Origin of the sequence: Aminipila luticellarii (assembly GCF_004103735.1) — a bacterium.
Classification (GTDB): Bacteria; Bacillota; Clostridia; order Peptostreptococcales; family Anaerovoracaceae; genus Aminipila; species Aminipila luticellarii.
This window is the reverse complement of sequence record NZ_CP035281.1, coordinates 2191521-2306863: the sequence shown is the minus strand read 5'-3', so window position 1 is coordinate 2306863 and position 115343 is coordinate 2191521. Positions and strand designations below refer to the sequence as shown.

The 115343-nt window shown below is 41.8% G+C and carries 103 protein-coding genes, 1 pseudogene and 3 riboswitches (1 of these 107 only partly in view); of the genes and pseudogenes, 78 read left to right on the top strand and 26 right to left on the bottom strand.

Going from position 1 to position 115343, the window contains the following annotated elements; all coding sequences use genetic code 11:
- Nucleotides 1-347 precede the first annotated feature (347 nt).
- The 13 genes from EQM06_RS10695 (at nt 348) to EQM06_RS10635 (ending at nt 13744) form a co-directional block, all read left to right on the top strand.
- Nucleotides 348-701 (top strand): cupin domain-containing protein, encoded by a 354-nt coding sequence (locus tag EQM06_RS10695; protein ID WP_128746429.1) that lies wholly within the window; start codon nt 348-350, stop codon nt 699-701.
- A gap of 33 nt (nt 702-734) precedes the next feature.
- Complete coding sequence (locus EQM06_RS10690) at nt 735-1940, top strand: MFS transporter (RefSeq protein WP_128746428.1); 1206 nt, start codon at nt 735-737, stop codon at nt 1938-1940.
- A gap of 469 nt (nt 1941-2409) precedes the next feature.
- Complete coding sequence (locus EQM06_RS10685) at nt 2410-2763, top strand: cupin domain-containing protein (RefSeq protein ID WP_128746427.1); 354 nt, start codon at nt 2410-2412, stop codon at nt 2761-2763.
- A gap of 33 nt (nt 2764-2796) precedes the next feature.
- Nucleotides 2797-3585 (top strand): SDR family NAD(P)-dependent oxidoreductase, encoded by a 789-nt coding sequence (locus EQM06_RS10680; RefSeq protein ID WP_128746426.1) that lies wholly within the window; start codon nt 2797-2799, stop codon nt 3583-3585.
- A 62-nt stretch (nt 3586-3647) separates the two neighbouring features.
- Nucleotides 3648-4583 (top strand): cyclase family protein, encoded by a 936-nt coding sequence (locus EQM06_RS10675; RefSeq protein WP_128746425.1) that lies wholly within the window; start codon nt 3648-3650, stop codon nt 4581-4583.
- 75 nt (nt 4584-4658) lie between these two features.
- A complete protein-coding gene (locus EQM06_RS10670; protein WP_128746424.1) occupies nt 4659-6341 on the top strand; it encodes a HAMP domain-containing methyl-accepting chemotaxis protein in 1683 nt (560 codons plus the stop codon).
- Nucleotides 6342-6743: 402 nt separating this feature from the next.
- Nucleotides 6744-7508 (top strand): M15 family metallopeptidase, encoded by a 765-nt coding sequence (locus EQM06_RS10665; RefSeq protein ID WP_128746423.1) that lies wholly within the window; start codon nt 6744-6746, stop codon nt 7506-7508.
- Nucleotide 7509: 1 nt separating this feature from the next.
- Nucleotides 7510-9018, top strand: coding sequence for an IMP dehydrogenase (locus tag EQM06_RS10660; RefSeq protein ID WP_128746422.1), 1509 nt, complete (start codon nt 7510-7512; stop codon nt 9016-9018).
- Nucleotides 9019-9113: 95 nt separating this feature from the next.
- Complete coding sequence (gene guaA / locus EQM06_RS10655; protein WP_128746421.1) at nt 9114-10655, top strand: glutamine-hydrolyzing GMP synthase; 1542 nt, start codon at nt 9114-9116, stop codon at nt 10653-10655.
- A 397-nt stretch (nt 10656-11052) separates the two neighbouring features.
- Entirely contained in the window at nt 11053-11232 is a 180-nt protein-coding gene (locus EQM06_RS10650; RefSeq protein ID WP_128746420.1) for a hypothetical protein, read from the top strand.
- On the top strand, nt 11232-11726 hold the full coding sequence (locus EQM06_RS10645) for a hypothetical protein (protein WP_128746419.1): 495 nt from the start codon (nt 11232-11234) through the stop codon (nt 11724-11726). Before EQM06_RS10650 ends, EQM06_RS10645 begins: the two co-directional genes overlap by 1 nt.
- A gap of 212 nt (nt 11727-11938) precedes the next feature.
- A complete protein-coding gene (locus EQM06_RS10640) occupies nt 11939-12487 on the top strand; it encodes a hypothetical protein (RefSeq protein WP_128746418.1) in 549 nt (182 codons plus the stop codon).
- 372 nt (nt 12488-12859) lie between these two features.
- Complete coding sequence (locus tag EQM06_RS10635) at nt 12860-13744, top strand: NYN domain-containing protein (RefSeq protein ID WP_128746417.1); 885 nt, start codon at nt 12860-12862, stop codon at nt 13742-13744.
- A 306-nt stretch (nt 13745-14050) separates the two neighbouring features.
- Here the strand turns inward: EQM06_RS10635 and EQM06_RS10630 are convergent, their stop codons facing one another.
- The 3 genes from EQM06_RS10630 to EQM06_RS10620 form a co-directional block, all read right to left on the bottom strand.
- Entirely contained in the window at nt 14051-15292 is a 1242-nt protein-coding gene (locus EQM06_RS10630; RefSeq protein ID WP_128746416.1) for an IS256 family transposase, read from the bottom strand.
- Between the two features lie 218 nt (nt 15293-15510).
- Nucleotides 15511-16662: a hypothetical protein gene (locus tag EQM06_RS10625; RefSeq protein WP_164914437.1), complete on the bottom strand. Its 1152-nt coding sequence runs from the start codon at nt 16660-16662 to the stop codon at nt 15511-15513.
- Between the two features lie 71 nt (nt 16663-16733).
- The gene (locus tag EQM06_RS10620; RefSeq protein ID WP_128746414.1) at nt 16734-17441 is read right to left on the bottom strand and encodes a hypothetical protein; all 708 of its coding nucleotides are present in this window, start codon (nt 17439-17441) and stop codon (nt 16734-16736) included.
- Nucleotides 17442-17839: 398 nt separating this feature from the next.
- Here EQM06_RS10620 and EQM06_RS10615 point away from each other — a divergent pair, with 398 nt between their 5' ends.
- The 10 genes from EQM06_RS10615 (at nt 17840) to EQM06_RS10575 (ending at nt 27808) form a co-directional block, all read left to right on the top strand.
- Nucleotides 17840-18223: a hypothetical protein gene (locus EQM06_RS10615; protein WP_128746413.1), complete on the top strand. Its 384-nt coding sequence runs from the start codon at nt 17840-17842 to the stop codon at nt 18221-18223.
- Nucleotides 18224-18255: 32 nt separating this feature from the next.
- Nucleotides 18256-18747 (top strand): HD domain-containing protein, encoded by a 492-nt coding sequence (locus tag EQM06_RS10610; protein ID WP_128746412.1) that lies wholly within the window; start codon nt 18256-18258, stop codon nt 18745-18747.
- A 148-nt stretch (nt 18748-18895) separates the two neighbouring features.
- Nucleotides 18896-19021, top strand: coding sequence for a hypothetical protein (locus EQM06_RS13285; RefSeq protein ID WP_269140034.1), 126 nt, complete (start codon nt 18896-18898; stop codon nt 19019-19021).
- Between the two features lie 540 nt (nt 19022-19561).
- A complete protein-coding gene (locus EQM06_RS10605) occupies nt 19562-20446 on the top strand; it encodes a LysR family transcriptional regulator (protein WP_164914436.1) in 885 nt (294 codons plus the stop codon).
- Nucleotides 20447-20466: 20 nt separating this feature from the next.
- Nucleotides 20467-21177, top strand: a complete 711-nt coding sequence (gene mtnN / locus EQM06_RS10600) for a 5'-methylthioadenosine/S-adenosylhomocysteine nucleosidase (protein WP_128746410.1) — start codon at nt 20467-20469, stop codon at nt 21175-21177.
- Nucleotides 21178-21241: 64 nt separating this feature from the next.
- A riboswitch (cyclic di-GMP riboswitch) is annotated at nt 21242-21326 on the top strand.
- Nucleotides 21327-21365: 39 nt separating this feature from the next.
- A complete protein-coding gene (locus EQM06_RS10595; RefSeq protein ID WP_128746409.1) occupies nt 21366-23090 on the top strand; it encodes a methyl-accepting chemotaxis protein in 1725 nt (574 codons plus the stop codon).
- Nucleotides 23091-23332: 242 nt separating this feature from the next.
- Nucleotides 23333-24199: a patatin-like phospholipase family protein gene (locus tag EQM06_RS10590; protein WP_128746408.1), complete on the top strand. Its 867-nt coding sequence runs from the start codon at nt 23333-23335 to the stop codon at nt 24197-24199.
- Nucleotides 24200-24295: 96 nt separating this feature from the next.
- Complete coding sequence (locus EQM06_RS10585) at nt 24296-25204, top strand: hypothetical protein (RefSeq protein ID WP_128746407.1); 909 nt, start codon at nt 24296-24298, stop codon at nt 25202-25204.
- Nucleotides 25205-25222: 18 nt separating this feature from the next.
- The gene (gene ytvI, locus EQM06_RS10580) at nt 25223-26302 is read left to right on the top strand and encodes a sporulation integral membrane protein YtvI (RefSeq protein ID WP_128746406.1); all 1080 of its coding nucleotides are present in this window, start codon (nt 25223-25225) and stop codon (nt 26300-26302) included.
- A 147-nt stretch (nt 26303-26449) separates the two neighbouring features.
- Nucleotides 26450-27808, top strand: coding sequence for a stalk domain-containing protein (locus tag EQM06_RS10575; protein ID WP_128746405.1), 1359 nt, complete (start codon nt 26450-26452; stop codon nt 27806-27808).
- A 571-nt stretch (nt 27809-28379) separates the two neighbouring features.
- On the opposite strand, the gene EQM06_RS10570 is transcribed toward EQM06_RS10575, so the two are convergent.
- The 3 genes from EQM06_RS10570 to EQM06_RS10565 all read right to left on the bottom strand — a co-directional run bounded on the left by EQM06_RS10570 (nt 28380) and on the right by EQM06_RS10565 (nt 29873).
- Entirely contained in the window at nt 28380-28775 is a 396-nt protein-coding gene (locus EQM06_RS10570; RefSeq protein WP_128746404.1) for a pyridoxamine 5'-phosphate oxidase family protein, read from the bottom strand.
- 160 nt (nt 28776-28935) lie between these two features.
- Entirely contained in the window at nt 28936-29172 is a 237-nt protein-coding gene (locus tag EQM06_RS13185) for an integrase core domain-containing protein (protein ID WP_408608681.1), read from the bottom strand.
- 35 nt (nt 29173-29207) lie between these two features.
- Nucleotides 29208-29873, bottom strand: a complete 666-nt coding sequence (locus EQM06_RS10565; protein ID WP_230974959.1) for a transposase — start codon at nt 29871-29873, stop codon at nt 29208-29210.
- Nucleotides 29874-30102: 229 nt separating this feature from the next.
- On the opposite strand from EQM06_RS10565, the gene EQM06_RS10560 reads away from it, so the two are divergent.
- The 4 genes and pseudogenes from EQM06_RS10560 to EQM06_RS13520 form a co-directional block, all read left to right on the top strand.
- Complete coding sequence (locus EQM06_RS10560) at nt 30103-30366, top strand: metal-sensing transcriptional repressor (RefSeq protein ID WP_128746403.1); 264 nt, start codon at nt 30103-30105, stop codon at nt 30364-30366.
- Nucleotides 30367-30381: 15 nt separating this feature from the next.
- Complete coding sequence (locus tag EQM06_RS10555; RefSeq protein ID WP_128746402.1) at nt 30382-32943, top strand: heavy metal translocating P-type ATPase; 2562 nt, start codon at nt 30382-30384, stop codon at nt 32941-32943.
- Between the two features lie 135 nt (nt 32944-33078).
- Nucleotides 33079-33549, top strand: a complete 471-nt coding sequence (locus EQM06_RS10550) for a YbaK/EbsC family protein (protein WP_128746855.1) — start codon at nt 33079-33081, stop codon at nt 33547-33549.
- A pseudogene (locus tag EQM06_RS13520) lies at nt 33527-34546 on the top strand (MATE family efflux transporter); the annotation flags it as partial. The gene EQM06_RS10550 and the pseudogene EQM06_RS13520, both read left to right, overlap by 23 nt.
- A gap of 269 nt (nt 34547-34815) precedes the next feature.
- Nucleotides 34816-34900, bottom strand: a riboswitch (cyclic di-GMP riboswitch).
- A gap of 183 nt (nt 34901-35083) precedes the next feature.
- Here EQM06_RS13520 and EQM06_RS13515 read toward each other — a convergent pair.
- The 3 genes from EQM06_RS13515 to EQM06_RS10530 all read right to left on the bottom strand — a co-directional run bounded on the left by EQM06_RS13515 (nt 35084) and on the right by EQM06_RS10530 (nt 35955).
- Nucleotides 35084-35227: a hypothetical protein gene (locus EQM06_RS13515; RefSeq protein WP_128746401.1), complete on the bottom strand. Its 144-nt coding sequence runs from the start codon at nt 35225-35227 to the stop codon at nt 35084-35086.
- Nucleotides 35214-35549: a phosphorylase family protein gene (locus tag EQM06_RS10535; RefSeq protein ID WP_269140046.1), complete on the bottom strand. Its 336-nt coding sequence runs from the start codon at nt 35547-35549 to the stop codon at nt 35214-35216. Before EQM06_RS10535 ends, EQM06_RS13515 begins: the two co-directional genes overlap by 14 nt.
- 136 nt (nt 35550-35685) lie before the next feature.
- The gene (locus tag EQM06_RS10530) at nt 35686-35955 is read right to left on the bottom strand and encodes a LysR family transcriptional regulator substrate-binding protein (RefSeq protein WP_128746399.1); all 270 of its coding nucleotides are present in this window, start codon (nt 35953-35955) and stop codon (nt 35686-35688) included.
- A gap of 14 nt (nt 35956-35969) precedes the next feature.
- Between EQM06_RS10530 and EQM06_RS10525 the strand changes: the two genes are divergently transcribed.
- The 6 genes from EQM06_RS10525 to EQM06_RS10505 all read left to right on the top strand — a co-directional run bounded on the left by EQM06_RS10525 (nt 35970) and on the right by EQM06_RS10505 (nt 42112).
- Nucleotides 35970-37049, top strand: coding sequence for a methyl-accepting chemotaxis protein (locus tag EQM06_RS10525; protein ID WP_330548384.1), 1080 nt, complete (start codon nt 35970-35972; stop codon nt 37047-37049).
- A 169-nt stretch (nt 37050-37218) separates the two neighbouring features.
- Nucleotides 37219-39228 carry a methyl-accepting chemotaxis protein gene (locus EQM06_RS10520; RefSeq protein ID WP_128746398.1) on the top strand — a complete coding sequence of 670 codons (2010 nt, stop codon included), beginning with the start codon at nt 37219-37221 and terminating at the stop codon, nt 39226-39228.
- Between the two features lie 76 nt (nt 39229-39304).
- Complete coding sequence (locus EQM06_RS13280) at nt 39305-39430, top strand: hypothetical protein (RefSeq protein WP_269140033.1); 126 nt, start codon at nt 39305-39307, stop codon at nt 39428-39430.
- 130 nt (nt 39431-39560) lie between these two features.
- On the top strand, nt 39561-40598 hold the full coding sequence (locus EQM06_RS10515) for a methionine ABC transporter ATP-binding protein (protein ID WP_230974955.1): 1038 nt from the start codon (nt 39561-39563) through the stop codon (nt 40596-40598).
- Nucleotides 40588-41247, top strand: coding sequence for a methionine ABC transporter permease (locus EQM06_RS10510; protein ID WP_128746396.1), 660 nt, complete (start codon nt 40588-40590; stop codon nt 41245-41247). Before EQM06_RS10515 ends, EQM06_RS10510 begins: the two co-directional genes overlap by 11 nt.
- 25 nt (nt 41248-41272) lie before the next feature.
- Nucleotides 41273-42112 (top strand): MetQ/NlpA family ABC transporter substrate-binding protein, encoded by an 840-nt coding sequence (locus tag EQM06_RS10505; RefSeq protein ID WP_128746395.1) that lies wholly within the window; start codon nt 41273-41275, stop codon nt 42110-42112.
- Nucleotides 42113-42220: 108 nt separating this feature from the next.
- Here EQM06_RS10505 and EQM06_RS10500 read toward each other — a convergent pair whose 3' ends face one another.
- Complete coding sequence (locus EQM06_RS10500) at nt 42221-42811, bottom strand: hypothetical protein (protein WP_128746394.1); 591 nt, start codon at nt 42809-42811, stop codon at nt 42221-42223.
- A 460-nt stretch (nt 42812-43271) separates the two neighbouring features.
- Between EQM06_RS10500 and EQM06_RS10495 the strand changes: the two genes are divergently transcribed.
- From EQM06_RS10495 to rpsI, 5 genes are all read left to right on the top strand, one after another.
- The gene (locus EQM06_RS10495; RefSeq protein WP_128746393.1) at nt 43272-45653 is read left to right on the top strand and encodes a C69 family dipeptidase; all 2382 of its coding nucleotides are present in this window, start codon (nt 43272-43274) and stop codon (nt 45651-45653) included.
- Between the two features lie 266 nt (nt 45654-45919).
- Nucleotides 45920-46708, top strand: a complete 789-nt coding sequence (murI, locus tag EQM06_RS10490; protein WP_128746392.1) for a glutamate racemase — start codon at nt 45920-45922, stop codon at nt 46706-46708.
- A 15-nt stretch (nt 46709-46723) separates the two neighbouring features.
- On the top strand, nt 46724-47038 hold the full coding sequence (locus EQM06_RS10485; RefSeq protein WP_128746391.1) for a cysteine-rich small domain-containing protein: 315 nt from the start codon (nt 46724-46726) through the stop codon (nt 47036-47038).
- Between the two features lie 221 nt (nt 47039-47259).
- The gene (gene rplM, locus EQM06_RS10480) at nt 47260-47688 is read left to right on the top strand and encodes a 50S ribosomal protein L13 (RefSeq protein WP_128746390.1); all 429 of its coding nucleotides are present in this window, start codon (nt 47260-47262) and stop codon (nt 47686-47688) included.
- Nucleotides 47689-47706: 18 nt separating this feature from the next.
- Entirely contained in the window at nt 47707-48102 is a 396-nt protein-coding gene (gene rpsI, locus EQM06_RS10475) for a 30S ribosomal protein S9 (protein ID WP_128746389.1), read from the top strand.
- 235 nt (nt 48103-48337) lie between these two features.
- Here rpsI and EQM06_RS10470 read toward each other — a convergent pair whose 3' ends face one another.
- Complete coding sequence (locus EQM06_RS10470) at nt 48338-50203, bottom strand: helix-turn-helix domain-containing protein (RefSeq protein ID WP_164914434.1); 1866 nt, start codon at nt 50201-50203, stop codon at nt 48338-48340.
- A 286-nt stretch (nt 50204-50489) separates the two neighbouring features.
- Here EQM06_RS10470 and EQM06_RS10465 point away from each other — a divergent pair, with 286 nt between their 5' ends.
- The 6 genes from EQM06_RS10465 (at nt 50490) to EQM06_RS10440 (ending at nt 60397) form a co-directional block, all read left to right on the top strand.
- Entirely contained in the window at nt 50490-52868 is a 2379-nt protein-coding gene (locus EQM06_RS10465; RefSeq protein ID WP_128746387.1) for a glycyl radical protein, read from the top strand.
- 20 nt (nt 52869-52888) lie between these two features.
- A complete protein-coding gene (locus EQM06_RS10460; RefSeq protein ID WP_128746386.1) occupies nt 52889-53824 on the top strand; it encodes a glycyl-radical enzyme activating protein in 936 nt (311 codons plus the stop codon).
- A 182-nt stretch (nt 53825-54006) separates the two neighbouring features.
- Entirely contained in the window at nt 54007-55272 is a 1266-nt protein-coding gene (locus EQM06_RS10455) for a Na+/H+ antiporter NhaC family protein (protein WP_205666551.1), read from the top strand.
- Nucleotides 55273-55593: 321 nt separating this feature from the next.
- Entirely contained in the window at nt 55594-57513 is a 1920-nt protein-coding gene (gene htpG, locus EQM06_RS10450) for a molecular chaperone HtpG (protein WP_128746384.1), read from the top strand.
- 157 nt (nt 57514-57670) lie between these two features.
- Complete coding sequence (locus EQM06_RS10445) at nt 57671-58612, top strand: copper amine oxidase N-terminal domain-containing protein (RefSeq protein ID WP_128746383.1); 942 nt, start codon at nt 57671-57673, stop codon at nt 58610-58612.
- 153 nt (nt 58613-58765) lie between these two features.
- Entirely contained in the window at nt 58766-60397 is a 1632-nt protein-coding gene (locus EQM06_RS10440; protein ID WP_128746382.1) for a phosphohexomutase domain-containing protein, read from the top strand.
- A gap of 64 nt (nt 60398-60461) precedes the next feature.
- Here EQM06_RS10440 and EQM06_RS10435 read toward each other — a convergent pair whose 3' ends face one another.
- The 6 genes from EQM06_RS10435 to EQM06_RS10410 all read right to left on the bottom strand — a co-directional run bounded on the left by EQM06_RS10435 (nt 60462) and on the right by EQM06_RS10410 (nt 66016).
- Nucleotides 60462-61166 carry an ABC transporter ATP-binding protein gene (locus EQM06_RS10435; RefSeq protein ID WP_128746381.1) on the bottom strand — a complete coding sequence of 235 codons (705 nt, stop codon included), beginning with the start codon at nt 61164-61166 and terminating at the stop codon, nt 60462-60464.
- On the bottom strand, nt 61166-62005 hold the full coding sequence (locus EQM06_RS10430) for an ABC transporter ATP-binding protein (RefSeq protein WP_128746380.1): 840 nt from the start codon (nt 62003-62005) through the stop codon (nt 61166-61168). Before EQM06_RS10430 ends, EQM06_RS10435 begins: the two co-directional genes overlap by 1 nt.
- Nucleotides 61998-63074 (bottom strand): branched-chain amino acid ABC transporter permease, encoded by a 1077-nt coding sequence (locus EQM06_RS10425; RefSeq protein ID WP_128746379.1) that lies wholly within the window; start codon nt 63072-63074, stop codon nt 61998-62000. The genes EQM06_RS10430 and EQM06_RS10425 overlap by 8 nt, the downstream gene beginning before the upstream one ends.
- Before the next feature lie 2 nt (nt 63075-63076).
- Entirely contained in the window at nt 63077-63964 is an 888-nt protein-coding gene (locus EQM06_RS10420; protein WP_128746378.1) for a branched-chain amino acid ABC transporter permease, read from the bottom strand.
- A gap of 130 nt (nt 63965-64094) precedes the next feature.
- Entirely contained in the window at nt 64095-65333 is a 1239-nt protein-coding gene (locus tag EQM06_RS10415) for an ABC transporter substrate-binding protein (protein ID WP_128746377.1), read from the bottom strand.
- 230 nt (nt 65334-65563) lie between these two features.
- A complete protein-coding gene (locus EQM06_RS10410; RefSeq protein ID WP_205666550.1) occupies nt 65564-66016 on the bottom strand; it encodes a putative ABC transporter permease in 453 nt (150 codons plus the stop codon).
- Nucleotides 66017-66159: 143 nt separating this feature from the next.
- Here EQM06_RS10410 and EQM06_RS10405 point away from each other — a divergent pair, with 143 nt between their 5' ends.
- Nucleotides 66160-66546: a VOC family protein gene (locus EQM06_RS10405; protein WP_128746375.1), complete on the top strand. Its 387-nt coding sequence runs from the start codon at nt 66160-66162 to the stop codon at nt 66544-66546.
- Between the two features lie 80 nt (nt 66547-66626).
- Here EQM06_RS10405 and EQM06_RS12910 read toward each other — a convergent pair whose 3' ends face one another.
- A complete protein-coding gene (locus EQM06_RS12910) occupies nt 66627-66803 on the bottom strand; it encodes a hypothetical protein (protein ID WP_164914433.1) in 177 nt (58 codons plus the stop codon).
- Nucleotides 66804-66935: 132 nt separating this feature from the next.
- On the opposite strand from EQM06_RS12910, the gene EQM06_RS13275 reads away from it, so the two are divergent.
- Nucleotides 66936-67070: a hypothetical protein gene (locus EQM06_RS13275; protein ID WP_269140032.1), complete on the top strand. Its 135-nt coding sequence runs from the start codon at nt 66936-66938 to the stop codon at nt 67068-67070.
- A 30-nt stretch (nt 67071-67100) separates the two neighbouring features.
- On the opposite strand, the gene EQM06_RS10400 is transcribed toward EQM06_RS13275, so the two are convergent.
- The gene (locus tag EQM06_RS10400) at nt 67101-68291 is read right to left on the bottom strand and encodes an amidohydrolase (protein ID WP_128746374.1); all 1191 of its coding nucleotides are present in this window, start codon (nt 68289-68291) and stop codon (nt 67101-67103) included.
- 192 nt (nt 68292-68483) lie between these two features.
- Between EQM06_RS10400 and EQM06_RS10395 the strand changes: the two genes are divergently transcribed.
- Nucleotides 68484-68675, top strand: coding sequence for a hypothetical protein (locus tag EQM06_RS10395; RefSeq protein ID WP_128746373.1), 192 nt, complete (start codon nt 68484-68486; stop codon nt 68673-68675).
- 351 nt (nt 68676-69026) lie between these two features.
- Entirely contained in the window at nt 69027-71678 is a 2652-nt protein-coding gene (locus EQM06_RS10390; RefSeq protein WP_128746372.1) for an EAL domain-containing protein, read from the top strand.
- A gap of 14 nt (nt 71679-71692) precedes the next feature.
- Here EQM06_RS10390 and EQM06_RS10385 read toward each other — a convergent pair whose 3' ends face one another.
- Nucleotides 71693-72631 (bottom strand): DMT family transporter, encoded by a 939-nt coding sequence (locus EQM06_RS10385; RefSeq protein WP_128746371.1) that lies wholly within the window; start codon nt 72629-72631, stop codon nt 71693-71695.
- A 129-nt stretch (nt 72632-72760) separates the two neighbouring features.
- On the opposite strand from EQM06_RS10385, the gene EQM06_RS10380 reads away from it, so the two are divergent.
- Genes EQM06_RS10380 through EQM06_RS10370 form a run of 3 tightly spaced genes read left to right on the top strand, consistent with a single transcriptional unit; the run spans nt 72761 to nt 75234 of the window.
- Entirely contained in the window at nt 72761-73339 is a 579-nt protein-coding gene (locus tag EQM06_RS10380; RefSeq protein ID WP_128746370.1) for a bifunctional adenosylcobinamide kinase/adenosylcobinamide-phosphate guanylyltransferase, read from the top strand.
- Nucleotides 73336-74187: an adenosylcobinamide-GDP ribazoletransferase gene (locus EQM06_RS10375; protein WP_128746369.1), complete on the top strand. Its 852-nt coding sequence runs from the start codon at nt 73336-73338 to the stop codon at nt 74185-74187. The genes EQM06_RS10380 and EQM06_RS10375 overlap by 4 nt, the downstream gene beginning before the upstream one ends.
- 15 nt (nt 74188-74202) lie before the next feature.
- Nucleotides 74203-75234 carry a histidine phosphatase family protein gene (locus EQM06_RS10370; RefSeq protein ID WP_128746368.1) on the top strand — a complete coding sequence of 344 codons (1032 nt, stop codon included), beginning with the start codon at nt 74203-74205 and terminating at the stop codon, nt 75232-75234.
- Nucleotides 75235-75291: 57 nt separating this feature from the next.
- Here EQM06_RS10370 and EQM06_RS10365 read toward each other — a convergent pair whose 3' ends face one another.
- Nucleotides 75292-76281: a biotin--[acetyl-CoA-carboxylase] ligase gene (locus EQM06_RS10365; protein WP_128746367.1), complete on the bottom strand. Its 990-nt coding sequence runs from the start codon at nt 76279-76281 to the stop codon at nt 75292-75294.
- A gap of 10 nt (nt 76282-76291) precedes the next feature.
- Complete coding sequence (locus tag EQM06_RS10360) at nt 76292-76831, bottom strand: biotin transporter BioY (RefSeq protein WP_164914432.1); 540 nt, start codon at nt 76829-76831, stop codon at nt 76292-76294.
- Between the two features lie 232 nt (nt 76832-77063).
- Between EQM06_RS10360 and EQM06_RS10355 the strand changes: the two genes are divergently transcribed.
- The 18 genes from EQM06_RS10355 to EQM06_RS10270 all read left to right on the top strand — a co-directional run bounded on the left by EQM06_RS10355 (nt 77064) and on the right by EQM06_RS10270 (nt 100740).
- Entirely contained in the window at nt 77064-77678 is a 615-nt protein-coding gene (locus EQM06_RS10355; RefSeq protein ID WP_128746365.1) for a cytidylate kinase-like family protein, read from the top strand.
- A 23-nt stretch (nt 77679-77701) separates the two neighbouring features.
- Nucleotides 77702-79678, top strand: a complete 1977-nt coding sequence (gene metG, locus EQM06_RS10350) for a methionine--tRNA ligase (RefSeq protein WP_128746364.1) — start codon at nt 77702-77704, stop codon at nt 79676-79678.
- Between the two features lie 131 nt (nt 79679-79809).
- The gene (locus tag EQM06_RS10345; protein ID WP_128746854.1) at nt 79810-80682 is read left to right on the top strand and encodes a KilA-N domain-containing protein; all 873 of its coding nucleotides are present in this window, start codon (nt 79810-79812) and stop codon (nt 80680-80682) included.
- A 121-nt stretch (nt 80683-80803) separates the two neighbouring features.
- Nucleotides 80804-81868 (top strand): GtrA family protein, encoded by a 1065-nt coding sequence (locus EQM06_RS10340; RefSeq protein WP_128746363.1) that lies wholly within the window; start codon nt 80804-80806, stop codon nt 81866-81868.
- 11 nt (nt 81869-81879) lie between these two features.
- Nucleotides 81880-82812, top strand: a complete 933-nt coding sequence (locus EQM06_RS10335) for a phosphodiester glycosidase family protein (protein ID WP_330548327.1) — start codon at nt 81880-81882, stop codon at nt 82810-82812.
- Entirely contained in the window at nt 82793-83209 is a 417-nt protein-coding gene (locus EQM06_RS10330) for a hypothetical protein (RefSeq protein ID WP_128746362.1), read from the top strand. Before EQM06_RS10335 ends, EQM06_RS10330 begins: the two co-directional genes overlap by 20 nt.
- A gap of 85 nt (nt 83210-83294) precedes the next feature.
- On the top strand, nt 83295-84125 hold the full coding sequence (locus tag EQM06_RS10325) for a TatD family hydrolase (RefSeq protein ID WP_128746361.1): 831 nt from the start codon (nt 83295-83297) through the stop codon (nt 84123-84125).
- Nucleotides 84126-84222: 97 nt separating this feature from the next.
- Nucleotides 84223-86271 carry an S-layer homology domain-containing protein gene (locus EQM06_RS10320; RefSeq protein WP_128746360.1) on the top strand — a complete coding sequence of 683 codons (2049 nt, stop codon included), beginning with the start codon at nt 84223-84225 and terminating at the stop codon, nt 86269-86271.
- Nucleotides 86272-86476: 205 nt separating this feature from the next.
- On the top strand, nt 86477-88297 hold the full coding sequence (locus EQM06_RS10315) for a SpoIIE family protein phosphatase (RefSeq protein ID WP_128746359.1): 1821 nt from the start codon (nt 86477-86479) through the stop codon (nt 88295-88297).
- A gap of 115 nt (nt 88298-88412) precedes the next feature.
- On the top strand, nt 88413-89306 hold the full coding sequence (locus EQM06_RS10310; protein WP_128746358.1) for a DMT family transporter: 894 nt from the start codon (nt 88413-88415) through the stop codon (nt 89304-89306).
- Between the two features lie 181 nt (nt 89307-89487).
- On the top strand, nt 89488-91323 hold the full coding sequence (locus EQM06_RS10305; RefSeq protein ID WP_128746357.1) for an ABC-F family ATP-binding cassette domain-containing protein: 1836 nt from the start codon (nt 89488-89490) through the stop codon (nt 91321-91323).
- Complete coding sequence (gene tilS, locus EQM06_RS10300) at nt 91278-92933, top strand: tRNA lysidine(34) synthetase TilS (protein ID WP_128746356.1); 1656 nt, start codon at nt 91278-91280, stop codon at nt 92931-92933. Before EQM06_RS10305 ends, tilS begins: the two co-directional genes overlap by 46 nt.
- A 111-nt stretch (nt 92934-93044) precedes the next feature.
- Complete coding sequence (ftsH, locus tag EQM06_RS10295) at nt 93045-95099, top strand: ATP-dependent zinc metalloprotease FtsH (RefSeq protein WP_330548326.1); 2055 nt, start codon at nt 93045-93047, stop codon at nt 95097-95099.
- 15 nt (nt 95100-95114) lie between these two features.
- Nucleotides 95115-96692 carry a PucR family transcriptional regulator gene (locus tag EQM06_RS10290; RefSeq protein WP_128746355.1) on the top strand — a complete coding sequence of 526 codons (1578 nt, stop codon included), beginning with the start codon at nt 95115-95117 and terminating at the stop codon, nt 96690-96692.
- Between the two features lie 11 nt (nt 96693-96703).
- Nucleotides 96704-98428 (top strand): glycerophosphodiester phosphodiesterase family protein, encoded by a 1725-nt coding sequence (locus EQM06_RS10285; RefSeq protein ID WP_128746354.1) that lies wholly within the window; start codon nt 96704-96706, stop codon nt 98426-98428.
- A gap of 149 nt (nt 98429-98577) precedes the next feature.
- Nucleotides 98578-100119 carry an acyl-CoA carboxylase subunit beta gene (locus EQM06_RS10280; RefSeq protein WP_128746353.1) on the top strand — a complete coding sequence of 514 codons (1542 nt, stop codon included), beginning with the start codon at nt 98578-98580 and terminating at the stop codon, nt 100117-100119.
- A 12-nt stretch (nt 100120-100131) separates the two neighbouring features.
- On the top strand, nt 100132-100317 hold the full coding sequence (locus EQM06_RS10275; RefSeq protein ID WP_128746352.1) for a hypothetical protein: 186 nt from the start codon (nt 100132-100134) through the stop codon (nt 100315-100317).
- 12 nt (nt 100318-100329) lie between these two features.
- Entirely contained in the window at nt 100330-100740 is a 411-nt protein-coding gene (locus tag EQM06_RS10270) for a biotin/lipoyl-containing protein (protein ID WP_128746351.1), read from the top strand.
- Nucleotides 100741-100816: 76 nt separating this feature from the next.
- Here the strand turns inward: EQM06_RS10270 and EQM06_RS10265 are convergent, their stop codons facing one another.
- Nucleotides 100817-101227, bottom strand: a complete 411-nt coding sequence (locus tag EQM06_RS10265) for a ferritin-like domain-containing protein (RefSeq protein ID WP_128746350.1) — start codon at nt 101225-101227, stop codon at nt 100817-100819.
- Nucleotides 101228-101471: 244 nt separating this feature from the next.
- Here EQM06_RS10265 and EQM06_RS10260 point away from each other — a divergent pair, with 244 nt between their 5' ends.
- Both EQM06_RS10260 and dusB read left to right on the top strand, forming a co-directional pair.
- Nucleotides 101472-102266: a type III pantothenate kinase gene (locus tag EQM06_RS10260; RefSeq protein WP_128746349.1), complete on the top strand. Its 795-nt coding sequence runs from the start codon at nt 101472-101474 to the stop codon at nt 102264-102266.
- Between the two features lie 46 nt (nt 102267-102312).
- Entirely contained in the window at nt 102313-103266 is a 954-nt protein-coding gene (dusB, locus tag EQM06_RS10255; RefSeq protein WP_128746851.1) for a tRNA dihydrouridine synthase DusB, read from the top strand.
- A gap of 185 nt (nt 103267-103451) precedes the next feature.
- Nucleotides 103452-103559, bottom strand: a riboswitch (FMN riboswitch).
- Between the two features lie 140 nt (nt 103560-103699).
- Here dusB and EQM06_RS10250 read toward each other — a convergent pair.
- On the bottom strand, nt 103700-104641 hold the full coding sequence (locus EQM06_RS10250; RefSeq protein ID WP_128746077.1) for a DDE-type integrase/transposase/recombinase: 942 nt from the start codon (nt 104639-104641) through the stop codon (nt 103700-103702).
- A gap of 211 nt (nt 104642-104852) precedes the next feature.
- Between EQM06_RS10250 and greA the strand changes: the two genes are divergently transcribed.
- The 5 genes from greA (at nt 104853) to EQM06_RS10225 (ending at nt 111760) form a co-directional block, all read left to right on the top strand.
- Nucleotides 104853-105326, top strand: a complete 474-nt coding sequence (gene greA / locus EQM06_RS10245) for a transcription elongation factor GreA (RefSeq protein ID WP_128746348.1) — start codon at nt 104853-104855, stop codon at nt 105324-105326.
- Nucleotides 105327-105389: 63 nt separating this feature from the next.
- The gene (gene lysS / locus EQM06_RS10240; RefSeq protein WP_128746347.1) at nt 105390-106931 is read left to right on the top strand and encodes a lysine--tRNA ligase; all 1542 of its coding nucleotides are present in this window, start codon (nt 105390-105392) and stop codon (nt 106929-106931) included.
- A 334-nt stretch (nt 106932-107265) separates the two neighbouring features.
- Nucleotides 107266-108102, top strand: a complete 837-nt coding sequence (locus tag EQM06_RS10235; protein WP_128746346.1) for a type I restriction enzyme HsdR N-terminal domain-containing protein — start codon at nt 107266-107268, stop codon at nt 108100-108102.
- Entirely contained in the window at nt 108089-109312 is a 1224-nt protein-coding gene (locus tag EQM06_RS10230) for a restriction endonuclease subunit S domain-containing protein (RefSeq protein ID WP_205666549.1), read from the top strand. The genes EQM06_RS10235 and EQM06_RS10230 overlap by 14 nt, the downstream gene beginning before the upstream one ends.
- Nucleotides 109313-109672: 360 nt before the next feature.
- Nucleotides 109673-111760: a hypothetical protein gene (locus tag EQM06_RS10225; protein ID WP_128746344.1), complete on the top strand. Its 2088-nt coding sequence runs from the start codon at nt 109673-109675 to the stop codon at nt 111758-111760.
- Nucleotides 111761-112289: 529 nt separating this feature from the next.
- Here the strand turns inward: EQM06_RS10225 and EQM06_RS10220 are convergent.
- Both EQM06_RS10220 and EQM06_RS10215 read right to left on the bottom strand, forming a co-directional pair.
- Entirely contained in the window at nt 112290-113516 is a 1227-nt protein-coding gene (locus EQM06_RS10220; RefSeq protein WP_128746343.1) for an IS256 family transposase, read from the bottom strand.
- A 171-nt stretch (nt 113517-113687) separates the two neighbouring features.
- Entirely contained in the window at nt 113688-114122 is a 435-nt protein-coding gene (locus EQM06_RS10215) for a MerR family transcriptional regulator (RefSeq protein WP_128746342.1), read from the bottom strand.
- Nucleotides 114123-114307: 185 nt separating this feature from the next.
- Between EQM06_RS10215 and EQM06_RS10210 the strand changes: the two genes are divergently transcribed.
- A complete protein-coding gene (locus EQM06_RS10210; protein WP_128746341.1) occupies nt 114308-115177 on the top strand; it encodes an SDR family NAD(P)-dependent oxidoreductase in 870 nt (289 codons plus the stop codon).
- A gap of 16 nt (nt 115178-115193) precedes the next feature.
- On the top strand, nt 115194-115343 hold the beginning of the coding sequence (locus tag EQM06_RS10205; RefSeq protein WP_128746340.1) for an aldo/keto reductase. 990 nt of this gene lie beyond the right edge of the window; the window shows 150 of its 1140 coding nt (coding positions 1-150); the start codon lies at nt 115194-115196; the stop codon falls past the right edge of the window.

Genomic DNA, 115343 nt, shown 5'->3' with positions numbered 1-115343 from the left:
TGACAATTATTATGCATCAATATTGTTAATTAAATATCAATATAACGCTAATATGCAGAAGTAAGGGGAAAACGGGGAGTAAAGTAGGGTAGAAATAGAGAAAGCTTATGCTCAGTTTAAGAAAATATATTGATAATAAAATAACAAATAAATAGTTACTGGAGAGTAACCATCTAACAATTTAGTAACTCTCTTACAGAAAAGTTAGAATTGTAGATTAATTTTGCCAATGGTATACTCCTATCATAAAATTTAATTAATCGATAGAAAAAAACTATAGGTTAACATTAAAAAAAGATTGAGGCTAGGCAAAAAGTGCCCGGCCGAGCAAAGTGGAGGAAGCTTAAATGATTAAGAGGACAGTAAGTGAACTAAAACCTTATGAAGCACCGGGACATTTTGGATGTACTGCCATGAGGTATCATGGTAAGGAGGAGACCGGAGCAGAAAAATTCTGGATTGGAAAGTCCATTTTCCTGCCGGGCGGCGGAGCGGAATGGGCTTATGAAGATAACCCGCTGGAAAAGGTTTATTATGTACTTAGAGGCGAAATGACGGTTACGGATAAGGACGGAAAAGTCTATACGGTAAAAGCCGGAGAATCCATCTCCTTCCCGCCGAACGAAGGAAGAGAACTGAAAAACGAGACTAATAAAGCCGCAGAAATGCTGGTTATAATCAATTACCCTGACGCAAAATAAGCGCCTGCGGATACGGATATAAGGAGAAAAAAGATGGTTGAAAAGCAATCTGTAAAATTATCAAAATTTAATATTTTCACAATTTTATTAATACCATTTGTTTGGATATATGAACTTTCAGTAGTTGCTCCGATTTTGGGCAAGGTCGGGGAAGCCTTCCCTACAGCATCTACTTTTGAATTGCAATTAGTCGTTGTTATGCCATTTATTACATCCATTCCCTTTAGTGTCATTTCAGGGAAATTGGCTAAAAAATATGATAAGAAAAATCTGATCGTGCTGGGATTGTTCATCTATGGACTTGCCGGTATCACCCCATTTTTCTGTCATACGATGCATCAAATACTGATATTTCGGTTGATTACCGGTATCGGGGTGGGAATGGTATTACCTTTGCCCAATTCTATCATTGCAGAACTATTTACAGGAACACAAAGAGAAAGAATGCTTGGAGCAACGACCAGTGTGGCGAATGTAGCCAACGTACTGGACAGCATAGCAGTCGGATTTATTTTAACCTTGGGATGGAAATTCCCATTTTTATGCTTCCTCGTTTGCTTTCTTATTATGTTCGTGGCGATGGCCGGATTACCAAAATGTCCTCCTGCCGCTCAGGAAATTTCTGTTTCAGGAGAGCTGGATTCCAACAAGGGAGTTCCTAAAATTGCCTACGCATTACTTGCTTTTATGGCTGTGAACTGGATGTTCTTCGCCTTTAATATTAATAATACTGCGTTATTTATGACATCTGAGCATATAGGCCTGCCTTGGATGATCGGTATAGCTATTTCTCTTCCGGGAGGAATCAGCATTATATCCGGACTGGTATTCCCAAACTTTTACCATAAGACAAGACATTTCCTGGTTCCTATAGCTATAGCTATTTTTGCAGCCGGATATATCGTAATGTTCTATACTCATAGCTTTGCAACCCAATGCGTTGCGAATTGCTTGATCGGATTTGGTTCCGGCCTGCTTCCGCCTTATATTTTAAATTTGACCTCTCAAAAGGTTGAACCTGCTAAAAGAGATGCAGCATACGGTATTGTGACCGCCGGTATTCATATTGGATTTTTATCTTCACCATTTGTTCAGCTTTTCATATCAGCCACAACAGGAATTGAAGCCTTTAGAAGCTTATACGGAATGTGCGCGATTGGGTTAGTTATTTGCACTGTGATAGCCTTCTTCGCAGTAGTAAGGATTAAGAAAGAGCCAGCCGTAGAGGCATTGCAATAATAATAATAGATATGGTTACACACACTCCCATCTGTTCGTAAACAGGTGGGAGTTTTTCTTTAGGTGCAAAATCCCGTGATACAGAGGAAAGCAGGAGGTTGTATTTTTGATGTTTTTTTGACAACTTTTATTCCTGAAATATTGTTAATTAAGTATCAATAATGGACTTGATATAGAGGAATAAGGGGGAACAGTAAAATGAAAATAAGCTAAAAGTTAAAGGGTTTTGCACATTTATCTTAAGAAAAAGGATTTGATAAATAAATAACAAAAAAATAGTTACTGAGCGGTAATCATCTAACAATTTAGTAACTCTCTTACAGAAAAGTTAGAATTGTAGATTAATTTTAGCAATGATATACTCCAATCATAAAATTTAATTCATCAATAGAAAAAAGCTATAGATGGATGTAAAAGAGATTGAGACTGAGTAAAAAATACCCAGCCAAGCAAAATGGAGGGAGCCTAAATGATTAAGAGGACAGTAAGTGAATTAAAACCTTATGACGCACCGGGACATTTTGGATGCACCGCAATGAGGTATCATGGCAAGGATGAGACTGGAGCAGAAAAATTCTGGATTGGAAAGTCCATTTTCCTGCCGGGCGGCGGAGCAGAGTGGGCATACGAAGATAACCCGCTGGAAAAGGTTTATTATGTACTTAGAGGCGAAATGACGGTTACGGATAAGGACGGAAAGATCTACAAAGTAAAAGCCGGAGAATCCATCTCTTTCCCGCCGAACGAGGGAAGAGGACTGAAAAACGAGACCAATGAAGCTGCGGAAATGCTGGTTATAATCAATTACCCTGACGCAAAGTAAGCGTCGGCGGATAAGAATATAAGGAGAAAAAAGATGGTAGAAAAACAGTTTGTAAATAACTTATTTGATGTAAAAGGCAAGGTCGCTTTAATTACAGGAGCTACCGGAGCATTAGGAAAAGCAGTTGCCATGGGATATGGGCTGGCAGGAATGAAAGTGATGATCACCGGGAGAGGCGAATCCAAATGTCAGGCTGTATGTGATGAACTTGCTGAAGCTGGAATCGAGTGCGGATTTTCTACAGGAGATCCGGCCGTAGAAGCAGATGTAAAAAAAGTAGTAAAAGATACAATCGACAAATTCGGCGAAATCAACGTGCTGGTCACTGCCGCCGGATACAATCATCCACAGCCGATCGTGGAGCAGGACTTGACAGAATGGCAGAAAATCATGAATTCAGACGTACAGGGAACTTGGCTATTCTGCAAATACGTAGGAGAAAGAATGATTGAACAGGCAAAAGGCGGAAAAGTGATCTTAGTATCCTCAGCCCGATCCAAGATGGGAATGTCCGGATACACCGGATACTGTACTGCAAAAGGCGGTATCGATCTAATGGCACAGTCACTGGCATGTGAATGGACCGCTAAGTACAAGATCAATGTAAACACCATCAATCCAACAGTATTCCGTTCAGATTTAACCGAATGGATGTTCGATCCGGCAAGCGAAGTGTATAAGAACTTTTTGAAGAGACTGCCGATCGGCAGACTCGGTGAACCAGAAGATTTTGTAGGCCCGTGCATTTTCCTTGCTTCTTCGGCAAGCGATTTCATGACGGGAGCTAATGTAGCTGTTGAAGGCGGTTATTGGGCGAACTAAGAGAACTCATGCTGCTTTATAAACTATAAACAAATTAAAAAAGATATTAAGGAGAAAAGAAAATGGGAAAGAAAGTATTTATTGATTTAACACATCCGTTCAGTGCAGATATACCTCGTTGGCCTTATTTTGTAAAGCCGGTAATCGATTCCATGCACACCATGGCAAAGGGCGGCGTTTTAACGCAGAGAATAGATTGCGTTCAGCATACAGGTACACATTGCGACGCACCTCGTCACGTTATGGAAACCGAATTTGACGGAAAGAGAGCTCGTTATACTCATGAGATGCCGGTAGACGCATACACTGGTGAAGCAGTATGTCTTGAAATCAAGGTGGGGCGTTGGGGATTGATCACCAGCGAACATCTGGAAGATGCCTGCAAACGTGCCAATATTAAACCGGAAGAATTAGAAGGTATGATCGTGTGCCTGAACACAGGTATGCACCGTCAATTCGATGATTCAAAAGAATATTACCACTATTCCTGCGGAACAGGAGTGGATGCAGGAAAATGGTTCGTAAAGCATAAGGTTAAATGCGTAGCCATGGATCTGCAGGCTCTTGACCATCCGCTTCATACAGCTATGGGCAATAACGGAGCAACTAAAATGAACCTTCTTGGAGCGTCCGGAAGACCGATCACAGAAGAATACAAGGAACAGTTCGGTGAAGAAGCGTATGCTGAATTTGATAAAGACGAATACATCAGAATTCACGGACAGAAAGCATACGACGAAAAGTTCGGCGATTTAGAAGCAATCGGGTGCTGGGGAACTTGGGAACCTTGCCATAAGGAAATGCTGGGTCATGGAATCGTAGGAGTTGAAAACCTTGGCGGCGATTTAGACAAAGTATCCGGAAAACGTTTTAGATTTTTCTGCTTCCCAATCAGATGGTATATGGGAGACGGTTCTATGGTTCGCTGCGTCGCAGAAATCGATGAAGAAGATGTAAACGATGTACCAGACAGAGTTTATACCTATGCCAGCATTTAAAAGATGAAGAAGTATAAATAGTGTTAAGACATATGTGGTGACCTTTGTTTTGCAAGCAGGGAGGTACAAGCGAAGTTGGGAAGAAATTTGAAAATCTCCGTTAAGCTGAAAATAGGATTTTTGTTTGTTGTAGTGATTACCTGTATTGTAGGGTGTATAGGTATAGCGGGCATGCGGCAGATCAGTGCAGCGGATCAGTCTTTATACGATCAGCAGACAAAACCGCTGCAATACATTTCAAACATGATACAGGCGGTTCAATCCATCTGTATTGAAGAAAGAAATGCCATCGGTTTTTCCGGAGATCCTGCAAAGATTTCAGAAATAGAAAATAAAATAGACGAATACAGCGTAGTATTTAAAGAGAATCAGGACAAGTATTTAACGGTGCTGACGGTTCAAGAAGGAATCAATCTGGTAAAAGGTGCCGGCGAGGTATATGATAATACCTTTTTTCCTCACGTAAAAACCGTATTAAAAACAGCGGCACAGGGCGATGCAGAAAGTGCTCAGGCTGTGCTGGAGAGTGATGCGGAATCTGCGGAAAAAATCATTGATACCTACAACCAATGCTTTAAAAACAGCAATCGGGATGCATTGAGCAAAAGTACGGCAAATGTGGAATTGACCACTCATTTAACGATTCTGTTAGCTGTTATCATTGTCATTGGTGTGACCGCCTGCATTCTCTTATGCACGATCATCGTCCGATCCATCAGCAGACCTATGGAGGAATTGGTACGGGCATCGGAACACTTCGCTAAAGGAAATTTGCAAACGGAAATAACCTATCAGTCTGAAAATGAGATTGGAAGGCTGGCAGAGTCCCTGCGGTCTGCCTTCCAATCCCTACAAGAAATAATTCATGAATTGTCCCGTACTCTGGGAAAAATATCAGAAAAGGATCTTTCCATGGAACCGCTTGAAAGCTATAAAGGAGATTTTGATTCTGTTTCTCAGTCGGTGAATACCATTTTAAACGGGTTGAACGATTTCTTCTCCGTGGTGCAGACCTCAGCGGAGCAAGTGAACAGCGGCTCGGAACAGGTTTCCGGCGGGGCGCAGGAATTGGCACAGGAAACGGCGGAACAGGCAGGTATAATAGAAGGACTTTTGGCTTCCGCTTCTGAGGTGTCTCAGCGGGTCAGGAAAAACAGTGACCATGTGGCGGATACCGTTCAAAATATTGATGAGACGACGAAGCATATCCGGCAGAGCAATGTGCAGATGGAAGAGATGCTCTCGGCAATGCGAGAGATTGAGGACTCTTCCAATGAAATAAGCAAGGTAATCAATATGATTGACAGTATCGCTTTTCAGACCAATATTTTAGCCTTGAACGCCGCAGTAGAAGCGGCCAGAGCAGGTCAGGCAGGAAAAGGATTCTCGGTGGTTGCGGAAGAAGTCCGGAACCTTGCCATGAAATCAGCAGATGCCGCGAAACAGACCACGGAGCTGATCGAACGCTCCATCAAAAAGGTGGAAGAAGGTTCTTCCATTGCAAATAGTACAGCGCAGACCCTTGATGAGGCAGCCAAGCAAATAGAAAGCGTTGAGAGAACCATCCATCAAATAAAACAGACTTCAGTAGAGCAGGCTGCCGCCATGTCAGAAATATCGGAAGATGTGGAGCAGATTTCTGCGGCGATTCAGAGAAATTCAGCCACCGCAGAAGAAAGTGCGGCGGCCAGCGAAGAACTGTCGGCACAAGCAGACATGTTAAAGAAAGAGCTTGTGAACTTTAAGCTTAGACCATGATTCATTCTGTAAATTGGAATGATAGCATATCTTTATTTGGATATGCGGCCATCCTTGGTGGCAAATGTAAACGATTAAATCCTTCAACATAATATCGTGTGAGGAGCTACGCACTTTTGGTGTGCAGCTCCTTTTTATGTAATCGGAAACCTTTATATAAAAAAGAGAGCCAGAATACCGGTTGAATAAATTTAGTTGAAATGTACACATTATTTCTAGGAGTGTGGTATTCATATTCAAAATATTGCGAGAAAGACCGAAATGAACTTAGATGTTGAAAAAGCACGAAATTTGTTATACAATAAATAATTAAACTTCTAATTATTATAAGACATCACTGAAAGATCTCGGCAGCTGCGGCTGCCGAAAATTCTGTAAGAATTCTGCAGGGGTACATCGCAGATGTGGACAGAATATCAAAGGCGGGTAAAGGACTTGAAAAAACAAAGATTTATTCTCTATATGGCTGTAGCACTGCTGGCGGCACAGCTTTTTTCCGGATGTGAACGGCAGGCTGCCGATCTGTCCGGCGGAAAGGTTCCTGTTGTGGTCGAGTCAAAGGAAAGTGTGGAAAGAAGAGAAGCACTGAAACAGGACTTGGACAAAGGGCTTTTCATTCTTGTCAATAAACAGAATCCTGTGGACAGCAGCTACAAACCGGATGATCTGACAGAGGTGAAGTATTTCGCATCAGACCGGCTCCCGGCGGGGCGGGTCATGAGAGCAGAGGCTGCCGATGCGTTCAATCAGTTATCGGAGGCAGCTGCAAAAGAAGGCTATGAGATCGTTGTGACCACGGCTTACCGTTCTTATGATTTCCAGTCAAATTTATATAACAGTTATGTAAAGACCCATGGGAAGCAGGAGGCGGATACTTTCAGCGCCCAGCCCGGAAAGAGCGAGCATCAGACCGGACTTTCTGCTGACGTGAGTTCCCCCTCCGTCAACTATCAGCTGACGAGGGATTACATCAAAACCCCTGAGGGCAAGTGGCTGAATGACAATGCATATAAGTTTGGTTTTATTATTCGTTTCCCTGATGGCAAAGAGGATATTACAGGATATGTATACGAGCCATGGCATATCAGATATGTAGGGAAAACGGCAGCAAAAGAGATTTTTGATAAGGGTCTGACCCTTGAAGAGTATGTAGAAAAGGAGATATAACATGGCGCACTATTTTGAAGAACCATCCAGAACGTTTAACGAATATCTTTTAATACCGGGATATTCGGATAAAAATTGTACACCGGATAATGTAAGTCTTAAGACACCGGTGGTAAAATTTAAAAAGGGTGAAAAACCGGCTATTACCATGAACATTCCATTGGTTTCAGCTATCATGCAGTCTGTATCCGATGATAAAATGGCGGTGGCTTTGGCCAAAGAGGGAGGCATCTCCTTTATTTTTGGATCTCAATCCATTGAAAGTCAGACGGCTATGGTCAGAAAAGTGAAAAGTCACAAGGCAGGGTTCGTCACAAGTGATTCAAACCTGAGACCGGACCAGACTTTAGCAGACGTGTTAGCTTTGAAAGAGAGAAGCGGACATTCCACCATTGCTATTACAGATGACGGAACTGCTGAGGGAAAGATTCAGGGAATCGTTACGAGCAGGGACTACCGAATCAGCCGTATGGATCCAAGCACGAAGATCTCAGCGTTTATGACACCATTTTCAGCCCTGATTTATGCGGAAGAGGGTTGTACTCTGTCGGAAGCAAATGATATGCTGTGGGAGCACAAGCTGAACGCACTTCCTATTATTGATAAGAATCAAAGGCTGACTCACTTTGTATTTCGTAAAGACTATGATTCTCATAAAGACAATCCAAACGAACTGCTGGACTCCCACAAGAGATATGTGGTAGGAGCCGGTGTAAATACCAGAGACTATGAAGAGAGAATACCGGCATTAGTAGAAGCGGGTGCAGACGTTCTGTGTATCGATTCTTCTGAGGGATTTTCAGAATGGCAGAGGGATACCATTGCTTTTGTGCGAGAAAAATATGGCGATACGGTCAAAATCGGTGCAGGAAATGTAGTGGACGGCGAAGGTTTCCGATATCTTGCGGAGGCCGGTGCGGACTTCATTAAAATTGGTATAGGCGGAGGTTCCATCTGCATTACGAGAGAGCAGAAGGGAATCGGACGGGGCCAGGCAACAGCGACCATTGATGTAGCTGCTGCGAGAAACCAGTATTTTGAAGAAACAGGCATTTATATTCCAATTTGCTCGGACGGGGGCATTGTGTACGATTATCATATGACGCTGGCCCTTGCTATGGGCTCTGATTTTATCATGCTTGGAAGATATTTCTCCAGATTTGATGAATCCCCTACAAATAAGCTGATGGTAAACGGAACATATGTAAAGGAATACTGGGGAGAAGGTTCCAACCGGGCAAGGAACTGGCAGCGATATGATCTTGGCGGTGACAGTAAGCTTAAGTTTGAAGAAGGCGTGGATTCCTATGTCCCATATGCAGGAAGCCTCAAGGATAATGTAACGCTTTCCCTGAACAAGGTGAAGTCCACCATGTGCAACTGCGGAGCACTTTCTATTCCAGAGCTTCAAAAGACAGCAAAGATCACTTTGGTTTCAGCCACAAGTATCGTGGAAGGCGGAGCACACGACGTTATTTTAAAGAATACGGACAATAATTCGGTGAGATAAATGGCAAAAGAACGATAAAATAGAGGGGCTCTGTGCCCATATCTGTTTCAGAAATATGAAAATGTAAGGTTTCAGAATGTAGAAAGAGGGAAAACATGCAACAGGAAACGATTATCGTATTAGACTTTGGAGGTCAATATAATCAGTTAATTGCAAGAAGAGTGAGAGAGTGCAATGTATACTGTGAGGTTCATCCTTATACGGTGAGCCTTGAAAAAATAAAGGCCTTGAATCCAAAGGGAATTATTTTTACGGGAGGTCCCAACAGCGTTTATGGAGAGGACTCTCCGCAATGCCCGGAGGAGCTTTATCAGATGGGGATTCCTATTTTAGGCCTTTGCTACGGAGCACAGCTTCTTGCCCATCAGTTGGGCGGAAAGGTGGAGACCGCACCGGTCTCGGAATATGGAAGAACGGAGCTGACAGTAAATAAGGATTCTGTTCTGCTCAAGGATGTTTCAGAAAAAACGGTCGTATGGATGAGCCATACGGATTACATTTCCAAGGCGCCGGAAGGATTTAAGGTTGTGGCGTCTACGCCTGTATGCCCGATTGCTGCTATGGAAAACCCGGAAAAAGGCTTTTATGCCATGCAGCATCATCCGGAGGTCAATCACACACAGGAGGGCACCAAGATGCTGGAAGCTTTTGTAAAGGGCGTGTGCGGTTGTAAGGGTGACTGGAAGATGGATTCTTTCGTAGAGGATACCATAAAGTCCATCCGGGAAAAGGTGGGAACCGGTAAGGTTCTTTGCGCCTTATCCGGCGGAGTGGATTCTTCCGTAGCTGCCGTACTGCTTTCGAAGGCTGTAGGAAAACAGCTGACCTGCGTTTTTGTGGATCACGGATTGCTTAGAAAGAATGAGGGTGATGAAGTGGAAGCCGTATTCGGATCGGAAGGTTCTTATGACTTGAATTTCATCCGGGTGAATGCGCAGGAAAGGTTTTATGCGAAGCTTGCGGGCGTAGAAGAACCGGAACAGAAGCGAAAGATCATCGGTGAAGAGTTTATTCGGGTGTTTGAAGAGGAAGCGAAGAAAATCGGAACGGTAGATTTTCTTGTGCAGGGTACGATCTATCCGGATGTGATTGAAAGCGGTCTTGGAAAATCAGCTGTGATCAAGTCCCACCACAATGTGGGCGGACTTCCGGACTACGTGGACTTTAAGGAAATCGTAGAGCCGCTTCGCATGCTGTTTAAGGACGAAGTCCGAAAAGCGGGACTGGAGCTTGGCATACCAGACTATTTAGTTTATCGCCAGCCGTTTCCGGGTCCGGGTCTGGGTATTCGAATCATTGGAGACGTAACCGCTGAAAAGGTCAAAATCGTTCAGGATGCGGATGCGATCTGGCGGGAGGAAATAGCCAATGCCGGACTGGATAAGGAAGTCAATCAGTATTTTGCGGCACTGACGAATATGCGTTCCGTGGGCGTAATGGGCGATTTTAGAACCTATGACTACGCAGTGGTGCTCCGGGCAGTAACCACGACCGATTTCATGACCGCAGAGTCGGCAGAAATCCCGTGGGAGGTGCTGGGCAAGGTGACGACCAGAATCGTCAATGAAGTGGCCGGAGTGAACCGAGTGTTTTATGACTGTACGGGGAAACCGCCAGCTACGATTGAGATGGAATAACTGTAAGTCAGTAAAATCAACACTTACAGACGTGGAATAAATTGTAGATACTAAAATAGTAGCTTACTGTGACATGCAGATTAAGCTACTATTTTTTATGTTGAAAAGAAGTGTTTACAATGTCAAGTAGTGCAAAAAGGAATACTACTAAACAAAAGGTTGGAAGAGATGGATAGGCTACAATTATACAAACTATACGACTAAGTAATCACACAAATCATACGTAAAATCAGCAAGGTTAGTAGTAAAAAATGTCTAATTATGTCGAAAAAGAAAGAACGGCTATGTCACAAAAAGTAGAAAAGAAAAGTATACTTAAAATATATGATTATATAAAGTTTGTATTATAGTAATAACACGAAATTTATAGATTAATCATAAGCAAGGAGAACATTTGATGAGTAGTAGGTATATAAACAAGGATGTTGAAAAAAGATTGTATGCAGAATCAATGGGAAGGTGTATGAATCCGGCGTGTATAAAAGAGTTATTTAGTAAAAATGGTGACATGGTTGAAAAAGCACACATTGACCCATATTGTAAAACGGCAGATAATACATTTGAAAATTTATATTAATGAAGACGGAAAGTCTACTCCTTTCTTTTTTGGATGATACCCCCAGATTAAGACAAATGTACTATGACTATAAATGTTTTAGAAGTCCAAAAGTTCGCTTGGATAGTCTCAATTTTGCGTTAAAATATATTGGGTCAAGAAATGTCAGCTATAAGTTCTTAACGGATAGCAATCTAAGAGAAATCATCATACAAAAACAAAAAATGATTTTCGTATATGAATACTGTTTAAGCCAGGCATTTCTATCGCAACTATCGCCAGAAGAGAATAGTGTCATCGTCAATCTACACCCCAGTATTGCCCATAACGATATAGATATATTAATTATCTATGGAAAGTACTCAGATGAAATAGAAAACACTTTACAAGTGATTTCGGATGAATTGGAAAAAGCAAGCGGTCTGCTTGTTGATTTGACAGCATTAAGCATCGAAGAAGAAAGAGACATTGCTTTTTTAGAAAAAATCAAACCTCATTATATAAAAATAAAATAAAACTACGGGTAGCAGGAAAAGTTGGAGGTAGATGAAAATAAGTGCGAAATAAAGATCAGTTAATTAAGGTATTAGCCATAGGGGAGTGGAAATCGCATTATATTATTTTTTATTAGATAAACTTAAAATATCACAGAATATAAATAAATAGATGTTTGTAAAACATATAAATTAATAATATGCATTTAAGGGCAAAAAAGAGAGGTTGGAAAATGAAAAATATAATATTATCCGAAAAAGGGAAAAAAGTATTAATTATACTATTAATATTTTCTGTAATATATACTAGCTTTGAATTATATTCAATAAAGAAATTTATATATACAGACTATATCATATCTTTTTCTGACACATTACTTTCTTTGAATGAAGAACTTGTTGAAAATAAAGATATGACATCTAATGAGTTTAAAGATATACTTTGTAAATATAAAAACATAGAATCTGAAAATCGTTTTTATTTTCACTATCAAAGAATAGACCATAAATTTAAACGGCTATATCAAAAAGAATTCTTATATTTAGTGCAATCGCAAAATAATGAATATACAGAAAAACAAATTGATGCAACAAGAAAATTAGTTAGCCAAATAACAAAAGAAACAATGCAGAATAAACATGTTGTAAATATAAGAGAAGGTCAACAAACTGTAAAAATCAATACTGATGTATATTTATTATTTCAAAACATTAATTCAACAATATACGAAACAAAGAAAAAAATCAACTGTGAAGGCAAGTTTCAAGTGGAGATAGAATAGAATTGAAGGTAAATGGTTCGGAGTATGTTTTCTAGTAGAGAACATAATGTGAAATAATTAAACCAGTATTTTGCGGCGATGACAAGAAAAACTTGGATTTTTTAAATGTAATTTCTTTGATAATCCATAGAATTAATATATAATTAGATGAAAGGAAATAAAAACTTTTTAAATATGATATGCTTATGCTCTATACAAATAAACAGGAAAGGCAGTTATTAAACTGAGATGAGAATGAAAGGATGAAATGAATACATTTTTTATGATAATACATACAAAATAGAGAAAAGGCCCTTAAAATAAACTATGAATGATAGAATGAATCATTTAAACTTTTCCCATAGGCAGTTAAATGAGAAAAAAGGAGAAAAAATGCTTGAAGAAAAGCGATTTGCTGTATTAATAGACGCGGATAATGTTTCGGCAAAATATATTAAATATATCTTAGATGAAATATCCAATTACGGTGTGGCTACCTATAAGAGGATATATGGGGATTGGACAAGTCCCACTGCGGCCTCATGGAAAAACATATTGCTGGAATATTCCGTGACGCCGATCCAACAGTACGGTTATACCGTGGGGAAGAATGCCACGGATTCAGCCATGATCATCGATGCCATGGATATCTTGTATTCAGGCAATGTGGAAGGTTTTTGCATCGTATCAAGTGACAGCGATTTTACAAAGTTATCTTCGAGACTGAGGGAATCCGGTATGTTGGTGGTTGGGATGGGCGAAAGAAAAACGCCAAAACCTTTTATCGCCTCCTGCAACCAATTCAAATATTTGGAGGTCCTGGCTGCGGCAGAAGAAGATAAAGAGCTTGAACTGGATAACAAGCCTGAAATAGGTGGAAAGTCTGGCGATGTTGATTTGGAAAGAAGTTTGGTGCCAACTTCCAATGAAAAAATGAGAAAAAGTGAACCGTCGAAAAATATGACGGACTTATCTACTATTCGGTCTGCCATTAAAAAAATTATCAATGAAGCAGAGAATAATGGTCAGGTGATGGGCATGGGTGAGTTGGGTCAACAACTAATAAAGAGACATCCAGATTTTGACGTTAGGAATTATGGGGATGCAAAGCTATCTAAATTTCTAAAAAGATTTGATTTCATCGAAATAAGCACCAATACGAAAAATGCCAAGAATACCGGAGGAGCCATGTGGGTTTCCATAAAGACGGACAATTCAAGTGTAAAGAAACCAACAACAAAAAAGGTACAGATAAGTGCTAAAAAACGAAAAAAATAAAGAGAGCCATCCTATGTATTATAAAGAGGATACAGGGAAGTACCACATCGAATAATCAGCTGACGGTCAAACAACAGTACCAGTTGCAAGGTATTCAGGAAGAAAATATTTTGGTGGAGAGCATCTGTGCGTTTATCAGGGCGGGTAGTGTAAATAATTTTGTGCTTTCTGCTTTTCCAGGTTAATGTAAAATATTAGACTGTAATTTAAACAGCACAAAATTAGAATAATTTAAGTTTAATATATTCTTGCACATGACTTTAAGGCTGTCAATTAAAACTGGCAGCCTTCTATTAATTTTCTGGTTTATTCCACGTCAGATAATGAAATCCTGCCATCAAAATAGATGATGAGCTGCTCCAAAATCCTTGTCCAGTCTCTTGGTCTGCCCACCCACTTTGCCGTGATGTCGTTCATCGCAAGATACAGCATTTTAAACAGGGAATCATCTGTCGGAAAGATTGTTTTGGACTTGGTTACCTTCCGGAGTTGTCGGTTAAAATTCTCAATGGAATTTGTCGTATAGATTAGCTTTCGAAGTTCTGAAGGATACTTGAAATAGGTCGAAAGCTCAGCCCAGTTATTCCTCCACGAACTTATGGTGCTCGGATATTTTTTGCCCCATTTATCATCCAGAGATTCTAGCTGCTGCAACGCGATTTCTTCAGTAGAAGCCTGATAGACCAGCTTCAAATCCACCATGAAAGGCTTGATATCCTTGTAGGAGACGAACCTGGTGGAATAGCGAATCTGATGAACAATACAGCGCTGTATCTCCGCATATGGATACACAGCGTGTATGGCATCCGTAAATCCAGTCAACCCATCGACAGAAACGATGAAAATATCCTCTGTTCCTCGGTTTTTGATTTCATTCAGAACACCCAGCCAGTATTTAGCACTTTCGTTGCCACCAATCCACATCCCCATGACTTCTTTGGTTCCGTCAAGCTTTATGCCGATAGCTACGTAAACAGCCTTCTTAATGACAGCATTGTCCTGCCTGACATTGTAATGGACGGCATCCATAAAGACAACTGCATATTTGCGGCAAAGGGGGCGGTTCTGCCATTCCTTAGCTATGGGCAGAATTCTGTCCGTCATCTTTGATATCATAGATGCAGATGCATCTACTCCATAAACGCTTTGCAGATGCTCGGTGATATCTCTTGTGGTCATCCCTTTGGCATACATGGATAGCACCTGATCTTCGATGTTTGAGACATCCGTCTGATGTTTTTTGACAATCTGCGGTTCGAAATCACCGTCACGATCTCTTGGAATATCAAGAGAAATGCCTCCCATTGAGGAAGTTACCGTTTTCTTGCTGAAACCATTTCTGCGGTTGTCGGTTTCTTTGTTCTTGTAATCGTACTTAGAATAGCCGAGTTGATCCTCCAGTTCTGCTTCAAGCATACCTTGTAGAGTGTCACCTAGCAAATCTTTCAGCATTGAATGCACATCATTCGTATCTTCAGGTTTGTAGGTAGACAGAAGCTGATTAATTAAGCTTCTGCGTTCCTCTGTCAATTTTCTTTGTCTTGCCATAAAAAAATCCTCCCAGATTAATATTTATTTTAACATTAACCTGGAAGGTTTGTTTAATTAATTAGCACAAAATTATTTACAGTCTCTCAGGGCGTGCGACTTCCGCACCCCCGTCCCTGTAAATAGGCAATCATAGCTACCTATTTTGTTCTACATATGGATTGACCTCCTTCCGGAGCACTTAGGGCGTCCAGTTTTTGTCGCATCTCACTCTACTGTTAAAATATATGATAGCTATCATTATTTTTCTTATACGTAAATAAATCATCATTAAGTAATAGTTTTTCATCATTTTGTATTAATTTAGAAAAATATATTAGCTGCTTTTTGTTCATGTCATAGATAAAAACATAGTTTTTTCGGTTATCATCTATTGAATTAATTGTTCCCATAATTTTGTTGTCATAGTAATAGCAAAAGTTTCTCATTATGAACTCCATTTGCATATTTTTTTCAAAAGGAATACCTTCGGAGCATAAGAAACCGAGGTCATAGTCATAGTAGTCTATATACAAACTGTCCATAGAGGAAGACCCTTTTGTGTATCCCCGATTTAATACTAGAAGCTTATCTCCCATATCAAAAATATTAGATGAAACTCCATTTTTGTTATGAATCTTCTTACATATATTGTCTTTTAAGTTATACATTAATATATAAGATGTATATCCATCCATGGTTTTAGGAATTACATACAAGATATTATTGTGCACTAAATTAGAATCTGTATATAAAAGCACTCGATTCAAGCCGAAATTTGATACGGGAATATTATACATTTTTAAATTACAATTATTTATATCTATTTTATATAATACTATTTCAGTTTGATCTTCACTGGAAGATACCACATAAACATCATTTTTTTCATGGCAAATACCGATTGCGGCATTACCAGAGGGATGATTTATTTTAACGGTTTTGATTTTACCATCTATATTTAGAAAAACTGTAAAAGTATCTTTCCCCACAACAACGCCTTCAAATAAAAATATTTCTCCTAATTCATATTTCTTATAAATAAAAGGTTGCCCAAATGCTTGTATTAAAGCATCTTCATCTTTATAGCCCAGATTATTTGAAATTGCTGTTAATGATTTTTGAGGGAAAATACTATAACATCCCTGTATATACTGCATTTCTGTTTTTGAAAGACCTTTATTGTTGAGATTATAGGTTTCAGATCTTTGTATTCCAATCAAATCCTTATATTGCTTATAAAATAAAGTTACATTTATATCCTTAGGAAAGCCTTTATTTATTAACACCTCGGTGGTGATATTGTCGGTTTCTTTTTTTGCTGTGCAGCCCACTAAGCAAAATATCATAAAAAATACAAATAGCAGTTTTACAAATTTATAATTTATCATATTGATTCCTTTATTAACTTTTACCATTTAAAAATACTTAATTTAACAGGACTATTCTGGTTTTATAATATCTACCAATCTGTTCCTGGCCAATTCTTTTGTATTTTAATTGTCATATTGCCCGGACCTTCAACCAATGCTTTTGGAGTACATGTTATTTGTTTATTATCCTTAAAATTATAACCTAACAAAAGCCCTAGTTGATTATATGACCGCCAAACAAGTGTAGCACAATTTAGGTACTTACTATCACCGACACTTGCAAGCACACTATATTTCATACCGACTAGATTTTTTGCAGCATAATCTGCCGCAGCTTTTCTTTCGTCATAACTAGCAGTAGCGGGATAGTATAACCGAACTCTATTTTTACTTGCCCAAGTAGTATCTTCAAAATCATATATGCCACTGATGCAGCCCTTCCCAAAAATTTCGGCAGTCTGATTCCCTGCACTATAAACCAATGCACAATGTCCATGATCAATAACTGGAGTGTTATCATCTTTAGTAATTAAGATATTTCCTTTGTCTGTCTGATTACGAATGTTCTTCCATGTATTTTTTGATGCGGCTCTATTTTGAAAAACAATTTCTGGATTAGCATCAACTGTATTCTGGTCTCTAAAAACTTGTCCCTCATCGCATATTGTAGTATCATCTAGTAATTTTTCCTCCGAATTACTACTTGCAAAAGCTTCTGTTCCCATCATACTGAAACAGATCGTAACGCACAAAATCATTACCATACACCGAATAGAAATCCTATCTTTAGTTCTCATACTAATGTTCCCCCTTTTATAAATATATTAAGAATAGTCCTGTCAATACATGTCTATATTATTTTTTTCTATTATTCAACCATTGGCATGTGAAATGTGGTTTTTGGCACCTGAAATGTGGTTTGTACATTATATTTTTTACACTTATTTGCTCCATATGTCCCATATACATAATTATGTTGCTATAATGGTATTTTGGTTTCCTTTTGCAAGTTAAAATTCAAGCAATACGAAACTCAAATTTTGAACCTCGTTGCCATTAATGGGCTTCATGGCGGGTGGGTTAATCTGTAAATCGTGTAGTATTGTTTTTGCAACAGTGGCCGATATATGTATTATAAAAGTGTGTATAGGAACGGTTGTATTTGGCGGCAGTTCATTAAAAAAGGGGGCAGGGAGTGAAGGTTCATAGTGATACGGCAACACAGTTCCGCCGATTTTGGGGGACTGGTTCGATAGCCGGGATTAAATTACCAGATTTTAATGATAACTATGTTTTCACGAGTAAGAAAACAGAAATCAGCGATTCCGAATATAAAAAGAAAATCATTTCGCAGGCACAGCAAGATTTTGCTGCCGGAAGGTTTCAAAATGAGTCACAAAGATTCAATCAGCTGATGAAGCAATTTGTTTCAGAAGTATCACCGGACAGGCAGGGGATTATAACTGCAGGATTCAAAGAAGTTAAAGCTCGAAAAATTAATGTACGCCGCTCTATTGATGTACTGATCTTACTATTGGAAGGAAAGTTAGATAATTGGAGAACCCTGATAGAGCATTGATATGGCAAAGTAAGAATAGAGAGGACTAACATATGAACATTTCAGAAATTGTAACAAAGATGATTAAATATTCCGATGGAAATCTTCATGACATCAATCATTTTATGAAAGTATATGCTTATGCAAAGACCATTGGAGAATGTGAAAAACTGGACAGCAAAACACAAGCCGTCCTTGAAGCTGCTTCTATTCTGCATGATATTGCATGTCCTCTGTGCCGTGAAAGGTATGGGAATACCGATGGTCAGCATCAAGAAATGGAAGGTGAAATTTTGGCCAAAGAGTTTCTTAAGGATTCCGGCTATCCGGATGAATTTATTGAACGCGTAATCTTTTTGGTTGGGCATCATCACACTTTAAGGAATATAGAGGGAATGGATTATCAGATTTTGATAGAAGCAGACTACCTCGTAAATGCAGATGAAAGTAATTATTTAGAAGCCAATATCCGTAATGTAATGGAGCATGTTTTTAAAACGGAGACGGGCATTTCTTTACTGAAATCCATCTATAGACTCAGATAAATTTTGATCCCGCATAGCATTAGGTAAAAATTTAAAAATGTTTTATTTTTACAAATAAAATAAAATTTCACAAGGAAAGGCTCCACATATTTTTAAACCCACAGGGCAAACTATTCCTATCATTTGAATCATGAAAGGATAAAGAAATATGGATACAAAAAGCATGAGTTTTGCAGATATTACAGCAAAAGATATTGAAACGCTAAACGGCATACAAGACCAGATCAAAACAAAAGAAGGCAAGGATGTTGTTTTATTAGCTTATGAAAAATAAAAATCAACAAAAGGATTGTAGAATTTCCGTTTCTTTGAAGGGAACACTATAATATTACAAAATATGATTACAAGTAAGTAAAAAAGGACTGCGGCTTATTCACAAGCGAAGTCCTTTTTTAAATGATTTGAGAGATAGCTGAATGCCTTAGAAAAGATAAAGCAACATGAACCTTTTTCGGTAAATCATCCATTGCTCTAAATCAAATCGAGACAAAATGAACCAATAAACGCAACTACAGTTAAAAGCTGAAGAGCTTTTCCTACTGTGTTAAAATGTGAATACTGAAAATCTAAATCGCTGAACCAATACATACTCATCTTCCTTTCTTTCTCTTAATATGAACTGTGATATAAATTATTTTTCTTATTTCCTGCCGGAACTATTCCTTGCAGATTTTTCTTTTTAGGTTTTACCATATTGCTTTTTTGCTCTTGCTATCTCTTTCTGTTTTAACTATAATACTAATTACTAAATTAGTAAAACGCATCTTTTTCATCACATTGATGAAAAAAATTCATGAAAGGGAGGGATATTGTAATGAACATTTCTCAATATGAGGCTTTTCTGAAAACGATTGAGTTGGGAAGCTTAACAAAAGCTGCTGAAACCTTGGGATACACCCAATCCGGATTAAGTCATATGATGAATGCATTAGAAAGCGACTGTGATTTAAAGCTGATGATGCGGGATCGTTCAGGAGTTCGCATCACTGCCGACGGCCAGCAGCTTTTGCCGTATTTTCAAACCATATGCAACGGACAGCATAATTTATCTGAAAAAATCAATGAAATACACCGATTAGAATTCGGTCTTGTCCGGGTAGGGACCTTTACCAGTGTGTCGGCGCAATGGCTTCCGGGTATTATAAAAAGATTCCATGCCGATTTCCCTAAGATTCAATTTGAACTGCTGCATGGAAGCAATAATGAAGATTTGGAGGACTGGGTCATAAACGGGCGTGTGGATTGCGCTTTTGTCAAAATTCCCACCAGACAGCCATTGGAAGCAATTTTTCTCCGAAGAGATCCTTTTGTGGCCATTCTGCCAAGCAATCATGATTTAGCAGACCATCTCTTTCTGCCTGTTTCCGCACTTACTGAATATCCGTATATCAAATTGGATGAAAGTGCGGATGATGGAATCTCAGATATATTTGAAAGCCATCAGATCAGACCTAACGTCCGCTTTGTTGAAAAAGAGGATTATGCGATAATGGCTATGGTGGACAATGGGCTGGGAATCAGTGTGCTGCCGGAGTTGGTGTTAAAGGATACGGCTCGTAAAATTGTGATTAAGAAACTGGATATTCCGGCGTACAGGGATATAGGAATCGTTGTTAAAAATAAAAAAATGCTTACGGCCTCAGCGCAAAAGTTCGTGTCATATGTGCAGGAATGGATCACAGAGGAATATAATTCATAGTGGAAGGAGTGAATAAACTTATGGGTAGACCAATCGGAATCCTTTGCCCTTGTGAAGGAGAATTCAAGCCGTATGAAGAGGCTTTTAAAGAAGAAACAAGGAAGAGCAGTGCGGGGCTGACCTTTTTAGAGGGAACCATAGCCGGCACTCAGGCAGTCTTTGTAGTATCCGGCGTGTGTAAGGTCAATGCAGCTCTTGCGGCGCAGATGATGATCGATATGTATGAAGTGCGATTCCTTATCAATTCAGGAACAGCCGGCGGTATGGCACGGCACGTTGGATTGCTGGATACCGCCGTATCTACGGAAATCTGTTACCACGATGTCAATCCGGTAAACTTAGTAGAGCTATATCCGTTTATGGCTGCGGAGACCCCATACTTTAAAGCGGATGAAAAACTGCTTCAAGCAGCAAGAATAGCAGCAGAAGGACATCCCTTTACTCAGAAGATTCATTTTGGACGGATGGCCACAGGTGAAAAATTTGTGGTGGACAAAGAGCGAAAGGAAATCAATGAACAATTTTCACCCTTATGTGCCGATATGGAAACTGCAGCCGTTGCGCATACTTGCTATGTAAACAAGGTCCCTTTTATTGCAGTGCGGTCTATAACGGATACGGAGGAGCACAGCGGGGTCGACAATTGTGAAGCCAACTTTCTGACAGCAGCCAAGCGTTCAAAAGAGTTTGTTGTACAGCTGCTTCAAGAAATATCAACAAATAATTTATAATTTGACAGAAAATTACAGACCCAAATATTGCTAAAAAACCGTTTCCGTGATAATATATCTGATAAGAAGATAAGGAAACGAAGAAATACATATTTTATGTGGGCATCTTAATATGTATGGAGTCAGTGATGCAACCTGCCGTATCTCCGAATTGAATAAAACTTAAGCAAAGGAGAAGGAACGCATCAATGACAAAAAAAGCAAGCATTAAGACAAAGCTCGTACTTTTTTTCGGACTACTGATTTTGATAATGGTCTTTATACAGGGAGTGGTATCTTTTGTTGAACTGACGAAAGCCCATAACTCGGCGATTGCAGCAGAGAAGCAAAAGTTTGATGTAGAGATAAAAACCAGTGTTGACAATCTAATCAGTGTTCTGGATGTAAATCATCAGCGATACTTGGACGGCGAAATCACACATGATGAAGAAATGAACGCGGCGAAAGAAATTGTGAGGGATACCAGATATAACGGCGGTGACGGATATTTCTGGGCAGATTTGGCAGACGGAACCTGCATGGTACATATGAATCCAGCCTATGAAGGAAAGCAGAGATTTAACGAAAAGGATTTGGAAGGGACATACTTTATTCAGAATCTGATTAAAGCCGGTAATCACAAGGGCGGTGATTTTACAGAGTTTTACTTCACAAAACCGGATAAAGAAGGCAGCTTCCTAAAGCGTGCGTTTACGGAGGAATATGAGCCGTATGGCTGGTATATCAGTACCGGCAATTATTATGAAGATATAGAAAAAACAATCAGCCACTATCAGATGACGAAACGGCTTTCTTTGATCGGTATTGTTATATGCGGCGGGGCCATGGGCGCACTTGCGATTGTATCCATGACTGTTATTGCCGAAAAAATGACAAGACGGTTAAAAAGTATTACCCAGCGTTTGGAGCTTTTGGGACAGGGTGATCTGCATTCCCCGGTTCCGGACATAGCCAGCGGAGATGAATTAGAGACATTATCCTTGGCAACGAAGCAAACGGTTAATCATTTAAGTGAAATTCTTCACGACATCGATGACACCATGAAGAATTTCTCCGATGGGAACTTTATTTTACAATCCAAGACGGATTATCAGGGAGATTTGTCAGGAATTAATGATTCCATTCATAAATTCTCCGTGAATATTTCAAATACTTTAGCCCAGATCAATACTTCTTCGGATGAAGTGGCGCGCGGCTCGGATCAGGTGGCTGCCGGTTCGCAAACGCTGGCTCAGGGTGCTACGGAGCAAACAGCAGCGATTGAAGAATTATCTGATTTTGTAAATGATATGACGCTTAATATTCAGCAAACCTCTAATGATGCGGAGCAGGCTAAGAAAATTGCGGATGATTCCAGCATTGCCTCCGTTCAGGGGAAACAGCAGATGCAAAAAATGATAGAAGCCATGGATAAGATCAGTTATGCTTCCAGCGAAATTGGGAAGATCATCAAGACCATTGACGACATTGCGTTCCAAACGAATATTCTTGCACTTAATGCTGCTGTGGAGGCGGCTCGTGCAGGAGAGGCCGGTAAAGGTTTTGCTGTCGTGGCAGATGAAGTTCGGAATCTGGCAGGAAAATCGGCAGAGAGTGCAAAGAATACCTCTGAATTAATTGAACACTCTATGAATGCCATTTCCAACGGTACGTCCATTGTTTCTGAAACGGCGGACTCCTTAAACGATATTATTTCAAGCGCTGAAAAATCGTCAGAAGTCATCCAGCATATTGCAGATGCAGCTATTTTACAGGAAAGGACCATTGGAGAGGTGAATTCCAGACTGACGCATGTATCTGAGGTAATTCAGATGAATAGCGCTACTGCAGAGGAAAGTGCCGCATCAAGTGAAGAAATGTCGGCTCAGGCCACTATGCTGAAAGAACTGATTCAGCACTTCAAATTTAAATAGACCGATAGAAGAGCTCGCTGAGGTTCAAGCTTCAGCGAGTTTTTGTATACCAAAAAAGATAAATGGTATGTGCAATAGGTTATTTTGGCAGGGAACAAGGACTCCTAAAAGATTAAACAAGGCGGAATCAAAGAGTTGAAATTTTAGCAGGCCGGGATTAAACTGTAAATATATACTAAGAAATGAACGATAATATTCAGACCTGTGAAAATGCAAAAAGGCTGAAAAGGTGGGAGGTACGAATGAAAACGGGAATTGTGGATGTGGGAGGCGGACTTAGAGGAATTTATGGAGCAGGCGTGTTTGATTATTGCATGGATAAAAAAATCACATTTGATTACTGCATAGGCGTTTCTGCCGGAAGTGCAAATATTGCCTCTTTTTTGGCAGGACAGAGAAAACGTAATTTTGCATTTTATTTTGAATATCCATTCAGAAGAAAATATATGAGCCTGCATAATTTTATTAGAAAGGGATCTTATATAGATTTAGACTATGTATATGGGGCTCTTAGTAATGAGAACGGGGAGAATCCACTGAATTATCAAGGGCTGATAACGAATCCGGCCGAGATGAAGGTGGTTGCCTCAGAAGCCGTCAGCGGAAAAATAAAGTATTTTGAGAAGACGGATTTGAGTCAGAACAATTATGGCATACTGAAAGCCTCATCCTCCATTCCTGTAGTCTGCAAGCCGTATTTGATTGAGGATACCCTTTACTTCGACGGGGCACTAGGAGATCCGGTGCCGATCCGAAGGGCTTTTTCAGACGGATGTGATAAAGTGGTGGTAATCCTCACGAAGCCTCGGGATGTCATCCGTTCGCCCGGAAAAGATGAAAAGCTTGCAAGGCTGCTGCGGCATCAATATCCGGAAGCGGCGAAAAATTTGGCACTGAGGGCGAAACGATACAACGAGAGTGTTCTCCTGACTAAAAAACTGGAAGCTCAGGGAAAAGCGGTGATTATCGCTCCGGATAACATAGAAGGAGCAGATACCCTGACCAAGAATAAGGCTGTGTTGCATCAGTTATACCAAAAAGGATACCGGGATGCAGAAAAAATAGAGGAGTTCTTAAATGTGCAAAAATATGACAGCTTTGTTATATAAAAAGCACCGGCTTTCAATATATTAGTAGGTTTATAATATTTGATCGATATGGTAAAATAATAAGAAACAGGATTTTCGTTGTAAAAGGAAAAATAAATGATATTAAATATTTATGAGCAATATAATGCAGATGAAGGCTGTCATGAAAGATGGAAGCGGTGGGAACAGCACAGAAATACGCTTCATTCCGTTTTAAACGAACAGATTTTTTCTTCTGCCGGTATAAAGGACGCCGTGATTTTAGGAGCAGGGCGTTGTGAGGATGTAGATTTACGGCGTTTATTAAAGCATGTGGAATCTTTAACATTAGTCGATTATGATTATAACAGTATGGAGAAAGCTTTAGAACGGCAGCAGCTGAGCAGGCAGGAGAAAGAGAAAATTATATTGGAAGGAAACATAGAATTCACGGGATTTTATGGGGAAGATTTTGTAACGGAGACCCTTGATAAAATCAAAAGAAAAGAAAACCCGGAGAGCGTGGTGCAGTTCGTCAAGAAGCATCTGAGCTCGGTGAAGGACAGCCTGGGTGAACTGCTGGATAATCGTCCATATTCTTTAGTGATATCCGGTGCTGTTCACTCCCAGCTGATTGTTCCGTTTACACAAATAGCCGCTTTTGATTCCGAATATACTGACAGGCTGATGCAGGAAGCCGCACCGATTGCAAATATTTTAGCAGAGGATTATAACCGGAGTCTGCTTTCACTGGTGAAAGAAGGGGGCTGGCTGTTTTCCTATTTTGATGTGATGGAATTGTCGGAGCGAAATCAAATGCTGGCTTATGAGGATATGATCGGCGGGCTGATTGCTCAGGAGGAATACGATAAAATTGATGCGTTTTTTCTGCAAGGCGGCGGCGTAGCAGGTGCCAGACAGGGTTATAACCATCTCTACGAATTGGTAAAGCAGTATGAACCATACAAAAAATGTTGGATATGGCCTTTTCGGGACAATAAAAAATATTATATCCGCAGCTTATGTTTTAAATTAACATCATGTTGATCTTGACTGGAGGACTAGATGGAATCTCAATATAGCAAAAAAAAATCGTTTATAGTGAATGCAGTTTATGCGTTGCTAATTGTTTTAATTGTATATGTTTCACTGAAATATCTTTTTAATTTAGTCAGTCCGTTTCTTTTTGCTTTTATATTTGCTTTTTTACTGCAAAAACCGTCCAGACGTATTTCAGCGTTTACGAAGATACCGACTAAATGGGTATCTCTTGTTTTGGTGTTCGTATTTTACAGTACTATTGGCGTGTTGATTGCATTACTTGGCGTGAAACTGATAGCGACCGTTACCGCCCTTATTTCACAGCTGCCGATCCTCTATGAAAATCAGCTGGAGCCCTTTTTACTGAACAGCTTTCACGGGATAGAGGACGCTCTCGACGCCTTGTCCCCTACGTTTATAGATAAGTTTAATGCAGACTTTGACCAATTTGTAAATTCCCTGGGTGCCAATGTGACAGAAATGTCTTTGTCCTTAATCGGAATGATTTCTAATATTGCTTCGTCTTTACCGGGATTTTTTATTAAAATTTTGATTATGATTATTTCTACCTTCTTTATTGCTATGGATTACAACATCCTGGTCCGATTTACGTTAAGACAATTCTCTCCCAAAGGAAGAGAAATTATTTTAAGCATAAAGAAGTATATTGTCAACACGCTGTTCGTAGTGATTCGTTCCTATGCGATCATCATGTCCATTACGTTTATAGAGCTGTCCATCGGACTTTCTCTTATTCAAATGAATAATGCGATTATCATAGCCCTGACCATTGCTTTATTTGATATCCTTCCGGTTTTGGGTACCGGAGGAATTATGATTCCGTGGGTCCTTATTAATTTATTGCAGAGGGATTATCAGACCGCTGTGTCCCTGCTGGTACTATACCTTTTCATCACCGTTATCAGAAATATCATCGAACCGAAGATCGTTGGCAGTCAGCTGGGGTTGCATCCGGTGGTGACCTTATTTTGCATCTTTCTTGGAGCAAACTTATTTGGAGTCATCGGCGTGTTCGGATTTCCGATCGCCCTGTCGCTTCTTAAACATTTGAACGATGCCGGTACAATTAACGTTTTTAAATAAATAATAGCCCGTACATTTGTTGCACTTGCTCTGTGAATTCAAAAGGAGAAATCTTGCATAAAGAAGGTTGATTGTGCTCCCGAAGAGGTATAGAATGTAGGCAAGTAACATATTTTAACTTTTATTGGGAAAAGGAGGAAGTTTAAAATGAAAAAACAGTGTAAGGGGTTTATTATGGGGTTTATTTTAGCCTGTTTGCTGGTTATTCCAACAACAGCACTGGCGGATAACATCCAGGCACAGTTCAATGCAGCAAATATAACTGTGAATGGAAAGGATGCGGTGAAGCTGGGAGAAAACTATCAGCTGTCAGACGGTAGTATCGTGCCGTTCAGTATCAACTACAAAGGGACAACCTATATTCCTATTCGAAAGGTAAGTGAATTACTGGGGATTGGTATCGACTATGACAATACCACTAAAACTGTGCAGATTACGACGAGTTCAAAAGGAGAAACAGGGACGCAGCCGGCCGAGTCAGAAAATACTTCAACCAGTTCTGCAGTGACCTATACCACCTCGTACTGCGTTTTTAATGAATGTGACAAGGATGCAAACGTCAATGGGGATAAAATGGCTCATGTGATTGGATATAAAGACGGCAAGACGATGAATATCCTGATAGACTACTCGTATTATAATGCCATATCCGCTAAAATAGAATCTCCTCAGCTGTGGCAGGCAAAAGTGGACCAGCAGGGAAACATGACGAAAGTGAATGCGGTCTCAGCTTCCAAATCAGGAAAAGTGGAAAGCAGTGACAGCAGGAGCTCCGTAACGCTATCTTCTGGGAAATATGACCTTGAAAAGACGGTAGTCATGTATCAATGGACGGAGGATAAGGCATATAGGGTTTATAGCGGCAACTTAAAGCAGGATGATTATGTAAACTTATATGATACGGATGGTGACAAGGCTTACGATATTGTACTCTTAAACAGAGATGGAAAAACCATACCGGCCGGGGACAGTACGACATCAGACACAAGCAGTAACACCGGAAACAATCAATCCGGCAGCTCAAAAACAGATACCAAGACAGCTTCAACGGGTTATTCTGTTTTAAATGAGTGTTGGAAAAGCAGTAACGATGACGGAAATACGGTACAAAAAATAGTAGGATTTATAGACGGCAAAAAAATGGACACCTTGACGAATGACAAAAGCACCGTACAGGATTGGAGTGCTCCTAAACTCAGCAGCAATGGGTTCAGCAATACTGCCGTATATAAGATCAGCTTGAATTCACAATATACAGCGCTTTCCGCAGATAAGATCAAAGCAGATGTGCAGCAGGGAGTGACAGAAAGTGCCAATGCAAGAAGTTCAGTTGTGATAGGTGGAAAGACCTATCAGATATCCAGTAATGCAGTGATGTATAAAGTAACCAGTGACGAAGAATATAAAGTCTTTACGGGAAATCTGAAACAGGGCGATATTGTAGAGCTGTATGAAACGGATAGCTCAAAGGACGGGTATGATATTGTGATTTTATCAAGGGAGTAAAGGGAATACTAAGGCCTTGATATAAAAAATTGTGTTTCTTGAAAAAGAATCAGAATAAAAATTGTGTTTACTCATAAATATATACAGTATAGTCTAGCAAGGGATTACTGCTTTCAGGGATAGTGGTTAGTCCAAAGACTGATATTTAATAGACAGCCATCTGAATTGTCGGTTTAGGTGGTTGTTCTATTTTTTGTGCATGATCGTGATACAGGTTGAGATAATTCCGATAATTACAAGAGAATAACTGAAAAGACATTCGTATGTAACCATAACATCACCTCCTGACAGGAAAGTGACCAGCCACCAAGCAGTAATCCCGGCTGCTTGAATTAATAGCAGTGTACAAAGAAAATCATTACCGTTGTTATTCATAAGAGCTAAATGAAGCAGGTAAGTCCTATTTTGCTATAGAGAAGCGGTAAAAGATATGAAAAGGCAGAAAATCAGGTTAGTAATATATATTCAGTCACAAATTATTTATACTAATTATGCTAAAATTATGCAAAAAAAAGGAGGCATTTTCTGCCCCCTTTCCCCATCTGATGTGTTAGCTCGTAACGAAATCCTATTAGAAGCTTATTACTTCCGGCTCCTTTGTAAAAGAATAGATCGTTGCGGTAGCGTCCTGGAGATACAGTACTTCCATGAGATGATCGTCCACAGAATACATGCCGCTCAATGCTTCGCGGTTTTCGTCCATCATTTGGACGCGGGCTTCTCTTCGATCATCACGAACAACTTTTCCTTCTATTCGAATCCATGTACCATCTTTGCTCATGGTGCTGATCTCTACCTTCGGATTTTGTATCATCTGCTTATAGCACTTTTTCTGATTGCTGGTGACGATATAAATCTTTCCTTCAAATTCTGCCACTGCGCCAAAAGGGCGGACGTGGGGCTGATCTCCGTCACAGGTTCCGATATAAAACGGATTTTCTCGTAAATACTTCAATACTTTTTGCATGGCATTGTTCCTTTCCTGTTTTTATAGTATAAATTGTGTAATCTGTATAATATTATTATATAACCTGTAACGATATATACAAGTATAATATATTTATATATCTCTAGTTTGATTTTCAGAGAATCCCAATCCCTTTTTATTTGTAGAGTATGTAGGTTTGTCAAACATATGTTACACCGTGCTTCAAAAAATTAAATAGAGTTTCTCTTGGGGAAACCCAGCCCAAAGGGCGCATAGGAAAGTTATTGTAGTTTGCATTATGCTTTTTTAGTTGTAATTTAAAATCATTGAATGAGTAGAACTTTGCTATCGCATAAAAATATTCATTATCCTTACGATGTGAGCGTTCCACTTTACCATTATGTCTTGGAGTATAAGGCCTTATCATTTTATGGATAATACCTTGTTCCTTAAGAGTCCGTTGGAATAGCGTTAACGTTGGATTTTTAGAAGTACCAAGACGTTTTGTAAATTCCTGTCCATTATCGGTCTGAACACGATCTTAAATGGGAAAGCTTTAATAACTTGTTTAAGGAATTCAGAAGCAGAATAAGAGCTGTGTTCCTCAAAAGCAGCAAGATATCTAAAACGAGAGAATTCATCAATAGCAGTATATTGATAGAATTTCTTATCAGAAGCTTCGCCAACAAGGCAAGAGGATGGAACAAATTTAACATCAATTTGTACTCTTTGACCTGGATACTCCATTTGCTCATATTTTTTAGCAATATATTTAGGATTCTGAGGTTTCTTAGGGATCAAAGATTGCTTGATTAGTACTCGATAAAGCCCAGTAATGGATCTGGAATACCCACGCTGTCGCAGTTTGACCCAAAAGACAACAAGACCTGCATTTGGATTCCTACGACGCATATCATGAATGAGTTTAAGCTCATTTGCAGTATGCTGATTTTTATGGGAATGAGGCTTACGAGAAAGTTCTCTCAGGGACTCAATAGAACCATCATATCTACGCAACCAACGATAAATATATTGCCTGTTGTGATGATATCTGATAGCAGCTTTTGTAACGCCAAATCTTTGAGCATATTTAATTAAGGATAGACGATATTTCATATCTTGTGTTATACTTGCCATACGGGAGACCTCCAATTTGTGATGTTTTGGTTTGTGAGGAATTAAGCATAACACAATTTTAGCGTTTCCCGTATTTATTTTTTGTCTTAATGTAACACATGTATTGTAATCCTACACCCAATCCCTTTTTATTTGTAGAGTACGGGTTGACAAAATGTTTTTTTTATTGTAAATTATAACTACACCCCCGTGGGGTGGTTAAATACTAAATGACAAGGAGATTCTTCTATTGAAAGCAGATAAAGGTAAAGTATTAAAACTGTTGAAAACAGCTAGAGGGCAGATTGACGGCATTATAAAAATGGTGGAGGAGGACAGATATTGTATTGACATTTCACATCAGCTTATGGCGGCTGCCGCTATTTTAAATACTACGAACAGAGAGGTCTTATCGGCACATCTTAAATCTTGTGTGAATAACGCGGAGACGGCACAGGAAAGAGAAGAAAAAATCGATGAATTAATCGGGATGTTGGGTAAGATAATGAAATAGACAGGAGATGAAGGGATGAAACAAAAATTTAACGTGACCGGCATGACATGCTCCGCCTGCTCATCACACGTTGAAAAAAGTGTGACGAAGCTCCCCGGAGTTTTGAATGTAAGCGTAAACCTGTTGACAAACAGCATGCAGGTGGAATACGAAGAAAGCGCCTTATCCGATCAACAGATCATTACAGCGGTAGAACATGCAGGGTACGGTGCTTCTTTGGAGGAATCGCAAAATTTGAGAAAGGTAAAAGATATAAAGGCGGAAGGTTCCAAAAGTAATCCGGTAGAAGAGCAATTACAGAATATGAAAAAACGACTGTGGATCTCCTTTGGATTTCTGATTCCGCTGATGTATCTTGCTATGGGTCATATGCTCCATCTGCCCTTGCCGGGCTTCCTTATGGGCCATGAAAATGCAATCACTTTTGCGTTCACGCAATTTCTGCTGTGTCTGCCGATTGTATATATCAACCAAAATTATTTTACAAAAGGATTTAAGACCTTATTTCATGGCGCACCTAATATGGACAGCCTGATTGCCATAGGCTCCTCGGCAGCCTTGCTGTATGGCATCTTCGCTATTTACCGGATGAGCTATGGAATGGGAATGGCGGATATGCACATGGTATCAAAATATAGTATGGACTTATATTTTGAATCAGCCGCAACCATTTTGACGTTAATTACGCTGGGCAAGTTTTTAGAGGCAAGATCGAAAGGGAAAACCAGTGAAGCTCTGACTAAATTAATGGATCTGGCTCCTAAAACCGCATGGGTGGAAAGACAGGGACAGCAGCTGCAGGTTCCGGTGGAAGAAGTGGCAGCCGGAGAAATCGTTCTCATAAAGCCAGGAAGCAGCATCCCTGTGGACGGAACGATCCTGGAGGGAAACACCAGTGTGGATGAAGCGGCCATTACAGGCGAAAGCCTGCCGGTCTACAAGGAACCGGGCATGGATGTGATCGCAGCGACTACCAATAAGTCTGGATTTATAAAAGTTAAAGCTACAAGAGTAGGGGCAGACACTACATTTTCGCAGATCATTAGGCTGGTGGAGGATGCCAGTGCAACGAAAGCACCCATCGCTAAACTGGCGGATAAAATAGCAGGGATCTTTGTTCCGGTGGTCATAGGCATTGCAGTGCTCACTGCGGCCGTATGGATTTTGACGGGAGCAGCGTTTGAATTTGCTCTATCCAAAGCGATTGCCGTCCTGGTCATTTCCTGCCCGTGTGCATTGGGTCTGGCAACGCCGGTAGCCATTATGGTGGGTACCGGCAAGGGTGCGGAAAACGGTATTTTAATAAAATCCGGAGAAGCTTTAGAATTGGCACACAGCGTAGACTGTGTGGTATTGGATAAGACCGGGACCATTACAGAGGGAAAACCAATTGTAACAGATGTCCTGCCAATTCACGTGACGAAAGAAAGGCTCCTTGCTATTGCAGGAGGACTGGAGAAGGGGAGCGAGCATCCGCTGGCCGAGGCGATCATGAACTATATAGAGCAGGAGCAGAGCCCTATAGAGCCGGTCAGGGATTTTCAATCTGTATCCGGCAAAGGGGTAAAAGCAGTCATTGGAGATCAGACCTATTTGGCCGGGAATCAAAGAATGATGGAAGAGAATGGTATTCATGTCTCCCTGCACGAGACCCGGCTGGATCAATTGGCTTCGGAAGGAAAAACGCCGATGCTCTTTGCTGATTCTAAGAATTTAATCGGGATTATTGCAGTTGCAGATGTGGTCAAATCCACCAGCAAGAGTGCTATTAAAGCCTTGAGGGATATGAATATTCAGGTCACGATGCTGACAGGAGACAATAAAAAAACCGCCGAGGGAATCGGCAGAGAGCTCCAACTGAATCAGATCATTTCAGAAGTCCTGCCTCAGGAAAAGGAAAAGGTCTTGTCCGACCTGCAGAAACAGGGCAAAAAGGTTGCTATGGTAGGGGACGGCATCAACGATGCTCCGGCACTGGTTCGGGCAGATGTAGGCATTGCCATCGGAGCAGGTACGGATGTGGCAGTGGAGAGTGCGGACATTATTCTGATGAAAAATGATCTGTTGGATGTGGTAACCGCCATCCGGCTAAGCAAGGCTGTTATCAGAAATATAAAACAGAATTTGTTCTGGGCCTTCTTTTATAACTGTCTGGGCATACCGCTGGCGGCGGGTGTTTTTTATCCCCTATTCGGGTGGAGCTTAAATCCCATGTTTGCCGCAGCAGCCATGAGCTGCAGCAGCGTGTTTGTGGTATCAAATGCTCTTCGGTTAAAGATGTTTAAAGGGGGCGCCGATGGGAATAATAACCGGTATACAGGTCAGCTAATGGCCGAAGAAAATACATTTAAAAATCAGGAGGAAAGTAAAATGGTAACATTAAAAATTGATGGAATGATGTGTCAGAACTGTGTAAAGCATGTGAAGGAGGCTTTAGAATCCTTTAAGGGTGCTACGGTAGATGTGAATCTGGATCACAAGGAAGCAAAAGTAGAAATCCCTTCTTCCGTGTCTACAGAAGAGCTGAAAGCCGCTGTGGAGCAGGCAGGATACACCGTGACACAAATCATCGAGTAGGGAACTTTTAAATCAATAGTCGGAACAATGAAAACTGTAGCTTATAAGGAATTGTGAGCTATAGTTTTCTTTTTGAAAAACTAATGGTAAAATGGAAAAGAAATAAACATAGAAGAATAATAGATGGAGGAAGAGATGGCGATTGAAAAGTGCAGAGAATATTTTAGGAAATTCAATATGGAAGACCGGATTTTAGAGTTTGATGTGTCCAGTGCAACAGTGGAGCTTGCCGCATCAGCAGTAGGATGTGAACCCGAAAGGATTGCGAAGACCATGTCCTTCAAGGTGGAAGAAAAACCGGTGTTGATCGTTATGGCGGGAGATGCCAGAATTGACAACGGAAAATATAAAGGAACCTTTCATACAAAGGCAAAGATGCTCAGCCCGGAGGAAGTTGAGGAACGGATAGGACATGCTGTGGGAGGGGTCTGTCCTTTTGGAATACAAGAGGATGTCACGGTTTATTTAGATGAATCCCTGAAACGTTTTGAGACGGTGTTTCCGGCCTGCGGAAGCAGTAACAGTGCCATAGAGCTGACTATAGATGAGCTGGAACAATATTCTGATTTTGAGGGGTGGATAGATGTTTGCAAAAACTGGCAGTAATAACTTGACAGAGGGCAGCATTCCAAAGCAGCTTCTTTTTTTTGCGATACCGCTGCTGCTGGGAAACTTTTTACAGCAGGTGTACTATATTACAGATTCCATCATTGTGGGAAGGTTTCTGGGAAGCACAGCCTTGGCGGCGGTGGGTACGGCGTCTTCCATCACCATATTGATGGTCAACTTTTTTACAGGCATGGCAAACGGTGCCGGAATCATACTGGCACAGTATGTAGGTGCCGGAGACAATAAAAAATTGGCACAAACAATCCGTGCAGCAGCCATCTTTACGGTGCTCTTCGGAATTCTGTGCTCCGTAATGGGCGTGATCTTTTCCTCTGATTTTTTGAGTAGGATGGATACGCCGGGAGATGTTTTTCGGCAGGCAAACAGCTTTCTGACTTTTTGTTTCGCCGGTATGCTGCCCATGCTGATCTATAACATGGGGGCTGCGAGTATGCAGGCCATGGGGGATTCCAGAACCCCTCTTTATTTTCTCAGCGCAGCTTGTGTGGTAAATGTGGTGCTGGATCTTATTTTTATAGGAATTCTTGGTATGGATGTTGAGGGTACGGCCATTGCTACATGTCTTGCCCAAGCTCTGGCGGCAGCCCTTGTCTTTATAGCCATTAAAAAGAAGATCGCAGGGATGAAAACAGAAGATCCGGTGAAAGAATCGGATTATCCGGTACAGTCAGAGGAAAAGGATAAGGGGAGCATAGGCTTTCTTTTAAAACGGATTATTGCATTGGGATTACCTATTGGACTGCAAAGTGTGGTCATCAATTTTTCCAATATTGTGGTTCAAAGTCATATCAACAGTTTGGGTTCCGACGTGATGGCGGCATGGAGCGCATTCAGCAGGCTGGACGGCTTTATTATACTGCCTTTTATGAGTTTTAGTCTGGCAGTCATGACGTTTACCGGACAGAACTTCGGTGCGAAAAAGCCGGAACGAATTTTGGGCGGCGTTCGGTACGGAATGATCATGAGCTGCGGCTTTACCATTGTTCTGGAAGTTCTGGTCATTTTACTGGCGGAACCGTGCTTTGAGGTTGTCAACACTGGTTTTATCTCTACATCAAACTTTTGCTTCTCTGCTGCAATCGCCGAGTTATGGGCTTTCGTCAGTTCAACAAAAGATACCACTCCCTGTATAAAGACCATTATCAAAATCAGTAGTCCGAAAAAAAGTACGAGCTTTGTCTTAATGCTTGCTTTTTTTGTCATTGATGCGTTCCTTCTCCTTTGCTTAAGTTTTATTCAATTCGGAGATACGGCAGGTTGCATCACTGACTCCATACATATTAAGATGCCCACATAAAATATGTATTTCTTCGTTTCCTTATCTTCTTATCAGATATATTATCACGGAAACGGTTTTTTAGCAATATTTGGGTCTGTAATTTTCTGTCAAATTATAAATTATTTGTTGATATTTCTTGAAGCAGCTGTACAACAAACTCTTTTGAACGCTTGGCTGCTGTCAGAAAGTTGGCTTCACAATTGTCGACCCCGCTGTGCTCCTCCGTATCCGTTATAGACCGCACTGCAATAAAGGGACCTTGTTTACATAGCAAGTATGCGCAACGGCTGCAGTTTCCATATCGGCACATAAGGGTGAAAATTGTTCATTGATTTCCTTTCGCTTTGTCCACACAAATTTTTCACCTGTGGCCATCCGTCCAAAATGAATTCTGAGTAAAGGGATGTCCTTCTGCTATTCTTGCTGCTTGAAGCAGTTTTTCATCCGCTTTAAAGTATGGGGTCTCCGCAGCCATAAACGGATATAGCTCTACTAAGTTTACCGGATTGACATCGTGGTAACAGATTTCCGTAGATACGGCGGTATCCAGCAATCCAACGTGCCGTGCCATACCGCCGGCTGTTCCTGAATTGATAAGGAATCGCACTTCATACATATCGATCATCATCTGCGCCGCAAGAGCTGCATTGACCTTACACACGCCGGATACTACAAAGACTGCCTGAGTGCCGGCTATGGTTCCCTCTAAAAAGGTCAGCCCCGCACTGCTCTTCCTGTTTCTTCTTTAAAAGCCTCTTCATACGGCTTGAATTCTCCTTCACAAGGGCAAAGGATTCCGATTGGTCTACCCATAAGTTTATTCACTCCTTCCACTATGAATTATATTCCTCTGTGATCCATTCCTGCACATATGACACGAACTTTTGCGCTGAGGCCGTAAGCATTTTTTTATTTTTAACAACGATTCCTATATCCCTGTACGCCGGAATATCCAGTTTCTTAATCACAATTTTACGAGCCGTATCCTTTAACACCAACTCCGGCAGCACACTGATTCCCAGCCCATTGTCCACCATAGCCATTATCGCATAATCCTCTTTTTCAACAAAGCGGACGTTAGGTCTGATCTGATGGCTTTCAATATATCTGAGATTCCATCATCCGCTTTCTGTTTGCGGTCATTGCTCTTGTTGCCAGAAGCATCGTTGCCCCGCTCCGAAAACTGACTGCTATGACCAATGAACTGGCGAAGGGCAATCTGGATGCGGATATTGATATAAATACCTCGGATGAGACCGGAAGACTGGCGGATTCCATGCGGAGTCTGGTAGTTAGACTGAGACAGTACATAGATTATATCGACGAGGTCTCGGCTTCCTTGGATGAATTTGCGGCGGGCCATCTGGACATTCAGCTAAAGCAGTCCTATGAGGGAGAGTTCGCCAAGCTTAAGACCTCTCTGCTCCAAGTATCCAGTGTGTTCAAGGATACCATAGGGCGAATCATAGAGACCTCGGAGAAGGTGGCAAGCGGCTCCGGCCAGATCGCCAATGCGGCACAGATGCTGGCACAGGGAGCGACCAATCAGGCCAGCACGACTCAGGAATTGACCGCCACGATCAACGAACTGTCCGAGCGTGTCACGAAGAACGCCGATCAGGCTACGAGTGCTTCGGAGCAAGTCAGACTGGTAGGCGGAACGGCAGATCAGAGCAATGAGCAGATGAGACATATGATAGAGGCCATTGCGGAGATCAATGAAAAGTCCGCAGAGATCGGAAAGATCATTAAGGTCATCGAAGACATCGCTTTCCAGACCAACATTCTGGCTCTGAATGCGGCGGTAGAGGCTGCCCGGGCCGGAGAAGCCGGAAAGGGCTTTGCAGTAGTAGCGGATGAAGTCCGTAATTTGGCGAGCAAATCGGCGGAAGCAGCAAAGGATAGAAGAGACGGTGAAGCGGTAGAGAACGGAACCCAGATTGCGAACCAGACCGGAGAGATGCTGGGACAGGTCATTGAAGGGGTATCCCAGACAGTAGATCTGATCAATGAAATCTCCTCTGCATCTGTGGGACAGGCAACAGCATTGAAGCAGACCTTAGACGGAGTGGAACAGATCAGTTCCGTGGTACAGACCAATGCAGCCACTGCGGAGGAAAGCTCGGCAGCCAGTGATGAACTGTCAAAACAGGCTAATAGTTTGAAGGATGTTGCTTTGCATTTTAAACTAAAATAAGGCATAAAAATCAAAAATATAAAATTTTTAAACAGCAAAACCCAAAAAATGTCAGAATTTTTTGGGTTTTGCTGGATTTTTGGGGAGCATGGTGCTAATATGTGTATAGCTGAAATTTTATTATTAGGGGTACCTCCGTGTACCAGACTGAAAGGAGCACTATAAAGTAATGAAAAGCCTTAAGACAAAAATTATGGTGAGCATAGGCGGCGTCGCGATTCTGGCAATGATTATTTCCGCTTTGGTTACCATCAATACTGTAGTAAAAACGGCAGTTACAGACGAACAAGATATTGCACAGTTATCTACGCAGGCAGTCACATCAGAAATTGATGAATACTTTACGAAATACATTGCCATTGCAGATCAGATCGCAAGCAATACGGAAATAAGGAATCTGCTTACGCAGGCTACCACAACAGAACAGTTGACGGCAAATCCTTTATTTACAAGCTGTTATGATACGCTGAAAAGAATTACAGATAAAAACAGTGAGGAAATCTTATCTGCTTATGTCGTCACCTCCGAGACGAACGTGGGGTTAGACGGTGCAGGGTGGATTCCGGATTCCAGCTTTAGTTTAAAGGATAGGGAGTATTACTTTGACCAGCAGAAAGAACTGGATGACGGATTTATCATAACAGAACCGTATCAGGATTCGGACACCGGAAATATGATCATTACGGTAGCCGTACCGCTGTATGATTCCAGCGACTCAAAAGTAATCGGTGTTTCAGCTATAGATGTTACAATAAATGAACTAAGTGATAGAGTAGTTCAGTCAAAGAGCAATTATAAAAATGCATATAAGATGTTAGTTTCAGCAAGCAATTCCATTTTAGCAAGTAAGGATTCCAAGCTTTTGTTACAGAACGTGGAAAAGGCTGGATTTAGTCAGGAGATGTTGAATGAGATACAGAAACCGACTAATCAGGTCATCAAATTGAAGGATAACGGCGAAGCCTGCTTTGGTGTGGTAAAGGCGACCAGAGATGCAAAATGGAAGGTCATCTATATTATTCCTGAAAAGGATTTCATGAAGGTTACGGACGCGACCAAGCGTAATATTTCGCTCGTGTATATTGCCGCAATTATCATATTGTGTCTGGTGATGATTGTGGTAGTGAAACATATCGTAGCCCCACTTCGGAAGCTGACGGATATCACCAATGAATTGGCGAAGGGCAATCTGGATGCGGATATTGATATAAATACCTCGGATGAGACCGGAAGACTGGCGGATTCCATGCGGAGTCTGGTAGTCAGACTGAGACAGTACATAGATTATATCGACGAGGTCTCGGCTTCCTTGGATGAATTTGCGGCGGGACATCTGGACATTCAGCTAAAGCAGTCCTATGAGGGAGAGTTCGCCAAGCTTAAGACCTCTCTGCTCCAAGTATCCAGTGTGTTCAAGGATACCATAGGACGAATTATAGAAACCTCGGAGAAGGTGGCAAGCGGCTCCGGCCAGATCGCCAATGCGGCACAGATGCTGGCACAGGGAGCGACCAATCAGGCCAGCACGACCCAGGAATTGACCGCCACGATCAACGAACTGTCCGAGCGTGTCACGAAGAACGCCGATCAGGCTACGAGTGCTTCGGAGCAGGTCAGACTGGTAGGCGGAACGGCAGATCAGAGCAATGAGCAGATGAGACATATGATAGAGGCCATTGCGGAGATCAATGAAAAGTCCGCAGAGATCGGAAAGATCATTAAGGTCATCGAAGACATCGCTTTCCAGACCAACATTCTGGCTCTGAATGCGGCGGTAGAGGCTGCCCGGGCGGGAGAAGCCGGAAAGGGCTTTGCAGTAGTAGCGGATGAAGTCCGTAATTTGGCGAGCAAATCGGCGGAAGCAGCAAAGGATACGACTCACCTGATAGAAGAGACGGTGAAAGCGGTAGAGAACGGAACCCAGATTGCGAACCAGACCGGAGAGATGCTGGGACAGGTCATTGAAGGGGTATCCCAGACAGTAGATCTGATCAATGAAATCTCCTCTGCATCTGTGGGACAGGCAACAGCATTGAAGCAGACCTTAGACGGAGTGGAACAGATCAGTTCCGTGGTACAGACCAATGCGGCCACTGCGGAGGAAAGCTCGGCAGCCAGTGATGAACTGTCAAAACAGGCTCATGCATTGCAGGGCGTCGCTTCACAGTTCAAAATCTAGTTGACAACGGGAATCCTGCGTGGTATATTTAATCATAAATTCTGTAGGATTAGTATGAAATATAAAGAGGATAGTCATGAGGATAATAAATAGTCAAATGATGAACAATAGAATGATGAACTTCTATGATTACATGTGTATGTACATGTGCGGCATCATGGATTATTTGCGTGTGCATCTGATTATCCGATTTGTAGTCTGAGCTTATACGTATAGATTATAGAAAGGCAGGTACATGCGTGTACCTGCCTTCATTTTTTGAAACCCTGTCTACATTTGTGATATGATCCGCAGGGTTCATGGAAATAGATCGGCAAAGGAGGAAAAAAAGAGTGAATCCTGTGATAGAAGTAAAAAACGTGTCAAAAGTGTTTCAATCTAAGGGGACTGAGGTAGAAGCACTGAAAGACATCAATCTGCAAATTCAAAGAGGGGAGATCTTTGGCATTATCGGAATGTCCGGAGCAGGCAAAAGTACACTGGTCCGGTGCCTGAATTATCTGGAAAAACCCACAACGGGTGCAGTTCTGATAGAGGGAGAAGAATTGGGGGAATTGACCGAAAAGGAGCTGAGAAGAAAAAGAAGTGAAATATCCATGATCTTTCAGCATTTCAATCTGCTCATGCAGAAAAATGTAATCGACAATATATCCTTTCCTCTTATTATTCAAGGTGTAAAAAAGAAAGAAGCAAGGGAAAAAGCGGAACAATTACTGGAGACGGTAGGTTTAAGTGATAAGGCAGATGCGTATCCATCCCAGCTGTCGGGAGGACAGAAGCAGAGGGTGGCCATAGCCAGAGCCTTGGCTGTAAATCCCAAAATCCTTCTTTGCGATGAAGCTACCAGTGCGTTGGATCCCCAGACAACAGAGTCTATTTTAGAGCTGCTTCAAGAGATTAATAATAAATATGGGATTACGATTGTCATCATAACCCATGAAATGGCAGTGGTGCGAAAAATTTGTACCCATGTTGCCATTGTGGACAAAGGTCAGATCATCGAACAGGGCACGATGGTTGATATTTTCAATCATCCAAAATCCAAGAAGGCCAGGGAATTGATCATTGGGCAAAAGGAGGAAGATGCGTGGACGGGAGAAAAAAGGCAGAAAAAACTGCTGGAAAAAACAGCTAAAATCCGTATTGTCTTTTCCGAGAATTCTGCATTTGAACCGGTGATTGCTAACATGGTTCTAAAATTTGGGACGCCTGTAAATATATTGAAGGCAGATACAAAAAACGTAGGCGGAGTTGCCAAGGGTGAGATGATTTTAGGTATCCCGGAAGACAAGGCTGTTCAGGCAGATATAAAAAAGTATTTGACGGAGCATGGACTGGAACTGGAGGAGGTGATGGACGATGTGGAATAGTGAGATTATAAATATGCTGATCAAAGGGACGGGCGAAACCCTCTATATGACGTTGGTATCTACCCTGTTAGGCTATGCATTTGGACTGCCTATGGGTGTATTGCTGGCTGTTTCAGATAAAGAGGGGTTAAAACCGAATCTTGTGCTTTACAAGGTTTTGGATTTCATCGCCAATGTGGTTCGAAGCATTCCATTTTTAATTTTACTGATTGTAATCATCCCTTTCACCAGCTTTCTTGTAGGAAAAAGCTACGGCTCCACAGCTACAATCGTTCCGCTGGTGGTAGCGGCCATTCCTTTCATTGCCAGAATGGTAGAATCCTCTATAAAGGAAGTGGATTACGGAGTGGTAGAAGCCGCTCTTTCCATGGGTGCGGGAACCTTCTCTATTATCACAAGAGTTCTGCTGGTAGAAGCCAGAACCTCCATTATCGTAGGAGCCACCATTGCCATAGGAACCATTCTTGGATACTCCGCTATGGCGGGTACGGTCGGAGGCGGAGGCCTGGGGGATATTGCTGTCCGTTATGGGTATTATAGATACCAGACGAATATTATGATGGTCACGGTCCTTTTGCTGATCGTACTGGTTCAAGTGTTTCAAACTGTAGGCATGAGAGTGTCTGAACGTTTAGATAAAAGAAAATAAGAAAGAAAGTAGGGAGGAATATTTTATGAAGAAAAGAATTTTAGCAGGAGTGCTGTCCGTTGCCTTGGCGGCTGGTCTATTGGCAGGATGCGGAGCTGAAACAAAAAAGGAAACGACGGATTCCGCAGCCTTAAAGCCAATTAAGGTGGCGGCATCGGCTACCCCACATTCAGAGATATTGGAAAAGGCGAAAGAAATTCTTGCCAAAGAGGGCTGGGATTTGCAGGTCACAGTGTTTGACGATTATGTTCAGCCAAATGAAGTGGTGGAAAGCGGCGATTTTGATGCAAATTATTTTCAGCACATTACGTATTTAAAGGATTTTAATACGAAAAACGGAACGCATCTTGTGGATGCCGGAGATATTCATTACGAACCGTTTGGCATTTACCCGGGAACCAAGAAAGATTTGAAGGATTTGGCGAAGGGAGATGTTATAGCAATACCAAACGACACTACCAATGAGGCGAGAGCTTTGCTTCTGTTGCAGGACAATGGTGTGATTAAGCTGAAAGACGGCGTTGGGTTGGAAGCTACGGTAAATGATATAAAGGAGAATCCATACGGCGTTAAAATTGAAGAGCTGGTAGCTGCGCAGGTTTCACGGGTAATCAAGGAAGTTGCTTTCGTAACGCTAAACGGGAATTATGCGTTACAGGCCGGATTCTCTGTAAAAAATGATGCCGTTGCATATGAGACTTCGGATTCAGAAGCCGCTAAAAACTATGTAAATGTCGTTGCTGTGAAGGAAGGAAATGAAGACAGCGAAGGCGTAAAGGCTTTGGTGAAGGTTTTGAAATCAGACGAGATCAAAAAATTTATCAATGACAAATACGATGGAGCAGTGGTTCCTTTTGAGAAATAAAAAAGTGCAAACAATATAGAGGAAGAGGCGGACCTTAAAGCATAAGGTTCGCCTCTTTTGTATAAAAGAAAACCCCGTGTTGGACACGGGGTTCCGTTTAGTATGGCACTATTTAATAATCAGTATTTGTTCGGCTGTTTTGCCATCTTCGCCTAATTTTACGGCGATGGTGGTTCCCACGGATAAGTCTGAGATGGCAGCACTGGAAGTACTGCTGTTCATATATCCCACCGTAGTGGAATCCGCGATGGTAACGGTCAGTGTCTGATCCGTAAGGGTAATGTTACTCTTATTGGAAGCACCGGACTGGTCACCGTTTGGCGCAGGATTTCCATCCGGCGGATTTTGTCCATCCGGTTTTTCAGGAGGCTGGCCTCCCTTCGTATCTTCTCCGGATGGTTTTGCCGGCGGCGTTTGTCCTTCCGGTGGTGCTTGAACGGCGGACGGCGTCTGTCCGTCGGAAGCCGCAGTTTGTTTTCCATCAGGAGAAGGCGCGGAATTTACAGTACCTAGAGCAATGGTCATTTGATTTTCATCAATAGATTTGATCTGCCCGTACTGAAGCCCCTGTACCGTTTCGGCTTGAACCGTCGCAGATGTATCTTTATCTGATTCTTCCGCACTGGAAGAGCTGCATCCCGACAAACTTAAAACAGCGACTAAAGAACCAATTAATAGAAGTGTAGTAACCTTTTTCATAAATTTCCCTCCAATTTACATTTTGTTGATGAGAGTATTATATTGGACGTATGCAAAGATTTGGTGATAAAACAAAGGAGAAACGACGAATCTCATAAATTTGGATTTATTCCGAATAAATCGGACTAAAATTCCATATTGTGAATAGATAGGTGGAAATAACAGTATATCGTCGGTAATTGGTACACATACAGCAAAGTAGTGTAAAGTGTCACAAAATTATAAAAAAAATAGATAAAACAGGAAGATACATAAATTTAACGGATAAGGTATGTTTTTTCATTTAAATTCGGAAAACTCATACTTCCTTTGTATACAAAATCAATTTTTATGCGAACTACTCTATAGAAATCTATAAAAAGTAATTTCTTACAAATTATTGAATTTGACAATTCCGATAATTCTGTTATTTTAAAGACAGAGATTTGGCATAAAAGAGTAAAACAAAAAGGAGGAAAAGATGAAAGGGAATTATTGTAAAAAATGGAGAAAAGCACTAGGCGGGGTGTTATCCCTGTCCCTTACAGCGGCTTTGCTTTTTACGGGTGCTTCGACGGCTTTTGCCTGCACAGGGGTGTATGTGGGGAGTGATTATTCGAAAAGCGGTTCAGTTTATGTGGGACGTTGTGAGGACATAGGAAAGCTTTACGATAAAGTCTTTGAGGTAATACCTGCCGCAGACCATGCTGACGGTGATTTGTATGAGGATTCTTATGGTTTTTCCATGCCGTATCCGGCACATACTTACCGATATACTGTCATGCGTGATTCTATTAATATGGATGAAGCAGTCCTGGATGAGGACGGCAATATTCTTGCAGTGGCTTACGGTGAAGCGGGTGTAAACGAAAACGGTGTGGCGGTAAGTGCTACTGTTTCGACCTATTGCAATGATGCTGTTGATGCGGCTGATTCGGTTGACGGGGCACTGTGTGAAGTCTCACTGGCACAGGTGATTCTGATGCAGGCTAAGACTGCCAGAGATGGGGTAGAAAAATTGGCGGCCATTCTGGATCAATACGGTGCGGGCGAATGCAATCAGATAAGCATCAGTGATAAAAACGAGGTATGGGATTTTGAAATCCTGTCGGGACACCAGTATGCGGCAGTTCGCCTGCAGGCAGGTCAAGTTGCCGTCAACCCGAATATGCTGGGAACCATAGAGGTAGATGTCAATGACACGCAGAATGTGGTAGCTTCCAAGGACTTAATCAGCCTTCCGTTTGATAAGGGCTTCTTGGTTTCATCACAGCTGACGGCAAATCCGGATATAAAGTGTGAGGACATTCACAAGATTGATATAGGCTCTACATATACCACTAAGGATCACGGAGCCGGCCAGTACGTGAGATATTGGCAGGGAGTGAACTATCTGAATCCGGCACAAGCTGCGGCTATAGATGTGGGTTCAAAAGACAGACAAAAAAAGGACGGAACTTATGTGAAGGGCATGTATATCGATCCTGTTTACACGCCAATGACCTTTACCGCAGACAGACAGCTCAGCACCTATGATGTTCTGAGATTTTTAGCCTATAGAGGAGAAGGTACGGCATACGACTATAATGAGGACACCAAACTCTATGGCATAGGTAATGAACGGCAAGCTGAGTGTCATATCTTCGAGCTGCGAAAAGATATGCCGGACGCATTGTCTGTCGTCCAATGGCAGTCTATGTCCAGGGCGGAGTTTTCCGTATATCTTCCATTTTACTCCAATCTGATTACAGATACTTCCGGGATTTATAAAACAGAATATATGCCGGATATAGATAATATCGAAGAAGTGTTAGGGGATAAGGATTTTCCTGCGGATACTTCTATGTCCTGGGTATGTGCAGCTATAAACGATCTGTGCGACAATGACAGAGATCGATATGGGGCAAACGTAAAGCTGTTCTGGGAGAATTACCAGAAGAAGCTGATTGAACAGCAGGAAGCCGTGGATAGCTCCATGAAGACCATTTATGCTTACAGTCCTGCTCTTGCGGAAACAAAAGCGACGGCTCTCGGAAAGGCTGTATCCGAAGAAGCCTTCGGTTATGCGAAGACCATACTGGCGGAGCTTCGAGCCTTCATAGCAGAGCATGGTTCCGATTCAGAAGTATTTACACCTTCCGTATTGTCGGAAAATAAACTGCCTTCTTATTCAATTAATATGGTAGGCGGAACGGGAATCCCGAGCAGCGGTGGTGGTAAGCACCACTCTTCTTCAAACAAGAGCACCACTCCGATCGTGAAGGAAGAAAAACCGGCTGTAAATACGGGAACTGAAAACGGAACCGATAAATCCGTGAGCAATAAATTCTCGGATGTAAAAAAGAACAGCTGGTTTGCTGAAGCAGTGCAGTTCGTTATGGATAAAGGAATTATGAAGGGTGTAAGCGGAGACAGCTTCGCACCAAACCTTACAACAAATCGAGCCATGATCGTGACCATGCTTCACAGGCTGGAGGGAGAACCGTCTGCGACCGCTGCGGGCTTTGCGGATGTGAAGTCCGGTCAGTATTATGCGGGAGCGGTAAGCTGGGCCAGCGGTAACGGAATCGTATCGGGAATGGGGGAGAATTCTTTCAATCCTTCCGGTGACCTGACAAGGGAGCAGCTTGCGTGCATACTGTACAGATATGCACAGTATAAAAATATTGACGTAACCAAATCAGGAGCATTGAACGGATTTAGCGATCATGCACAGGTCTCCTCTTATGCGAACGGAGCCATAGCATGGGCGGTAGGTAATGGTATAATCAATGGGAAGGACGGCAGACTGGCACCACAGGATACCACTACGAGAGCTGAGCTTGCAGTCATGTTCCAGCGAATGAACGATCTATTAAAGTAGCCGTCACACGGCAGAGCGAGAAGCACAGCAAAAGGGCAAAAGCCCTTAGCTGTGCTTTTTAGTATAAAAAGCACGGCCAGTTTCTAAAAAATTTATAAAAAATAAAGGTTATTAGTGAAATTTGTGAGGATAAAGTATATTATGGTAATATGTCTTTTAATGCATTTGTCCATTTCCATCCAATATTAGCAAGTTGAACGGATACTTTTGGCAATGCAAGTGGAATAATAATATACAATTAAAATTGGGATACAGGTATAACTAGTATGGTAGAGAAATATGACAACCCGATTGCCTTTTTGGATTCGGGCGTTGGAGGAATCAGTGTGCTGAATGAAGCCATTAAAATGATGCCTCACGAAAATTACATTTATTTTGGGGATTCAAAAAATGCCCCTTATGGAATAAAGACCACCGCAGAAGTAAGAAATCTGACCGAAAAAAATGTGGAATTTTTATTGGAGCAGGGCGCCAAGGCTATTGTAATAGCCTGTAACACGGCAACCAGTGCCGCAGCGGAGTATTTGAGAAATAAATATAAGGATATTCCCATTATCGGTGTGGAGCCTGCCTTGAAACCTGCAGCTTTAAACAACGAAGGTGAAAAGATTCTGGTCATGGCAACGCCCATGACTTTGGCAGAGAGAAAGTTTAGAAATCTGATGAACAAATATGAAGAATATGCTACAATTATTCCGGTACCCTGTGGAGGACTGATGGAGTTCGTAGAGAACGGAAAATTACAGGGGGAAGAATTGGAGGCATTTTTGGACAGCCTTCTGGATAGAAGCTTATGTGAGCATGTGAAGGCAGTCGTACTGGGATGTACGCATTACCCCTTTATAAAAGAAAGCATTGTGAATGTAATCGGTCATGAGGTGGACATTTATGACGGAGGGCTGGGCACGGCCAGACAGCTTCAAAGAAAGCTCCGGAGAAATAAAATACTGCGGCCGGAGAAGGAGCTTGGGCAGGTGAGGATTCTCAATACATTGAACGAAGACCGCATGATAAAACTGTCAGAGAAGTTATTGATAAAGGCGAAAGAGCATTAATACGGAGGAAAAGTCATGGAAGAAGAGAAGAAGGAACTTCAAGAAAACAATCAAGAAATACCCGATTGGCATGGAAAGCAGTTTGCATTTTTTAATCATTCTAAATGCGAATATTTCCCTTGTCACAAAACAGATAAGCCGGAAGAGTTTAATTGTTTGTTCTGCTATTGCCCATTGTACGCTTTAAAGGATAAATGCGGAGGGAATTTCAGATATACGGAGGACGGCATAAAGGATTGCAGCCAATGTAAGCTGCCCCACGTCAGGGAAAATTACGGCTATATCATGAAAAAGTTTTCTGAACTTATTGAAGTAGCGAAATTAAAATAGCAAGTTGTAAAATAAAAATTTTTATTGACTTGAGGCCTGAAAACGTGTAAAATTATCCTGCATTGTGTGTGACAATGCCTCATTAAGAATGTCAAAGACCCTAGGGTTTTTTTCATAAGGGTGCAGGCTGGGAAGGACCGGCCGTGACCCGCAACGTTATAGTAAAGTTGCCGAAAGTGATTGGTTCAAGAAATCAATTTTAGTAGGTGAGGAGGAAGAACATGAAATCATTTATCGCAAAGCCTCATGAAGTAGAGCATAAGTGGTATGTAATCGATGCTGAGGGTAAGACTCTTGGCAGACTTGCATCCGAGGTTGCCGCTATTCTTAGAGGTAAGAAAAAGCCAATCTACACACCACACGTTGATTGCGGAGACTATGTAATCGTTATCAATGCGGAGAAAGTAGAAGTAACCGGTAAGAAGAGAAAAGAAAAGATTTACAAGAGACATACTGGATATCCAGGCGGTCTGAGAGAAATCACTTTTGAAAAGTTACAGGCTAAGAAGCCAGACGAAATAATCCGACATGCAGTAAAAGGCATGATGCCAAACGGTAAACTTGGCAGACAGATGTACAAAAAACTAAAGGTTTATGCTGGTCCTGAACACGACCATGCAGCTCAGAAACCCGAAGTTTGGGAATTTTAGGAAGGGGAGGAATAGACAATGGCAAAGATTCAGTATCAAGGAACAGGCAGAAGAAAATCTTCAGTTGCTAGAGTTCGATTAATCCCTGGAAAAGGTGAAATCATCGTAAACAAGAAGCCGCTTGAAGAATATTTCGGAATGGAAATCGTTAAGAGAGAAGTTAGAAGACCTTTTGAGGTTGCTGGCTGTGAAGGCAAGTTTGACGTAATCGCTACTGTAACTGGCGGCGGATTTACAGGTCAGGCCGGTGCTTTAAGACACGGTATCTCAAGAGCCCTTTGCGTAGCTGACAAGGAAGCTTTCAGAGCTGCACTTAAGGCTGCCGGATTCTTAACAAGAGACCCTCGTATGAAGGAAAGAAAGAAATATGGTTTAAAGAAAGCAAGAAGAGCATCTCAGTTCTCAAAACGTTAGTTTTAAACATATTAAAAAGCAAAAAGAAAACCCCACGATTATTGAAATTGTGGGGTTTTCTTTTTGCTCTATTACAGTCCCAGCTCCATAGTAACCGCCTTCGTCTTCTTTTGTAAATACTGCCGGATAAACATATTTAGCCATGTTAAACCTCTTTTTTTAGCCATGTTAAACCTCCTTTTGATGGGCAATGCAGGGCTTATAGCCCGGCATCATTTTGTATGCCGCGAATAATCTAATCGGTGCGGCCAACTTTCTTAACTACAATAATATGAATTCCTGCCCCATTTATAGCAGAGCTTATATTAAGCTTATCATCAACATTCTCCACGCTCACTTGTGAAGGGGGTTCTGTATTCAGCATATGGACCCAGGCTTCTGGCAGAGGAACCGTTTCAGAAAATCCCAGATGCGACATATGTGCGAAAATGGAATTGGAATTTGATAATGCGTATTTTGCGATAACATATTGACCGGACTCAACCGGAACACTGAAATCTACATTGAGCTCATCCTTAAAGGAACTGATGATGTCCTTTGCTTCGTAGACGCTGGCATTGCGCATGGAAAGATGCTGTATGCCGTCATTATAATTTATGACCACCAGAGTATACGAATCTCTTTCAGACCAGTCATTTTTTATCACGTAATAATATTTTCCCCAGTAAAGAAGCTTTCCTTTTATATTTCGAAGCAGCCGGTATGCGTAAAAAGAAGGCTTAGGAATGAGGCAGGACGTGATGCAAGAAGGGGTTCCTTTTAGCATTCTGGAAGGTTCCCCTTGATCTCGTAATCTGCAATGCAGGAGGGCTTTCTCTAAAGTGAAGCAGGATTGAAATATATTGACAGCTGCGGCTATGGAGTCATACCCTGCCGAAGAAGTGCAGCATAAGCTGGTGTCGCATACGGTAGATACCTCATATCCAATGAAACTGAGACGGTTGGCAATCAGCGCTGTGGTTGCTTCGCTGTCTTCCGGCCGGAAAGCGACGAGAACCCTGGAAGGGTTGAGGTCATAGAGCATATTAAAAAGCCGTTCACCCATTATGCGGTAATCTTCATGGGTTATAACTACTTCAAGGACGTGATGGATATTCATAATAGGCGTCTGCTCAGGGTTTACGTCAACCGTGAGATGAAGGCGGTTTATAACAGAGGAGCTTTTTTCCTGATCTCTTACAGCAGACATACATCGTCTAATGAGACTGACAGCCTGATTGTCAGAAAGCGTTTTGAGCCGTACAGGCCTTGCGGGGCTTAGAATGTGTGACGTATAAAGCTGACGGTATTCCAGCGGCGTATGGCCAAACCACTTGGTGAAGAATTTTTCATAGTAGGAAGTGGTTGAAAAACCTACATCCTTTGCTATCTCGCTAATTTTGCGATCTGTTTCCAACAGGCGTATTTCCGACATTTCAACTCTGGCAAAACAGAGAAATTCCTGAAAGTTTATGCCCATATAATCCCGGATAAGATGGGATATATAAAAGGTACTTAGGTGCTCTCTTTCTGCAAGATCCTCCAGCGTGATTTTGCTTGCGTGATGTTCGTATACATAATTTATGATTCGGCTGATCCGATCGACGGCCACGGAATCATCTTTTTGAAAATTCACCACGACCCGATCCTCGAAAGCGAACAAGTTGAAGTACTGGTTTAGGTATTTTATGACTTCGATCATCTGATCGATGCAGGTGCTTTCATAATTAAAGCTTCTCCTGGAGTAATCCAGAAGAATGTGAAGAAGCATTTTCCGGAGCGTATCCATCTTAAGATATTTATCATTGTTTACATAGGACATGAAACAGGCCTTGCCTAAGGTTGGAAAATACTGTGTGAAAAAGCGATTACTGACTTCTATGATGGCTACAACATTTTCTTTATCTGTTGCGGTCAAACCGTGGATTTCATGACCGCTGTTGGTGAAAATATCCCCTTCTTTCAGCAAATAATGATGACATACGTTTTTCAGACGGATTTCACCCTTGAGAACATAGATAAATTCAACATCCTGATGGTAATGAAAAGGATATTCTGTAACCCTTGCAATGGTTATGCTGATTGGAAAGCTATCGAGATATGTTGTTTTTTTAAATAACACGCCGAACACCTCCTTAGAAACTAAGCGGCCTGATTAAAACGAAGTCTTAACACACACTCCTATATATATTATATAACAGATCAGGAAACGAGGAAAAGCTTTTTAATGGCTTTTTTGGCAAGCTAATTAGTGATTACAGCAAGCTAATTAGAGCGTTTAAGACGGATTTATATCCCCTTTTCCAATCAACAACACAATTAAAAAAATGGGCAAGTGGATTGTTGTCTTCTAATTTAACATCCTGTATCATGATAGCAAGTTAAAATTGGAAGGAGGACAAGGCAACATGTTAACACCGAGAGTGAAGAGAATGAAGGAAAAGTATTTCGAAACTATTCCAACCATTACGGCAGAGAGACTGGTTCTGGCAACGGAAGCCTATCAGAAATTTGCTGGTGATGCAGTTCCTATTTTCAGAGCCAAGGTGGTCAGACACATTATGGAAAACATGACACCACTGATCATGGAGGATGAACTCATCGTAGGAACAGCAACAAATGCATACAGAGGTGCCAATCTGCACCCGGAATTCCAATCCAGTTCATGGTATATCAGCGATATTGATGAATTTTCTACAAGAAGCAAGGATCCATATTATATTTCACCGGAAGATAAGGAGACTATTCTCGAAACACTTAAGTACTGGGAGGGTAAGTCCATGGAGGACCTGGCACAGGCCGCGCTTCCGGCACACATTCGCGAACTTGAGAAAGATGACATCATTTGTGTAGGTCTTGAGAATGGTGTTTCAGGTGAAACTGTGTGCGACCACGAAAACATTCTCGCAGTAGGAATCCGAGGGTATATGGAAGAGTGTCAGCGGAACATTGAGAATACGGTTCCGCAGACCATGGAGGAACAGGCCAAGGTAGATTTCTGGAAAGCATGTATCATTCAGAGCGAAGGACTTATCACTTACGCCCGCAGAATGGCAGATGAAGCCGAAAGAATGGCTTCAGAATGCACAGATGAGAAGAGAAAGAAGGAACTCCTTACTATTGCGGAAAACTGCAGAGTTGTTCCTGAAAACCCGCCGCAGACTTTCCAGCAGGCGATTCAGGCAGTATGGTTCGTACACGTTTATTTTTACATTGAAGTTTGTACGACCGCATGCGGATTCGGCAGGTTTGATCAGTATATGTGGAAGTTCTACAAAAAGGATGTAATCGACGAGAAGAACATCACAAGAGAGGAAGCCTTGGAAATGCTGGAATGCCTCTATCTCAAAAGCTGTGAAGTATATGAAGTAAGAGACAACTGGTATGCTACCGCCTTTGCAGGTTATCCAATGTGGCAAATTCTGGTTGTGGGCGGACAGACTTCGGAGGGCAAGGATGCAACAAACGACTTATCCTATCTTTGCCTGGAAGCGGCAAGCGAGCTTCAAGTAAAACAGCCAGTAATGGCATTAAGAGTCTGGGAAGAAACGCCCGAAGAACTTATTAAGTTCGGATGCCGGATGATTCAGGAAGGGCAGGCAAATCCGGGATTCTTTAATGACGGCCCGGCGATAAAGATGTGCCTTGGCAAAGGCCGAGGAAGCAACCTGGAAGAAGCAAGGGACTGGACCATCGTCGGCTGTATTCAGCCGGGGCCCGGAGGCGGAGGAACAGACGGTTCACCGGATGCCGGATATGTGAACATGGGCAAGATGCTTGAATTTGTTCTGCATAACGGTGTTGACCCCGCTACAGGCAAGCTTATAGGAATTGAAACCGGAGATCCGAGAAAATTTAAGAATATAGAAGAGTTTAAGGATGCTCTCAAGAAACAGATCATCCATCATTATGATATGATCCGAATCGGATACAACCTAATGCAGAGCATTCACATGAACAGATACCCTGTCATTTTCGCATCGATGGTAACCAGAGGATGCGTTGAAAGCGGCAAATCCGTACAGCACGGCGGAGCAAAGTATTCAACAGCAGGCTTGTACGTTACAGGACCGGCGAACCTGGCAGATTCCATTGCAGCAGTAGAGAAGTGCGTATTCCAGGATAAAGATCTGACGATGGATGAACTGATCAGAGCGTGCGATAGCAATTTTGAAGGACAGGAAAGGCTTCGTCAGCTTCTGCTGAACAAGCCGGAGAAATATGGAAACAATTTAGAGCACGTGGACAGCATCTATAAGGAGATGATGGACTATATTGCAAATATTGTTCAGGAATGGAACGATGCCAGAGGTGGATACTATGCTTTCGGTATTGATTCCCAGACTATGAATATTCCGCATGGGGCCGTTACGGGAGCACTTCCTGACGGAAGACTGGCAGGAGAGCCATTTTGCGATGCGTCCTCACCGATGATGGGAAGAGACATGAATGGACCCACAGCGACAGTTAAATCCGTTGCCAGTATGGTAAACGAAGCATTACACGAAGGTGCGCTGTACAACCTGCGTTTTGATCCGAAAGGCGTTCAGGGAGAAGACGGCCTAAACATTATCGAGGGTGTCATCAAGACGTATTTTGAAGACGGCGGACAACATATACAAATAAATGTGGTAGATAATGAAACCCTTAAGAAGGCCCAGGAAAAGCCGGAAAATTACAAGGGCCTTATGGTTCGTGTAGCAGGTTACATGGCATACTTTACGGAACTGGATAAGAGTGCGCAGGATACCATTATCTACAGAACGGCACACTTATCACAGAATTAGTAAGATGGGGGGGCGTTTTAATGAGTAATGCACCTGAAAGTGTTCTTGTGGGCAGCCTTCAGAAGTTTTCCGTAGAAGACGGACCCGGTATCCGGACAACGGTATTTTTAAAGGGCTGCCCCCTTAGCTGTAAGTGGTGTCACAATCCTGAATTGATCGACCCGCAGCAGCAGCTTATCAAGTCGCCGAACAACTGCATCGGATGCGGATGCTGCGTCAAGATATGCCCTAAAGGTGCAGTGACAATAAATCCGGAAGAGGGAGTTGTCATTGACAGAGCGAAATGTGACGTGTGCCTCCAGTGTACGGACGAGTGCTATGCACAGGCCTTAAGACCTGTAGCCAAGCGAATGAGCATAGATGAAATACTCCGCGTAGCCGAGCAGGATAAAGGCTTTTATGAAAACACAGGGGGCGGTATTACAGTCAGCGGAGGAGAAATCCTCATGCACGCAGACTTTGTATGCAGGCTCATCGATGAAGCGGGTAAACGAGGAATCAACATGTGTCTGGATACATGTGGTTTTGGGGATTCACAGGCTCTCATGAAAATGGCTCTCAAGGAGAACGTCACAGACATTCTTTATGATATGAAGTCCATTGATGATGAAGTTCACAGACAGTACACGGGAGTCAGCAATCAGCTGATCCTTGACAACCTGAGAATGCTCGCAGCAGATGCAAGAACGGCGGATAAGCTGATCATGAGAATGCCTCTCATCAGAGGAGTGAATGACAGCGGCGATATAATCAAACGCACAGGCGAACTTTACAGAGAAATCGGCGTGAAACGGGTAAATCTGCTCCCCTACCACAGCCTTGGCATCAGCAAGAAAAGAAACGTGGGCGGCACACAGGAGGACTTTCAACAGCCGGCAGAAGAGCGTCTGACAGAAATAGGAACTTATTTTAAAAATGAAATAAATTTAAAGGTGGAAATTTTGGGTAGAGTATGAAAAATTATTTATTATTGATTTAAGAGAAAGGAAACGCTATGGACGGGACTAATTTAGGAATCATCACCTTAATTCCAGCGCTGGGTTTCTTAGTATTCGCGCTAATAACTAAGAAGTGTATCCTGAGTATCATGTTATCTGGTATACTCGGATACATATTTTACTACAAGGCAGCGTTCTTCATGCCCATGATGGATGCATTACTTTCCGCATCATGTGATGCAGACAATAACTATATCGTTATTATTTGTCTGCTGTTCGGATGCTTCGTACAGCTGCTCAGACAGTCAAAGGGAGCTGTGGCAATAGGAGACTTAGCCAGAAAGTATATCAAGTCAGAGAAACAAGTGTTGTTAATGACTTGGTTATGCGGAGTTATAATTTTTATCGACGACTACCTCAGCATCCTGGTTACGGCAAACTGTGTACTTACCCTTTCAGATGAATACAAGACCCCAAGAGAAATGCTTTGCTACATCATCAATACCACGTCGGCTCCGGTTTGTCTGATCATACCAATTTCCGCATGGGTGGTGTTCTTCTCCGGAATCTTTGAACAACAGCCGGAAGCGGCAGTAGTCGGCGGCAGTGCAATGAGCATTTACTACCATATTATGCCATACTTTTTTTATCCGTTTATCTGTGTAATTTTCGTACTTCTGGTCATTTTGGGAATCGTTCCTAAGATGGGCGGTATTAAGAAGGCCTATCAGAGGGTCGCAGAAACCGGACAGCTTTGGCCGCCATCAAGCAACATGCAGAACCAAAGTGATGAGCTGGGTGAGGTAATGGGCGCTATCACGGATAATGCCAAGGAAGAAAAAGAAATAACACCACATCTGTGGGCATTCATCGTACCAATGGCAGTAGTTATAATTGTAACCGTATGGCTGGGGGATATCCTTTATGGTGTAAGCTGTGGTATCTTCTCTTGCTTTCTTCTGTTCGTTCCGACCAGGATGATGAGTCTCGGAAAATTCTGTGACGCTTGCTACAAGGGGCTTGAAGATATGCTTTTCATAGCAGTTGTACTTGTTACATCATTATTTTATAGAGAATCCATCAACCTTATCGGATTACCTGACTACCTGATCGACGTTGCAGGTCCGTATATGAGCGCAGCGTGGCTTCCGGCAATCGCATTCATACTCATAGGCATTGTATGTTTCGCAACAGGCAATATCTGGAGCATCCCTGCCGTATGTACTCCAATCATTCTGCCGCTGGCGGCTTCAAGCGGCGCAAGTATACCCCTTACACTGGGAGCGATTATTTCAGCTGCATGCTTTGGTGCGCAGGCTTGCTTCTATTCAGATGTAACGCTGCTATCAGCTTCAGCCTGCCGGATTAATAATGTAGATTATGCAGTTGCACAGCTTCCGTATATAGGAATTGTTACAGGCATATCCTTTGTTGGATATATAATATTTGGTTTTGCCATGTCCTAAACGAGTATGGGCGGATCAACAGGCAGCTCGTAGCAGTAAGAATTCGTTTTTTTCAGACATCTTTAAAAAATTAGGCTTGTTAGCGTAGTAGCTTCAAAACTGCTGCGCTACTTTTATCTATTAGAAAATGTTGATAAAAAAAGAGAAGGAAAAATACAAGCTTTGTTTCTATTTTTTTTTGTTTTTTGACTTGATTTTTGCTGGATGTCGATGTATATTATATTTGTTAGCACTCTTATTTAGTGAGTGCCAGAACGATAAACGGGGTATTTTATATACGAATCATATACTATTACATTACAGAGAAAGAGGGAATATACCATGGCAAAGAAGCAATTCAAAGCGGAGTCCAAAAGATTGCTGGACTTAATGATTAACTCTATTTACACCCATAAAGAGATTTTCCTGAGAGAAATTATTTCAAATGCAAGTGATGCCATCGACAAGCTGTATTATTTGACCTTGTCTGAAAACACCGGCATTTCCAGAGAGGATTTTTACATCAGGCTGACTGCGGACAGTGAAGCTAGGACTTTGACGATAACGGATAATGGTATCGGTATGTCCAAGGAAGAGCTTGAAAATAACCTAGGCACCATTGCTCAGAGCGGGTCTCTTCAATTCAAGCAGGAAAATGCAGATAAAATGGAAAACAAGGAAGACATTGATATTATCGGACAGTTCGGTGTCGGCTTCTATTCTGCATTTATGGTAGCTTCCAAAATAGAGGTCCTAAGTAAACGATACGGGCAGGATCAGGCATATATGTGGGAATCTACGGGAGCAGACGGCTACAGCGTTACAGAGTGCGATAAAGAGGATGTAGGGACTCAGATTATTTTGTACATTAAAGAAGATACGGAAGATGAAAAGTACGGAGAATATCTCCACGAACACAGAATTAAAGAGCTGATTAAAAAATATTCAGACTACATTCGTTACCCAATTAAAATGAATGTGGAAAAGCATAAAATGAAAGAGGCAACAGAAGAACAGAAAGCAGATAAGGACTATACACCTGAATACGAGACATATAGAGAAGATGAAACACTGAACAGTATGGTTCCGATCTGGAAAAAGAGCAAGGGAGCTATTACGGCGGAAGAATACAATCAGTTCTACAAGGAAAAATTCTTCGATTTTGAAGATCCGGCCAGAGTCATTCATACCAATGTAGAGGGGGTATCCACCTATAATGCCCTGTTATATGTTCCGGCCAGAACGCCGTATAACTACTATACGAAAGAGTATGAAAAAGGTCTGCAGCTTTATTCCAGCGGTGTTTTGATCATGGACAAGTGCGCAGATCTTCTGCCGGATTATTTCAGCTTTGTAAAAGGTCTGGTGGACTCTCAGGACTTATCCCTGAATATCTCCAGAGAAATGCTGCAGCATGACAGACAGCTTAAAGCAATCGCTGTGAGACTGGAAAAGAAGATTAAATCTGAGCTGCTTGACATGTTGAATACAGACAGAGAAAAATACGAGAAGTTCTTTGAAAACTTCGGCATGCAGCTCAAATTTGGTGCGTACAATGAATTTGGCATGCATAAGGATGCCGTAAAAGAATTGTTGATGTTCTACTCTTCTTCCGAAAAGAAATTGGTTACATTCTCTGAATATGTTTCAAGAATGAAGGAAGATCAGAAATATATTTATTATGCCTGCGGCGAGAGCAGGGAGCAGCTGGATAAACAGCCGCAGACTGAAATGCTTAAGGATAAGGGGTATGAAATTCTTTACTGTACGGATGAAATCGATGAGTTTGCCATCAAGATCATCAGTGCTGTTGATGAAAAACAGTTTAAATCCGTTTCAAGTGATGACTTAGGAATAGAAGAGACAGCAGAAGAAAAAGAGGCCATGGAAAAACAGGCTGAAGAAAATAAAGATCTCTTTGCGGCCATGAAAGAAGCGTTGGAAGGAAAGGTTTCAGAAGTAAGAGTTTCTCAGCGGTTGAAGAGCCATCCGGTCTGCTTGACCAGTAATGGCGAAATCTCCATCGAAATGGAAAAGGTTCTGAACTCTATTCCTGCAAACAATGATAAGGTTTCAGCGGAAAAGGTCCTGGAAATCAATGCGAACCATAAGGTATTTGAAGCTCTTAAATCCGCATTTGAAAACGATAAGGATAAAGTAAAGGAATATGCAAAGCTTTTATATAATCAGGCACTGTTGATTGAAGGAATGCCTGTGGAAGATCCGATTGAATTTTCTAATGCCATATGCAGCTTAATGTAAGTTCGTCCTAGCATATTATTTCACGAAATCCGTCCTGTTGATTGAATGTTTTTAATCAGCAGGACGGATTTTTGTATGATTCATGGAACTTTTTAAGAGGTATTGCAGTCTAAAATTAAAAAGAACATTACACTGGTGAAAATGAGAAGGAGAGATTATGAAGAAGAAATCTATTATGAAAATACTATCGGGGGTACTTTGCTTGACTATGCTCATGTCTGTTACGGCTTTTGCAGAAGCCGGAAACCAAAAGGCAGCCGACCAGAAGGTAAACCAGGTCATTTCCGTTTCAGAGGACGAAAAACAGCAGGAGCATCAATATATAACAGAAGAAGGAACCATTTCCAGCGTAGAAGATCAGGGGGATTATTACAGGGTTCAGATAGAAAACGATAAAATAGGCATGATCTTTTATATGGATCAGAAGGCTTTCGTTGTAGATCAGAAATCCGGAAAACGGCTTGAAGCCAAGGATCTGAAAAAAGATATGAGGATTACGGCCATCCTTCCTGCAAATGCGGTGATGACCATGAGCATTCCGCCTCAGACCTCACAGGCAGTGGGCTTTATTATCCGGGAGGACAGCAGTGCCATGGATGTATCTGTATACGATGATGCCCTTGTAAATCAGGATAATACGTTAAAGCTGAATTTGTCAGAGGATACTCAAATCGTCGATGCAAAGGGAAGTGACAAGGCCTTTACGGCTGCGGACATAAAAAATAAAGCCTGTGTGGTTCTTTATACCATATCCACGAGAAGTATTCCAGCTCAGACCGCTCCTGAAATGGTGATTATTTTGGATGATCAGGCGGAAGCCCAGGTTCCTCCGGTAAAGGAAGATCCAAAATATGTACCGCTCAGAAGTGCGGCGGAAGCGAAGGGATACAAAGTAGAGTGGACCTCCAACCAGAAGCCTGTCGTGCTGACTAAAAATGATATGAAGATCGAATTGACGATTGGAGAGGCTGAATTTACCTTCACCCATTTGACGAAAGATATAAAGGAACTGGACCGACTGGACAAAATGGATTTGTCTCCTGCCCTCAAGGATGGGTATACAGTAGTTTCCAGCAGCTTTATAGACGCTTTGGAATAATTTAAAAACGAATATCAAATATGAAAAACTGCTCTTAAATAAGATGAGAGCAGTTTTTCGTATTCAGTGGACGTATAGGTGAAATTCATATATACTATATCCGTTTAAAGAAAATAAATCGCACAGTATTTTACATAAGAGGAGGCACGTATCATGAGTCGTGATTACAAAAAGTTACAGAACGGAAGTGACATCAGAGGGGTTGCAATGCCTGGAGTAGAAGGAGAAGAGCCCAATTTGGGGCAGGCAGAAGCGGAGCATTTGGCATCGGCTTTTTTAAAGTGGCTTTCTGAAAAGACCGGGGAAGAACCCGAACAGATAAAAGTTGCAGTAGGATATGATCCCAGACTCTCCGGAAAGAAATTGATGCAGGGAATTTTAAAGGGACTTGTTCCATATGGTGTGACGGTTTTAAACTGCGGATTAGCATCGACTCCGGCTATGTTCATGGCAACTGTTTTCCCTGAATTCAACTGTCATGGAGCGATTATGATAACGGCCAGTCATCTGCCCTTTAACAGAAATGGGTTCAAGTATTTTGATAAAGAGGGCGGCTTGAATAAAAAGGATATAACCAAGATCATTTCCTATGCGGAGTCCGATGAGGAGCTGAGCAGGTTGGGAGAGAGAAACCGTGGAGTTCTTGCTCGAACCGGCTCAGGTGAATCAGATCATGAGGCGGTCCGTACGAATTTAATGGACGTGTACTGCGAATTTTTAAAGGATAAAATAAAGGCTGGTGTGAAACATCCGCAGTGTTATGAGATGCCGCTCAAAGGCTTGAAAATCGTGGTGGATGCAGGTAATGGCGGCGGCGGGTTTTATGCGGAAAGGGTTTTGAGACCGTTGGGTGCGGACATTTCTGCCAGTCAGTTTCTGGAGCCGGACGGAACCTTCCCCAATCACGCACCGAATCCAGAGGACAAGGCTGCTATGGAGTCTGTCTGTAAGAGGGTCTTGGAAAATCAGGCAGATTTAGGGCTGATATTTGATACGGACGTAGACCGGTCTTCCGCCGTGGATCACAAAGGGCATGAAATCAGCAGAAATGGAATCGTAGCGTTGGCATCCGCCTTGGTTGCCGAAGAACACCCGGGAACAACGGTGGTCACCGACAGCATTACCAGTGATCAGTTGACGGTCTTTCTTGAGAAGAATCTTGGATTGAAGCATAGGCGCTTTAAAAGAGGCTATAAAAATGTGATCAATGAAGCAGTTCGGTTAAATTCGGAGGGAACAGAATGTCAGCTTGCGATTGAAACCTCCGGTCATGCGGCATTAAAAGAAAATTATTTTTTGGATGACGGAGCTTATCTGGCTGCTAAAATCGTTATTAAGACAGCAAAGCTAGCTGCTGGGGGTAGAACCTTAAGCAGCCTGATTTCAGAGCTGAAAGAGCCAGCTGAGGCCGTAGAAGTGCGGATGCCTATCACCTGTGAGGATTTCGCCGCCTATGGCGATAGGATTATTGACGATTTCAGATTGTGGACGTCGATGAAACCTTGTGCAAGACGTAATGAAGAGGGATATATTGTTCCGGTGGAGGAAGAGGGCTGTTGTTTATGCCACTGTGGAATGAGTATTGTGGAACCCAATTATGAAGGGGTTCGCGTAAACTTTGATGAGGAACACGGTGACGGCTGGTGTCTTTTAAGAAAATCTCTGCACGACCCCATTATGCCGCTCAATATCGAATCCAATCGAGAAGGGGGCTGCAGGCAGATCGCAGAAAAGCTGAGGCCGTTCCTAGAGGCTTATAAGGATTTAGATATTCATAAGCTTTAAAACAAAAAATAAAAGGAGTGTCTCATACGGTTCTGATAACACGATGAAACACTCCTTTATTTTTTTATTCACCCAGATAGGCTTTTTTGACCAGATCACTGGCAAGAAGCTCTTTGCCTGTGCCGGAAAGGGTAATGCTGCCCGTTTCCATAACGTACGCGTGGTCAGCGATTTCCAGTGCGGCTTTGGCATTCTGCTCGATCAGCAGGATATTCACACCGGCATCATTAATTTGTCGGATGATGGAAAAAATATCCTTGACTACCAGAGGAGCCAGACCCAGAGAGGGTTCATCCAGCATAAGCAGCTTTGGCTTGCTCATAATGGCGCGCCCTACGGCAAGCATTTGCTGCTCGCCGCCGGAAAGGGTTCCGGCCAGCTGCCATTCTCTTTCAAGGAGCCTTGGAAACAGTTCATAGACCCATTGCTTGTCTTTTTTTATTTGTTCCTTATCCTTTCTCAGATAAGCCCCAAGAGTCAGGTTTTCCGCTATGGTCAGGTCGGGGAAGACCCGGCGGCCTTCCGGACAGAGGACGATACCGGACCCTACGATGTCTTTTGTTTGTGCGGAAGTAATATCTTTTTCATCAAAGGCGACCTTGCCTTCCGACTTCGGCACAAGCCCCATAATGGCTTTCAGTGTCGTACTCTTACCTGCTCCATTGGCTCCGATCAAAGAAATGATCTTGCGATCGGGAACCTCTAAGCTTATTCCCCGGAGGGCATGGATACCGCCATAAAATACATTTAAGTTTTCTATTTTTAACATTACTCGTCTACCCCCAAATAAGCCTCAATAACCTTCGGGTTATTTTGAATTTCCGATGGAATACCTTCTGCAATTAAAGTACCGTAGTCCAGAACATAAATGCGGTCACAGATACCCATAACGAACTGCATGTGATGCTCAATCGTGAGGATGGATAAATTAAAATCATCGCGAATGCGCGCTACAAAGTTCTTTAGCTCATCCGATTCCTGCGGATTCATACCGGCAGCAGGCTCATCGAGCAGCAGCAGCTTCGGTTTGGTCGCCAGTGCTCTGGCTATTTCCAGATGCCGCTGTTTGCCGTATGGAAGAGAGCTTGCTATATCATCCTTATGGGTTTCCAAATCAAGAATCTTTAAAAGCTCCATGGTTTCTTCCCGCATTTGCTGCTCTTCCTTCCGGTTCAGCATAAAGGTGGCGGCAAAGACATTGGATTTGATATTTAAATGCTTTGCAATCAAGACGTTTTCGAATACCGTCAGATCTTTGAACAATCTGATATTCTGAAAGGTTCTCGCAATGCCCTTCTTCGTTATTTTATCCGGTGTGGGAACAACGGATTTTGTATATTTACCGGCATTTTGACCGGCATACAGTGCTTTCATTTTGCCATGAGGAAAATTGGAGGCAATCACTTCCCCGTCAAAGGTGATTTCTCCGTTGGTGGGGGAATAAACGCCGGTTATAACATTGAAGGCAGTGGTCTTACCGGCACCGTTAGGACCGATCAGACCGATGATTTCACCCTTGTTCAACTCCAGATTCAGGTTGTTAAGGGCAACTACACCTCCAAACTGCATGGTCGCGTCTGAAACGCGAAGCAGGTTCTGCTTACTCATGAACAGCACCTCCTTTGCGGGATTTTCGGGTGAAGAAACGATAAATGCCGTCCCATGAGAATTCTTTCTGTCCCATGATGCCTCTTCGCCAGAAAAGAACGACCACCATTAAGATAACGGAGAAGACGACCATTCGGAAACCTGTTCGGAGGAAAGGAACATGGATACCCGCAATAATCATAGTCTGATCCAGAAAACGCAGCCACCACTCTTTAGCCGCCGTAATGAGGAACGCCGAGATGATGCTCCCTGTAATGCTTCCGATTCCGCCTATTACAACGATAAGAAGAATGTTGTAGGTCAGCATGATTGGGAATGTAGTGGAGGTAACGGCTCCAAGGTACATGGCTAAAAGAGCACCGGATATGCCTGCAAAGAACGAGCTGATGATAAAAGACAGCTGTTTGTGCCTTGCCAGGTTGATACCCATCGCTTCTGCTGCAATTTCATCTTCACGGATCGCCTTAAATGCGCGGCCGTAAGAGCTTTTGATCAGTAGGGCAATGATGACGATGCAGATGAATACGATAATAAACGGCGTGTAGTAAGAATGATAGCCCGGTATCAATTTGAGTCCCAGAGAACCGTTCGTAATCGTGTTAAATGGAGAACTTGCTACTAAAATACGTACAATTTCAGAAAATCCCAGTGTTGCGATGGCAAAATAGTCGCTCTTCAATCGGAGCACCGGGGCACCGATAACAGCAGCCAGCAATGCGGCCATCAGCCCAGCAAGGATCAGTCCGACCCAAGAAGGCAGCTCCACATTGGCAAGCAGGTCGGAAACACCGTAGAGATAATATACGATCGGTTTGCTGTTCACCGGAATGGTAAAGACCGCATAGGTATAAGCTCCAATTGCCATAAAACCTGCCTGACCCAGTGAGAATAAGCCTGTGAAGCCGTTCAATAAGTTCATGGATACTGCTGCAAGAGCATAAATTGAACCTAATTGCAATACTGTGCGGAGCATGGAGGACTGCGAAGTGAATTCGTTCACTGAAACGATCATTCCTGCCAGTACCAGCAATGCAATTATGGTACAAATAGTTTTTGATTTCTTTGTCATAATTACACCTTCTCCGCCAAATTTTCACCGAACAGACCGGTTGGCCTGAACATCAATACGACAATTAATAATACAAATGTGAATACATCACTAAATTCTGAATAACCTGCGGCTTTAATAAAGGTTTCTGAAAACCCGATAATGAAGCCGCCGACAACGGCACCCGGGATGCTTCCGATCCCTCCGAATACGGCTGCGATAAAGCATTTAAGCCCCGGAAGGGAACCCGCCAGAGGAAAGACAGAGGGTCTTGGTGTAAAGTAAAGCATGGAACCTACCGCAGCCAGAAAGCAGCCTATTACAAAGGTAAAGCTGATTACACTGTTTATCTTGATTCCCATTAACTGTGCCGCTTCAAAGTCTTTGGATACGGCTCGCATCGCCATGCCCATCTTGGTATATTTAATTAAGAGCATAAGCAGTACGACGAAAAGGATCGTAATAATCGGTGTAATAAAGGTTACAAGAGAAGTTGAAACACCTCCGAGTGCGATCGTCTTATTTAGTACCGGAATAGACGGATACTGTTTTGGAAGTGCGGAAAATAAGTACGTAGCCAGGTTCTGCAGAAGGTAAGAAACACCGATTGCAGAAATCATAATGGACATTCTTGGTGCGTTCCGAAGCGGCTTATAGGCCAGCTTTTCGATGACGACTCCCAGAAGGACCGTACTGACTATCATGATGACCATGGAAAAATACCATGGGATCTGGTGATCCACCATCGCGAATATCATGAAGTATGCGGCCATCATAAAAATATCTCCGTGAGCGAAGTTTATGAGCCTGAGAATACCATACACCATGGTGTAACCGATGGCAATCAGCGCATATATACTACCTATGGACATACCCGCTAAGCAATATGAAAAAAAAGCTGTTGCTGTCATTGTTTTTAAAGCCTCCTAATAAAGAAATAAAGCGGGGGGAGGCACTCTGCCCCCCTACCGCATCGTTTTGTACAATAGATCATTCTGTCAACATGTCATGCTATGAAAATGGAATATTGCTAAGGGTTTGTTATTTTTTTACGGTCTGAGTCTTAATAAATTTGAACTCTTTAGAAGTCAAGGATTCCTGATCAACTGTCTTGATATAAGCAGTATCCTTGATGGCATCCCCGTTTTCATCAAAGGAAATGTGACCTGTTACACCGTCAAAGCTTACTTTTGTAAGAGCATCGCGGATAGCAACTGAAGTCAGATCGCCTTCTTTTCCATCCAGACTCTTCAATGCTTCGTAAATAGATGTATAAGAATCATACCCTAAAGCAGATACAGCGGCAACTGTGTCCGTGTTTGCATTAAGAGCAATGTTCTTTGGATCAGAATTCAAGTAGTCTTTAAAGCCTTTTACAAATTCAGCTGCAACCGGATTGCTTTCATCATTTTCATCAAAGAAGGTTGAGAAGGCAACTCCAACTGCATCCTTGGAAATAATCGCTGCATTTTCCCAAGTGTCACCGGCTAAGACCTGAGCCTTGATGCCGTTGGCAGCAATTTGAGGTAAGATCAGAGTAGCTGTATTAATCGATGATGGAATAAAGATACAGTCCGGATTAGCGGATTTTACTTTTGTAAGAATTGCATTAAAATCGGATTCATTTGTCTGATAGGTTTCGTCAGCCACAATAGTTCCGCCTAACTCGCCAAAAGATTTCTTGAAATATCCGGCAAGGCCTGTGGAATAGTCATCGCCGTTCTGGCTTATAACTGCAGCAGTCTTGTAACCGGCATCCGTTGCGTAGGAAGCCATAACAGTTCCCTGAAACGGATCTAAGAAGCAGGCTCTGAAATAAAAGTCATTGCCCAAGGTTACCTGCGGATTGGTGCAGGAACATCCAACGGCAGGAACACCGGCACTCGCAAAGGTGGATCCGGCAGCAATCGCAACACCTGAACCATAAGAACCGATAACGGCTGCTACGCCCTTGCTGATGAGAGACTGAGCTGCTGTTACAGCGGCAGACTTGTCGGATTGATTGTCTACTTCTTCTAATTGAAGCTTATAAGTAGTGCCGTTGATATCGACCGTAGGCATCATCTGGTTTGCGTAACGGGCGCCAAGAACCTCCTGCATACCGCCGCCTCCGTTTTCACCGGTGGTTGGCTCAAATACGCCGATTTTTATAACATCTCCGCTTATGGTAACGCCGGCAGGACCCTTTGCTGCGTTGTCTCCGCCGTCCTTGCTGCCGCAGCCAACAAAAACTGTTGATACTACTAAGGCGAGTACCAACAATAATGATAATTTCCTCATGATAATTTTTCCTCCTCAATATTCTATTCAGTTATATTCCATTGTACATTTTTTTTCATAAAAGTAAAGAGTTTTTGGATAAAATAACAAGTATACAATGTACTATTTGTTGGGCAAAATAAAATTCAGAGAATTCTTTTTATTGTCTATTATATTGTAATAAGGTAAATTGTTGAACAGAATTAAGAAAAGTATAGTTTAATAATTTAACAGGGCAGACTGGTGTTAAATTAAGGTGTTAAATATCGGTTCCTACGGTAGAAGATTTTAGAAACGGCCAACAAAAGCAGACATAATAAAAACCATAAAAAAGTAAATAGAGGACAAATCTGGCCTAAGAAATCAAAAGGCTGCTCTGAATAGTCCCACACATTGAAATGAAATAAAAGATTCACAATAACACCTACAGCCAGTTCATAGGCGGTGATGACGAAGGCTCCTATTAAGGCCTTCCAAACCATGGAGACCTTATTGAACTGCACATTTAAATAATAAAGGGTAAGAAGACAGGCTCCGCCGGTCAAAAGCATAGACCAGTGCGTATACCCCCTAAATAAAATTTCTATTACGCCGTAACCAACAAAGCCGATTGCAAAAATAATAACCGCTTTTAACGCTTCGTTTGCTTCGACCGTTCTTCTCCCATCTCCATTCAGTTTTTCTCTTGCAAATTTACCTTCCATACCTTTATTATCTGCAAGATCCGGATCTTTAACCGTGGTTAAAAATGTCACTATAAAATAGTAGTTTAAGAAGGAAAGAATTTATGTTAAACTATCATTAAAATAAAAATTAAAGTGTAGGATGAACATAAGGAGGGTACCGTATGAAATTCACAGCATATCATTCCTGTATAACTGTTTTTGATTTAGATAAATCCATGAGATTTTATAAAGAAGCATTGGGGCTTAAGGAAATAAGAAGAATAGATGCGGAAGATGGAGCTTATGCCATTGTATTTCTAGGCTCGGACAATTCACAGGGCGGTCAGGATGCCATGCTTCTGGAGCTTACCTGGTACAGAGACAGAAAGGAAGCGTACAATCTGGGAGATAATGAGAGTCATATCGGATTTAAAGTGGATGATTATGAAGCAGCCTATAAAAAACATAAAGAAATGGGAATAATCTGCTTTGAAAATCCGGATATAGGCATTTATTTCATCTCAGATCCGGACGGATACTGGACGGAGATTGTTCCCACAAGGGAATAAATAGAAAAGAGAAATAGACACGCTCATAGACGAGTGTGTCTATTTGATACAGCTTCTTTTAAGGCTACAAATAGTAGAATTTATTTTGATTTAGCATTCTGACTATTTTGAGCCTCATTTCTGGCATTTCCAGTGCTCTGTTGTGAGTCCTGAGTGCTTTTGTTACTGACCTTATTTTGAGTACTGTCACTGGATTCAGCACGATGTGCTTTTCGATAAGCTTCTGCATTACTGTCCCGTCTCTTTAAATAATCCATATTTATCACCTCCGTTTTTTAGTATGTGCAATAATTTTACATTTATGAAGTCTCTGAAAACCATATTCTTTCACCTATAAATTTAGCCGCTTTGTAGAAAGATATATATAAAGGTTAAGAGGAGGTGCTTATATGAAAAAGGAGCAAAAAAATTACAAGATTGAAATAAAGACCGGCAAACGGCCCAATGACTGCCCTGAAAAGGATGCGGACGGAAATTGTCTGGTACCCGGAGGATATGGTGATTCTGAACCTATAGGAGGGTGAGGATGGATACTTGATGAAAAACTGCTGTCTTTATAGCAGTTTTTCACTATGATCCGAATGCTCCTTGCTGTAAACAATCTTACCGTTAATAATGGTATAAATGGTGTTGGTAAAAACGTTCATAGGATTTCCGTCAAAAATAGCGATATCAGCGTCTTTTCCTGGTTCAATGCTGCCGACCCTGTCTGAAACTCTACAGATTTCGGCTGCATTAATCGTAATGGATTTTAATCCTTCTTCCATAGGAAGACCTTCTTTTACCGCATATCCGGCACAGATCGGGAGATATTGAATTCTGGATACGGGGTGATCGGTTGTTATGGCTACCTTAACGCCGGCTTTACTTAAGATACCAGCATTTTTGAAATCCATGTTCTGCGTTTCGATTTTACTTCTGGAGGCAAATCCGGGACCGATTATGGCAGGAAAGCCGGATTCTTTTATGAGCTCTGCAATTAAATAGCCTTCGGTGCAATGATCTAAAGTCAAGTTTAAATCAAATTCCTTCGCAATTCGTATGGCTGTCAAAATATCGTCCGTTCTATGGACATGTGCTTTTAAAGGAATTTTTTTATTTAAGACCGGAAGCCAGCATTCTTTCCTGAAATCCACTTCAAAAGGTTCGCCGGACTTTTGGCTGCTGATTTTTTCCAACTGATATTGCTTCGCTTTATAAAGCTCTTCCCTCAATAAGGCGGCTATGGTCATTCTGGTAGTCGGAATTTTTTCCAGTTCGTTGTAGTTGGATTTGGGATTTTCACCGAAAGCTACCTTCATGGCAGATGGCTGAAGAACAGCCATTTCATCAATGGATCTGCCGAAGGTCTTGATAAAAGCAAATTGCCCGCCGACGACATTGGCGCTGCCGGGACCGGCCATGACAGAAGTAATTCCGGAGCTGACGGCATTGTGGAAAGCGGAATCCATGGGATTAATAGCATCCAGTCCTCTTATATATGGGGTGATGGGATCTTTCATTTCATTGCAGTCGTCACCTTCAAATCCTTTTTTTTCCTCCGTGATACCGATATGACAGTGAGCCTCGATGAGACCCGGCAAAACCCAAAGATCTTTTGCATCTATGATTTGAACGGGTTCCTCACCGCTTATCTTTAGATTTTTGCCCACGTCAACTATTTTTTGGCCTTTGATCCATACCTCTCCCGGCTCGATAACTGAACCGGTCATAGTCAGTATTTTCCCGTTTTTTATTAATAGCATCCTTATCACCCCTTTTTTATCTCCTGCCTGGATTTTTCATTGTAAACAGTAGAAGTATGTACCTTTTTTCTAAATATATTCCTACATGTGTTTGGCCTGCTGATAAAAATAAAGAATTTGGAATTCTCCGGTATAATTTGTTTGGATTGAAGGATAATAACTAATATGAATTTAACGGCTATGGAGGTTAATATGAAATTTGATTCAGAAGATTATTTAAAGAAGGCTTTACTGGACACTCAGGAAAGAGTGCGGGATTTTATGGATTTTTCTTATGAAGTGGATAATCCCGAAGTGCAGCAATTCCTCCGAGACTTTGCTAAAAGCGAAGGATTACAGGCTCAAAAGCTCAAAGATTATCTGGAAAACGGCAAGGTTTATTAAGCGTATAAAGAAATTACTTTTCTCCTTTTAAAAATGTGTTTAAATTTCAGGACAAGATGGACAGCAGGCAAAGCCGATTTATGGCAATGCCTGCTGTTTTATCTTAAAAAAGAAAGTTCAAATCAAAAAAATATTAGTTTTGTATTTCAACAACAAAAAGTATAATTATACATCCTATTTAACTTTATTTACCCAGTTATAGAAGCGGAATAAAAACAACAAAGGCTTGACTTTTCAACGTCTCAGTGCTATATTGATACTTGCATGGCACATGGAATAAATTTACAGGAATACCCATAATTCGACAAATTTTTTATAGGACGTTAAGAGTTAAGCAAGGAGAGATTTCGTATGGTTTTGAAAACTGCAGAAAGGTTTTACTTAACACTTGAAGTAGATATGGACAGTATGACCGTAATTCTAATAAAAGATGGTAAAGAAGGAAGAACCTATGATGCAAGTCAATATTTTCAATACTTTGTAGAATATGGAGTACGAAAAACAGATGTGGTTCAGCTTCAGGAGCATTTTTCCATTGATTATTTTCAAAACATGCTGATCACCGGGAAAAGCGACGAGTCCTTTGAATTCTGTGTGCAGTTCGCCGGAGAAGATTATAAGATCCTCCAATGTAAGATGAAGCTTTTAGAAAGCAGCAGCAGCAACATCATCAGAATATTACTGGAAGACATCTCTCATAAAAGAGTCCAACAGCTTGTCTACATAAAAGAGCATTTCGAGAAGCGTCCCCATAAACCTTTTGTAAAACCTTTTGACATAAAGTTTGAGGAACAAAAGGATCATAACCTAAAGGATTTGAAGAAATATAAAATTATCATAGGGGTCACATGTCTTTTATGCATTCTTCTTTCCGCCATTTTCTTTCAAGATATTTATTCTAAAAAGGTTGATAAAGCGGCCGAAGATGCCATGAACAGCTGCAAGAGCACTAACCGGTTTATATCACAGCAGTTAAACTGCATCTCGCATAATCTCTCTGCTTTTAAAAATCTAACTTCCAGCATGGGAACCCAAATGACCAAAAATAAAATGATGGAATACGTGGAAGCAGAAAAAAGAGAGTATGGATATGAGGCAATATTTTTTGTAGATGAAAAAGGAAACCTCCTGTATACCGGAAATTCTGTGGAACCCGACAATAAGACCAAGCTGGAAGAGGGGGCGGATTACAGTGCAAAGGAAGGTTTCTTTGTCACAGCAGACTATTTCAGCGGAAGCACTTTGATCAATTATATTGTGCCTGCCACAGGACTTCGCCTGGATGGGGTGCCTTATAAATCCATAGGCACGATTTTCGACATCAATAAAATTTGCAGTGCCTCTCTTATTAACGGAGCTTCCGACAAGTACGACATGGTCATCATAGATAAAGCCGGAAATATTTTGTGGAGCAGGCAATCGGAAACCTCTTTTGTAAATCAGGAAAATTTATTTGAGTATTTGAGTCAAACGCCCAGAATCATTGAACCGGAATACAGACCTGCAAATTTGACTGCCACATTAGAACAAAAAAGTTCGGGAACCTTTACCTTTATGGCAGACGGAAAAAAGAAATTTGCGGCGTACATGCCCCTTCCCATTCAAGATCTATATTTAGTAAGCTTATCGAAAGGAGGCGGTCTTGGGACGGACGGCGTGAGAATATTGATTCTGGCTGTTCTGATGTGGGCCATGTTCTTGACGCTTCCAATTCTTCTTTTATTCTATCAGTCCAGAAGAATAAAAGAAGAGAAAGGCTTGCTGGAAGAGATTGCTTACAGCGATGGGGTCACCGGCGGTATGAGCATGAACTACTTTGATAGGAAGGCAAAGGAAATCATCAGTAAAATGGAGTGTTCCTATGCTTTAGTAGATACAAATCTGCATAACTTTGGCGTATATAATGAAAATTACGGACATATTCGGGGAGATGAACTGATTCGAAGTGTATTTTTGGGCATATCCAAGTATTTGGATGATGATGAGATCGTGTGCAGGAATTATGCGGAGCATATGATGATCTTAATGAAATATGAAGGGGAAAGTCAACTGGAGGAACGTTTGGTTCGAATCGGAAAATGTATTATAGAGACTAATTTTAAATTGGAATGCGGAGTCTACGTCATACGGGATATAACCATGGATTTGAATTTGGCCAAGGAACGGGCAGGCATGGCACTGAAAAATGAAATAAACAAAGAGAAGAACAATGTGATCATATCTTATTATGATGTCAAGCTTCTGGAAAAAATATTATTTGAAAAAAAGCTGGAAAATACCATGTATAGAGCTTTTAGAAACGGAGAATTTAAAATTTATGTGGAGCCGCGATATGACTTAAGAACGAGAGCACTATGTAATGGGGATGCCTATGCTGTCTGGGAGCATCCAGAAAAAGGTACATTACTGCCGCAGCAATATACAGGTGTTTTTGAACGAAGAGGCTTGATTATGTGCTTAGATAGTTTTATTTATGAAGAAATATGTAAAAGGTTCAGGAAACATCTGGACAAGGGCAGAAATTGCATGCCTATATCCATCACACTCCATAGAAACCATTTCAATGTGACGGATTTCATCCATAAATTACAGCGAATAAAAGACCGATATAACGTTCCGGGAGAATATTTTTCTTTCGAAATTTCCGAAGAAATCCTGTTTGAAAAAAAGCATTTGGTAGAAAAGATCGTCCGCTGTATTCATGACATGGGTTCCGACTGTATCATAGGAGAATATAAAGAACGGTACCTGCCGCTGGAGGCACTTTATAAGACCGGTGTGGATTTTGTTAAATTCGAGCCGGACATTTTGGATAAGAACCGGCCCCCGGAAATGATTGACTCTATCCTGCAAATGACACGGTCTATCCATGCAAAGTCCATCGTTACAGGGGTCTCCAGACAGTCGGAAATAGCCTATTTGACAAAGGTGAGCTGCGACCAAGCAAAGGGAGATGCCTTTGCAAAAGACATCTCCCTTGATGAATATATCCATATATTATAATGTTTCTCCCGCTGTCAGGCAGAAGGATTTCCCTGTGAAAGCCGGTCTGCTTTTGAAGGCAGCTGCGCCACAATAATGGAAGAGAACATTAATATGCAGCCTAAGATCTCTCTGCCGGACAGTACTTCGTGAAGGACAATCATACCGGAAAGAACCGCAAATACCGATTCAAGACTGAGCAGCAAGGATGCCACAGTCGGGTCGGTATCTTTTTGCGCCACGATCTGGAGGGTATAGGCAACACCGGAGGAAAGAACGCCGGAATATACGATAGGCATCCAAGAAATCAAAATATCGTGAAGATTTGGAGTTTCTACAGCGAACATCACGATTCCCGAAAGTATGCCCACAATGAAGAACTGGATACAGGACATACGAACCCCATCTGTTTTAGGGGAAAAATGGTCGATGATCAGAATATGTATGGAGAATCCAAAGGAACAGATCAGAATCAGCAAATCTCCAAGTCCGATGGTGAAACCTTCCTTGATGCACAGCAGATACAGACCCACGGCGGCCACAGCCACGCAGCCCCAGATAATTGGTCTGACCTTCTTTTTCAGAAATAATCCCAGAATAGGAACAATCACAATATAGAGAGCTGTAATAAATCCGCCTTTCCCGGCTGTGGTATACATGAGGCCTACCTGCTGCAGAGAACCTGCAACAAATAAGGCAAGGCCGCAGGCAATGCCGCCGGTCAGCAGGATTTTTCTTTCTGCTTTTTTCTCGGCCTCTGTTTTTTCTGCATCCGGTTCTTGCGCATGATTCAGGTCTAATTTATCCAGCACAAAAATAACCGGAATCAGAAAAACAGCTCCTACCAGATTTCTGATGCAGGCAAACGAGAACGGGCCAAGATTGTCCATACCCTTTATTTGTGCCACAAAAGCAGATCCCCATATAAGGGCGGTCAACAGAAGTAAAATATTAGCTCTTACTTTTTTACTCATAATGCACTTCCTTTACTAAATAAATAAAATATCTACAGACAAATTATTATATCATAGGGGCTTTTGTGATACAATAAAAGTTGGTAAAAAACCCCATGAATGCAGCTTTAAAGTAGGAGAAACAGAAAAATGAATGTTTTTATCAGCGGTGGATGTAAAAATGGAAAATCCATGTATGCACAAAATATTGCCAGAGATATGGCGCATGAAAAGAATGCGGCATTATATTATGTGGCGACCATGAAACCGGCGGATGAAGAAGATCTGACCCGCATTGCAAGACATGTGAAAGAACGCGAAGGCTGGGGATTTAAGACAGTCGAGCAAAGCGAAAACATATGCCGGTGCCTGTGTGAAAACACGTCTTCTTCGAACTTAAAAAAAGACGGGGCTGATCCGCACGGCGTTTTTCTTTTAGACAGTGTGACCGCTCTTCTTTCCAATGAAATGTTCAAAGCTGATGGAAGTGTGGATGGTGAAGCGGCTGAAAGAGTAGCGGAAGAGCTGCGGGAATTTGCGGTGCGCACAGGAAATACGGTATTTGTATCGGATTATATATATGGGGAAGCTGCGGCGTATGATGTCCTGACAGAAGACTATCGGCGCGGACTGGCCTTTATCGACAAAACGCTGGCGGAAATCTGTGAGCGTGTCATAGAGGTTTCTTTTGGTAATGTAATAGAGTATAAAAGGAGTTTTAAAGCATGAAATATGTAACAGCCTTTTTCATGGCATGGGGAAATTTCTTTGCAGTTCCTTGCCCCTGCAAGCTGTGGGACAATGGTTTAAGGCGCTTGCAGCTGGTATTTTTCCCATTGATCGGAATTTTAATGGGCGTATTATGGTATATTTTATATAAGGGAATGGATCTGTTCCATCTGCCCTTGCCCTTACAGGTAGCCGCCCTGACCATCTATCCTTTTGCAGTCAGCGGATTTATTCATCTGGACGGGTTCATGGACTGCTGTGATGCGATTTTGTCCAGGCGTGAGCTGGAAGAGAGACAACGGATTTTAAAGGATTCTCACGTAGGTGCTTTTGCGGTCATCAGTGTGGTGCTGCTCTTTGTCGTGATGTTTTCAGCTGTATGGGCTCTGCTGGAGCAGTATAGCTATTCGAATCTGTATCCGAGGATGAGCGGACTGCTTTTCATCCCTGTGGTATCCAGAGCCTGCTCCGGGTACGGTGTATTAAAATACCGGCCCATCGGGCACAGCCAGTATAATGCAAGCTATGATGAGCACATCAATAAAAAGTATGAGGCCGTACTGATCGGCATAATGGGTATCATGCTCCTGTTAGCTTTGCTGACAGGCCATCTGGCGATTATCCATGAATTTGGAGGCTATTTATTGCCTGTCAGCGATCGGGCACAGCAGTATCTCGTAATTGCAAAATTTTATATAGTGGGAATTGCGGCGGCAGTAACCGGAATTGTGCATTTTATGATGATGCGGTATGGAAGAAAACAGCTTGGGGGCATGAGCGGAGACATAGCGGGTTATGCGTTGACCATAGCGGAATGTGCAGGTGTGCTGACACTGGCAGTTTTATAAAAGAAAGGACGAAACATGGAGCTCATATTTGGAGGCGTATATCAGGGAAAGCTGGAGTACGTAAAAAAACAGTTCAATATAAAGGAACAGGACATTTTTTACTGCGTTGGAGAAGAAGAAAAACTTGACATAGACTTTTCCAAGAAGGTGATTTACGGATTGGAGCAGTTCACTTTGGCCTGCACCAAACAAGGAATAGAAGCAAAAGATATTCTGGAAGCAAATCGATCAAACCTTCAGGATAAAATTATTGTATGTGCCGACATATCCCAGGGGGTCGTTCCCATGGATAAGACTTTGCGGGCGTGGCGGGAAATGAACGGCCGGATCCTGATCTATCTCAGCGGTCAAGCGGATACGGTCACCCGAATATTCTGCGGACTTCCTCAAGTCGTGAAAGCCACCGCTCATACGGAGCCCCGAAAGCCTAAATCCTATATTCATCTGATTCGGCACGGCACCACAGAGGGAAATTTAAAAAGGTGGTATTACGGTCAGGCAGATCTGCCTTTGATGGAGGAAGGAAAAGCATTGGTGGCTTCTCTGAAAGAAGAGGATATTTATCCGAAGGTAACAGAGGCGGATTTTTATACCACCGGCCTGCTTCGGACCGAAGAAACTTTTCGCATTATTTTCGGAGAAGAAGACCATTCGGTGCTGGAGGATTTAAAAGAGATGTCCTTTGGGGATTATGAAAAGCATAGCTATGAGGAACTCAAGGAGCTTCCGGAATATCAGACATGGATCGGTGACAAAACGGGAACAACGGCTCCTCCAAATGGCGAAAGTGCCAAAGCCTTTCAGGAAAGAGTCCGTAAAGGCTTCCGGCAGCTTGTGGGCCTTCACAAATTAAAAGAGTTTTCTGTCCGGCATTCCGGAAAGGAAGCCCATTCCGCTGTTGTATGCCACGGAGGAGTCATATCTCAAATCATGGCAGAGTGCTTCCCGGAGGAAGGCAAGCACTATTATGAATGGATTCCGGAACCGGGACATGGATATACCATCAAGATGGAGGATGGAAAACCTGTTTCGTATCAAAGCTTTTAAAAATGAAGCCCTTTAAAAAAGAAAGGTGAAGTTTCTGTGAAAAGGGGCGTGCAGAATCTACAGCTTTATGCTGATTTCTCCCGTATTCAGCACTTCCCGTGTTCCGTCTTCGTATTCCACCACAAGACCTCCGTCCTTATCGATGTCCAAGGCCACGGCGGATTGAGCTTCGGGATTTTCAGAAACCGATTCTTTTTGATAATGCTTCACGACTTCAATGTTTTTTCCCAGCACCATAGAGCGCCTTTTATACTCTTCTATAAAGCTTCTGCTTTCGATATTTTCATATAGGCTCATCACCTGATGAATGACTTCCGCCGCCAGTTCATTGCGGGAAAAAGGTACCTCAATGGCTCCGGCTTTAGTTATGATATCTTCCGGAAAGCCTAATTCCGGGGTGCGGCAGTTGATGCCGATTCCCAGAGCAATATATTCAATCGTACCGGTTTCAAAATCGGTTATCGCTTCGGTGAGAATACCGCAGACTTTTTTATTGGCAATATATACGTCGTTGACCCATTTTATTTGCGGCTCCACATGAGCGACTTTTTGGATGGCTCTAGCAACAGCCACGGATGCTGCTGTTGTGACTAAGACAGACTGGGATAAATCCAGGCCGGGTTTTAAAAGAATGGTCAAATAAATCCCTGAGGAAGCAGGAGAATAAAAAGAGCGTCCCAGCCTGCCCCGTCCTTTTGTCTGCTCGTTGGATACGATAATGGTTCCGGGGCCGGCTCCTTCAAGAGCCAGTCTTTTGGCTTCTAAATTGGTGGAATCGATGCTCTTATATACGTGTAAATTTAAAGCGTAGTCCTTTTCCTTTAAATAGACCCGAATACCCTGTTCGGATAAAAGATCGCTGCTTTCCATAAGGGAATACCCTTTATTGGTGGCAGCCATGATGGGATAGCCTTCCTTGCGGAGAACTGTCATGGCTTTCCAGACGGCAGCCCGCGAAACGCCAAGCTGGTTCGCCAGAGCTTCTCCGGAAATACTCTCCCCCTTGTTTTTTTCCAGCACTTTTAATACCTCGTCCTTAACAGACATAAACGCCTCCTTATCTGTGCATGGCGGGCCGCAGCTTGGATGCAAGTACTGCTGCTACTGCTATTTTAAGGGCATCGCCGATTAAAAATGGGAACACACAGGAAATCAGGGCGGTCCATAAAGGCGTCCCGGTGGAAAACATATACCATAGGGTTCCTAAAACGTAGCAGGCGGACAGACCCAGAGCCATTGCCAACACATTTATGTATAGGTTATTTTTCTTGTTCATTTTCTCTATTATAATACCTGTAATGAAGGCCGTCAAAATATATCCGGCAAGGTATCCTCCTGTAGGTCCGATCAGCTTGTCAAAGCCTCCGGTGTATCCGCTGAATACGGGAGCACCAAAGATACCTAAAAGGAGATAGACGATCATGCTGGCCGAACCATACCAACCTCCCAGTAGAGCCCCCGTAAGCATAACGGCTAACGTGGAAAGCGTGATAGGGACCGGTGTAAAGGGCAGGGGAAGCATCAGCCCGGCACTGACCCCTGTTATGGCTGCAAATACGGCACATAATATCATATTGGTTGTTTTTGTATAATGCATTGAATTCACCTCATTCATGTAAGAATATAAAAAGATTACAGGTATCAGTATAAAGGATAAAAATTTATATGTCAACCAATTTAAAAGTAAGGGTTTACAATCCCTCAACATGCTAAAATTCACATTTCAGAGTAGTTTTCGCTGGAATTTTATGATAGAATAAATAAAATATAGGTGTAGTAATTGTTGTAATGAAGAAAAGATTGGCGGTTACTATAGATGGAGGTGCTGAATGAAGCAAAGAATAGTTACGATAAGCCGTACTTATGGAAGTGGCGGAAGAATAATAGGACAGAAATTGGCAGAAGATATGGGTGTACCTTTTTATGACAAGGCACTGATAGACCGGATTGCGGAAGAAAGCGGTTTCTCCAAGGATTTGATTGAAAATGCTGAAATGAAGGCTAAAAACAGTTTTATATACACGCTTGCAACCAGCCTCGGAGGAAGCGGAGATGCCGGAATAGAAGGACTTTCTCTCAATGATAAATGCTTTCTCGCTCAGGTCAATGTCATTCGAAAAATCGCGGAGGAAGGCCCTTGTGTTATCGTAGGACGCTGCGCAGACTATATTTTGAGAGATATGCCTGAGGTGACCAATATATTTGTATGTGCGGAGATGCACAACAGGATCCAACGGGCTGTGGAAGAATATGGGATGGATAAAACAAATGTGGAAAATGAGATCAAGAAGATTGACAAAGCAAGAACCAACTATTATACCCATCACACGGGAAGAAAGTGGGGAGACATCCTCAATTATCATCTGACGCTGGACAGCGGCTATATCGGATTAGAGGATACGATCGCAGTGATCGAAGAGTTTTTAGAACGCAGAAAATACTAAAGAAGAAAGAAGGAAGTTTCAATATGACAACAAAAAAAGGCACGTATTACATTACAACGCCGATTTATTATCCAAGTGCGAACCTGCATATAGGACATACCTATTGTACGGTAATGGCGGATGCGATGGCTCGATTCAAGAGACTTCAAGGATATGATGTACGGTTTTTAACAGGAACGGATGAGCACGGACAAAAAATTCAGACGATTGCCGATAAGGAAGGTGTGACCCCGCAGGAGTATGTGGATAAGGTCGTAGACGGCATTAAGGAGCTGTGGAAGACTATGGAAATCTCTTACGATGATTTCATCCGAACCACCGAACCGCGCCACGTGAAAAGAGTGCAGGAAATTTTCATGCAGCTGTACCAGAAGGGCGATATTTATAAAGGGGAATATAAAGGTCTTTATTGTACTCCCTGTGAGTCCTTCTGGACAGAGAGTCAGCTGGTGGACGGAAAATGTCCGGATTGCGGCAGACCTGTGCAGCCTGCAAAGGAAGAAGCCTATTTTTTCAGGCTTTCAAAATATCAGGATAGGCTTCTTGAGCTGTTTGAAAAGAATCCTGAATTTTTACAGCCTGAGACCAGACGAAATGAAATGATCGCCTTTGTAAAGCAGGGACTGGAAGATCTGTGTATCTCCCGATCCACCTTTGACTGGGGCATTCCGGTTCCTATTGACGGAAAGCATGTCATATATGTATGGCTGGACGCCCTTTCAAACTATATTACGGCTCTCGGATATGGCAGTGAGGATACGGAACTTTACGATAAATACTGGCCGGCGGATGTTCATTTGGTAGGAAAAGAGATCGTGCGGTTCCATACGGTCATTTGGCCGGCTATGCTGATGTCCATGGAGCTTCCTCTTCCGAAGAAGGTGCTGGGTCACGGCTGGCTGCTGCTCGAAGGGGGCAAGATGTCAAAATCCAAAGGCAATGTGGTAGATCCGGTGAAGTTGATTGAGAGATATGGGGTCGACGCACTGAAATATTTCCTGCTTCGGGAGTATACCTTTGGGCAGGATGGCGTTTTCACCAATGAAGTCATGCTGAAACGAATGAACTATGATTTGGCAAACGACCTTGGAAATCTGGTTTCGAGAACCGTTTCCATGATTGAAAAATATAACGGAGGCGTTGTTCCGGCAGCCTTATGCGGTACGTTCCCTGTCTGCGGTGACGAAAATTGTACGGCGGGAGAAGCGGGGCTGGCTTCCGATGCGGATTTAAAACAGATTGCAACCGGGGCGGCAAAGAAAGTGGAAGAATATATGGATAAGTTCCAGTTCAACCTTGCGCTGGAAGAAATCTGGGTGGTAGTTCGAAGAGCCAATAAATACATTGATGAAAATGCTCCATGGGTTCTTGCAAAGAGTGAAGAAGCGAAGGATAGACTGAACACGGTGATGCATAATCTGGCAGAAGCTATCCGAATCATATCGGTATTGATCTATCCGTTTATGCATACGACTTCTAAAGAAATCAGAAAGCAAATGGGGTTGTGGTTTGCCGACCCGATTTGGGAGGATGCCTTTGAGTTTGAAATGATGAGCGGCGAACAGGTAAAAAAAGGCGAAGCCATATTTCCTCGTTTGGATATTGAAAAGGAACTGGAAGAGCTGGAACAAATGCAGAAACACAATGGAGGGGAAGAGGCGAATGTTCCCCTTGAACTAAAGCCGGAAATCGAGTTTGAGGATTTTGATAAGATCGATCTTAGAGTGGGTACGATTCTGGAAGCAGAAAAACACCCGAAAGCAGACAAGCTTCTGGTTTTCAAGGTAAAGATGGGCACGGAAATCCGTCAGGTCATTTCGGGGGTCGCCGCTTATTTTAAACCGGAGGACTGCGTAGGAAGAAAGGTTGTTGTCGTGGCAAACTTAAAGCCTCGAAATCTCAGAGGGATGGAGTCCAAGGGAATGCTCCTGTTTGCGGATAACGGTGAAAAGCTGGAATTTGTGAGCACAGAAGCCATGGATGGAAATTCCGTGAATTAGGATCAAGTAGGAGGTAATTAATTTAATTACCTCCTACTTGATCCTTTACTTTTATCTTTTAATTTGACAGATTTTAGCTACATCTTTTGATTTAAGTATAAATGAAATATTATCAAAAGGGAGAAAATTTAATGAAAAATACAAAACTTGATGCTAATGGAACAGAAATCAGAGTAATGGGCGATGTTGTCAATGAAGATGCCTACATTTCTTTAACGGACATTGCAAAATACAAAAATCCGGATAACGCATTTATAGTAGTTGCAAACTGGATGCGTAACCATTCTACCATTTCGTTTTTAGGCTTATGGGAGCAAATACATAATCCTAGTTTTAAACCTATCGAATTCGATAGGTTTAAAACAGAATCAGGAGATAATGCGTTTACATTGACACCGCAACAATGGATAAAAGCAACGGATGCTATAGGTATCATATCAAAATCAGGACGATATGGCGGCACTTATGCTCATTCAGACATTGCTTTTGAATTTGCATCTTGGATCTCGCCAGAATTTAAGCTTTATATTATCAAGGATTATCAGAGATTAAAAAAAGATGAAGCAAATCGGCTTGCGATAGGATGGGATGTGAAACGAGAACTTTCAAAAATAAATTATCGCATTCATACTGATGCGGTAAAGGAATTTTTGATAACGCCGACTTTGTCTCCGCAGGAAATGGCTTATACATACGCATCAGAAGCAGATATTCTTAATGTGGCTTTATTTGGAAAGACAGCGGCAGGATGGAGAAGTGAAAAAGGTATAAGTGGGAGAACACCTAATATCAGAGATTTTTCATCAGCTGAGGAATTAGTTGTTTTAATAAATTTAGAAGATACCAATGCTGATTTGATAAGGCAGGAAGTACCTAAAATGGAGCGATTAAAGATATTAAGAGAAAAGGCATATCGGCAGCTTGAAATTCTCAAAAAAAATCAAGAAACTATAGAAACACTAAAGCAAAATCTTATTGATAATACAGACAAAAAAGAGGATTGATAGTCAATCCTCTTTTTGTATCAAGAAAACAAATAATCACCATACTATTCTCATAAGGCTTTTACAGATTTTTCACAATATCTGTTTATAGTAAAGAAAAGACAGAGAAAGGGGATATAGTATGGCAGATAAAAAGAATATGATTCTGGTGATTCCGGCATATGAGCCAGACGAAAAAATGATTGAACTGCTTCAAAGGATTCACCTTGGAACTTCCATGCAAATGATCGTGGTGGATGATGGAAGCGATCCTTCCTATAGGGGACTGTTTAAAGAGGCTGAAAAGTATGCCTTTGTTATAACCCATCCATCCAACAGAGGAAAAGGAAGCGCTCTAAAGACCGCTTTTTCATATATTCAGAAAACCTATGAAGAGGCAACCGTCGTTACAGCGGATTCGGACGGACAGCATAAGGCGGAGGACATCCTTGCAGTGGCTCAGAAAAATCAGAACAATCCGGATACGCTGACGCTGGGGAGCAGAAAATTCGTGGGGGACGTACCGTTGAAAAGCCGGCTCGGCAACGGGATTACAAGCAAAATATTTGAATGGTCTTCCGGAACAAAGATCAGGGATACCCAGACGGGGTTAAGAGCCTTTGATATGAAACAGCTCCCTTTTATGCTGTCGATTCCGGGCAATCGGTACGAATATGAAATGAACATGCTGCTCTATTGGGCGAAGGAGAAGAAAAGGATTGATGAAGAACCTATTGAAACCATATATTTAGATAAAAACACCCGGTCTCATTTCCATCCATTAAAAGATTCCTATCATATTTATAAAGAAATTATTAAATTTAGTTTTTCCTCCTTCATTGGATTCTTGGTGGATTTTATGCTCTATTCAGTCTTGATTATCCTCACGAAGGGATTGTCTGTGAGTTGGAGTATAGGCGTAAGCAATGTTACGGCAAGAATCGTTAGTGCAATGGTCAACTATTATATCAATCGAAAATATGTCTTTAAAGATGAGGGAAGGGTCGTAAGGACAGCCGCTCAATATGCTGTTCTGGCAGCAGTCATTCTAGTATTAAATACACTGCTTTTGTCCCTTCTGGTAACAACGTGGATTCCAAACCGGTTTGCGGCAAAAATTATCGTTGAACTGATTTTATTTATATTCAGCTGTTTTGTACAGAAGAAGATTATTTTTAAAAATAAGATGGTACAGGAGAAGGGCTAAAAGGTAAAAATATGAGAAAAATGAGAAATACGATCCGAGCTAAAAGAAAAAAGCCGCCCTTTTGGTGGGCGTTTATATACAGTGTAATGTTGGTAAGCTTCACTGCATTTGTACTGTTAAAGACCTTTGTCATCCAAAGTGTACAGGTGGCGGAGGTACAGGCCGGCAGTGGAGCCTCTGTGACTGCAGAAAAAACGGCGGCAGTAAATGCGTCCGTTTCAGATCAGTCGTACAAGGATTCAAATATCAGCGTGAAGCTTTCACAAGAACGGGTGAAGGATACTACGGTATATATAGCAGATATTCAAGTGAGCAGTGCCGACTATCTGAAGACGGCCTTTGCAAATAATTCATATGGACGAAACATAAAAGAAACGACTTCTGAAATGGCAGAGCGGAATAATGCCATTCTTGCTGTAAACGGAGACTATTATGGGTTTAGAGATGATGGGTACGTGCTCCGCAACGGAACCTTATACCGCAGCAATTATGGTGATCCCGATGAGGAAGCCTTTGTACTATATCAAGATGGAACGTGTGATATTATAAAGGAGAGCCAGCAGACGGCTGAAAGCCTGCTGGATGCCGGGGCTATGCAGATTTTGACCTTTGGACCGGGACTGATAGAAAATGGGAGCATGGCAGTACAGGCAAACCAGGAGGTAGAGCAGGCAAAAAACAGCAACCCGAGGACCGCCATCGGTATGATTTCTCCTCTGCATTACATAATCGTTGTTTCAGACGGCAGAACGGAAGAAAGTCAGGGACTATCCCTTTATGAGCTGGCGGAGATCATGAAAGACCAAGGGTGTACGGAAGCGTATAATCTGGATGGCGGAGGCTCTTCCGTGATGTATTTTAACGGAAAAGTCGTGAATAATCCAACAGATGGAAGAAAATTGGGAGAACGGGAGGTGAGTGATATTGTCTATATTGGCTATTGAAGAAAAGTCGCATGTGAGCGAAGGATTTTATGGAATGGCTGCTGCTTCGGCATTCTGTCTCATTTTTTCCGCCATATATAATCACTTTGGTCATGGCGTTCATTCCTTTTATATGACCTATTTATACCTTTGTCCCCTTCTGCTGGGAATGGTGTTTTATGGGATATTTCTTTTTATCTTTGAAGTGGAAGATATGTCCCGGTTTTCCTTTAATGTTTATAATTCCGGAGTAGCGGCACTGACCATAGGTGCCCTGCTGCAAGGAGTCCTTGAAATCGCAGGAACAGCATCGCCGTACATAATCGTATATGGGATTTTAGGAGGTCTGATGCTGGCGATGGGAGTGGTTTCCTATCTTTTCAAATTATTCTTTATTTACGGAGACAGGCACAGGTAAAAATGATAAGATATAAACGACAAGAACTAAAAGAGTCCGCCGAAAGGGAAGACCATCGGCTGGGGAAAAATTGCAGGAGGTCAATATGTTATTTGATTCACATACACATATAAACAACGAAACGCTTACGGAAGAAGACCGGATCGCTTTGGCAGAAAAAATCGAGGCATCCGATGTTTCCTATGTAATGGACGTGGGATTTAATCTGGAAAGCTCTGTTCTGGCCGTCAAACATGCGGAAAAATACCCGTGGTGTTATGCGGCGGTGGGCTGTCACCCTCATGATACAAAGGATATGGATGACATGCAGCTTGCCATGCTCAAAGGACTGGCAAAAAAGGACAAGGTCATGGCCATCGGGGAGATCGGATTGGATTTTCATTACGATTTTTCGGAAAGAGATGTACAGGAGGAATGGTTCAGAAAGCAAATCCAGCTTGCCAATGAACTGAAAATGCCCATTACGATTCATTCGAGAGAAGCCGATGAACTGGTCATGAACATTTTGAAGGAAGAGGGAGCTTTTTCCCGGGAGAGAATGAGCTGGTTCCCTAAAAGGCGGGGAGCGGACGGAGAGATGCTGCCGGACGCAAGGGTTCTGCTCCATTGCTTTTCAGGCAGCAGAGAAATCGGACAGCAGTATATAAAATTGGGGGGTACTCTGTCCATAGCCGGGCCGATTACCTATAAAAATGCACGGAAAGGGATCGAGGTGGTGAAAAATATTCCCATTGAATATTTACTGGTGGAGACCGACGCACCATATCTGACACCGGAACCTTTCAGGGGAAAACAAAATATGTCCCCTTATGTGGAGTATACGGCCCGAAAGGTGGCAGAAATCAAAGAGATGGAGTATGAAGAGGTGGCTCGTATAACCTGTGAAAACGCCAAACATTTCTTTGGAATAAATTAAATTAAAAAGTTTTAAAAATATGGAACAAAATAGAAAATAATCCTGTCATAATAGTATATAAACCGGAATATTACAGAAGGGAACACAGGAGGGAATTATGAAAAAGCTATTATGTATGGTTATGATATGTACACTGCTGATATCCACAGCATTTGCGTCCGGCTCAGTAGCAGCCTTTGCGGGAACAGCGGATAGCGCCCAATTAACAAGTGCGATCACTGCGGTCAAAAAGGTGGTAGACATACCGGAGAGCCTAAGTGAATTCAGCTATTATTATGATGAGGATGCAGACGAAGGCAGCAGTATACAGCTGAACTGGTCCGATACGGAGCATACGGCCAATGCTTCTGCAACCGTAACGAATGAAGGGCTTATCACCTCGTTCTACTGCTTTTCAGCCGATTTTCAATCCAGCGGATTAGCCAAGGTAAACAAGGCTCAGGCTCAAAAGGCGGCGGAGGAATATCTGAAAAAGTTTCTGCCGGATACCACAGGTGAATTTAAACTGGAGGACAGCGCCGGCAATGACTACGGAAGTGATTACTCCTTTATGTATCGAATGTATGTAAACGATATTCCCTGTGATTTTATCTCTGTCCGCATGGAAATCAATAAATACACAGGAAAGCTTTCAAGCTACAGTTTGAATGCGGATAAGAAGGATTTGGCTGTTCAGAGCTATCCTTCCAAGGATAAAGCCATCGATAGAAGTGAAGCGGAAAAAATCTATTTAAAAGAATTGGGGCCTGAACTGAAATACTTTTCTTATTATGATTATTCTAAGAAAAAGCTGAAAGTATTTACGGCCTATGAAACCGATGGAACCAACAGAGCCATTGATGCCAATACCGGAAACGTGATAAAGCTGTATAAGGATTATCAGCTATATCGATATGCAAATCAGGCAGAGACAAAAGACAAAGCCGCCGGCAGCGCAGCGGATGAAATCAAGTTTACGGAAGAGGAATTAAAGGAAATACAGCGAACCCAGAATTTACTGGATAAGGGTCAGGCAGACAAAGCAGCCAGAGATATGATTCCTTCTATCGGAAGCCAGAAGCTTCAATCCGCTATGCTGAGACAGGACTGGGGACCGAACCGGGAATATTTATGGTATTTAAATTATGAAAAAGATTTTGCAACGCTGGATGCGAAGACAGGAGTACTGCTCAACTTTAGCAGCAGTTCAGACAGCAGCTCTAAAAATGATATCGGTCTGGAACGGGCAAAGACGATTGCCGCAGGCTATATGGATAAAGTCTGCTCAGACAAGAAGGATCAGCTTGTCTGGAGCAATGAAGATACCATGGACAGCAAGTATGGAGACTACACCTTTATTTATACCAGACAGGTGAACGGTATCAGCTTTGACCAGAACACGGTTTCCGTTTCCGTCGATAAAGCCGCAGGGAAGATTCTTTCCTATTCAAGAGCTTGGTATGACAGTGCCGTTTTCCCTGCATTAGACAAGGTCATAGAGCAGCAGAAAGCGTTTGAGGCAGCAGATCAGCTCGGCAGCTTTGAGTTCGTATATAAAAAGGATTTGGACGGGAAAATTGTTTTAGTATATGATTTCAGAAAAAGCGGAACCTATATGATCGATGCGTTTAAGGGAGTCCAATTGGATTATAAGGGTGATGTATATAAAGATGACGCCAATTTAGGGGACTATACGGATATAGCCGGAAACTGGGCTGAAAAAATGATTAAAGAGCTTAAGAATAATGGATATTATCTGGAGGGCGATACCTTTGCACCAAAGGCAGCGACCACTCAGCTGGAATTCTTCAGATATTTATATTCTCCTGAACAGAGTTATTATACAGACGATCAGGATTTTTATAAAATGCTGATTGACCGTAAGATGCTTACCAAGGAAGAAGTAAACGCCAAGGCTGTTGTTACAAGACAGGAGGCAGCAAAGTATGTAAGCAGGTATCTCGGTGTGGATAAGCTGGCAAAAGAATCCGCCGTATTTAAAAATATGTATACGGATAAGGTGGATTCCGCTTATGTAGGCTATGCTTCCGCAGCCTATGCAATGGGGATTATGAAGGGCGACGCCAAAGGAAGATTTAACGGACAAAATCCGTTGACCCATGCGGAAACAGCAGCGATTCTGTTCAACACGTTGAATAAAAATTAACGAAAAAAAGCAGATACGTACAAATGCTAAAAAAAAGACTCATAAACGAGTCTTTTTTTTGTTAATCTGTCAGAAAAAAGACGAAAAAATAGAATCTTTCCGGGTATTCGCTACAGGTTCAGACAAATTTTATGCCCGCTTGCCGCTATAATGTAACAATAAAGTGAAATTTGGACAGGTTCTTAAAGAATAGCGGGGTGTAAGGATGGAAATGGTGAAATCGAGGGAAAAGGTTACGGCCGGACTGGCTCAGATTGCAGGACTGGTCGTCCTGTCTTTTCTGGTATGCAGAGTCGTGGTGTTGAATAGCTTGTTTCCCTGCGGAGTGGCGCTGGTAACCGTTCTCATATACAGAAATCGGCTGAATTTATATCTGGTTCTGCCAATGGTACTGGGAAGCATTACATATTACGGAAGCAATTATCTATTTTATGGGGATCTTATGGCACTGGTATTGTGCACCATAGCCTTTACAGTGTTCGGAAACCGCCGGATCGACCTGCCTGCCAGAGCCGTCATGGCGGCTATTCTGACCATTACCTGCAACTGCTCCTATTACATATTGAAACACATGTTTTATCGGCTGAGCATTTTTATGCTTCTGTCGGAGGTCTTATTGATCTTTGTCCTTATTTTTACCTTTAATACGTTCTTTACTTTTATGAACTTGGTCAAGCACAGTGAAATACAAATAGAAAAGCGAAGCGAGCTGGGCGTGGAAAAGGCCATAGGTGCCACAGCTGCTGTAGGGGTTCTGATCCTGTGCGGGACGGGCATATGGGCATTGGATCCCGCAAAGCTGTCTCTGCCGTTGATGGGCGGTCTGTTCATTACCCTGGTAGCCGGGTTTGGCGGCGGTATAGGGGCGGGGCTTATCGCCGGGACAAGCTCAGCAATTTGTTTGGTTTTTTGTACCGGCTTCACTCCGGCTATTGTTATGGTATTTTTAGCCGGTGGCTTCACTGCAGGCGTATTTTCGCAGGAAAGCAAGATTATGGCAGCCATTTGCTTTAGCGGTGCTTGTCTGGTCCTGGGAATGATTACTACTTATCCTGAATTATTTATTCCTCCCTACGAGCCACTTGCAGCATCTGCTGCAATGGCTCTGATCCCAAGGAAATACCTGGCGGAAATAAAAAAGACCTTTTCCGCCATCAGGAAGGATAATACATATTGTGATATGAAGAATAAACAGCAGCTTCTTAAGGTGCTGGAAGAACATTATCGGGTGTATGACAGACTGGCGAATCTGTATGGGAATGCCGGAAGCAACCGTTCCATCATATCCTATCAGTTCAGAGGGATGGCTCAAGTGACGGAGAGCCTGAAAAGTGAAATGGAGTCTCTGACCCATGAAACATCGTGGATAGAAGCGCAGCCTAAATTTCAGGTAAAAGCGGCGCATGCCGCTTACGGACAGATTGCGGGCATATCCGGGGACAGCTTTCAATATCGAAATATTTCTAAAACGGAATATGGAATTTTAATCAGTGACGGCATGGGGAAGGGAAAGGCGGCTTCTGCGGAAAGCTCTCTGGCAGTATCCACCCTGATGGATCTGATCGGTTCCGGATTTGATGTGGAACTGGCATTAAAGACCGTAAATAATATTTTATTGCAGCAGGAAGGAGACGAAATTTTTTCAACGGTGGATCTGGGACTGATCGACAGAATGGGCGGAAAGCTCAGATTGTTTAAGATCGGCGCAGCAGCCACCTTCGTCAAACGCGGAGAAAAGGTGGCGGCCGTCAAAGTAGCGGCTCTGCCTATGGGCATTGTGGACGGCCTGCACATTGATTTCATCAATGTGCGGCTGCGCCCGGGGGATCAGATTATCATGATTTCGGATGGGGTATCCGATGCAAACCGGCAGGATCTGGAGATGAGCTGGTTGAAGGAGGTCATTCGGAGCATTAAATCCACCGATCCCCAGACTGTTTCAGATCTGATCATGAACAGGGCCGTAGAAGCCTACGGCATACGGGAAAAAGATGACATGACGGTTATCACCGCCGTGCTGGAATAAGATACAAAAGGAAAAGAGGTAAACGGTTAGAAAACTTTGACAAGGCCTTCTCTCTATGGCAGAATAAAGGCATACAGATGAATATTTGGGACGCCGATCCGAAGGAGAGTATGGAATGGAAAACAATGATCTTGAAGATAAAATGGAAGCCAACCATTTGAAAAAGGGAATGTTATATGTGACCCTATCTGCATTGGGATTCAGTATCATTCCCATTTTGGCGACCTTGGGCTTTTCAGCAGACATGGCAGCAGGAACGATGTTATTTTATCGGTTTTTTATTGCTGCCTGTTTTTTTATTGCATATTGTTTCTTTAAGCACAAATCTTTATTTTTTCAGGATAAAAAAACGTATGGATATTTAATTTTGGCAGGATGTATTTATTCCACGCAATGTATTTTGTTCTTTTCAGCGTTTCGGTATGTAACGGCTGCTGTTGGCGAAATTATTTTTTATATTTATCCCATTTTTGTAGCCGTATTATCTGTCATCTTTCTGAAAGAAAAAATGACGAAATATAAAGTGATCGGAATTGCGATTGCTGTTTTGGGAGTTGGTATTGTTTTATATGCACCGGGCGGAAATATTCCGGTGAAAGGAGTAGTCCTGATTATTTTTTCCGCACTGGCCAGCTCCTGTTATTTCATTTTTAATAAGAAATTTACAAACGAAATAGAGGCACCGGTTTTAATGGTCTACATTTGTCTGACCTGCAGTGCTGTTTATTTCGTTTATAGTATTGCACGGGGAGAGTTCTTGCTTCCGAAGGAATGGACGGTATGGATATACATCGCTTTACTGGCAATATGGTCTACTGTAATCGGACTTTTCTGTTTAATGAAGGGCCTGAAGCTTTTGGAAGCAGGGATGGCTTCCCTCGTAAGCTTGTCAGAAGCTATTTTTACTATTATTCTCTCTTATATCATTTTGGGCACTTCCCTGACCCCGATACAGCTTATGGGAGCGGCAATCGTGATTGCTGCCATATATATTTATGAAAGGGAATAATACACTGGTACGGTCAGAGAAAGGACGGGGCAATTTTTTTCATAGGCTGGGACGCTCTTGCAAATTGTAACGTATTACGGTACACTAAGAAAAGCGGTCAGGAATGGCAGCTTCTGCTGCCCTGACTGTAAAAAATACAAATTAAAAACATGGCAAGAATGATATAGAACGAGGAAAAAAGATGATACTATTGAATGCTGCGAATATTTCAAAATCATATACAGAAAATCCGCTTTTAACAGATTTATCTTTCAGCATACACGAAGGAGACAAAATCGGATTTATTGGAGTAAACGGAACGGGAAAGTCCACCTTACTCCGGATTGCTGCGGGAATGGAAGAGGCGGATGAAGGCACCATTACTCTGACGAAAGGGGTACGAATCGGGTACTTGCCGCAGATGCCGAGCTTTAATGGGGAAAACACGGTCTTAGAACAGGTGATGGAAACGCTGAGAGAAAATAAGCGGGAGGTTTCTGAATATGAGTGCCGGGCCATACTGATGGAGCTGGGCATTACAGATTTGAATTTCCCGGTGAAGCATCTTTCCGGCGGTGAAAAAAAGAGAGTCGCCATGGCGGCTGTGCTGGCGGCGGATATGGAGCTGCTGATTCTGGATGAACCGACGAACCATTTAGACAGCGAAACCATTGAGTGGCTGGAAAGATATTTAAAGAATTTCAAGGGAGCTATTTTTATGGTTACCCATGACCGGTATTTTTTGGACAGAGTGTCCAACCGTATATTGGAATTAAACGATGGTAAGCTTTACAGGCATGAGGGAAATTATTCTGTATATCTTGAAAACAAAGCGGCCAGAGAGGAAATGGCACTGGCGACAGAACGAAAGCGGAAAACCCTGTATAAGCGGGAACTGGAATGGATACGAAGAGGCGCTCAGGCCAGAACCACAAAGGCGAAGGGTCGTATCGAACGGTTTGAAGAACTGGCGAAAAACAAATTGGTTCTGGATGAATCGAAAGTACAGCTAAGCTCGCTGTCCAGCCGGCTTGGCAGAAAGGTCATAGAAATCCACAACATCACAAAATCGTATGGCAGCAAGGTGCTGATAAAGGATTTTACGTATACCGTACTAAGAAATGACAGAATTGCCATTATCGGGGAAAATGGTTCGGGAAAATCTACACTTCTTCGAATGATCATGGGACAGGATAGCCCGGACAGCGGTACCATAGAAATCGGCGAGACCGTCAGGTTTGGTTATTTTTCTCAAGAGAGCGAAGAGATGGATCCCTCTATGAGAATGCTGGATTATGTTCAAAGCATTGCCTATAACGTACAGACATCGGAGGGAACGGTGACGGCCGCTCAGATGCTTGAACGATTTCTGTTTCCGAGGAACCTTCACTCGGTGCGGATCAATAAGCTTTCCGGAGGGGAAAGGCGAAGGCTGTACCTTTTAGGAATCTTGATGATGGCTCCTAATGTCCTGCTTCTGGATGAACCGACAAACGATCTGGATATTGATACACTGACTATTTTGGAGGATTATCTGGACAGCTTTGCAGGAGCGGTGATTCTGGTATCTCATGACCGGTATTTTGTGGATCGCATGGCGGTCAGAACCTTTGTCTATGAAGGTGGAGGCACCATTGGACATTATCCCGGCGGATATACGGATTATATGGAGATTAAAAAGCTGGAGGAAGCACAGAGCAAAGAGCAGGAAAAAGTTTTATCCGGTTCCAGGGGTACGGATAAAAAACAGGATACCGGTCAGACAGATAAGCAAACGGGAGAAGAAAATCGAACGCGCCCTTCAAAATTAAAATTTACCTATAAGGAACAACGAGAATTTGATCAGATTGACAGCGTTATTGAAGAACTGGAACAAAAAATCAAAGAAACTGAAGAAAAAATTTCAAAAGAGACGAGCAATTATGTGAAGCTTCAGGAACTGACAGCTGAAAAATCAACCCTCGAAGAGCAATTAACAGAAAAGATGAATCGATGGGTGTATTTAAACGATTTAGCAGAGCAGATTGCGAATCAATAGAACAGTGTGATATACTAGAATCTATGGTAGAGAATAAAATAAGAAAAACGATTTTAGATAAAAATTTAATAGAAAAAAAGGAGCACATCATTATAGGCCTTTCCGGAGGTCCTGATTCGGTGTGCCTTTTTAATGCGTTAATGAATTTGTCTGATGAATTGCAATATACCCTTTCAGCAGTCCATGTGAATCACAAATTTAGGCCTGGTGCAGCTGAGGAGGACCAGGCATATGTTGAAGAGTTGTGCAGGCACAGAGGAATTCCATGCGCCAGCTTCGTATACGACTGCAAGGCCATAGCAGAGGAAAAGGGCATCAGCAGTGAGGAAGCCGGAAGACTGGTACGGTATCAGTCTTTTTATGAGGAAGCAAAACAACTTATCGACAATAAACGATATGAACCGTCACAGATTAAAATTGCCGTAGCTCACAACCTGAACGATCAGGCAGAAACACTGCTTATGCGGATTATAAGGGGAACGGGGACCGATGGGCTGGCAGGAATGGAATACAGCAGGGCGGGCGAATTTGGAACCACCATTATCCGTCCGCTGCTGGATGTACCAAGAAAAGACATAGAAGCGTACTGCCGGGAAAATCAGCTGAATCCGAGAATGGATCACACCAATAATGAGCCGCTTTATACGAGAAATAAGATCCGGCTGCATTTGATCCCTCAGATAGAAAAAGAGCTTAATACCAATGTAATAGAAGGATTGAACCGGCTGAGTAAAATTGCTAAAAATGACAAAGAATATTTCGATATGCAGGTGAAGGATGCCATGGAGCAGGCAGCGCTGGTAATTCCCGATAAGACCCACGGGGAGCAGGAGGAAATCCAGGGGATTTCTTTCAGCCTGGCGCAGCTTAAAGATATGCATCCCGCTATTCGGCACAGGGTGGTGAAAAAAGCCTTGGAAACCATCGGTTTGAATCAGGGAATTACGGCGTCTCATTTGGAGTCGGCCGATCATCTGATTGACGGAGAGAATGATTCTGTCCGAGCCGATTTTCCGAAAGGATATGGGGTAGCCGTGTCGTATGGTGAAGTGCGGTTCTTCAAAAATGACCCTGTGACGCTTGGTTATGTATCAAATACTGAATTAAAATCCAGACTGATGATAAGAATAGTAAAGAATGAAGGAAATCTAAAAGATATTTCCAAGAATGGGACAAGAAGATTTGCGGCACTGGATTTGGGCAAGGTACTGGAAAAAATATGGAATCGGGATACCCCTTATTTTGATTTCATTCAGGAAGGAAGCAGCGGGCAGAAGGAAAAGGAAGAACATAGCGACTTTGAACACCAGCTCCTTTACGAGCTGCAGGTGATGCTTCAAATAAGAACCAGAAAGCAGGGAGATTGGATGGTTCCTTTGGGCATGAACGGGCGGAAAAAACTTCAGGATATATTTGTAGACGAGAAGGTGTATAAGGAATGCCGCGATCAAGTTCCTATGGTCTGTGTCGGCGATGAGGTCATCTGGATTATCGGAGATGATGTAAGCGGATACAACACCGGGATGAAAAGAGGGAGAATCAGTGAAAATTACAAATTGGACAAGGATACAAAGGATATAGTTCTGCTTGAATATTTAGAGAAATTATGATAAAATGATTAAACTATGTTGTGAAAATGCATTAAAATTGTTTGCACTACACAAATCATGGGTAGTATTAATAGAAAATACACAAAAGATATATAGGGGGAATTTAGACCGTTGAAAAAATTAGCAAAAAATATGGGGATTTATGTAGCTATTTTCGCTATTGTGCTGGTTATGGCATGGGCCTACCAGGGAGTTCCTCAGGAGAAAGAAATAAAAACAGTGGCATTCTCAAGCTTTGTTACGGAGCTTCAAAAGGAGAATGTAAAGGAGGTAAACCTTACCAATTACACTGTGAAAGCTACCTTGAAAGATGGTGACAAAATCATAACGTATGCACCGTCTATTGCAGACGTCAGTATTGTCAGCGACCAGTATATTTATCCGCAAATGGAAAAAGGGATCATCTACAGCAGTGATAAGCCAAAGGAAACCCCATGGTATATATCCATGCTTCCTACATTGATTATGATTCTTGCACTGGTCTTTTTCTGGTTCATTATGATGAATCAGGGCGGAGGCGGCGGAAAAGTCATGTCCTTCGGAAAGAGCAGAGCCAGAATGCATAAGGATGACGAACTGAAAAAGGTCACCTATAAAGAGGTTGCGGGATTGGATGAGGAAAAGGAAGAATTGGCAGAAGTGGTCGACTTTCTTAGAAATCCGAAGAAGTATCGGGATTTAGGAGCCAGGATTCCAAAGGGGATTTTGCTCGTAGGACCTCCGGGAACCGGAAAAACGTATCTGTCAAAAGCCACTGCGGGAGAGGCCGGTGTGCCGTTCTACAGCATCAGCGGATCGGATTTCGTGGAAATGTTTGTCGGCGTGGGAGCTTCCAGAGTTCGAGATCTGTTTGAGCAGGCTAAAAAGAGCGCACCGTGTATTATCTTCATCGATGAGATCGACGCTGTGGGCAGAAAAAGAGGAGCCGGAATCGGCGGCGGACACGACGAAAGAGAACAGACTTTAAATCAGTTATTGGTAGAAATGGATGGATTCGGAGAGAACACCGGTATTATTATTCTGGCGGCTACGAACAGACCGGACATCCTCGACCCGGCGCTGCTAAGACCGGGAAGATTTGACAGGCAGGTCGTGATCGGAGTTCCTGATATAAAGGGAAGAGAAGCTATCTTTGAGGTCCATTCCAGAAACAAGCCGCTGGACGAATCGGTCAATGCGAAAGTGCTGGCCAGAAGAACTCCGGGATTTACACCGGCTGACATTGAAAATCTTCTGAACGAAGCCGCTTTGCTGGCGGCCAGAAGAAACGGCAGAAAAATCCGAATGGATGAAATCGAAGAAGCTATTACGAAAGTCATAGCCGGACCTGAAAAGAAAAGCCGGGTCATCAATGAAGCAGAAAGAAAGCTGACCGCTTATCACGAAGCCGGCCATGCAATCGTAGCAAGAGCCTTGCCGAATACCGATCCGGTTCACCAGATCACCATTATTCCGAGAGGAAGAGCAGGCGGATTTACGATGATCCTGCCGAAAGAAGACCGCTCTTACGGAACGAAGATCACCATGAGAGAGCAGATCATTCATCTGCTTGGGGGGCGTGTTGCTGAAAAGCTGACGCTGGATGACATTAGTACCGGTGCCAGCAACGATATTATGAGAGCAACGGATATTGCCAGAGATATGGTAACAAAATACGGATTCAGTGAAAAATTAGGACCGATTAATTACGGCTCTACAGATGAAGTATTTTTAGGAAATGATTATCAGACCAGAAAAAATTACTCTGAAGAAATCGCAAAAGAAATTGACGATGAGATCAGAGTGATTATAGAGGATGCTTTTGAAGAAGCTGAAAGACTCTTAACAGAAAATATGGATAAACTTCATGTGGTTGCAAAGACTTTACTTGAAATCGAAACTCTTGACGGTGAACAGTTCGAAGCACTTTTCACCGGGAAATACACGTCGGAAGAACTGCTTCAGCACATCCGAGAAAAAGAAGAGGTCAAGAAACAGGCAAATGCCGAAGAAGCCGCTGAAACGGAAAGACTGTTAAAAGAAGCGGAAGAACGGGAGAAAGCTTTGTTGGAAGCATTTGATACAGACTATATGAATGATGATGTATCAGAGGAATCAGACTCGGAGACCGAAAGCAAAAAAGATTCGGAAAAAGAGGACGAATCCGAAGACGAAGAAAAGAAATAGGTATAGGTAAAGAATATGAAGGTTACAGTAAAAGATTGTCTTGACTTAGAAGTTTTTAAAAATGCAAGACTGGTAGCGGGGAGAAAAAAGCTTGAGACCAGGGTCAGAACCGTTTCGGTTCTGGAAACAACAGAGGTAGATGAAGTACGCAGCTATTTTGCCCACGACAGTGAAATGGTTCTGTCCGGATTCTTTCATTCCAGAGCAGATGAAGGAAAGCAGATCGAAATCGTCCGAACGCTGGCAAAAGCCGGAACAGCCGCATTAGTACTGTTCTATGTGGAAGCCCCCGAACTGGATTTAAAAAAAGAAGTGCTGGCTACTGCGGATCGAGTGGGACTTCCCATCATAATCATGCCCAATGACAAAGATTTAAAATATGCGGATGTGATCAAACAGGTGCTGGAAGACATCCTGTATGGGGATAATTTTGGGAACCGGCTGATCAGTAACACGATTTTTCATCTGCTGAATTTTGAAAAACACAGCAATTTTCAGTCGGCGGTAAGAGAAGCAGCGATCAATAATGACTTTCAGCTGATTCTGTTAAGTGAGGATTTTAATCCAATTCTTTCCATAGAAACCAGACACAAAGTGACGATACAGGATGCCATTAATCTGGGCAGAGAACGGGACGTGGAGCGTTCCGCCGTCTACACCATGATTGATGTGAACGGGGTTCTGACCTATTGGGGTCCGGTGAACATCAGCGGTGAAAAATACTTTATGTTTATTGTAGATAACGAGGATTCTTATTCCGCAGGAGAAATCACCAAGCTGGCTGAGATCATAGAACTGGCCATGGGCATGTGGAAATATACACCGGAAAGAGATGCAAGGGCAGAGTTCATAAAGGCCTTGCGCCGGGGCAACAAGAGTCTGGCTTATACGCTGAAAGAAGAAGCCGGAATAGAAAGTGAAAGTATTTTAAGTGTTTTCTTTGCCAGAGGAATCGAAAATGAAGAAGGGTACAAAATTCTCATGAATTTTGAAAAAGAGAAAGATCTGGGCATCATGAAGATTACCGAAGGAGAAGAAACGTATGGAATGATCCTGAACAAAAAAGGCCAGGGCGAGGATATGAAATCGGCCAAAAGAGCCTGCTGCATCGGCCTGTTTAACAAACTAAAGGAAGATAAGACCGTACGAATTTTCCATGTAACAGGGATTGACGGCATAGAAGGAGCAGCCGACGCATACCGGTTGATCAGCGAATCCTGGGGATTCGTTCAGAATGTATTTCCGTACAAGAGAGTCTTTACGAAGTATGAGCTGGCGCTTGTGAGCAACTGCATTAATATACAGCTTCAAGGCGGATATGTTAAAAAGAACTATATTGAGCTTTTGGAACCGTTTAAGGAAGCAAAAGAAAACAAAGGAAGACAGCTGCTTGAAACGCTGGAGACCTTTGTGCTGGACGCAGGTATGAACAGTGCTAAAACTTCGGAGTTTATGGGTATACATACCAATACCGTCCAATACAGACTGAAAAAAATAAATGAAGTTCTTGACGTAGAAATAACGGGCAACCGGGTCATACCAGGTCTTACTATTGCATTGGCTTTAAAAAGACTGGAACGGGTTGTTCATTAACAGGGAATAAAATGAACAGAAAATTTTTAGATCGACTACAAAAATATATAACAAAGAGTATTGTAGTAGCTGTTGCCATGGCAATGGCTACTACTTTATCGTTCGGACAGTCGGAAGAAGGCACCGGACAGAAAACGAAAACAGAACAGCCAAGGGTCTACGAAAGGATGATCGCACACGGAGCCGGAGCAGTAGAAGGCTTTGATACTTCCAGCTCGGTGGAAGCAGTGAATCAGGCCATACAAAACGGTTTTAAAATAATCGAGCTGGATATGGAATTTTCTTCTGATGATAAAATTATTATGCTTCACGACTGGGACAGAACGGTAACGAATTATCTGGGAAGAACCTTTGATGCACCGCTGACGCTGAAACAATTTAACAACCAGCTGATCTGCGGCAGATTTGAGCCGCTGACGTTTGACAAGCTTACGAAAATTCTGGATCAGAATCCGCAGATACGAATTGTAACAGATACCAAAGAGGATAACATAAAGCTTCTCACCATGATTGCCGAGCAATATCCGGCCTACATAAACCGCATGATTCCTCAGATTTACGACTACAAGGAGTTTGAACCGGTGGAAGCTCTCGGATATCAGGATATTATCTTTACCCTGTATATGCAGGATACCATTGATTACAATAAGCTGTTGAGCTTTGTTAAAAAGAATCGTATTTATGCGGTCACGGTGGGCAAGGATTACTGGATTAAAGGGCTGCCTCAGAAGCTGTCAAGGGATGGCGTGGTGGTCTATACCCATCCGGTAGATACGGTGGAAGAGGCGCAGGAGCAGTTCGCATTGGGGGCTTATGGCATTTATTCCAGCCAATTAACACCGGAAGAGGTACAGGGTGCCGGAGCGGAATACTATTTGATGCAGGCGGATGAGTCCGGTAAAAGGGTAAAGCTTACGGATACCGTGCTTCATCAGGATGCGGTCAGAGCAGTTCAGATTCATGGAAATCTGGAGGGAAAAGCCCTAAAATACAAGCTGGATGGGAAAAATCTCGAAGAACGAATGGCAGAGCTTTCGGATTCTCCTTCCACGGTTCACGACCTCTCTGTGGAGCTTTGGGATATGTCCGGAAAATCCGAAGAAAACACCCGAAAACCTCTGTATATCATGAACTATATCCTGACAAAGGATCAGGGAGAAATTCGAATTCTAGACAAAAAATATGCGTACAGGCTCAAAGCCTTAAAAGAGCTTCCGGACTTTACGGCAGTCCTGTCTCAAGCAGACCCAAAAGAAACGTTGGGAAGCATGATTGAAATTTTGTCCAAATCCTTTATAGCGAAGGCTGGCAGCTACTATTATTATAACAATGAATCCGCCGGAAGCTATTCGGTGGGGGATGAATTGATGTCCCCGCAGAAATCCATCAGCGGTAACGTGATCGTGCCTCTGGCCGAGACCTTAGAACAGCTTGGTGCGGAGGGTATCACCATGGATTCAGCCAGATATGTTTATATGGATATGAACCATGTGAGAACCATCGGTCAGGTATACGGCAACTATGTGAGAAAGGATATTCATAATGTGAAAGTATCCGTTCCGCTTTCTTTGTACAGAGGAAAGACCATGGGGGGCGGCGAAATTATTTCTACCGTATCGGGCAGAAACTTTATAGAGGATCGGGATCTGCTTATAATCCTTCCCCAAAACTGCAAGGTATCAAAAGAGACAGCAGCCCAATTAATAGAATTTGCAGATCGGCTGTATAAAAACTAAAGTCTATTGCAAAAATCCGGAATATAAGATATATTTATTCTGATGTATACTGCGTTACTATTATAAAAAAACCTACTTTTGAAGTCCTGCCCCCATTTGTGATGCGGATTTGCAGGGCGCATACAGAAATTTGTTAGGAGGAAGTATATATGAACAAGCTTGATGAGCTTCTAAAGCTCAAGGCAGAAATCGCCATGGGCGGCGGGCAGAAGAAAATAGATGCCCAGCATGCCGGCGGAAAACTGACAGCTCGTGAAAGACTGGCGGTTTTATTCGATGAAGACACTTTTGTAGAAATGGACGTGTTCGTTTCCCATAGATGCCATAACTTTGATATGGAGGATAAAAAAGCTCCGGGAGACGGAGTCGTAACCGGCTATGGCATGGTGAACGGAAGACTGGTATTTGCATATGCTCAGGATTTTACCGTACTGGGAGGCTCCCTTGGCGAGTATCATGCGGAGAAGATCGTGAAAGTACAGAATATGGCTTTGAAAATGGGTGCGCCCATTGTCGGATTGAACGATTCGGGCGGTGCCAGGATTCAGGAAGGGGTCAACGCCCTTTCCGGCTTTGGTAAAATCTTTTATAACAATACGATTTCTTCTGGAGTGATTCCTCAGATTTCGGTCATTATGGGGCCTTGTGCAGGGGGTGCCGTTTATTCTCCTGCTATTACAGATTTTATATTTATGGTAGATCAGACCAGCCAGATGTTCATAACCGGACCGCAGGTCATCAAAACGGTGACCGGTGAAGACATTACTGCTGAAACACTGGGAGGCGCCATGACTCATAATACCACCAGCGGAGTGGCTCATTTTATCGGAAAAGACGATACGGAAACCCTTATTCAGGTCAGAGAGCTGCTTTCGTACATGCCGTCTAACAATCTGGAAACAGCACCGGTATATGCTACGAATGACAGCCCCAATCGATTGATTCCGGAGTTCAATGAGATTATTCCGGAAAATCCCAACAAAGCATACGATATGTATGACATCATTACAAACCTGGCCGACGAGGGACAGTTCTATGATGTGATGCCTCTTTATGCACAGAACATCATCACTTGTTTTATCCGGCTGGATGGAACCACAGTCGGTGTAATCGCCAATCAGCCGCATGTGGGAGCCGGATGTCTGGATATCAATGCGTCGGATAAAGCAGCCAGATTTATAAGAAGGTGTGATGCCTTCAATATTCCGGTGCTGACAATCGAAGATGTACCGGGATTTTTACCGGGAATGGATCAGGAGTTCGGCGGTATCATCCGTCATGGAGCAAAGATGCTCTACGCTTATTGTGAAGCGACGGTTCCTAAAATTACTATGATATTGAGAAAAGCGTACGGAGGAGCCTATATCGGGATGTGCAACAAAGAGCTGGGAGCCGATTTAGTTCTGGCATGGCCTTCCGCACAGATCGCGGTAATGGGGGCGGCCGGAGCTGCCAACATCGTCTTTAAAAAAGAAATTAAAAATGCAGAGGATCCAAAAGCAAAAAGAGAAGAAAAAATTGCCGAATACGAAGAAATCTTTAACAATCCTTACAGAGCGGCTGAAATGGGCTATGTGGATGACATTATTGAGCCGTCCACCGCAAGACAGAGGATTATCAGCGGCTTCGACATGCTCAAGTCCAAGAGACAGTCCTTACCTGCTAAAAAACATGGGAATATTCCGCTTTAGGGGGTGGCTTTTGTGAAACGAGCATCAACAGAAAAGTCCGCCGAGCTGGCGGCAGTAATTTCAGCAGCCATTGCGGCATATGAACGGGATACAGGAGCTGCAGTCGGTACATTTGCGATACGGAAAATTACCAGAGTCAGCGGAAATCTTTGGGGTAAGGCCGGCATAGCAGATTGTATGGAAAGCAGGAGAATGTAAGGAGAGTAAAGGATGAGGAAATATAATATAAAAGTAAACGGAAATACCTATGAAGTGGAAGTGGAAGAAGTCGGAGGAGCTCAAGCTCCTGCTGCACCGGCAGCTTCAAGACCCATAGCGAAACCGGCAGCGAAGGAAGCCAAGACAGCTCCCGCCGTACCGAAAGCTGCCGCTGTGCAGGCGGTCAGACCCGCAGCAGCTGCAGCCGATGCGAAAACAATAGCTTCCCCTATGCCAGGAACGGTTCTTGAGGTAAAGGTCGCTCCGGGACAAGCTGTAAAGGCCGGAGAGGTTTTAGTGATTTTAGAAGCCATGAAAATGGAAAATGAAATTGCCGCACCGGCAGACGGAATCATTGATACGGTTCAGATTGCTAAAGGAGCTTCCGTAAATGCAAAAGACATTCTGATCACTATGAAATAAGGCTTTATTAAAACGAGAAATGAAAATAAGTGCGGTTGTTCTGGAACGGAGTGCCGCGCTTATTTTTTTATCGCCGTTATTGTTCCGGGTTATTTGTAAAATTTAATAACCGTACCGCATGGACATTTTCGTCCACCGCTGCATTGAAAAAGGCTTCTCTCAACGCTTCGTTCTGGAAATATTCCTGATGCTCATGCATGTACTTCCTGAAATCACCGGTCTCATCGATAACACGATCCCGAAGAATATCCGAATAAGGCGCATTGAGATGGATAGCCGGTATAGAGGGGCGATAGATCTCTCCCGTCAGATCTTTATAAATCAGCTTAAAATCATCCGCATGACTTTGCTCATCTGCAGCCATCTCCATGATCAAATTCATTTCCATTTCATTGGGAGCCATGGGTGCTAATTGGCGGTATAAATCGGCGTCTACCAGTTCAGTTCTGATATAAGTCCGCAGATTTTCAAGTAACTCTGAATCCAAAGAAATCCCTCCTTTTTATCAAGTGAAAGCATATAGTACAATATATGTAATAGAATTCTTTTCATGCAGCGTACCTTCTTATACAATGGGACGATAACTCCTTAAGCTGATTTTTACAAAAAATTATTGAAATATAAGTGGTTTAAGGGTATACTAATCTAGTTAAATTTTTACCAAAGAAAAGCCGTGGTTATCCATTGAGTGGAAACCGGACTAATGAACGCATGAGCAAAGGAGAAAGACCATGCTACTAGCATTTGACGTAGGAAACACAAATATTGTTTTAGGTGTATTTAAAGACGGAGAACTCATTCAAAATTGGAGGCTGGAAACAGATAACAATAAAAGTGCCGATGAGTATGGTATGGTGATCAACCAGTTATTTACCTATGAGGGATTGGAAACTCGGGAAGTAAAGGATGTAATCATATCAACAGTCGTTCCGTCCATTTTGTACACGCTTCAGCATCTGTCCATGAAATATTTCCATAAAAGAGCCATTGTGATCGGCCCGGGAATAAAGACAGGTCTGATTGTGAAATACGATAATCCTAAACAAGTGGGCGCAGACCGGATAGTAAATGCCGTTGCGGCATATGCTAAATACGGAGGACCGCTTATTGTAATAGATTTTGGGACGGCAACAACGTTCTGCGCCATCACAGAGAATGCAGAATATTTGGGCGGTACCATTGCGCCGGGCGTAAAGATTGCTTCGGATGCATTATTTGAAAAAACAGCGAAGCTGCCTAAGGTGGAACTGGAAGAACCCGGTCATGCCATCTGTAAAAATACGATTGAGAGTATGCAGTCCGGACTTGTATATGGACATATGGGAATGGTTGAATATATTACAAAAAAAATGAAAAAGGAACTGGCGGATCTCACCAAAAGCGGTAAAGAAGTTACGGTTGTGGCTACCGGCGGTCTTGCCAGCCTGATTGAGCAAGGTATTGACTGCATCGATCATGTGGACAAAATGCTGACATTGGAAGGCTTACAGCTGATATATCAAAAGAATAAGGGACATAAAAAATAAGGATGGAAATTTTCAGCCGGCAAAGAGGTAGTAATAATTGAAAGAAATAGTGATTGGAAATGTAAAACTGGAGAATCCGTTTCTGCTGGCTCCCTTGGCGGGCGTGACCGATTCCTCCTTCAGAAGAATCTGCCGGCATATGGGAGCGGCCATGGTCTATTCAGAAATGGTCAGCGGGAAGGGTCTTTATTATAAGGATAAAAATACGGACAGATTATTAAAGACGTATGAGGATGAGCATCCTGTGGCCTATCAGATATTTGGCAGTGAGCCGGATATATTGGCCTATGCGGCCAGAGAGTTAGCGGACAGACCTAATGCGGTTCTCGATATCAACATGGGATGTCCCGTACCTAAAATTGTAAAGAATGGAGAGGGCTCCGCCCTGCTCAAGAATCCGGAGTTAATTTATGAGCTGGTTCGAGTTACGGCAGCAGAAGCAAAAAAACCGGTTACCGTTAAGATTCGTATTGGATTTGATGAGAACTCCATCAATGCGGTGGAAGTGGCCAGAGCAGCGGAAGCTGCCGGCGCTGCGGCGGTGGCTGTTCATGGAAGGACCCGAGAACAGTACTACACGGGAAAAGCAGACTGGTCTAAGATTGCTGAGGTGAAGAAATCCATTGGGATACCTGTTATCGGAAATGGAGATATTTTCTCCGGTGAGGATGCACTGCGAATGCTGGATCAGACCGGTTGTGACCTGGTGATGATTGCCAGAGGCGCACAAGGAAATCCATGGATTTTCAGAGAAGCGTGTGCTCTTTGGAAAGGGCAGCCCAAACCGGAGCCGCCCACAGTACAGGAGCGGCTGGATATAATCCGCAAGCAGTGCGAATATGTTCTTGCAGAAAAAGGAGAATACGTAGGCGTTCGGGAAATGAGAAAGCACATTTCATGGTATCTGAAAGGGATAAAGGGTTCTGCTCATCTGCGTTCAGAGCTCAATCAGAAGAAGACCTTTGAAGAAATCCATCAGCTTTTGAAACAATTAAGCTAAGGCAGGTCAGCCTGAATATAAATTTAGAGGATCAAAGTCCCCAATCGTTTTGATAAAGAAACGATTGGGGTTTTACTGTTTTTGTATTGTATTCATATCGCCTTTCCTTTCTGCGCATTAAAAAAGACATCCTGCGGATGCCGTCTATTTTTTCTTCCGGAGTATGCAAATAGAAAGCATTTGATTGCTTTCTCCGCTCATCCAGACTTTACTGTTGGCTTCGTGATCAAAACGAATTGGCCGAGGCTCGCGGGCTATACCGCCAGTAGAGAACACTCTTCTAGAAGAAATATACATATTTAACTACAATTATGGTAACATATATTCATTGGATTTTCAACCGATTTTATACTTCTTAAATTGCGGTGGATTGAAATTTTTTTAGCTGAAATCTGGTTAAAACAAATTTAGGAAAATAAGGTTTGTAGGTTTGTCAAACATATGTTACACCGTGCTTCAAAAAATTAAATAGAGTTTCTCTTGGGGAAACCCAGCCCAAAGGGCGCATAGGAAAGTTATTGTACTTTGCATTATGCTTTTTTAGTTGTAATTTAAAATCATTGAATGAGTAGAACTTTGCTATCGCATAAAAATATTCATTATCCTTACGATGTGAGCGTTCCACTTTACCATTATGTCTTGGAGTATAAGGTCTTATCATTTTATGGATAATACCTTGTTCCTTAAGAGTTCGTTGGAATAGCGTTAACGTTGGATTTTTAGAAGTACCAAGACGTTTTGTAAATTCCTGCCCATTATCGGTCTGAACACATTCGATCTTAAATGGGAAAGCTTTAACAACTTGTTTAAGGAATTCAGAAGCAGAATAAGAGCTGTGTTCCTCAAAAGCAGCAAGATATCTAAAACGAGAGAATTCATCAATAGCAGTATATTGATAGAATTTCTTATCAGAAGCTTCGCCAACAAGGCAAGAGGATGGAACAAATTTAACATCAATTTGTACTCTTTGACCTGGATACTCCATTTGCTCATATTTTTTAGCAATATATTTAGGATTCTGAGGTTTCTTAGGGATCAAAGATTGCTTGATTAGTACTCTATAGAGCCCAGTAATGGATCTGGAATATCCCCGCTGTCGCAGTTTGACCCAAAAGACAACAAGACCTGCATTTGGATTCCTACGACGCATATCATGAATGAGTTTAAGCTCATTTGCAGTATGCTGATTTTTATGGGAATGAGGCTTACGAGAAAGTTCTCTCAGGGACTCAATAGAGCCATCATATCTACGCAACCAACGATAAATATATTGCCTGTTGTGATGATATCTGATAGCAGCTTTTGTAACGCCAAATCTTTGAGCATATTTAATTAAGGATAGACGATATTTCATATCTTGTGTTATACTTGCCATACGGGAGACCTCCAATTTGTGATGTTTTGGTTTGTGGTGAATTAAGCATAACATAATTTTAGCGTTTCCCGTATTTATTTTTTGTCTTAATGTAACACATGTATTGTAATCCTACAAAAACAAATTTAGGAAAATAAGGTTATGATTGACTTTACATGGCGCAAAGAGTATAATATTACGATACGACAGAGGTCGAAAGGAGATTGGAAATATGGCAGAAGAAATATTGCTAACGAAAGATGGCTACGATAAAATTGTAGCAGAGCACGAAGAGCTAGTTTCTGTAAGGCGTAAAGAGGTTTCAGAAAGATTAAAGGAAGCCATTTCCTATGGTGACTTGTCTGAAAATGCGGAATATGATGCTGCGAAAAATGAGCAGGCAGAATTGGAAGAAAGAATCCATAAGCTTGAGACCATGATTCGTAAAGCAAAGATTATAGATGAAAACGAAATGCCCAAAGACCATGTCAACGTTGGGCTGAAAGTCAAAATTAAGGTCCAGGAAACCGGCCTCGAAACTGAGTACACGATAGTTGGTTCCACAGAAGCAGATCCGTTCGAGGGGAAGATTTCAAATGAATCTGCTGTAGGCAGTGCACTGATGGGACAAAAACTAGGCTCAACAGTTGAAATTCAGGTACCTGACGGCCTTATGCATTACGAAATTTTAGATATATACAAGTAAGATTACTTGGAAGCAGCCTGACTGCCAGGCTTCACAATATAGAGAAGATGGAAGAGGTATACTATGAGTACAGAAGAAAACACAAATATAAATCCGGAAGTGGAAGAAGAACTTTCAGAAGAAAAGCTTAACGAACAACGACTGATCAGAAGAGAAAAGCTAAAAAAACTTCAAGATATGGGCAGAAATCCATTTTTGATCGAAAACTGGGATGTAACGGATTATAGCATGGATATCAAAGAAAGCTTTGAAGAAATGGAAGGAAAATCCGTTTCTTGTGCAGGCAGAATGATGGCCAACAGGCATATGGGAAAAGCCTCCTTTATTGATATTCAGGACAAACTGGGCAGAATTCAGGGATATATACGACAGGATGCGATCACACCGGAAGAATACGAGATTTTTCTGACATATGATATCGGTGACATCATTGGTGTGGAAGGTGAAGTGTTCAAGACAAGACATGGCGAAATTTCAATTAAAATACACAAAATCGTATTACTTTCAAAGTCGCTGCAGGTGCTGCCGAATAAATTCCATGGGCTAAAGGATCAGGATCAGCGGTATCGCCAAAGGTATGTGGATCTGATCGTTAATCCCGAAGTAAAAAATACGTTTGTACAGCGTTCCAAGATTATTCATGCCATTAAGGATGTACTGGAAAAGGATTACGGATATCTGGAAGTAGATACACCTATTCTGACCACCATTGCGGGGGGAGCGAATGCAAGGCCTTTTGCGACTCATCACAACACCCTTGATTTAGACATGAAGCTTCGTATTTCCAACGAATTATTTTTGAAGAGACTGATCGTCGGCGGTCTGGACAGAGTGTATGAAATGGGAAAGATGTTCCGAAATGAGGGTATGGACAGAAATCACAATCCGGAATTCACTTCCATGGAATGCTATATGGCATATGCGGATATGGACACCATGATGGAGGTGACGGAGCAGGTTGTTTCAAAAGCAGCTCTGGCTGCCACAGGCAGTATGGTCATCGAATATCAAGGCAAAACTTTTGACCTGACGCCGCCTTGGAGAAGACTGGATATGGCAGATGCTATAAAGGAAATCACCGGTGTTGATTTCTCTGCAATCGTAACAGACGAAGAAGCCAGAGAAGCGGCTGTCAAGCAGGGAATGGATAAAGACGAAGTGAAAGCCATGACGAGAGGAAAAATCCTGGCAGAAATGTTTGAAGAATTCTGTGAGGATGTACCGGGATATCTGGACGGACCGGTCTTTGTAACAGGACATCCGGTAGAAATCTCACCGCTTGCCAAGCGGGATCCGAAAGATCCAAGAATCACCAGACGATTTGAAGCGTATGTGAACTGCTGGGAAATTGCCAATGCGTTCTCCGAATTGAACGACCCAATCGATCAGTATGAACGGTTCAAGACACAGCAGGCTCAGCTTGACGATGGAACAGATGATGAAGCACATCCGATGGATGAGGACTTTGTCAACGCACTGGAAGTGGGACTTCCTCCTACGGGCGGGCTTGGAATTGGTATAGATAGAGTGATCATGCTTATTACAGATGCTCCATCTATTAGAGATATTATATTGTTCCCGACAATGAAGCCAATTGATAAATAAGATGGCTAAACACTGGGCTTGAGAGCTTTGGAAAGCTTGTTATACGCCCAATTTACGCCCAAATAATGAGAAGAGACAGAAAGTTGACTTTTTTGAAAGACCGGTAGGCTAATCTATCGGTCTTTTTATAAAAGATAGAAAGCAATAAAAGTATCACCAAAATATCAATAATCAGTAATGACAATATATACTCTTAGTTTAATAAAAGTATTTGGGTTATATAGAATGGATTGTGGTAAGGATTGTATTTTCAATGAATAATAAAACCATTATTCCAGCTCACAGGTATTGCAGGTTAAAAAATACAGTTGCAGACATTTAGGAGGAAAAAGTAGTGGACTATACTATTACTATAGCACAAAAAGACGCTATTAAAAAATTCATTAATTCGCAGACCGTTCAAGCGGTAGAGAACTTTGATTTTTCGACAAAGAATATTAGTTATTCAGGATTAATTATAGGAAAGAAAATTAATGAAATTAAAGGCGATGAAGAAATCACAAGAGCTTGTTTATTGACAAAACTTTGCAACGAGTATGGATATGAACTTTCAAAAATTGAAATTGAACATGTGTACGAGGCAGGAAGACCCCATACAAACACGAGTATTATTGATCTTATTGTAAGAGATATAAATGGAGATGCTTTTCTTTTTATTGAATTAAAATCACCGCAGGCCTATGCAGATGAAGATAGAGAACAGATAATAGAACGTCAATTATTTAAGGTTGCCGCAATGGAGCAGGCTGAACGAAGGAAAGTAAAGTATCTTATGTTATATACAATTAATGTCGCAGGAAGTGACATTAACGATGAATGCATAATAATTGATTATGAAAAATATCCAACTTTTAAGGATTGGGAAACTGTTAAAGAATATAGCAATGCAATTCCTGTAAAGTATGGGAAGGCACAGAAAATCCCATATAAAAAAGGTAGTGCCCATGATCTTAAAACCAATTTTACACATCAATTGTTAAATAGTTTACAGACGGAATTACACAATGTCTTATGGGGCGGTGGGGGGACAGATGATAACGATGTTTTCTCATCTCTCACAAACCTGATCTTAGCTAAAATTCAGGACGAGGACGAAAAGGTCAATGGAGATACATATGATTTTCAATCCTTAGCTTTTGTTGATGATACCGACAATTATGAGTCTTTTTGATAGTAGAAATTTATTAGAGGATAGCTATTACAAAAAAATTGAAAAGGGCGATATTATGTGTGTTGACGAAAATGATATACTTATATCATTCCTTTTGCCACAAGACCCCGCAATTGTGGGGAAATTCATACGCATACGAGATAAGGATAAAGATATTTATTTCTCAACGGCTTTTTTACGGCTGAAAGCAAGAAAATGTCCGCAAATTTTATATTATTGTTTAAAATCCCTGTTTTATCATGATATGGTTTCTATTGCCCGAATTAGAAAAGGATATACGGGATATGCAACACTAAGTAAAGATGATTTGAAAGATATGCGTTTCAGCAAAAAAATCATAGACACTATTTTTGATAATCAAGAACGAATATCTGATTTAATTGCAAATAAAGAAAGGGAGATCGATAGCCTAAATGATTCTATTCTTACTGCACAAGAGATAATTGATTCAGTTTTTAAACGTGAATTTGAGATTAATACGATGAAATTGTACGAAATAGATTGTTCAAAAAAGCAAACTATATCGTTCAACTCATATTCAGATAAAAATATTAATTGCCGATTAAGTTATAGGTGGAATAAAGCTGTTGAAATCCAAAACGAGTTGACGAGAGAAGTAGGTTGCTGCCAGCCATTGGGATTACATATATTGGATACACAAAATGGGTGGTCACCAGATTGCTCGGAGGATAGTGGTGACTATCAAGTGTTAGGATTGGATGCCATTAACAAGACGGGAGCTCTTTCCTTTGATAATCCAAAATACAGTTCTGAGTATAAAAAAGATTTTGAAAAGTATGTAATATCAAATGGGAATTTCTTTGTAAGTAGGGGAAACACAACTGACTTGGTCTCATTGGCATCTATTGCCTTTATTGACGACGAAGTGCCAACAACTATTTACCCAGACTTGATGATTAAAATTACGTTTGATTCAAACATAAATACCCCGTATATGGCATATGCAATAAATTCTTTTATTGGAAGGCTCTATTTTAAGTACGCCTCCAAAGGGAAGAATCAAACGATGGTAAAAGTGTCTCCAAGAGAACTATCAGACTTTATGGTTCCTATTCCTGATATTAAAACGCAAGAAAAAATAGTATGCGATATACAGGCTGAAATAAGAAAACAGGATAACATAAAAGAAAAAATATTTCAGCTAAGGAAACAAATTGATGAAATGATAATAAAAACAATAAAACAGTAGATAGCGAAAGCACCTAAGAAATCTTAGGTGCCCAGACTGTAGACAAAGTATATTAAGAAATTCACAAAATGTATGATCATTTATGATTATACATTTAATAATTTACAATACAAAAACAGGAAATTATGAAACAAATCCAAAGTTAATGGAGTAAATATCAGACTGTGAAGTGACAAAGTTTCGATGGTTTTTAATAGCCAGCAATGCTACAATAATTATATCTTAAACGGAAATTTATTGATAATCTTCCATATAAAAAAATACTGTAATACATCAAGAAAATGTAAATGAAGTACAAGCAATGATTAAAAAGAAACCAGAGTGTAAATAACGAAAAAACAATGTTTTGAGGAGGAAAGTATGGGATTACAGGCTACTAATGCAGGAATTGATTTCCAACAAAGAGTATCAGCATTTATGATGATACTAATGGAGTTTGAAATCGACACCTCAAAAATACTAGGGATTAATAACGCAGATGAGAAAATCGTAAAAATTGATTTTGAAGCATGCGAATGTATAGATGATTTAGTTTTAATTTTAGAATCTGGAAAAAAAATTTTTTTCCAAATGAAGAGAAATATAACGCTTAGCGATGATTCAAGATCAGAATTTTACAAGGTCTGCAAACAGTTTGTGTCACAAAGTATAAAAAACAGGACATCTGATTTGGCATATATACTGATGACTCGTTCAGAAGCATCTGGTGCAGTCGTTCATAAACTACGTAGGGTGTTAGATGGAGTTCGACTTAGCCGAAATTTTGATTTTATTTCGTCACTAAATACAGATGAAAAAGGTGCATTTGATAAGTTCTGCTCTAATCTAAAAGAAATATATAAAGATCAGACTGGCGATGATATTTCTGAGCAAGGGTTGTTATCGCTTTGCATGAAAACTTACGTAGAGACTTTGGATTTAGAAAAAGGAGAGGCTTTTGAAAAAACTATTTTTCTAATGCTTCATGGAAAACTTCAAATAGCTCCAATTATTTTTTGGGAAGGCTTGATTGCCAGAGCGGTAGACTATGGAGCTAAGAGAAGAAGTGTGTCTGTTGAGAGCCTAAAAGAATTTTTTGATGATTATAAAGCAAAGCCAGAATCAGAAGAGAAAATAAGTTCTTTAGATGCAATAAGTGAATGGAAACGAGAATTAAATGAAGGTGATGTAAGATTTGATAATGTAGTATGTAGGCCCAATGATAAAACTCAAAAAGATTTTAATATGACGCCAAATACCATCTTAGTTGTTGAACTATATCGTTTTGAGAAAAGTGAAAAAAGAGATTATAAGTATGTTAGCCCTAATATGCTTTATTTGCAGAATGGTATGGAATTGGAAGTACTGTTTAGAAGTTCAACTCAGAGTAGATGTGAGGAGTTTTTAAGTACATTTAACCTTGATGAAACGCCAGAGATAGTAGTGATTCCGGCGAATAAAGGTGAAATGAAGAACACAGCTGCAGAAACTATGCATAAATCACTTATTCTTAAGAGTTTTGAAGAGAATAGTAAGAACAATAAATGTATTAATTGTGGTAAAGCCATAACAGATAAAAATGCATATTTAATTGAGATAGACAATTCTGAAGCCTCATGTATTGCTGGGCTTGTTCATAAAGATTGTCCGAGACCAATTGATAGAATTATTGGCGAAAGTATCCTAAAAATAAGTGATGAAATGCTTGGATTAAATAAGTTCGATATAAATAAATGGATTGAACTTTCTAAGAATGGAAAAACAGTATGGGAATCAATGAAATCTATTAATACTTCTGGTAAGGTAATGGTTGTAAATGACTTTGATATCTTTGAAGATGGAAACTATTGCATTTGTAATGTCTTAGACAATGGAGATAAGCATTATATTACCAAAAGAGGTAAAATTGAAAGATTTGGTAATAAAAACGCCGAGAAGTGGCTAAATATTTTAAAGGATCAAATGGATAAGGCGAATAAAGCAGGAGAAAGCTTAGGATATTCGTCAGAGTCAATGTCATTTTGTTCGGATAAACAATGCATAATAAATTTTAATTCAGAAAAGTTTCTGAAGATTATAGATTCGAGAATCGAGCCATATAATCGAATTATTGCATCAATATATAACGATAGTTTCACATTTTATGCTCCGTTAATGTACTTCTCTGTTGATGGGGAACCGTTGATATTAAACAACGACATATTTCCACTGATATCAAATCCTTTTTTAGTTTCCAAATGCATAGATAGCTGGAAACAGCATGGAAATGAGATAAATGATTTTGAAATATGTATCATAGAAAATGATAATGAATTCATCTTAAAAATTAGTAGATTGATTTCACAAAGAATTAGGCCGGTGGTAGATTGTGTATTAACATCCAATAAGGATATCCCATTAGGTACTCCAATATTTCTTGAGTGGGAGATTGAGGCACATGCTAAAAATATTCCAATTACAGAGATTTAATAGTGTTCTAAGGTGGCGATTCAAAGTTGGTCACTTTGTTTAAAACATGAGGGAGTACAGTACTGGATGGTGTGCCCCTATTTTAATAGAATCATTATTATCAGAAAATAGATTATTCCCAGATTATAACATAATCAAAATTGCATGGATTACCATAGCTTTGGATGGTACTGTACCTGCAGAAGAAATTAAAAAAGGTTGCTTGACATGAGGATTGATTTTGCCTAAGTTAAAATAAAAAGGAATAAAACATCAGCAGACGAATAAAATTCGATTTAAAAAGTTGTTTTAAGTAGTACAAATTAAAATTTATTACAGAATAATTGGGGCTGTAAATAATTTTGTGTAATTAGAATTTCCTTACTGTAAGAAATATGGATTTTAAATTAAGGTTTCAGACGATTGAAACACAATCCACCTTGCCTCATAGTGGATATTTTTGCCTGACGGTGGCGGTAGTATGCATGTATTGCATGAATGCTTCCGGCATCCTCGGGCAATACTATTTTATAAGGGCAAGTTTATTGAATTAGCTTATGACTCTGTCCTCAAACAGAATTGCAAGATGGTTCAAAACTACATCCCAGTCTCTGTATCTTAGGCTCCACTTTTTTACAATATTTGCAGATGCCAGATATAGCATCTTTCGAAGAGCATCATCATTTGGAAATACAGATTTAGTTTTTGTAACTTTTCTGTACTGGCGATTCAAGCCCTCGATAATATTGGTAGTATATATTATCTTACGGATGGCCGCGGGGTATGCATAAAAAGTGGAAAGTATATCCCAGTTGTCTTCCCAGCTCCTAATTGCTGCGGGATATTTTGAAGCCCATTTATTCTTAAATTCCATAAGATTGTCTAGTGCGCTTTCTTCAGTAACAGCCGTATAAACGAGTTTTAAATCAGCCATAAATAGCTTAATATCCTTATATGATACAAACCTGGAAGAAGAACGTATTTGATGAATTATACATCTTTGTATTCCGGCTTTTGGATACACAGCCCCTATAGCTTCTCTAAACCCGTTTAAACCATCTACACAGAATAAATATATATCCTTTACACCTCGACTTTTCAAGTCATTGAGGACTCCAAGCCAAAATTTACTGCTCTCATTTTCACCAATCCAAATGCCTAAGATTTCTTTGTATCCCTCCATATTGATGCCTAAAACTACATATGCAGCCTTTGTGACAATCTGATGATTTTCTCTGATTTTGTAGTGGATTGCATCCATAAATACAAATGGATAAACGGGCTCTAATCCTCTATTCTGCCACTCGGCAACTTGGGGCATGATCTTTTCTGTAATCTTACTGACAAGCTCGGGTGAAATTTCAATATCATAAAGAGTTTTCACTTGTTCTGAAATATCCCTTGTGCTCATTCCAGTAGCATAAAGTGATATTATCTTTTCATCCATGCCATCAGCATTTCTACTATATTTTCCAATTATTTGCGGTTCATATTCGCCATTTCTATCTCTTGGAATACTCACCTGAACTTTTCCAAGCTGTGTTTTGATTGTCTTCTTTGAATGACCGTTTCTATAGTTTTTCGACAAATCATCCGAGCCTGAACTAGGTCTTCTAGCTCGTTTGTCATATCCTAATTCGGTATCCAACTCAGCTTCCATAATCTCTTGGAGCACATCCTTGAACATATCCTTAATTGCAGTCATAACATCAGTAGTGTTGGTGAAATTCTGCTCCTTAATCAGTTCTTGAATTGTCTCTCTTGGTATCATTCCCATTAAAAAAGCTTCCTTTCTATCTTGAATGTGTATATGTCCATTCTTGACAGTAAGGAAGTTTATTTATTCGTATTTACACAAAATTTTACTCAGCGTCGGCCAGCCCTGTTTTGTGTTCCTCTAAAATGGTTTAACGTGTCACCCATCTTTTGCTGCATCCGCCATCAATAACTACTTATCACCAACGCACGAAGCTTTGCCCGACCATTTTTCACGGTACTGCTTCAAAATTTCGGTTTCTGTTCCGGCAGCAAGGGCTTCTTCATAATAGCTTAGTTTTATTTTTGACACGTCCAACGCCTCCTGCAAGACAGCAATCTTTTCTTCAAGGCGTTTTACTTGGTTTTGATAGATATCGTGACACTCCTGCAAGGTGGAATCTCCCTGCTGCACAAGCTGCATAAAGTGTTTCATTTCCTTAATCTGTAAGCCTGACTGCTTGAAGCACTCAATTACTCGAATTGTCTCGAGATCATCGTCGGTAAAAACTCGATAGCCTGACTCCCTGCGCTGCAAGTTGGGCAGTAGGCCCTCTTTGTCGTAGTAGCGCAAAGTGGGGATGGACAGTCCTATCATTTCAGAAACCTGCTTTATCGTATAGCTCATATTTGCGCCTCCTTTTCCACCGCTCATATTATATACCTAAAGCTCACCTTATGGTCAAGCTTTTTTACAAAAACTATTGACTCTAAAGTGGACTTTAGGATTATACTTATTTTGAAGTGATTTGTTATAAAGATGTTAAATCGTACAAGTTGATGGAATCATAAATAAGGATTGGGAGGAACGATATGGAAGATAAAATCATGTTAATCACCGGAGCAACAAGCGGTATTGGTAAGGAAGCCGCTAAGGAGCTGGCAAAGCAAGGTCACACCATTATAGTTCACGGACGAAACAAAGGAAAAACTGAAGCAGCCGTACAAGAACTGAAAGAAGAAACAGGCAGTGATAAAATTGATCTGCTTCTTGCCAATTTAGAGTCCTTTGCTGATATCAAGCGTATGGCGGATGAGTTCAAGGAGAAATACGGCCATCTGGATGTGCTTATCAACAATGCCGGTAATCAGTATGGCAGCACGTGGGAAGCGACTGCCGAAGGTCATGAAAAGACCATCATGGTCAATGCTTTTGCCCCATTCCTGCTGACCTATCTGCTGCTGGAGCCCCTCAGTAAAAGTGGTGAAGGTCGTGTGATAACGGTTTCTTCTGCTTCACATGACCAAGGCGGTGCTCCTTTTATGGATGATATTGAATTGAAAGAGCATTATTCTTATGGCAAAGTCTATGGGGTATCTAAGCTCTATGATATTTGGATCATGCGGCACTTTGTGAAATACTGCGAGGAGATTGGAATCCAAGGGATCACCTTTAACTGTGTGCATCCAGGCTCTGCCAGAACCAATCTTGGTAATACGGGAAACAGACCTCTTCCAATGAAAATTTTATTTTTCTTATGGCGTCCAATGATGACCTCAGTAGAAAAAGGTGCTGCACCTACTATTTTTGCTGCAACTTCCGATGAAATGAAGAATAAGAACGATTTCTACATCGGCCCAAAGGGCTTCGAGAAGGCAGCAGAAAGATATTACACCGAAGCAAACGAAAAAATCTTGTGGGATTATTGCATGAAAATTGCAGAGCCCTATATGAACGTATGATTGGAGGGAAAGTATAATGAATAATAAAAAGTTAGGCTTTGGTTTTATGCGTCTGCCGGTGACAGACCCTGCTAATCAGGCGAGCATTGATATGGATCAATTAAATAAAATGGTTGATGTGTTTATGGCTAAGGGTTTTCGTTATTTTGATTTAGCGTATTTCTAT

What these genes read in the sequence shown, in the direction of transcription:
- EQM06_RS10285 (WP_128746354.1), top strand. Translation starts at nt 96,704, where the DNA reads ATGAACAGAAAATTTTTAGATCGACTACAAAAATATATAACAAAGAGT.
- ytvI (WP_128746406.1), top strand. Translation starts at nt 25,223, where the DNA reads ATGGAATCTCAATATAGCAAAAAAAAATCGTTTATAGTGAATGCAGTT.
- EQM06_RS10460 (WP_128746386.1), top strand. Translation starts at nt 52,889, where the DNA reads ATGAGTAATGCACCTGAAAGTGTTCTTGTGGGCAGCCTTCAGAAGTTT.
- EQM06_RS10395 (WP_128746373.1), top strand. Translation starts at nt 68,484, where the DNA reads ATGAAATTTGATTCAGAAGATTATTTAAAGAAGGCTTTACTGGACACT.
- EQM06_RS10625 (WP_164914437.1), bottom strand. Translation starts at nt 16,662, where the DNA reads ATGATAAATTATAAATTTGTAAAACTGCTATTTGTATTTTTTATGATA.
- guaA (WP_128746421.1), top strand. Translation starts at nt 9,114, where the DNA reads ATGCAACAGGAAACGATTATCGTATTAGACTTTGGAGGTCAATATAAT.
- EQM06_RS10385 (WP_128746371.1), bottom strand. Translation starts at nt 72,631, where the DNA reads ATGAGTAAAAAAGTAAGAGCTAATATTTTACTTCTGTTGACCGCCCTT.
- EQM06_RS10355 (WP_128746365.1), top strand. Translation starts at nt 77,064, where the DNA reads ATGAAGCAAAGAATAGTTACGATAAGCCGTACTTATGGAAGTGGCGGA.
- EQM06_RS10375 (WP_128746369.1), top strand. Translation starts at nt 73,336, where the DNA reads ATGAAATATGTAACAGCCTTTTTCATGGCATGGGGAAATTTCTTTGCA.
- EQM06_RS10610 (WP_128746412.1), top strand. Translation starts at nt 18,256, where the DNA reads ATGAACATTTCAGAAATTGTAACAAAGATGATTAAATATTCCGATGGA.
- EQM06_RS10225 (WP_128746344.1), top strand. Translation starts at nt 109,673, where the DNA reads ATGGGATTACAGGCTACTAATGCAGGAATTGATTTCCAACAAAGAGTA.
- EQM06_RS10495 (WP_128746393.1), top strand. Translation starts at nt 43,272, where the DNA reads ATGAAAGGGAATTATTGTAAAAAATGGAGAAAAGCACTAGGCGGGGTG.
- EQM06_RS10435 (WP_128746381.1), bottom strand. Translation starts at nt 61,166, where the DNA reads ATGTTAAAAATAGAAAACTTAAATGTATTTTATGGCGGTATCCATGCC.
- EQM06_RS10400 (WP_128746374.1), bottom strand. Translation starts at nt 68,291, where the DNA reads ATGCTATTAATAAAAAACGGGAAAATACTGACTATGACCGGTTCAGTT.
- EQM06_RS10390 (WP_128746372.1), top strand. Translation starts at nt 69,027, where the DNA reads ATGGTTTTGAAAACTGCAGAAAGGTTTTACTTAACACTTGAAGTAGAT.
- EQM06_RS10465 (WP_128746387.1), top strand. Translation starts at nt 50,490, where the DNA reads ATGTTAACACCGAGAGTGAAGAGAATGAAGGAAAAGTATTTCGAAACT.
- EQM06_RS10310 (WP_128746358.1), top strand. Translation starts at nt 88,413, where the DNA reads ATGGAAAACAATGATCTTGAAGATAAAATGGAAGCCAACCATTTGAAA.
- EQM06_RS10690 (WP_128746428.1), top strand. Translation starts at nt 735, where the DNA reads ATGGTTGAAAAGCAATCTGTAAAATTATCAAAATTTAATATTTTCACA.
- EQM06_RS10575 (WP_128746405.1), top strand. Translation starts at nt 26,450, where the DNA reads ATGAAAAAACAGTGTAAGGGGTTTATTATGGGGTTTATTTTAGCCTGT.
- EQM06_RS10645 (WP_128746419.1), top strand. Translation starts at nt 11,232, where the DNA reads ATGAAGACGGAAAGTCTACTCCTTTCTTTTTTGGATGATACCCCCAGA.
- EQM06_RS10215 (WP_128746342.1), bottom strand. Translation starts at nt 114,122, where the DNA reads ATGAGCTATACGATAAAGCAGGTTTCTGAAATGATAGGACTGTCCATC.
- EQM06_RS10335 (WP_330548327.1), top strand. Translation starts at nt 81,880, where the DNA reads ATGAGAAAAATGAGAAATACGATCCGAGCTAAAAGAAAAAAGCCGCCC.
- EQM06_RS10345 (WP_128746854.1), top strand. Translation starts at nt 79,810, where the DNA reads ATGAAAAATACAAAACTTGATGCTAATGGAACAGAAATCAGAGTAATG.
- EQM06_RS10340 (WP_128746363.1), top strand. Translation starts at nt 80,804, where the DNA reads ATGGCAGATAAAAAGAATATGATTCTGGTGATTCCGGCATATGAGCCA.
- EQM06_RS10220 (WP_128746343.1), bottom strand. Translation starts at nt 113,516, where the DNA reads ATGGGAATGATACCAAGAGAGACAATTCAAGAACTGATTAAGGAGCAG.
- EQM06_RS13275 (WP_269140032.1), top strand. Translation starts at nt 66,936, where the DNA reads ATGAAAAAGGAGCAAAAAAATTACAAGATTGAAATAAAGACCGGCAAA.
- EQM06_RS10695 (WP_128746429.1), top strand. Translation starts at nt 348, where the DNA reads ATGATTAAGAGGACAGTAAGTGAACTAAAACCTTATGAAGCACCGGGA.
- tilS (WP_128746356.1), top strand. Translation starts at nt 91,278, where the DNA reads ATGGGTGTATTTAAACGATTTAGCAGAGCAGATTGCGAATCAATAGAA.
- EQM06_RS10440 (WP_128746382.1), top strand. Translation starts at nt 58,766, where the DNA reads ATGAGTCGTGATTACAAAAAGTTACAGAACGGAAGTGACATCAGAGGG.
- greA (WP_128746348.1), top strand. Translation starts at nt 104,853, where the DNA reads ATGGCAGAAGAAATATTGCTAACGAAAGATGGCTACGATAAAATTGTA.
- murI (WP_128746392.1), top strand. Translation starts at nt 45,920, where the DNA reads ATGGTAGAGAAATATGACAACCCGATTGCCTTTTTGGATTCGGGCGTT.
- EQM06_RS10585 (WP_128746407.1), top strand. Translation starts at nt 24,296, where the DNA reads ATGATATTAAATATTTATGAGCAATATAATGCAGATGAAGGCTGTCAT.
- EQM06_RS10590 (WP_128746408.1), top strand. Translation starts at nt 23,333, where the DNA reads ATGAAAACGGGAATTGTGGATGTGGGAGGCGGACTTAGAGGAATTTAT.
- EQM06_RS10305 (WP_128746357.1), top strand. Translation starts at nt 89,488, where the DNA reads ATGATACTATTGAATGCTGCGAATATTTCAAAATCATATACAGAAAAT.
- lysS (WP_128746347.1), top strand. Translation starts at nt 105,390, where the DNA reads ATGAGTACAGAAGAAAACACAAATATAAATCCGGAAGTGGAAGAAGAA.
- EQM06_RS10675 (WP_128746425.1), top strand. Translation starts at nt 3,648, where the DNA reads ATGGGAAAGAAAGTATTTATTGATTTAACACATCCGTTCAGTGCAGAT.
- EQM06_RS10665 (WP_128746423.1), top strand. Translation starts at nt 6,744, where the DNA reads ATGTGGACAGAATATCAAAGGCGGGTAAAGGACTTGAAAAAACAAAGA.
- EQM06_RS10455 (WP_205666551.1), top strand. Translation starts at nt 54,007, where the DNA reads ATGCCCATGATGGATGCATTACTTTCCGCATCATGTGATGCAGACAAT.
- EQM06_RS10315 (WP_128746359.1), top strand. Translation starts at nt 86,477, where the DNA reads ATGGAAATGGTGAAATCGAGGGAAAAGGTTACGGCCGGACTGGCTCAG.
- EQM06_RS10445 (WP_128746383.1), top strand. Translation starts at nt 57,671, where the DNA reads ATGAAGAAGAAATCTATTATGAAAATACTATCGGGGGTACTTTGCTTG.
- EQM06_RS10595 (WP_128746409.1), top strand. Translation starts at nt 21,366, where the DNA reads ATGACAAAAAAAGCAAGCATTAAGACAAAGCTCGTACTTTTTTTCGGA.
- EQM06_RS10565 (WP_230974959.1), bottom strand. Translation starts at nt 29,873, where the DNA reads ATGGCAAGTATAACACAAGATATGAAATATCGTCTATCCTTAATTAAA.
- EQM06_RS10425 (WP_128746379.1), bottom strand. Translation starts at nt 63,074, where the DNA reads ATGACAAAGAAATCAAAAACTATTTGTACCATAATTGCATTGCTGGTA.
- EQM06_RS10420 (WP_128746378.1), bottom strand. Translation starts at nt 63,964, where the DNA reads ATGACAGCAACAGCTTTTTTTTCATATTGCTTAGCGGGTATGTCCATA.
- EQM06_RS10660 (WP_128746422.1), top strand. Translation starts at nt 7,510, where the DNA reads ATGGCGCACTATTTTGAAGAACCATCCAGAACGTTTAACGAATATCTT.
- EQM06_RS10650 (WP_128746420.1), top strand. Translation starts at nt 11,053, where the DNA reads ATGAGTAGTAGGTATATAAACAAGGATGTTGAAAAAAGATTGTATGCA.
- EQM06_RS10365 (WP_128746367.1), bottom strand. Translation starts at nt 76,281, where the DNA reads ATGTCTGTTAAGGACGAGGTATTAAAAGTGCTGGAAAAAAACAAGGGG.
- EQM06_RS10430 (WP_128746380.1), bottom strand. Translation starts at nt 62,005, where the DNA reads ATGAGTAAGCAGAACCTGCTTCGCGTTTCAGACGCGACCATGCAGTTT.
- EQM06_RS10325 (WP_128746361.1), top strand. Translation starts at nt 83,295, where the DNA reads ATGTTATTTGATTCACATACACATATAAACAACGAAACGCTTACGGAA.
- EQM06_RS10380 (WP_128746370.1), top strand. Translation starts at nt 72,761, where the DNA reads ATGAATGTTTTTATCAGCGGTGGATGTAAAAATGGAAAATCCATGTAT.
- EQM06_RS10405 (WP_128746375.1), top strand. Translation starts at nt 66,160, where the DNA reads ATGAAATTCACAGCATATCATTCCTGTATAACTGTTTTTGATTTAGAT.
- EQM06_RS10250 (WP_128746077.1), bottom strand. Translation starts at nt 104,641, where the DNA reads ATGGCAAGTATAACACAAGATATGAAATATCGTCTATCCTTAATTAAA.
- EQM06_RS13515 (WP_128746401.1), bottom strand. Translation starts at nt 35,227, where the DNA reads ATGGCCACAGGTGAAAAATTTGTGTGGACAAAGCGAAAGGAAATCAAT.
- EQM06_RS10520 (WP_128746398.1), top strand. Translation starts at nt 37,219, where the DNA reads ATGAAAAGCCTTAAGACAAAAATTATGGTGAGCATAGGCGGCGTCGCG.
- metG (WP_128746364.1), top strand. Translation starts at nt 77,702, where the DNA reads ATGACAACAAAAAAAGGCACGTATTACATTACAACGCCGATTTATTAT.
- EQM06_RS10230 (WP_205666549.1), top strand. Translation starts at nt 108,089, where the DNA reads ATGAGTCTTTTTGATAGTAGAAATTTATTAGAGGATAGCTATTACAAA.
- EQM06_RS10210 (WP_128746341.1), top strand. Translation starts at nt 114,308, where the DNA reads ATGGAAGATAAAATCATGTTAATCACCGGAGCAACAAGCGGTATTGGT.
- EQM06_RS10570 (WP_128746404.1), bottom strand. Translation starts at nt 28,775, where the DNA reads ATGCAAAAAGTATTGAAGTATTTACGAGAAAATCCGTTTTATATCGGA.
- rplM (WP_128746390.1), top strand. Translation starts at nt 47,260, where the DNA reads ATGAAATCATTTATCGCAAAGCCTCATGAAGTAGAGCATAAGTGGTAT.
- EQM06_RS10370 (WP_128746368.1), top strand. Translation starts at nt 74,203, where the DNA reads ATGGAGCTCATATTTGGAGGCGTATATCAGGGAAAGCTGGAGTACGTA.
- EQM06_RS10280 (WP_128746353.1), top strand. Translation starts at nt 98,578, where the DNA reads ATGAACAAGCTTGATGAGCTTCTAAAGCTCAAGGCAGAAATCGCCATG.
- EQM06_RS10415 (WP_128746377.1), bottom strand. Translation starts at nt 65,333, where the DNA reads ATGAGGAAATTATCATTATTGTTGGTACTCGCCTTAGTAGTATCAACA.
- EQM06_RS10270 (WP_128746351.1), top strand. Translation starts at nt 100,330, where the DNA reads ATGAGGAAATATAATATAAAAGTAAACGGAAATACCTATGAAGTGGAA.
- EQM06_RS10635 (WP_128746417.1), top strand. Translation starts at nt 12,860, where the DNA reads ATGCTTGAAGAAAAGCGATTTGCTGTATTAATAGACGCGGATAATGTT.
- EQM06_RS10500 (WP_128746394.1), bottom strand. Translation starts at nt 42,811, where the DNA reads ATGAAAAAGGTTACTACACTTCTATTAATTGGTTCTTTAGTCGCTGTT.
- EQM06_RS10410 (WP_205666550.1), bottom strand. Translation starts at nt 66,016, where the DNA reads ATGGAAGGTAAATTTGCAAGAGAAAAACTGAATGGAGATGGGAGAAGA.
- EQM06_RS10620 (WP_128746414.1), bottom strand. Translation starts at nt 17,441, where the DNA reads ATGAGAACTAAAGATAGGATTTCTATTCGGTGTATGGTAATGATTTTG.
- EQM06_RS10260 (WP_128746349.1), top strand. Translation starts at nt 101,472, where the DNA reads ATGCTACTAGCATTTGACGTAGGAAACACAAATATTGTTTTAGGTGTA.
- mtnN (WP_128746410.1), top strand. Translation starts at nt 20,467, where the DNA reads ATGGGTAGACCAATCGGAATCCTTTGCCCTTGTGAAGGAGAATTCAAG.
- EQM06_RS10555 (WP_128746402.1), top strand. Translation starts at nt 30,382, where the DNA reads ATGAAACAAAAATTTAACGTGACCGGCATGACATGCTCCGCCTGCTCA.
- EQM06_RS10505 (WP_128746395.1), top strand. Translation starts at nt 41,273, where the DNA reads ATGAAGAAAAGAATTTTAGCAGGAGTGCTGTCCGTTGCCTTGGCGGCT.
- EQM06_RS10485 (WP_128746391.1), top strand. Translation starts at nt 46,724, where the DNA reads ATGGAAGAAGAGAAGAAGGAACTTCAAGAAAACAATCAAGAAATACCC.
- htpG (WP_128746384.1), top strand. Translation starts at nt 55,594, where the DNA reads ATGGCAAAGAAGCAATTCAAAGCGGAGTCCAAAAGATTGCTGGACTTA.
- EQM06_RS12910 (WP_164914433.1), bottom strand. Translation starts at nt 66,803, where the DNA reads ATGGATTATTTAAAGAGACGGGACAGTAATGCAGAAGCTTATCGAAAA.
- EQM06_RS10630 (WP_128746416.1), bottom strand. Translation starts at nt 15,292, where the DNA reads ATGGCAAGACAAAGAAAATTGACAGAGGAACGCAGAAGCTTAATTAAT.
- EQM06_RS10605 (WP_164914436.1), top strand. Translation starts at nt 19,562, where the DNA reads ATGAACATTTCTCAATATGAGGCTTTTCTGAAAACGATTGAGTTGGGA.
- rpsI (WP_128746389.1), top strand. Translation starts at nt 47,707, where the DNA reads ATGGCAAAGATTCAGTATCAAGGAACAGGCAGAAGAAAATCTTCAGTT.
- EQM06_RS10685 (WP_128746427.1), top strand. Translation starts at nt 2,410, where the DNA reads ATGATTAAGAGGACAGTAAGTGAATTAAAACCTTATGACGCACCGGGA.
- EQM06_RS10290 (WP_128746355.1), top strand. Translation starts at nt 95,115, where the DNA reads ATGAAGGTTACAGTAAAAGATTGTCTTGACTTAGAAGTTTTTAAAAAT.
- EQM06_RS10550 (WP_128746855.1), top strand. Translation starts at nt 33,079, where the DNA reads ATGGCGATTGAAAAGTGCAGAGAATATTTTAGGAAATTCAATATGGAA.
- EQM06_RS10510 (WP_128746396.1), top strand. Translation starts at nt 40,588, where the DNA reads ATGTGGAATAGTGAGATTATAAATATGCTGATCAAAGGGACGGGCGAA.
- EQM06_RS13280 (WP_269140033.1), top strand. Translation starts at nt 39,305, where the DNA reads ATGAGGATAATAAATAGTCAAATGATGAACAATAGAATGATGAACTTC.
- EQM06_RS10360 (WP_164914432.1), bottom strand. Translation starts at nt 76,831, where the DNA reads ATGCATTATACAAAAACAACCAATATGATATTATGTGCCGTATTTGCA.
- EQM06_RS10640 (WP_128746418.1), top strand. Translation starts at nt 11,939, where the DNA reads ATGAAAAATATAATATTATCCGAAAAAGGGAAAAAAGTATTAATTATA.
- EQM06_RS10680 (WP_128746426.1), top strand. Translation starts at nt 2,797, where the DNA reads ATGGTAGAAAAACAGTTTGTAAATAACTTATTTGATGTAAAAGGCAAG.
- EQM06_RS13285 (WP_269140034.1), top strand. Translation starts at nt 18,896, where the DNA reads ATGGATACAAAAAGCATGAGTTTTGCAGATATTACAGCAAAAGATATT.
- EQM06_RS10320 (WP_128746360.1), top strand. Translation starts at nt 84,223, where the DNA reads ATGAAAAAGCTATTATGTATGGTTATGATATGTACACTGCTGATATCC.